At 67.6% G+C, this 113529-nt stretch carries 100 protein-coding genes, 1 tRNA gene, 4 pseudogenes and 1 riboswitch; of the genes and pseudogenes, 51 read left to right on the top strand and 54 right to left on the bottom strand.

From position 1 onward, the window contains the following. The first annotated feature begins 261 nt into the window (after nucleotides 1–261). From BHE75_RS07765 to BHE75_RS07755, 3 genes are all read left to right on the top strand, one after another. Nucleotides 262–1284: a LacI family DNA-binding transcriptional regulator gene (locus tag BHE75_RS07765; RefSeq protein WP_254684392.1), complete on the top strand. Its 1023-nt coding sequence runs from the start codon at nucleotides 262–264 to the stop codon at nucleotides 1282–1284. 8 nt (nucleotides 1285–1292) lie between these two features. Next, nucleotides 1293–2510 carry an MFS transporter gene (locus BHE75_RS07760; RefSeq protein ID WP_070933531.1) on the top strand — a complete coding sequence of 406 codons (1218 nt, stop codon included), beginning with the start codon at nucleotides 1293–1295 and terminating at the stop codon, nucleotides 2508–2510. Nucleotides 2511–2594: 84 nt separating this feature from the next. Further along, the gene (locus BHE75_RS07755; protein WP_084653011.1) at nucleotides 2595–3224 is read left to right on the top strand and encodes an NAD(P)H-dependent oxidoreductase; all 630 of its coding nucleotides are present in this window, start codon (nucleotides 2595–2597) and stop codon (nucleotides 3222–3224) included. A gap of 11 nt (nucleotides 3225–3235) precedes the next feature. Here BHE75_RS07755 and BHE75_RS07750 read toward each other — a convergent pair whose 3' ends face one another. Next, complete coding sequence (locus tag BHE75_RS07750) at nucleotides 3236–4438, bottom strand: MFS transporter (RefSeq protein WP_070935603.1); 1203 nt, start codon at nucleotides 4436–4438, stop codon at nucleotides 3236–3238. A 55-nt stretch (nucleotides 4439–4493) separates the two neighbouring features. Beyond that, entirely contained in the window at nucleotides 4494–5387 is an 894-nt protein-coding gene (locus BHE75_RS07745; protein ID WP_070933529.1) for a LysR family transcriptional regulator, read from the bottom strand. Nucleotides 5388–5512: 125 nt separating this feature from the next. Here BHE75_RS07745 and BHE75_RS07740 point away from each other — a divergent pair, with 125 nt between their 5' ends. Together BHE75_RS07740 and BHE75_RS07735 are read left to right on the top strand one after the other, a co-directional pair. Next, nucleotides 5513–6253, top strand: a complete 741-nt coding sequence (locus BHE75_RS07740; RefSeq protein WP_070935601.1) for an SDR family oxidoreductase — start codon at nucleotides 5513–5515, stop codon at nucleotides 6251–6253. A gap of 50 nt (nucleotides 6254–6303) precedes the next feature. Beyond that, the gene (locus BHE75_RS07735) at nucleotides 6304–7203 is read left to right on the top strand and encodes an SDR family oxidoreductase (protein WP_070933528.1); all 900 of its coding nucleotides are present in this window, start codon (nucleotides 6304–6306) and stop codon (nucleotides 7201–7203) included. A gap of 46 nt (nucleotides 7204–7249) precedes the next feature. Here BHE75_RS07735 and BHE75_RS07730 read toward each other — a convergent pair whose 3' ends face one another. Next, complete coding sequence (locus tag BHE75_RS07730; protein WP_107394949.1) at nucleotides 7250–7849, bottom strand: hypothetical protein; 600 nt, start codon at nucleotides 7847–7849, stop codon at nucleotides 7250–7252. Between the two features lie 126 nt (nucleotides 7850–7975). On the opposite strand from BHE75_RS07730, the gene BHE75_RS07725 reads away from it, so the two are divergent. Both BHE75_RS07725 and crcB read left to right on the top strand, forming a co-directional pair. Further along, nucleotides 7976–8872, top strand: a complete 897-nt coding sequence (locus tag BHE75_RS07725; protein WP_084653010.1) for a diacylglycerol kinase family protein — start codon at nucleotides 7976–7978, stop codon at nucleotides 8870–8872. 39 nt (nucleotides 8873–8911) lie between these two features. Beyond that, nucleotides 8912–8985, top strand: a riboswitch (Fluoride riboswitch). 23 nt (nucleotides 8986–9008) lie between these two features. Further along, nucleotides 9009–9380, top strand: a complete 372-nt coding sequence (gene crcB / locus BHE75_RS07720) for a fluoride efflux transporter CrcB (protein ID WP_015459999.1) — start codon at nucleotides 9009–9011, stop codon at nucleotides 9378–9380. Between the two features lie 12 nt (nucleotides 9381–9392). On the opposite strand, the gene metH is transcribed toward crcB, so the two are convergent. The 4 genes from metH to BHE75_RS07700 all read right to left on the bottom strand — a co-directional run bounded on the left by metH (nucleotide 9393) and on the right by BHE75_RS07700 (nucleotide 15234). Further along, nucleotides 9393–11972, bottom strand: a complete 2580-nt coding sequence (gene metH, locus BHE75_RS07715; RefSeq protein ID WP_070933527.1) for a methionine synthase — start codon at nucleotides 11970–11972, stop codon at nucleotides 9393–9395. 168 nt (nucleotides 11973–12140) lie between these two features. Then, the gene (locus BHE75_RS07710; RefSeq protein WP_015459997.1) at nucleotides 12141–13199 is read right to left on the bottom strand and encodes a homocysteine S-methyltransferase family protein; all 1059 of its coding nucleotides are present in this window, start codon (nucleotides 13197–13199) and stop codon (nucleotides 12141–12143) included. Between the two features lie 134 nt (nucleotides 13200–13333). Then, nucleotides 13334–14275 carry a methylenetetrahydrofolate reductase gene (gene metF / locus BHE75_RS07705; RefSeq protein WP_070933526.1) on the bottom strand — a complete coding sequence of 314 codons (942 nt, stop codon included), beginning with the start codon at nucleotides 14273–14275 and terminating at the stop codon, nucleotides 13334–13336. Continuing rightward, complete coding sequence (locus BHE75_RS07700; protein ID WP_070933525.1) at nucleotides 14272–15234, bottom strand: ArsR/SmtB family transcription factor; 963 nt, start codon at nucleotides 15232–15234, stop codon at nucleotides 14272–14274. Before BHE75_RS07700 ends, metF begins: the two co-directional genes overlap by 4 nt. Nucleotides 15235–15347: 113 nt before the next feature. On the opposite strand from BHE75_RS07700, the gene BHE75_RS07695 reads away from it, so the two are divergent. The 3 genes from BHE75_RS07695 to BHE75_RS07685 all read left to right on the top strand — a co-directional run bounded on the left by BHE75_RS07695 (nucleotide 15348) and on the right by BHE75_RS07685 (nucleotide 17063). Beyond that, on the top strand, nucleotides 15348–16271 hold the full coding sequence (locus BHE75_RS07695; RefSeq protein WP_070933524.1) for an MlaA family lipoprotein: 924 nt from the start codon (nucleotides 15348–15350) through the stop codon (nucleotides 16269–16271). A 145-nt stretch (nucleotides 16272–16416) separates the two neighbouring features. Further along, on the top strand, nucleotides 16417–16659 hold the full coding sequence (locus BHE75_RS07690) for a hypothetical protein (protein WP_015459993.1): 243 nt from the start codon (nucleotides 16417–16419) through the stop codon (nucleotides 16657–16659). Nucleotides 16660–16853: 194 nt separating this feature from the next. Further along, nucleotides 16854–17063 (top strand): hypothetical protein, encoded by a 210-nt coding sequence (locus BHE75_RS07685; protein ID WP_015459992.1) that lies wholly within the window; start codon nucleotides 16854–16856, stop codon nucleotides 17061–17063. 115 nt (nucleotides 17064–17178) lie between these two features. Here the strand turns inward: BHE75_RS07685 and groL are convergent, their stop codons facing one another. After that, nucleotides 17179–18819, bottom strand: a complete 1641-nt coding sequence (gene groL, locus BHE75_RS07680; protein WP_015459991.1) for a chaperonin GroEL — start codon at nucleotides 18817–18819, stop codon at nucleotides 17179–17181. A 55-nt stretch (nucleotides 18820–18874) separates the two neighbouring features. Then, nucleotides 18875–19162 (bottom strand): co-chaperone GroES, encoded by a 288-nt coding sequence (groES, locus tag BHE75_RS07675; RefSeq protein ID WP_015459990.1) that lies wholly within the window; start codon nucleotides 19160–19162, stop codon nucleotides 18875–18877. Between the two features lie 261 nt (nucleotides 19163–19423). Between groES and sppA the strand changes: the two genes are divergently transcribed. After that, nucleotides 19424–21310 carry a signal peptide peptidase SppA gene (sppA, locus tag BHE75_RS07670; protein ID WP_084653469.1) on the top strand — a complete coding sequence of 629 codons (1887 nt, stop codon included), beginning with the start codon at nucleotides 19424–19426 and terminating at the stop codon, nucleotides 21308–21310. Between the two features lie 56 nt (nucleotides 21311–21366). Here sppA and BHE75_RS07665 read toward each other — a convergent pair whose 3' ends face one another. The 3 genes from BHE75_RS07665 to BHE75_RS07655 form a co-directional block, all read right to left on the bottom strand. Continuing rightward, nucleotides 21367–21993 (bottom strand): trimeric intracellular cation channel family protein, encoded by a 627-nt coding sequence (locus tag BHE75_RS07665; protein ID WP_015459988.1) that lies wholly within the window; start codon nucleotides 21991–21993, stop codon nucleotides 21367–21369. Nucleotides 21994–22166: 173 nt separating this feature from the next. Further along, nucleotides 22167–23576 carry an adenosylhomocysteinase gene (ahcY, locus tag BHE75_RS07660; RefSeq protein WP_070933523.1) on the bottom strand — a complete coding sequence of 470 codons (1410 nt, stop codon included), beginning with the start codon at nucleotides 23574–23576 and terminating at the stop codon, nucleotides 22167–22169. A gap of 139 nt (nucleotides 23577–23715) precedes the next feature. Further along, on the bottom strand, nucleotides 23716–24276 hold the full coding sequence (locus tag BHE75_RS07655; RefSeq protein ID WP_015459986.1) for a YqgE/AlgH family protein: 561 nt from the start codon (nucleotides 24274–24276) through the stop codon (nucleotides 23716–23718). A gap of 134 nt (nucleotides 24277–24410) precedes the next feature. Between BHE75_RS07655 and BHE75_RS07650 the strand changes: the two genes are divergently transcribed. From BHE75_RS07650 to BHE75_RS07640, 3 genes are all read left to right on the top strand, one after another. Further along, nucleotides 24411–24893 (top strand): peroxiredoxin, encoded by a 483-nt coding sequence (locus BHE75_RS07650; protein ID WP_015459985.1) that lies wholly within the window; start codon nucleotides 24411–24413, stop codon nucleotides 24891–24893. A gap of 78 nt (nucleotides 24894–24971) precedes the next feature. After that, nucleotides 24972–26411, top strand: a complete 1440-nt coding sequence (locus tag BHE75_RS07645) for an AMP nucleosidase (RefSeq protein ID WP_041864969.1) — start codon at nucleotides 24972–24974, stop codon at nucleotides 26409–26411. Between the two features lie 155 nt (nucleotides 26412–26566). Next, nucleotides 26567–27508, top strand: coding sequence for an SDR family oxidoreductase (locus BHE75_RS07640; RefSeq protein ID WP_070935596.1), 942 nt, complete (start codon nucleotides 26567–26569; stop codon nucleotides 27506–27508). A 21-nt stretch (nucleotides 27509–27529) separates the two neighbouring features. Here the strand turns inward: BHE75_RS07640 and BHE75_RS07635 are convergent, their stop codons facing one another. Beyond that, nucleotides 27530–27886 (bottom strand): winged helix-turn-helix transcriptional regulator, encoded by a 357-nt coding sequence (locus BHE75_RS07635; protein WP_015459982.1) that lies wholly within the window; start codon nucleotides 27884–27886, stop codon nucleotides 27530–27532. A 122-nt stretch (nucleotides 27887–28008) separates the two neighbouring features. Here BHE75_RS07635 and BHE75_RS07630 point away from each other — a divergent pair, with 122 nt between their 5' ends. The 3 genes from BHE75_RS07630 to BHE75_RS07620 are packed head-to-tail and all read left to right on the top strand — an operon-like array spanning nucleotide 28009 to nucleotide 30567. Beyond that, on the top strand, nucleotides 28009–28836 hold the full coding sequence (locus tag BHE75_RS07630; RefSeq protein WP_070933522.1) for an SDR family NAD(P)-dependent oxidoreductase: 828 nt from the start codon (nucleotides 28009–28011) through the stop codon (nucleotides 28834–28836). Nucleotides 28837–28865: 29 nt separating this feature from the next. Then, complete coding sequence (locus tag BHE75_RS07625; protein WP_070933521.1) at nucleotides 28866–29762, top strand: NAD-dependent epimerase/dehydratase family protein; 897 nt, start codon at nucleotides 28866–28868, stop codon at nucleotides 29760–29762. A gap of 4 nt (nucleotides 29763–29766) precedes the next feature. Then, entirely contained in the window at nucleotides 29767–30567 is an 801-nt protein-coding gene (locus BHE75_RS07620) for an SDR family NAD(P)-dependent oxidoreductase (protein ID WP_070933520.1), read from the top strand. Between the two features lie 97 nt (nucleotides 30568–30664). Here BHE75_RS07620 and BHE75_RS07615 read toward each other — a convergent pair whose 3' ends face one another. Both BHE75_RS07615 and BHE75_RS07610 read right to left on the bottom strand, forming a co-directional pair. Beyond that, nucleotides 30665–31165, bottom strand: a complete 501-nt coding sequence (locus tag BHE75_RS07615) for a GNAT family N-acetyltransferase (protein WP_070933519.1) — start codon at nucleotides 31163–31165, stop codon at nucleotides 30665–30667. A gap of 13 nt (nucleotides 31166–31178) precedes the next feature. Further along, entirely contained in the window at nucleotides 31179–31436 is a 258-nt protein-coding gene (locus BHE75_RS07610) for a YjhX family toxin (protein WP_041864968.1), read from the bottom strand. A 281-nt stretch (nucleotides 31437–31717) separates the two neighbouring features. Between BHE75_RS07610 and BHE75_RS07605 the strand changes: the two genes are divergently transcribed. The 9 genes from BHE75_RS07605 to BHE75_RS07565 all read left to right on the top strand — a co-directional run bounded on the left by BHE75_RS07605 (nucleotide 31718) and on the right by BHE75_RS07565 (nucleotide 42351). Next, nucleotides 31718–32431, top strand: a complete 714-nt coding sequence (locus BHE75_RS07605; protein WP_202192052.1) for a response regulator transcription factor — start codon at nucleotides 31718–31720, stop codon at nucleotides 32429–32431. A 25-nt stretch (nucleotides 32432–32456) separates the two neighbouring features. Then, nucleotides 32457–33767: an ATP-binding protein gene (locus BHE75_RS07600; RefSeq protein ID WP_070933517.1), complete on the top strand. Its 1311-nt coding sequence runs from the start codon at nucleotides 32457–32459 to the stop codon at nucleotides 33765–33767. 83 nt (nucleotides 33768–33850) lie between these two features. After that, nucleotides 33851–36127, top strand: coding sequence for a phosphoenolpyruvate--protein phosphotransferase (gene ptsP, locus BHE75_RS07595; RefSeq protein ID WP_070933516.1), 2277 nt, complete (start codon nucleotides 33851–33853; stop codon nucleotides 36125–36127). 123 nt (nucleotides 36128–36250) lie between these two features. Beyond that, nucleotides 36251–37123: a helix-turn-helix domain-containing protein gene (locus tag BHE75_RS07590; protein WP_254684390.1), complete on the top strand. Its 873-nt coding sequence runs from the start codon at nucleotides 36251–36253 to the stop codon at nucleotides 37121–37123. Between the two features lie 132 nt (nucleotides 37124–37255). After that, nucleotides 37256–38173, top strand: a complete 918-nt coding sequence (locus BHE75_RS07585; protein ID WP_070933514.1) for a YbgF trimerization domain-containing protein — start codon at nucleotides 37256–37258, stop codon at nucleotides 38171–38173. A 31-nt stretch (nucleotides 38174–38204) separates the two neighbouring features. After that, on the top strand, nucleotides 38205–39149 hold the full coding sequence (gene tilS, locus BHE75_RS07580) for a tRNA lysidine(34) synthetase TilS (RefSeq protein WP_070935595.1): 945 nt from the start codon (nucleotides 38205–38207) through the stop codon (nucleotides 39147–39149). 81 nt (nucleotides 39150–39230) lie between these two features. Continuing rightward, on the top strand, nucleotides 39231–41177 hold the full coding sequence (gene ftsH, locus BHE75_RS07575; protein WP_015459970.1) for an ATP-dependent zinc metalloprotease FtsH: 1947 nt from the start codon (nucleotides 39231–39233) through the stop codon (nucleotides 41175–41177). Nucleotides 41178–41261: 84 nt separating this feature from the next. Further along, complete coding sequence (locus tag BHE75_RS07570) at nucleotides 41262–41864, top strand: DUF3800 domain-containing protein (protein WP_070933513.1); 603 nt, start codon at nucleotides 41262–41264, stop codon at nucleotides 41862–41864. 109 nt (nucleotides 41865–41973) lie between these two features. Further along, nucleotides 41974–42351, top strand: coding sequence for a VOC family protein (locus BHE75_RS07565; protein WP_070933512.1), 378 nt, complete (start codon nucleotides 41974–41976; stop codon nucleotides 42349–42351). 36 nt (nucleotides 42352–42387) lie between these two features. On the opposite strand, the gene BHE75_RS07560 is transcribed toward BHE75_RS07565, so the two are convergent. Genes BHE75_RS07560 through BHE75_RS07550 form a run of 3 tightly spaced genes read right to left on the bottom strand, consistent with a single transcriptional unit; the run spans nucleotide 42388 to nucleotide 46485 of the window. After that, a complete protein-coding gene (locus BHE75_RS07560) occupies nucleotides 42388–43758 on the bottom strand; it encodes an amidohydrolase family protein (RefSeq protein WP_070933511.1) in 1371 nt (456 codons plus the stop codon). 16 nt (nucleotides 43759–43774) lie between these two features. After that, the gene (locus tag BHE75_RS07555; protein WP_015459966.1) at nucleotides 43775–44380 is read right to left on the bottom strand and encodes a thioredoxin family protein; all 606 of its coding nucleotides are present in this window, start codon (nucleotides 44378–44380) and stop codon (nucleotides 43775–43777) included. 35 nt (nucleotides 44381–44415) lie between these two features. Then, nucleotides 44416–46485 (bottom strand): protein-disulfide reductase DsbD family protein, encoded by a 2070-nt coding sequence (locus BHE75_RS07550; RefSeq protein WP_070933510.1) that lies wholly within the window; start codon nucleotides 46483–46485, stop codon nucleotides 44416–44418. A 95-nt stretch (nucleotides 46486–46580) separates the two neighbouring features. Between BHE75_RS07550 and BHE75_RS07545 the strand changes: the two genes are divergently transcribed. Continuing rightward, on the top strand, nucleotides 46581–48212 hold the full coding sequence (locus BHE75_RS07545; protein WP_084653008.1) for an alkaline phosphatase family protein: 1632 nt from the start codon (nucleotides 46581–46583) through the stop codon (nucleotides 48210–48212). Nucleotides 48213–48320: 108 nt separating this feature from the next. Next, nucleotides 48321–50141 carry a translational GTPase TypA gene (typA, locus tag BHE75_RS07540; protein WP_070933508.1) on the top strand — a complete coding sequence of 607 codons (1821 nt, stop codon included), beginning with the start codon at nucleotides 48321–48323 and terminating at the stop codon, nucleotides 50139–50141. 151 nt (nucleotides 50142–50292) lie between these two features. Here typA and BHE75_RS07535 read toward each other — a convergent pair whose 3' ends face one another. Both BHE75_RS07535 and BHE75_RS07530 read right to left on the bottom strand, forming a co-directional pair. Continuing rightward, nucleotides 50293–51429, bottom strand: coding sequence for an acyl-CoA dehydrogenase family protein (locus tag BHE75_RS07535; protein ID WP_070933507.1), 1137 nt, complete (start codon nucleotides 51427–51429; stop codon nucleotides 50293–50295). Nucleotides 51430–51432: 3 nt separating this feature from the next. Then, nucleotides 51433–52587 carry an acyl-CoA dehydrogenase family protein gene (locus BHE75_RS07530; protein ID WP_070933506.1) on the bottom strand — a complete coding sequence of 385 codons (1155 nt, stop codon included), beginning with the start codon at nucleotides 52585–52587 and terminating at the stop codon, nucleotides 51433–51435. Between the two features lie 95 nt (nucleotides 52588–52682). Between BHE75_RS07530 and BHE75_RS07525 the strand changes: the two genes are divergently transcribed. Further along, a complete protein-coding gene (locus tag BHE75_RS07525; RefSeq protein WP_070933505.1) occupies nucleotides 52683–53063 on the top strand; it encodes a nuclear transport factor 2 family protein in 381 nt (126 codons plus the stop codon). A 42-nt stretch (nucleotides 53064–53105) separates the two neighbouring features. Here the strand turns inward: BHE75_RS07525 and BHE75_RS07520 are convergent, their stop codons facing one another. Next, complete coding sequence (locus BHE75_RS07520) at nucleotides 53106–55475, bottom strand: TonB-dependent receptor (protein WP_015459959.1); 2370 nt, start codon at nucleotides 55473–55475, stop codon at nucleotides 53106–53108. A gap of 249 nt (nucleotides 55476–55724) precedes the next feature. Between BHE75_RS07520 and BHE75_RS07515 the strand changes: the two genes are divergently transcribed. Further along, on the top strand, nucleotides 55725–56135 hold the full coding sequence (locus BHE75_RS07515) for an EVE domain-containing protein (RefSeq protein WP_015459958.1): 411 nt from the start codon (nucleotides 55725–55727) through the stop codon (nucleotides 56133–56135). Here the strand turns inward: BHE75_RS07515 and BHE75_RS07510 are convergent. Together BHE75_RS07510 and BHE75_RS07505 are read right to left on the bottom strand one after the other, a co-directional pair. Beyond that, nucleotides 56125–56850 carry an N-formylglutamate amidohydrolase gene (locus BHE75_RS07510; RefSeq protein WP_015459957.1) on the bottom strand — a complete coding sequence of 242 codons (726 nt, stop codon included), beginning with the start codon at nucleotides 56848–56850 and terminating at the stop codon, nucleotides 56125–56127. The two genes, BHE75_RS07515 and BHE75_RS07510, sit on opposite strands and share 11 nt — an antisense overlap. After that, entirely contained in the window at nucleotides 56847–57593 is a 747-nt protein-coding gene (locus BHE75_RS07505) for an enoyl-CoA hydratase/isomerase family protein (protein ID WP_070933504.1), read from the bottom strand. Before BHE75_RS07505 ends, BHE75_RS07510 begins: the two co-directional genes overlap by 4 nt. Nucleotides 57594–57688: 95 nt before the next feature. On the opposite strand from BHE75_RS07505, the gene BHE75_RS07500 reads away from it, so the two are divergent. Continuing rightward, entirely contained in the window at nucleotides 57689–59524 is a 1836-nt protein-coding gene (locus tag BHE75_RS07500; protein WP_254684389.1) for a DUF885 domain-containing protein, read from the top strand. Nucleotides 59525–59749: 225 nt separating this feature from the next. Here the strand turns inward: BHE75_RS07500 and BHE75_RS07495 are convergent, their stop codons facing one another. The 11 genes and pseudogenes from BHE75_RS07495 to BHE75_RS07455 form a co-directional block, all read right to left on the bottom strand. Continuing rightward, complete coding sequence (locus BHE75_RS07495) at nucleotides 59750–60583, bottom strand: 4-(cytidine 5'-diphospho)-2-C-methyl-D-erythritol kinase (RefSeq protein ID WP_438830616.1); 834 nt, start codon at nucleotides 60581–60583, stop codon at nucleotides 59750–59752. 14 nt (nucleotides 60584–60597) lie between these two features. After that, entirely contained in the window at nucleotides 60598–62298 is a 1701-nt protein-coding gene (locus BHE75_RS07490) for a tetratricopeptide repeat protein (RefSeq protein WP_084653006.1), read from the bottom strand. Nucleotides 62299–62384: 86 nt separating this feature from the next. Continuing rightward, a complete protein-coding gene (locus BHE75_RS07485; protein ID WP_070933501.1) occupies nucleotides 62385–63452 on the bottom strand; it encodes a PA0069 family radical SAM protein in 1068 nt (355 codons plus the stop codon). A 75-nt stretch (nucleotides 63453–63527) separates the two neighbouring features. Next, on the bottom strand, nucleotides 63528–63980 hold the full coding sequence (locus BHE75_RS23150) for a DUF4279 domain-containing protein (RefSeq protein WP_084653004.1): 453 nt from the start codon (nucleotides 63978–63980) through the stop codon (nucleotides 63528–63530). A 71-nt stretch (nucleotides 63981–64051) separates the two neighbouring features. Beyond that, nucleotides 64052–64282 (bottom strand): annotated as a pseudogene (locus tag BHE75_RS07480) (PA0069 family radical SAM protein); the annotation flags it as partial. Between the two features lie 148 nt (nucleotides 64283–64430). Continuing rightward, a complete protein-coding gene (locus BHE75_RS23145; protein WP_438830615.1) occupies nucleotides 64431–65660 on the bottom strand; it encodes a TniQ family protein in 1230 nt (409 codons plus the stop codon). Nucleotides 65661–65709: 49 nt separating this feature from the next. Then, nucleotides 65710–66621 (bottom strand): TniB family NTP-binding protein, encoded by a 912-nt coding sequence (locus tag BHE75_RS07475; RefSeq protein WP_070933380.1) that lies wholly within the window; start codon nucleotides 66619–66621, stop codon nucleotides 65710–65712. Continuing rightward, nucleotides 66612–67139, bottom strand: a complete 528-nt coding sequence (locus BHE75_RS25350) for a Mu transposase C-terminal domain-containing protein (RefSeq protein ID WP_438830614.1) — start codon at nucleotides 67137–67139, stop codon at nucleotides 66612–66614. Before BHE75_RS25350 ends, BHE75_RS07475 begins: the two co-directional genes overlap by 10 nt. Before the next feature lie 1136 nt (nucleotides 67140–68275). Continuing rightward, the gene (locus BHE75_RS07465) at nucleotides 68276–68827 is read right to left on the bottom strand and encodes a TnsA endonuclease N-terminal domain-containing protein (RefSeq protein WP_084653467.1); all 552 of its coding nucleotides are present in this window, start codon (nucleotides 68825–68827) and stop codon (nucleotides 68276–68278) included. Nucleotides 68828–68939: 112 nt separating this feature from the next. Then, nucleotides 68940–71333 carry a membrane-bound PQQ-dependent dehydrogenase, glucose/quinate/shikimate family gene (locus BHE75_RS07460; protein WP_254684388.1) on the bottom strand — a complete coding sequence of 798 codons (2394 nt, stop codon included), beginning with the start codon at nucleotides 71331–71333 and terminating at the stop codon, nucleotides 68940–68942. Between the two features lie 153 nt (nucleotides 71334–71486). Continuing rightward, entirely contained in the window at nucleotides 71487–72119 is a 633-nt protein-coding gene (locus BHE75_RS07455; protein ID WP_070933498.1) for a TetR/AcrR family transcriptional regulator, read from the bottom strand. Between the two features lie 110 nt (nucleotides 72120–72229). On the opposite strand from BHE75_RS07455, the gene BHE75_RS07450 reads away from it, so the two are divergent. The 3 genes from BHE75_RS07450 to BHE75_RS07440 are packed head-to-tail and all read left to right on the top strand — an operon-like array spanning nucleotide 72230 to nucleotide 76766. Further along, complete coding sequence (locus tag BHE75_RS07450; protein ID WP_070933497.1) at nucleotides 72230–74611, top strand: TonB-dependent receptor; 2382 nt, start codon at nucleotides 72230–72232, stop codon at nucleotides 74609–74611. Nucleotides 74612–74631: 20 nt separating this feature from the next. Beyond that, entirely contained in the window at nucleotides 74632–75516 is an 885-nt protein-coding gene (locus BHE75_RS07445) for an alpha/beta fold hydrolase (protein WP_070933496.1), read from the top strand. After that, nucleotides 75513–76766 carry a spinster family MFS transporter gene (locus BHE75_RS07440; RefSeq protein ID WP_070933495.1) on the top strand — a complete coding sequence of 418 codons (1254 nt, stop codon included), beginning with the start codon at nucleotides 75513–75515 and terminating at the stop codon, nucleotides 76764–76766. Before BHE75_RS07445 ends, BHE75_RS07440 begins: the two co-directional genes overlap by 4 nt. A 1052-nt stretch (nucleotides 76767–77818) precedes the next feature. Here the strand turns inward: BHE75_RS07440 and BHE75_RS07435 are convergent. The 3 genes from BHE75_RS07435 to BHE75_RS07425 all read right to left on the bottom strand — a co-directional run bounded on the left by BHE75_RS07435 (nucleotide 77819) and on the right by BHE75_RS07425 (nucleotide 79700). Continuing rightward, nucleotides 77819–77895: transfer RNA gene (locus tag BHE75_RS07435), tRNA-Pro, on the bottom strand. A 76-nt stretch (nucleotides 77896–77971) separates the two neighbouring features. Beyond that, nucleotides 77972–78994: a 50S ribosomal protein L11 methyltransferase gene (locus BHE75_RS07430; RefSeq protein ID WP_070933494.1), complete on the bottom strand. Its 1023-nt coding sequence runs from the start codon at nucleotides 78992–78994 to the stop codon at nucleotides 77972–77974. Then, the gene (locus BHE75_RS07425) at nucleotides 78984–79700 is read right to left on the bottom strand and encodes an SDR family NAD(P)-dependent oxidoreductase (RefSeq protein WP_070935593.1); all 717 of its coding nucleotides are present in this window, start codon (nucleotides 79698–79700) and stop codon (nucleotides 78984–78986) included. Before BHE75_RS07425 ends, BHE75_RS07430 begins: the two co-directional genes overlap by 11 nt. Nucleotides 79701–79814: 114 nt before the next feature. Between BHE75_RS07425 and BHE75_RS07420 the strand changes: the two genes are divergently transcribed. From BHE75_RS07420 to BHE75_RS07400, 5 genes are all read left to right on the top strand, one after another. Continuing rightward, nucleotides 79815–80483, top strand: coding sequence for a TetR/AcrR family transcriptional regulator (locus BHE75_RS07420; protein WP_254684387.1), 669 nt, complete (start codon nucleotides 79815–79817; stop codon nucleotides 80481–80483). A gap of 52 nt (nucleotides 80484–80535) precedes the next feature. Continuing rightward, nucleotides 80536–81414, top strand: a complete 879-nt coding sequence (locus BHE75_RS07415) for an SDR family NAD(P)-dependent oxidoreductase (RefSeq protein WP_015459943.1) — start codon at nucleotides 80536–80538, stop codon at nucleotides 81412–81414. Between the two features lie 13 nt (nucleotides 81415–81427). After that, entirely contained in the window at nucleotides 81428–82849 is a 1422-nt protein-coding gene (locus BHE75_RS07410; protein ID WP_070935591.1) for an aldehyde dehydrogenase family protein, read from the top strand. Between the two features lie 85 nt (nucleotides 82850–82934). Further along, the gene (locus BHE75_RS07405; protein WP_084653002.1) at nucleotides 82935–84344 is read left to right on the top strand and encodes a cytochrome P450; all 1410 of its coding nucleotides are present in this window, start codon (nucleotides 82935–82937) and stop codon (nucleotides 84342–84344) included. Nucleotides 84345–84391: 47 nt separating this feature from the next. Next, nucleotides 84392–85798 carry a cytochrome P450 gene (locus BHE75_RS07400; protein WP_070933491.1) on the top strand — a complete coding sequence of 469 codons (1407 nt, stop codon included), beginning with the start codon at nucleotides 84392–84394 and terminating at the stop codon, nucleotides 85796–85798. Between the two features lie 53 nt (nucleotides 85799–85851). Here the strand turns inward: BHE75_RS07400 and fghA are convergent, their stop codons facing one another. Both fghA and BHE75_RS07390 read right to left on the bottom strand, forming a co-directional pair. Beyond that, on the bottom strand, nucleotides 85852–86697 hold the full coding sequence (gene fghA, locus BHE75_RS07395) for an S-formylglutathione hydrolase (protein WP_302622701.1): 846 nt from the start codon (nucleotides 86695–86697) through the stop codon (nucleotides 85852–85854). Nucleotides 86698–86913: 216 nt separating this feature from the next. Then, the gene (locus BHE75_RS07390) at nucleotides 86914–87258 is read right to left on the bottom strand and encodes a GIY-YIG nuclease family protein (protein ID WP_254684386.1); all 345 of its coding nucleotides are present in this window, start codon (nucleotides 87256–87258) and stop codon (nucleotides 86914–86916) included. Nucleotides 87259–87507: 249 nt separating this feature from the next. On the opposite strand from BHE75_RS07390, the gene BHE75_RS07385 reads away from it, so the two are divergent. Then, a complete protein-coding gene (locus BHE75_RS07385; RefSeq protein ID WP_015459938.1) occupies nucleotides 87508–87804 on the top strand; it encodes a PilZ domain-containing protein in 297 nt (98 codons plus the stop codon). A gap of 517 nt (nucleotides 87805–88321) precedes the next feature. Here the strand turns inward: BHE75_RS07385 and secA are convergent. From secA to BHE75_RS07370, 3 genes are all read right to left on the bottom strand, one after another. Next, the gene (gene secA, locus BHE75_RS07380) at nucleotides 88322–91057 is read right to left on the bottom strand and encodes a preprotein translocase subunit SecA (RefSeq protein WP_015459937.1); all 2736 of its coding nucleotides are present in this window, start codon (nucleotides 91055–91057) and stop codon (nucleotides 88322–88324) included. Nucleotides 91058–91178: 121 nt separating this feature from the next. Then, a complete protein-coding gene (locus BHE75_RS24410) occupies nucleotides 91179–91445 on the bottom strand; it encodes a hypothetical protein (RefSeq protein WP_015459936.1) in 267 nt (88 codons plus the stop codon). Nucleotides 91446–91559: 114 nt separating this feature from the next. After that, the gene (locus tag BHE75_RS07370) at nucleotides 91560–92192 is read right to left on the bottom strand and encodes an energy transducer TonB (RefSeq protein WP_015459935.1); all 633 of its coding nucleotides are present in this window, start codon (nucleotides 92190–92192) and stop codon (nucleotides 91560–91562) included. A gap of 110 nt (nucleotides 92193–92302) precedes the next feature. Here BHE75_RS07370 and argJ point away from each other — a divergent pair, with 110 nt between their 5' ends. Beyond that, nucleotides 92303–93526 (top strand): bifunctional glutamate N-acetyltransferase/amino-acid acetyltransferase ArgJ, encoded by a 1224-nt coding sequence (gene argJ, locus BHE75_RS07365; RefSeq protein WP_070935585.1) that lies wholly within the window; start codon nucleotides 92303–92305, stop codon nucleotides 93524–93526. Nucleotides 93527–93530: 4 nt separating this feature from the next. Continuing rightward, nucleotides 93531–94142: a glutathione S-transferase family protein gene (locus BHE75_RS07360; RefSeq protein ID WP_070933489.1), complete on the top strand. Its 612-nt coding sequence runs from the start codon at nucleotides 93531–93533 to the stop codon at nucleotides 94140–94142. Between the two features lie 10 nt (nucleotides 94143–94152). Here BHE75_RS07360 and BHE75_RS07355 read toward each other — a convergent pair whose 3' ends face one another. From BHE75_RS07355 to BHE75_RS07340, 4 genes are read right to left on the bottom strand one after another with little or no spacing between them, the layout of a single operon-like run. Then, the gene (locus tag BHE75_RS07355; RefSeq protein WP_139181672.1) at nucleotides 94153–94686 is read right to left on the bottom strand and encodes a hypothetical protein; all 534 of its coding nucleotides are present in this window, start codon (nucleotides 94684–94686) and stop codon (nucleotides 94153–94155) included. Nucleotides 94687–94738: 52 nt separating this feature from the next. Further along, nucleotides 94739–95737: an N-acetyl-D-Glu racemase DgcA gene (gene dgcA, locus BHE75_RS07350; RefSeq protein WP_070935583.1), complete on the bottom strand. Its 999-nt coding sequence runs from the start codon at nucleotides 95735–95737 to the stop codon at nucleotides 94739–94741. A gap of 5 nt (nucleotides 95738–95742) precedes the next feature. Next, a complete protein-coding gene (locus BHE75_RS07345) occupies nucleotides 95743–97314 on the bottom strand; it encodes a hypothetical protein (protein WP_070933487.1) in 1572 nt (523 codons plus the stop codon). Between the two features lie 30 nt (nucleotides 97315–97344). Next, a complete protein-coding gene (locus BHE75_RS07340) occupies nucleotides 97345–98571 on the bottom strand; it encodes a polyhydroxyalkanoate depolymerase (RefSeq protein WP_070933486.1) in 1227 nt (408 codons plus the stop codon). A 142-nt stretch (nucleotides 98572–98713) separates the two neighbouring features. Here BHE75_RS07340 and BHE75_RS07335 point away from each other — a divergent pair, with 142 nt between their 5' ends. The 3 genes from BHE75_RS07335 to BHE75_RS07325 all read left to right on the top strand — a co-directional run bounded on the left by BHE75_RS07335 (nucleotide 98714) and on the right by BHE75_RS07325 (nucleotide 102122). Next, the gene (locus BHE75_RS07335; protein WP_070933484.1) at nucleotides 98714–100486 is read left to right on the top strand and encodes an ABC transporter transmembrane domain-containing protein; all 1773 of its coding nucleotides are present in this window, start codon (nucleotides 98714–98716) and stop codon (nucleotides 100484–100486) included. A gap of 5 nt (nucleotides 100487–100491) precedes the next feature. Further along, on the top strand, nucleotides 100492–101190 hold the full coding sequence (locus BHE75_RS07330; protein WP_070933482.1) for an HAD family hydrolase: 699 nt from the start codon (nucleotides 100492–100494) through the stop codon (nucleotides 101188–101190). An 89-nt stretch (nucleotides 101191–101279) separates the two neighbouring features. Next, nucleotides 101280–102122, top strand: coding sequence for an AAA family ATPase (locus tag BHE75_RS07325; protein WP_015459926.1), 843 nt, complete (start codon nucleotides 101280–101282; stop codon nucleotides 102120–102122). Nucleotides 102123–102162: 40 nt separating this feature from the next. Here BHE75_RS07325 and BHE75_RS07320 read toward each other — a convergent pair whose 3' ends face one another. From BHE75_RS07320 to BHE75_RS07300, 5 genes are all read right to left on the bottom strand, one after another. Further along, on the bottom strand, nucleotides 102163–103131 hold the full coding sequence (locus BHE75_RS07320) for a hypothetical protein (protein WP_070933480.1): 969 nt from the start codon (nucleotides 103129–103131) through the stop codon (nucleotides 102163–102165). A gap of 14 nt (nucleotides 103132–103145) precedes the next feature. Next, the gene (locus BHE75_RS07315) at nucleotides 103146–104345 is read right to left on the bottom strand and encodes a class I SAM-dependent RNA methyltransferase (RefSeq protein WP_070933478.1); all 1200 of its coding nucleotides are present in this window, start codon (nucleotides 104343–104345) and stop codon (nucleotides 103146–103148) included. Next, nucleotides 104342–105748, bottom strand: a complete 1407-nt coding sequence (locus tag BHE75_RS07310) for a bifunctional ADP-dependent NAD(P)H-hydrate dehydratase/NAD(P)H-hydrate epimerase (protein ID WP_070933476.1) — start codon at nucleotides 105746–105748, stop codon at nucleotides 104342–104344. The genes BHE75_RS07315 and BHE75_RS07310 overlap by 4 nt, the downstream gene beginning before the upstream one ends. Then, nucleotides 105729–107450: a dihydroxy-acid dehydratase gene (ilvD, locus tag BHE75_RS07305; RefSeq protein WP_070933474.1), complete on the bottom strand. Its 1722-nt coding sequence runs from the start codon at nucleotides 107448–107450 to the stop codon at nucleotides 105729–105731. The genes BHE75_RS07310 and ilvD overlap by 20 nt, the downstream gene beginning before the upstream one ends. A 213-nt stretch (nucleotides 107451–107663) precedes the next feature. Further along, on the bottom strand, nucleotides 107664–107855 hold the full coding sequence (locus tag BHE75_RS07300) for a hypothetical protein (RefSeq protein ID WP_070933472.1): 192 nt from the start codon (nucleotides 107853–107855) through the stop codon (nucleotides 107664–107666). Nucleotides 107856–107908: 53 nt separating this feature from the next. Between BHE75_RS07300 and BHE75_RS07295 the strand changes: the two genes are divergently transcribed. Next, entirely contained in the window at nucleotides 107909–108748 is an 840-nt protein-coding gene (locus tag BHE75_RS07295) for a class I SAM-dependent methyltransferase (protein ID WP_070933470.1), read from the top strand. A 39-nt stretch (nucleotides 108749–108787) separates the two neighbouring features. On the opposite strand, the gene phaR is transcribed toward BHE75_RS07295, so the two are convergent. Then, nucleotides 108788–109369, bottom strand: a complete 582-nt coding sequence (gene phaR / locus BHE75_RS07290; protein WP_070933468.1) for a polyhydroxyalkanoate synthesis repressor PhaR — start codon at nucleotides 109367–109369, stop codon at nucleotides 108788–108790. A 91-nt stretch (nucleotides 109370–109460) separates the two neighbouring features. On the opposite strand from phaR, the gene BHE75_RS23990 reads away from it, so the two are divergent. Continuing rightward, entirely contained in the window at nucleotides 109461–109856 is a 396-nt protein-coding gene (locus BHE75_RS23990) for a hypothetical protein (RefSeq protein WP_070933466.1), read from the top strand. Here BHE75_RS23990 and BHE75_RS23985 read toward each other — a convergent pair. Continuing rightward, nucleotides 109796–109930 (bottom strand): annotated as a pseudogene (locus tag BHE75_RS23985) (alanine racemase C-terminal domain-containing protein); the annotation flags it as partial. The gene BHE75_RS23990 and the pseudogene BHE75_RS23985 overlap by 61 nt on opposite strands. A gap of 1 nt (nucleotide 109931) precedes the next feature. Between BHE75_RS23985 and BHE75_RS23130 the strand changes: the two are divergent. After that, nucleotides 109932–110225: pseudogene (locus BHE75_RS23130) on the top strand (acetyl-CoA C-acetyltransferase); the annotation flags it as partial. Between the two features lie 307 nt (nucleotides 110226–110532). Here BHE75_RS23130 and BHE75_RS07280 read toward each other — a convergent pair. After that, a complete protein-coding gene (locus BHE75_RS07280) occupies nucleotides 110533–111231 on the bottom strand; it encodes an ABC transporter ATP-binding protein (RefSeq protein ID WP_254684385.1) in 699 nt (232 codons plus the stop codon). 43 nt (nucleotides 111232–111274) lie between these two features. On the opposite strand from BHE75_RS07280, the gene BHE75_RS07275 reads away from it, so the two are divergent. The 3 genes and pseudogenes from BHE75_RS07275 to BHE75_RS25345 form a co-directional block, all read left to right on the top strand. Further along, a complete protein-coding gene (locus tag BHE75_RS07275) occupies nucleotides 111275–111910 on the top strand; it encodes an alpha/beta hydrolase (RefSeq protein WP_070933462.1) in 636 nt (211 codons plus the stop codon). 64 nt (nucleotides 111911–111974) lie between these two features. Further along, nucleotides 111975–113147: an acetyl-CoA C-acetyltransferase gene (locus tag BHE75_RS07270; protein ID WP_015459918.1), complete on the top strand. Its 1173-nt coding sequence runs from the start codon at nucleotides 111975–111977 to the stop codon at nucleotides 113145–113147. A gap of 276 nt (nucleotides 113148–113423) precedes the next feature. Continuing rightward, nucleotides 113424–113507, top strand: a pseudogene (locus BHE75_RS25345) (methyltransferase); the annotation flags it as partial. Between the last annotated feature and the right edge of the window lie 22 nt (nucleotides 113508–113529).

Here is a 113529-nt window from a genome sequence, read left to right as displayed (position 1 = left end):
CGAATTTCGATGATCTTTAGTTGGATCCAGTCACGCGCATAACTGCGCTCATGCGGAACTGCTCATAGGACATCCCCTAAATTGCCGGGCTCAACCGGTCTCTGCGACTCCCCTTTAAGCAGATATTGAGAACGTTCACAATATCAAATCGCCACCCCAGATTCCCGTTGCGGCGCGGCGCGCGCTGGCTGATAGCTTGGGGAAACAAGCGAACCAGTGGGAAACGGGTCGGCGGAGATGGGCGCAGTTACGATAAAGCATGTGGCGAAAGAGGCCGGCGTTTCGCTTCAAACGGTGTCCCGCGTTGTCAACAACGGACCCAACGTCACCGATGCTATGCGCGAACGGGTGCGCGCCGCGATCGACAAGCTGGGCTATGTGCCCAACATGGCCGCGCGCCGCATGGGCGGATCGAAATCCTACCTCCTCGTCGCTTTCAACGATCGCAAGCCGACGCTGGAAAAATGGCGCGCGGGCCGCGGCAGCGACTGGGTGGCGCAGATGCTGCTGGGCGCGATCCCGCGCTGCGAGCGCGACGGATATCACCTGCTGCTGGAACTGCTGGACGGCCATTCGGCGAAGCTGCACCAGAAGATCGATGCCATCATCTCCTCGCTCCGCCCGGACGGCGTGATCCTCACCCCGCCCCATTCGCAGGACCGGAGCATCATCGACCAGCTCGAGCATCGCAAAGTCCCCTATGCCCGCCTCAGCCCCGGCGAGGACGACGAACGCGGCTTCCGCGTGCGGATGGACGAACGGCAGGCGGCAGTCATGGCGACGCGCCACCTGCTCGACCTCGGCCACCGGCGCATCGGCTTCCTCACCGGATCGGCGGAATATGCCGTCAGCACGGAACGGCTCGAAGGCTTTCGCGCCGCGATGGCCGATGCCGGCGCGGCGATCGCGCCGGAATGGGTGCGGCAGGGCGAGTTCAGCTTCGAATCCGGGATCGCATCGGCCGACGCGCTGTTCGCCCTGCGCGAACCGCCCACCGCGATCATCGCCAGCAGCGACGAACAGGCGCTGGCCGTCCTGCATCGCGCCAAGGATATGGGGCTGGACGTGCCGGCGGATCTTTCGTTGATCAGCTTCGACGATACCCCGCCGATCGCCTTCAGCCTGCCGCCGCTCACCGCCATCCGCCATCCCACCGCCGCCATGGCCGAACGCGCCGCCGCGCTGCTGATCGAAGGTCATGGGCTGGACATGCCCGCCTCCCCGCCCTGCACCCTGCCGTTCGAGCTGGTCGTGCGCGGCTCCACCGTGCCGCCACGCCGTTGACCCGGCCGATGGCCTCGCCGCCGCTCCGGCGCTTCCTCTGGCTCTATCCGCTTGCCAATGGGGGGGCCTATATCGCCTTCCTGCCCTTGCTGACGCTGATCGTGCCGCTGCGCGCGGCGGAGATCGGCGGCGCCGGCAAGGTCGCGCTGCTGAGCGAGACGCTGGCTGCCGGCGTGCTGATGGCGACCGTCGCCAACATCCTGGCCGGCATGGCGAGCGATCGCACGCGGGCGCGCTTCGGCACGCGGCTGCCCTGGCTGTGGATCGGGCTGGCGGCAAGCTGGATCGGCTACGGACTGGTGCTGGCCGCGCGGGACATGATCGCCCTCATATTGGCGGTGGCCTTCTTCCAGGCCGGCTTCAACACGCTGTTCGGGCCAATGACAGCGTTGTTCGCGGATAAGGTGCCGGACCGGCTGAAGGGCCGGGTTTCGGCCTTCGCCAGCCTTGCCTGGCCGGCGGGGCTGCTCGGCACCGCCTTGATCGGCCTGCCCGCCTTCACCGGCAATAACGGCCGGGTGCTGGCGCTGATCGGGCTTACCGCGCTGCTGATCCTGCCCCTGCTGCTGGCATGGCCCCGCGCGCTGGCCGATGTGCCGACCCCGCCGGCAGGCGCGGACGACAAGCAGGCGAGGCCGCGTCTGTCGGCGACATTCTACAGCCTGTGGGCGGCGAAGCTGCTGGTCCAGCTATCGGGCAACGTGCTGCACAGCTATTTCCTCTTCTATCTGCAAGAACTGCTGCGCCACCCCTCCCCCCACGCGCCGCCGACTGCCGAGATCGGCTTTGCCGGGATCATGACGCTGTCGACGATTGCCACGGCGCTGCTGTCGATCGCCTTCGGGCACAGTTCGGACCGCGCCGACCGGCGCAAGCCGTTCCTGCTCGCCGCCATCGCCCTGATGGCGACGGGGCTGGGCATCCTCATCCTCGGCAGCAGCTGGACGGCGGCGCTGATCGGCTACACGCTGACCACCGCCGGGCTCGGCGCGTTCATGACCGTGGATATCGCGCTCGTCGCCCAGATCCTGCCTTCGGACCGGCATCGCGGCCGCGACCTCGGCGTGATGAACGTGGCCAACACGCTGCCCGCGATGATCGGCCCGATGATCGCGCTGACGATCCTGGACAGGATGGGCGGCGGCTATGACGGCCTGTTCGCCTTCCTCCTCTGCGCGCTGGCGGGAAGCGCCATCATCCTCATCGCCAATCGGACGCTGCGCTAGGGTATAGCTATCGGATTTTCCGGGGGACTCCCTCGCTGCCCCGCTTCGCGCTACAAGGACGGCCCAGACAGCCGGGAGACCGCCATGAGCATGTCGTCGAGCCGCCCCAAGCATGCCCTGATCCTCTGCCACCCCGACGAGCACAGCTTCAACGCCGCGGTGGCCGAGCGATATGAGCGAACGATACGGTCGCTCGGCCATGAGGTGGTGGTCCGCGATCTCTACCGGATGCATTTCGATCCGGTGCTGAAGGCGTCCGAGCGGCCGACTGCCGCCGATTTCACCCTGTCCGCCGATGTCGCGGCCGAACTGGAGCTGATCCAGGGCGCGGCGGCCTTCATCCTCGTCTATCCGCTCTGGTATGGCATGCCTCCGGCGATGCTGAAGGGCTATGTCGAACGGGTGCTGGGCGCGGGCTTCCCCTTCGGGGCGCTGCGCATGCAGATGCCCAATCCCCTGCTGAGCGGGCGCCGGCTGCTCAGCTTCACCTCATCGGGCACGACGCGCGCCTGGCTGGACGAGCAAGGCGCCGCGCTTTCGCTGCGCAACCTGTTCGACGATTATCTCCGGCACGGATTCTCGCTGGAATCCACCGACCACGTCCATTTCGCGTCGATCGTGGAAGGCATCCAGCCGCGCGTGGTGGAGGAACATCTGTTCGAGGTCGAGCAGACGGCGCGGAAGCTCGCCAGCCTGCTGCCGCGCAACGGCTAGGTTCCGGCAGATCAGCAGGCGAGCGCGCGGCGGCGGCTCGCTTTCTCGTCCCACACGGCGATGCCGAGGATCGCCAGCCCGCCGAACGCGAGCAGGCTGCCCACCGGCCCGGTCGAAGTCCAGCCATAGCCGGCGGCGATCGCCAGGCCGCCCAGCCACGGCCCCAGCGCATTGGCGAAGTTGAAGGCGCTGTGGTGCAAGGCGGCGGCAAGCGTCTGCGCATCCCCCGCCACATCCATCAGCCGCGTCTGCAGCACCACGCCCACGCCGCCGCCCAGGCCGATCAGGAAGATATTGGCGGAAAGCGACCAGATATTGCCCGCCGTCAACGGGAACAGCGCCAGCGCCACCGCGCTCCACAACAGCATGCCCGCCGCCGTCGGCATCAGGGCGCGATCGGCCAGCCAGGCGGCGCCGAGATTGCCGATGGTGAGGCCGACGCCGAATATGCCGAGCACCAGCGGCACCATCTCGCCCGATACATGCGTCACCTCCAGCATGGTGGAGGCGACATAGGTGTAGACGGCGAAGAGGCCGCCGAAACCGATCGCGCCCGTGCCCAGCGTGAGCCAGACCTGCCGGCGGCCGAGCGCCCCCAGCTCGCGCAGGGGGCTCGCGCCGGCGGCCGGGCGGTCATGCGGCGCGAACTTCCACACCAGCAATGCGGTGATCAGCGCCAGCACCGCGACGATGGCGAAGCCCCAGCGCCAGCCGATCAGCTGGCCCAGCCCGTTGGCCGCCGGCACGCCGATCACCGTGGCGATGGTGAGGCCGGCCATCACGCGCGCCACCGCCTGCGCCCGCCGGTTGGGCGGGACGAGGCCGGCGGCGACAAGGGCCGCCACGCCGAAATAGGCGCCATGCGGCAACCCGCTCAGGAAACGGAACAGCAGCATCCAGCCGTAAGTGGGGGCCAGCGCGCTCAGGCCGTTGCCCAGCGCGAACATCGCCATCAGCAGGATCAGCAGGGTGCGGCGCGGCATGCGCGCGGCCAGCACCGCCACGATCGGTGCGCCGACCACGACGCCGAGCGCATAGGCGCTGATCACATGGCCCGCCGTCGGCGCATCGATGCCCAGCGCCGGCGCGAAATAGGGCACGAGGCTCATCGCCGCGAACTCGGTGGTGCCGATCGCGAAGCCGCCCATCGCAAGCGCGAGCATGACGAGCCCGGGGTGAACCGCCGGGGGAGCGGAGTTGGTGGTGTCGGCCATGATGTCCATGCTGCACTGCAAGATGGCATGCAGATAACGCTACCACTCGGCTCCATCAACCCACGGCGGCGAATTGGCGGGCCGCCCAGTCGAGAAAGACCCGCACGCGCGGCGACAATTGCCGGTTGGGCGGATAAAGCAACGACACCGGCACCGATGGCGGCGGCGTTTCGACCAGGATCGGGACGAGCGAACCCTGGCGGAGATCCCGCTCGGCATGGAACAGCGGCACCTGGAACAGCCCCAACCCCAGCCGCGCCACCACGATATAGCTTTCGGTGCCCGTGACGGAGACGGGCGCGGGCAGCATGATCGATCGATAGCCGCCCTTGCCGTCGGCGAATTCCAGCGGCGCGAGGTGGCCGGTGGTGATCGATCGGAGGCCGATCATGCGATGGCCGGCAAGGTCGTCCGGGCTGCGAGGCATGCCATGTCGTTCGAGATAGGCGGGCGCCGCGCAGGTCAGCCGCTCGATCATCGTCACGCGGCGGCGCACCATCTCGCTGTCGGGCAGATGGCCGTAGCGCAGCACGCAATCCACCCCTTCGCGCACCATGTCCACCCAGCGCTCGCCCTCGCTGATCACAAGCTCGATATCGGGATATTCGGCGAGGAAGGCCGGCAGGCCCGGCAGCAGGAAGTGGCGCGCCAGCGTGCCCTGCACCTCCACCCGCAGCAGGCCCCGGGGCTTCGCCGCACCGAAGGCGCCTTCGGCATTTTCGATATCGGCGAGAATCGCCACGCAGCGGCGGGCATAGGCCTCGCCGTCCAAAGTGGGGCTGACGGAGCGGGTGGTCCGCTGGAGCAGCCGCACACCAAGCCGCTCCTCCATCTGCTTGATCACCTGCGTCACGGTCGATCGCGGCACGCCGGTGTCATGGGCGGCGGCCGTGAAGCTCCTCCGCTCCACCACCCGCACGAACAGGCGCATCGCATCGATCCGGTCCATGGCCGCCTTATTGTTTGTTAAATCGGAACAGTGATGCCGAATATAGGCCGATTATCTTCCATCCGTCATGCGGCAAATTGCCTTCGTCAACCCGCCCGGTCCCTGGGCGCACGATGGAGGAAGAGATGAACCAGCAGACAGGCAAGGTTGCGATCGTCACCGGCGCGTCGCGCGGCATCGGCGCCGCAATCGCCCGGCGCCTCGCCGCCGACGGCCACATCGTCATCGTCAACTATGCCGGCAGCGCCGCGGCGGCCGAAGACCTCGTCCGCACGATCGAGGCGGGTAGCGGCCGCGCCATCACCGCCCAGGCGGACGTAAGCGACGCCGGCGCGGTCGCCCGCCTGTTCGACAGCGCGGAGGCCGCATTCGGCGGGGTCGACATCCTCGTCAACAATGCCGGCATCATGAAGCTGGCGCCGATCGCCGAAAGCGACGACGCGCTGTTCGACAGCCAGATCGCGATCAACCTGCGCGGCACCTTCAACACGCTGCGCGAAGCCGGAAACCGCCTGCGGGACGGCGGCCGCATCATCAACTTCTCGACGAGCGTCGTCGGCCTGCGGCTGAAAAATTACGGCGTCTATGCCGCCACCAAGGCGGCGGCGGAGACGCTGACCGCGATCATGTCGAAGGAGATGCGGGGCCGTTCCATCACGGTCAACGCGATCGCCCCCGGCCCCACCGCGACCGCCCTGTTCCTCGACGGCAAGTCGCCGGAGCTGATCGATCGCATGGCAAAGATGAACCCGCTCGAACGGCTCGGCACGCCCGAGGATATCGCAGCCGCCGTGTCCTTCCTCGTGGGGCCGGACGGAGGCTGGATCAACGGCCAGGTGCTCCGCGCCAATGGCGGCATGATCTAGCGGCCGCCGGCAAAGCGATCCGCTGTTTCCTTTCGAAAAGGATCATAACGATGAAGCAGGTCATCATCATCACCGGCGCATCGAGCGGCTTCGGCGCCCTCGCCGCGCGCCAGCTCGCGCTCGCCGGCCACAGCGTCTATGCCGGCATGCGCGCCACCCAGGGCCGCAACGCTCCGCAGGTCGCCGCGGTCGAGGATTTCGCTCGCGAACATGGCGCGGACATCCGCGCCATCGAAATGGACGTGCAGTCCGATGCATCGGTCGCCGCCGCCATCGACCGCCTGATCGCGGAGCGGGGCCGGATCGATGCCGTCATCCACAATGCCGGCCACATGTCCTTCGGCCCGGCCGAAGCCTTCACCCCGGAACAGTTCGCCGAACTCTACGACGTCAACGTGCTGTCTACCCAGCGCGTGAACCGGGCCGCGCTTCCCCATCTCCGCGCGCAGGGCAAGGGGCTGCTGCTCTGGGTTTCGTCCAGCAGCGCGCGGGGCGGCACGCCGCCCTATCTCGCCCCCTATTTCGCCGCCAAGGCCGCCATGGATTCAGTGGCGGTTTCCTATGCCGGCGAGCTTGCCCGCTGGGGCATCGAAACATCGATCATCGTGCCCGGCGCCTTCACCAGCGGCACCAACCATTTCGCCCATTCCGGCAAGCCCGCCGATGCCGCGCGGGTCGCAGCCTATGATCAGGGGCCGGGCGCGGACATAGCCGCCATCGCCCTGAAGGGATTGGCCGATCTGGAGCCCGCGGATGCCGATGCGGCGGAGGTGGCGCGCGCCATCGTGAGGATAGTCGGCATGCCCCATGGCAAGCGCCCCTTCCGGGTCCATATCGATCCTTCCGAAGACGGCGCGGAAGTCGTCAACGCCATGGCGGATCGCGTGCGCGCGGAGCTGCTGCGCCGCATCGGGCTGGAAGATCTGCTTCGGCCCCGTATCGCCGCCTGACCGGCGGAGAATGAAAGGTCGGCGCGGCGCATCCGGCCGCGCCGGCTTACTCCGCGTTCGGCGGCACCTTGTAAGGCTGGCCGATCTTCACGAATTCCTCGACGAACCGGTCGGCCGCCGCGCGGGCCTCCTTCAGCTTCGCATAGGGGAATTCCACGCGGCCGCGCACGTCCCAATAGCCCCGCTCGACCGTCCACAGGCCGACGCCGACGCGCTTGTCGCCCTGCTGCGCGCGGAAGATGCCGATATAGCCGTCCACGCCCTTGCCGGGCCGGTCATACGGGCCTTCGGACACCACCTTCACATCGGCCAGCCCGTTGAGCGCCATCGGCTTGGCGATGATGAAATGCTCCTTCGCGGTCATGCCGATGATGTGGACGATCGCGATCCTCAGCGAGATCGGCGTGCCATCCGCCAGCGTGCGCTTGTAGGCGACGCCGACATAGTCGCCGCTGCCGTCGAACGCCGCCTGGCCGACCCGCTCGAACCCGGCGATCCGATCGGGGAAGCGCGTGCCGCTTTCCACATGCACCAGCATCGCCCCCTCGGTCGCGAAGGCGCCCGCCTCGCCCGTTTGGGCCGGGGCCGATTGCGCCGCGATCGCCAGGCAAAGCAGAGGGGCCAGGACAAGAGGCAGCTTCCGCATCATTCGTCTCCACGGTGGACATGCTCGACAGGAAGCCCTGCCTCGCGCGCCCTCTTAGCAGCCGTCGCCGCGAACGGAAATCCATCGCTCTTGCGCCGATGGCCGCGATCGTGCGTTCTGTCCCTCGTGACCGAAACCAGACCGCTCCCCCGATCCGCCGTCCTCATCGTCAATGCGAAGTCCCGCAAGGGACGCAAGCTGTTCCGCAGGGCCGTCACCGGCCTCAGGGCGGCAGGCGTGGAGATCATCGCCGCCCATGCGGTGCGCAAGCCCAAGCTGTTCGCCCCCGCCATCCGCGAAGCCGTGCGATCGGGCGCGCCGATGGTGATCGTGGGCGGCGGGGACGGATCGCTCTCCTCCGCCGTCGATCATTTCGTCGGCCATGATTGCGTGTTCGCGCTGCTGCCGCTGGGCACGGCCAACAGCTTCGCGCGGACGCTGGGCATCCCGCTCGACCTGGAAGGCGCGATCGGCGTGATCGCTCGCGGACAGCGGCGGCGGATCGACCTCGGCATGATCGACGGGGACTATTTCGCAAACTGCGCCGCCATCGGGCTTTCGCCGCTGATCGCCGAAAGCGTGCCCCACGGCTTCAAGGCCTGGGCCGGCCGTGTCGGCTACCTCAGCTGGGCGATGCTGGTGCTGTTCCGGTTCAAGCCGTTCCGGCTGACGGTGGGCGAAGGCGATACGGCCGAGACGATCGATGCGCTGGAGGTGCGCATCGCCAATGGCGGCTTCCATGGCGGCACCGAACTGGTGGACGACGCGGAGGTGGACAGCGGCGAAATCGTCGTCCAGGCGGTCGTCGGCAAGGCGCTGCCCTATCTCGGCTGGAGCTGGCTCACCAGCCTGCTCCGCCTGCCCCAGCGCCGGCAGACCACCCGCGAATTCCATGGCCGCGCGCTGCGCGTGGCGACCGATCCGCCGCTCTCCATCTCGATCGACGGCGAGGTGCTGGCGAAAACGCCGGTGACGGCGCGCGTGGCGAAGGGCGCGATCGNGGTGGCCGCGCCGGCTGGGTGACGGGCTGCCATTGACGCGCTGCCCCACCCCCGCCATATCGCCGGCCACGGCAATGGATTCCTGCCGGGCCTCGCGCCGAACCGCCATTGAGGGCTGATGATTCCTACCTGCGGCCGCCCTGCGGCAAGGAGGAATCATGCGTTCGGTATTTCTCGTCTTCATCGGATCGGGCCTGGGCGGGGCGTTGCGCCATCTGGTCGGGCTGGCATCGCTGCGGCTGCTGGGGCCGGGCTTTCCCTGGGGAACGCTGACGATCAACGTGCTGGGATCGACGCTGATGGGCGCCGTCGCCGGCCTGTTCGCGGCGCGGAGCTGGGGCCATCCCGAATGGCGGCTGTTCCTCGCCACCGGCGTGCTCGGCGGCTTCACCACCTGGTCCACCTTCTCGCTGGACGTGGTGACATTGTGGGAACGCGGGCGGCCGGCGGCGGCGCTGGGCTATGTCGCCGCCAGCCTGATCCTGTCCTTCGCCTTCATGGCCGCGGCCCTGCTGATCGCGCGGCGATGAAGGTGGGCCGGGTCAATCCAGATTGGGTCTGAGCCAGCGTTCCGCGGTTTCCAGATCGACGCCGCGCCGCACCGCATATTCCTCAAGCTGATCGCGGCCCACCCGCGCCACCCCGAAATACTGGCTTTCGGGATGGCCGAAATAGAAGCCGGAAACCGCCGCCGTCGGCAGCATCGCGAAGCTTTCGGTCAGCGTGATGCCGGTCGCGTCGCCGGCCTGCAGCAGATCGAACAGGATCGGCTTCTGGCTGTGATCCGGGCAGGCCGGATAGCCGGGCGCGGGGCGGATGCCGCGATATTGCTCGCGGATCAGCGCCTCGTTGGTCAGTTGCTCGCCCTCGGCATAGCCCCAGAGCACGGTGCGGACATGGGCGTGCAGCCGCTCGGCAAAGGCTTCCGCCAGGCGATCGGCCAGCGCCTTCAGCAGGATGTCGCGATAATCGTCATGCTCCGCCTTGAAGCGGGCGAGATGCGCGTCGATGCCGATGCCCGCCGTCACCGCGAAGCCGCCGATCCAGTCGCCGGCGGGATCGATGAAATCGGCCAGGCACATGTTCGCGCGGCCTTCGCGCTTGGCGATCTGCTGGCGGAGGAAGGGCATGCGCACATCGCCGCCCTCGGTTTCCATCACGACGTCGTCGCCTTCGCGCCGGCACGGCCACAGGGCGGCGACGCCCTTCGCCGTCAGCCATTTCTCCGCGATGATCTGGTCCAGCATCGCGTTCGCGTCGGCGAAGAGGCTGCGCGCGCTTTCGCCGACCACCTTGTCCTCCAGGATCGCCGGATAGTTGCCGGCCAGCTCCCACGCGCGGAAGAAGGGCGTCCAGTCGATATAGTCGCGCAGATCCTCCAGCGGCCAATCGGCGAAGACATGGCGCCCCGGCTGCCTCGGCGACGCCGGCTTCTGCGCGAAATCGGTGGGGAAGCCGTTGGCGCGGGCGGCGGCGATCGGGATCAGCTCGCTCTGCCCCTTGCCCTCGCGCGCCTTGCGGACGGCTTCGTAATCCGCCGCCGTCTTTTCCACGAAGGCGTCGCGCTGGGTATCGGACATCAGGGTCGAGGCCACGCCTACCGCGCGGCTGGCATCCAGCACATGCACCACCGGCCCCTGATAGGCCGGCGCGATGCGGAGCGCGGTGTGGACCTTCGAGGTGGTGGCGCCACCGATCAGCAGCGGCATCTCCATGCCGGCGCGCTGCATCTCGCTCGCCACCGTGACCATCTCGTCCAGCGAAGGGGTGATGAGGCCGGAGAGGCCGATGATGTCGGCGTCATTCTCGTTGGCGGCCTTCAATATATCCATCCACGGCACCATCACGCCGAGATCGATCACCTCATAGCCGTTGCACTGGAGCACGACACCGACGATGTTCTTGCCGATATCGTGGACGTCGCCCTTCACCGTCGCCATGACGATGCGGCCCTTGGAACGCTGGCCCGCCACCTTCTCCGCCTCGATGAAGGGCAGCAGGTGCGCCACCGCCTTCTTCATCACGCGGGCAGACTTCACCACCTGCGGCAGGAACATCTTGCCCGATCCGAACAGGTCGCCAACCACGTTCATGCCGTCCATCAGCGGGCCTTCGATCACCTCGATCGGCCGGGCGAACATCTGCCGCGCCTCTTCGGTGTCGTCGACGACATAGGCGTCGATGCCCTTGACCAGCGCATGTTCCAGCCGCTTGACGACATCCCAGCCGCGCCATTCCTCGGCCGCCTTCTCCGCCGCCGCATCCTTGCCCTTGAAGCGTTCGGCGATGGTGATGAGCCGCTCGGTCGCATCCGGGTTGCGGTTGAGGATCACATCCTCGCACGCCTCGCGCAGCTCGGGATCGATCGTGTCATAGACGTCGAGCTGGCCGGCATTGACGATGCCCATGTCCATCCCCGCCGGAATGGCGTGGTAGAGGAAGATGGAATGCATCGCCCGGCGCACGGGCTCGTTGCCGCGGAAGGAGAAGCTGAGGTTGGAAAGGCCGCCGGAGATATGCGCGTGCGGGCAGCGCTTCCTGATCTCGCGCGCCGCCTCGATGAAATCGACGGCATAATTATTATGCTCCTCGATCCCCGTCGCCACCGCGAAGATGTTGGGATCGAAGATGATGTCCTCGGGCGGGAAGCCGTCTCCCACCAGCAGCTTGTAGGCACGCTCGCAGATTTCGACCTTGCGGTCCTTCGTATCCGCCTGCCCAACCTCGTCGAACGCCATGACGACGACGGCCGCGCCATAGGCCCGCACCTTGCGGGCATGTTCCAGGAACTGGGCCTCGCCCTCCTTCATGCTGATCGAATTGACGATCGGCTTGCCGGATACGCATTTCAGCCCGGCCTCGATCACGCTCCACTTGGAGCTGTCGATCATGATCGGCACGCGGGCGATGTCGGGTTCGGCCGCGATCAGCTTGAGGAAGGTGGTCATCGCCACCTCCGCATCCAGCAGCCCCTCGTCCATGTTGACGTCGATGATCTGCGCGCCGTTCTCCACCTGCTGGCGCGCGACCTCCACGGCCTTCACATAGTCGCCGGCCATGACGAGCTTCTTGAACGCCGCCGATCCGGTGACGTTTGTGCGCTCGCCGATATTGACGAACATGGCGCGGGCCGGCGTGGGAGCGTCGTCGGGAAGGTCTGGTGCGGTTGCCACTATCTTCTCTCTTCTTCGTCACCCTGAACCTGTTTCAGGGTCCACCGCGCGACGGGCGAAGGCGACGCCGGTGAAAAATGGGTGCTGAACCAGGCTCAGCAGACGGCGTGGACAAGGCTATGCAGCGATCACCATCGTCTCCAGCCCGGCCAGCACGGTGCGGACCGGGGGACTTGCGATCGCGCGGGGAGCCGCGCCCTGCACCGCGTGGCGCATCGCCGCGATATGGGCGGGGGTGGTGCCGCAGCAGCCGCCGACGACGTTCATCAGCCCGTTTTCCGCCCAATCGCGGATGAAGCCGCCGGTGGTCTCCGGCTCCTCGTCATATTGCCCCAGATCGTTGGGCAGGCCCGCATTGGGATAGACCATCACCAGCGTATCGGCGATGCCAGCAAGCGCCGACACATGCGGGCGGAGCTGCGGCGCGCCGAACGAGCAGTTCAGCCCGATGGTGAGCGGCCGGGCATGGCGCACGCTGGCCCAGAAGCTTTCGATCGAATGGCCGGAAAGGTTGCGGCCGGACATGTCGGTGACGGTGAAGCTGATCATCAGCGGAACCTCCGCGCCCCGCGCCTCGGCCGCCTCGATCCCCGCCATGATGCCGGCCTTGGCGTTCAGCGTGTCGAAAATCGTCTCGATCAGGATGAAATCGACGCCGCCGTCCAGCAGCGCGTCGATCTGCTCGCGATAGACCTGCTTCAGCTCGTCGAACTCGATCGCGCGATAGCCGGGATCGTTCACGTCGGGCGACAGCGACAGCGTCTTGTTGGTCGGCCCCAGCGCACCGGCCACGAAGCGCGGGCGACCATCCTTCGCCTCGGCCGCCTTCGCCGCGTCGCGGGCGATCTGCGCGGCGGCGAGGTTCATGTCGCGCACCAGATGCTCCGCGCCATAATCGGCCTGGCTGATCCGGTTGGCGTTGAAGGTGTTGGTGGAAACCATGTCCGATCCGGCATCCAGATAGGCTTCGGTGATCTCGGCGATCACGTGCGGCCGCGTGATCGCCAGGATGTCGTTATTGCCCTTCTGGTCGAAGCCGAGGTCGAGCCCGCCGCGATAATCCTCCTCGGTCAGGCGATAGCCCTGGATCATCGTGCCGAACGCGCCGTCCGTCAGCAGGATGCGATCGGCGGCCTCCGCGCGGAAGCGGCGGGCGGCTTCGGATGGGGTCAGCATGTTCATATTCTCAACTCCAAACCGCTCATTCCGAGGAGCCATTGAGCCTGGCGAAACGGCATCTCGAAGGATGTTCCGAAACGAGCCCTCGGCAAGCCCGGTCCCTCCTCAGCATGAACGGGAAATCCGCAGGTTCACGCCGCCTTCTCCGCCGCCGCCGGATTGGGCCGGAGCCCGAGCAGATGGCAGATCGCGTAGCTCAGCTCCGCGCGGTTGAGCGTGTAGAAATGGAAATGCCGCACGCCGCCCGCATAAAGCTTGCGGCACATCTCGGCCGCGATCGTGGCGGCGACGAGCTGGCGGGCGGCCGGGCGGTCGTCCAGCCCCTCGAACAGGCGGTCCATCCAGGCGGGGATGGCGGCGCCGCACATGCCGGCGAACTTGCGCGTCTGGGCGACGTTGGACACCGGCAGGATGCCCGGCACGATCTCCGCATTGATGCCGGCGGCCTCCACCGCGTCGCGGAAGCGGAAGAAGGCATCGGCCGAAAAGAAGAACTGGCTGATCGCGCGGTTGGCGCCGGCATCGATCTTGCGCTTCAGATTGTCGAGATCGGCCGCCACGTCCGCCGAATCGGGATGGCATTCGGGATAGGCCGCGACCGATATCTCAAACGGCGCGACCGACTTCAGCCCCGCGACCAGCGCGGCCGCATTCTCGAAACCGTCGGGATGCGCCTGGAACTTCTCGCCCTCGCGCGGGGGATCGCCGCGCAGCGCCACGATGTGCCGCACGCCGGCCGCCCAATATTCGCGGGCGACATCGAGTATCTCGTCGCGGCTGGCATCGACGCAGGTGAGGTGCGCGGCCGCCGGGATCGCCGTTTCCCGCGCGATCCGGGCGACGGTGGCGTGCGTCCGCTCGCGCGTCGATCCGCCCGCGCCATAGGTGACGGAAACGAAGCGCGGCCCCAGCGGCGCCAGCGTCTCGATCGCGTTCCACAGCGTCTCCTCCATCTTCTCCGTCTTGGGCGGGAAGAATTCGAAGCTCACCTGGCAATCGCCGGCGAGGTCGGCGAACAGCGGCGCATCCAGCGCGCGGCGGGCCTCCTCCATCTGGGCGATCGAAACGCTCATGCCGCAATATCCTCTCGTGCGTCGGCCGGGCGACACCGCCCCAGCCACAATTTCACCGTCAGTTCGCCGCCGTCGAGCCGCTCGACCGCCTCGACGTCCAGCCCGGCGGCCGCGAACCAGCCCGCCATCTGCTCGTCGTCGAAACCCAGGCGGACATGCGCGTCGCGGGTGCGCAGCTCCTCCTTCTCGTGCCGGTCGAAATCGACGATCAGCAGCCGCCCGCCTTCCGCCAGCAGCCGCGCCGCCTCGGCGATCGCGGATGCCGGTTGATGGGCATAATGCAGCACCTGGTGCAGGATCACCGTATCCGCCGATCCGCTCGCCAGCGGCAGGGCATACATGTCGCCCTGGCGCAGCTCGGCCTTGTCCAGCCCGGCCTCCGCCAGCTTGGCCCGCGCCATGCGCAGCATCTCCGGGCTGCGGTCCACGCCCAGCGCGCTCGTCGCCGTGCCGCCGACCAGCTCGATCATCCGGCCGGTGCCGGTGCCGATATCGACCAGCCGGCCGATCGCATCCCGCACCAGCAGGCGCCGGATCGCATCCTCCACCGCGCTTTCGGCGACGTGGAGCGAGCGGATGGCATCCCATTCATCGGCATGGGCCGCGAAATAGCCTTCCGCCGCCGCCGCGCGATCGGCGCGCACCGCCGCCAGCCGGGCGATATCCGCGATGGCCCAATGATCGCCGGGCTCGCCCGCCGCCCAGGCATCCATCGCCGCGAGGAGCGGCGCGACCCGCGCATCATCCCCCAGCGTCAGGAACACCCAGCTTCCTTCCTTGCGGCGATCGGCAAGGCCGGCATCGGCCAGAATCTTCACATGGCGCGAAACGCGGGGCTGGCTCTGCCCCAGCACCTGTGCCAGTTCTCCGACCGAAAGCTCCATCGCACGCAGCAAGGCCACGATCCGCAGGCGCGTCGGATCGGCCAATGCGCGGAAGGTGTCGAGCATGCGCGTCATGATGGATAAGGATATAAAGATATCTTTATATCCGTCAAGCAACTTGTTCGCGCTTTGCCCCTATGGCAGGCGCGGGACAGGGGGCTGTGGAATCGTTGCAAGAGGCCGTTTAGATGCGCATTTTCGTCACCATCGCCGCCGCCGCGCTGCTGGCAGGGTGCGCCACCACGCAGAAAAGCGCCGCGACCGATCTGGAAGCATCCGGGCCGCGCGATCCGCTGGAAGGCTTCAACCGCGCCGTCTGGGGCTTCAACCAGACGCTCGACAAGGTGGCGATGAAGCCGGTTTCGACCGTCTATCGCACCATCACCCCGCGCGCGGCGCGGCGCGGCATCCTGCACGTCTTCGATAACCTCACCGAGCCATGGTCCTTCGTCAACAACCTGCTGCAGGGCAAGCCCGGCCGGGCGGTGAACAATCTCGGCCGCTTCGTCGTGAACACCACGATCGGCGTCGGCGGCCTCGCCGATCACGCCACCGGCCTCGGCATCAAGCCCGCGCCGGAGGATTTCGGCCAGACGCTGGCGGCGTGGGGCGTGAAGAGCAGCACCTATATCGTCCTGCCGCTGTTCGGCCCCTCCACGATCCGCGACGGCATCGGCACCGGCGTCGGCATGTTCGCCGATCCGGTGAACATCTGCCTGCGCGAATGCACCGACCTGTCGTGGACCGAACGGATGATTCCCGATGTGGTGAATCTGGTGAGCATCCGCGCCAACCTGACGGAAACGGGCGCCGATACCCTGCTCAACACCAGCCTCGATCCCTATGCGACCGCGCGTTCGGCCTATTTCCAGCGCCGCGCGGCGGAAATCGCCGATCAGGCGGGCGACGCCGGATCGGCCAGCGACGCGGACGTCGATGCCGCGATCAAGGAACTGGATTCGGATACGCCCACAGCCGATGCGCCGAATCCCGATTCCGCGCCGGCCGAGGACGAACCGGCCGCCACCCCTGCCCCGCAACCCACGGAGCAACCACAGGAAGAGCCGGCCGCGCCGCCGCAGCCATCCTCGTCCGATCTTAACCTGAAATGATCAGTCTACCGGAACAAGAGAGATTGCGCCGCCGCATCGAACCCGATAAAGGGGGCATCGCTGGTTTCGGGGGAAACACGCCTTGATCTGTGATTAAGCGGCGTCCACGCATCCATCAGCTATTGCCACCTGGAGGGTTTAGCCCATGAAGAAGATCGTTGTTCTCTCGCTCGCCGCCGTCGCTTCGTTCGGCCTCGCCGCCTGCAGCAAGCAGGAGCCGGCTGCCTCGAACGAGACCGAAGTCACCAACGAAGTCGCCGACGTGAACGCGACTGTCGAAGAAGCCGTGACCGACGTGAACGCGACCGCCGAGAACGCCGTTGCGGACATCAACGCCGCGGCCGAGAACGCCACGAACGCCGTCGAGAACGCCACCAACGCGCAGTAATGCCGTTGGGGACGTTGCGCGCGCCATAACGCGCGCACGGTTCCGGGATCAGGGGCCGCGCCTCGCACGAGGTTGCGGCCCCTTTTCTTTGCCCCTCCCACATCCCGGCCCGGCCGCCGGCCGCCGGCGATTTTGCGTCCGGCGCCAATCGCGATACTATTCCGGTTCCTGACCATTTTCCCGGAGCCGGCGCCATGATGCGGACGAAGTGGATGTCGATGCTGGCGGCGATCGCCGCGATCGGCCCGCTCAGCGCCTGCGGGCGCCCCTCCCCCGACAACGCGCAGGTCAACACCGATCCGGCCGCCACCGAAATCGAGAGCGTCCCCGCCGACGGCCTCGTCGCGCCCGCCAACATGGCCGAGGACAGCGAGAGCAGCCAATCTTCCGACAACGGCTATTGAGGAACGGCGCCGGCCGAGCCGACCGGCGGGCAGCCGTCACTCTCTGAAGGCATAGAAAAAGGGCCGGGGATCGCTCCCCGGCCCTTTCCTTTGCCGTTCGGCTGGAAGCGTGGACTTAGAAGTCCATGCCACCCATGCCGCCCATGCCACCCGGCATCGCCGGGGCGGGCTTGTCGTCCGGCAGCTCGGCGATCGTCGCCTCGGTGGTGATCAGCAGGCCGGCGACCGAGGCCGCGTCCTGGAGCGCCGTGCGCACCACCTTGGTGGGATCGATCACGCCGGCAGCCACGAGGTTCTCGTAGGTGTCGGTCGCGGCGTTGAAGCCCTTGGTCTCGTCATTCTCGCGGAGCAGGTTGCCGGAGACGACGGCGCCGTCATGGCCGGCATTCTGGGCGATCTGACGAAGCGGGGTCTGGATCGCCTTGCGGATGATGTCCACACCACGGGTCTGGTCGTCATTCGCGCCCTTCAGGCCTTCGAGAGCCTTGGTGGCGTAGAGGAGAGCCGTGCCGCCGCCGGGAACGATGCCTTCCTCGACAGCCGCGCGGGTGGCGTGGAGGGCGTCGTCGACGCGATCCTTGCGCTCCTTCACCTCGACCTCGGTCGCACCGCCGACCTTGATGACGGCGACGCCGCCGGCCAGCTTCGCCAGACGTTCCTGGAGCTTCTCGCGATCATAATCGGAGGTCGTGATCTCGATCTGCTTGCGGATCGCTTCCACGCGGCCCTTGATCGCATCGGCATCACCGGCGCCATCGACGATGGTGGTGTTGTCCTTGTCGATCGTGACGCGCTTGGCGGTGCCGAGCATGCCGACGGTGACGTTCTCGAGCTTGATGCCGAGATCTTCCGAGATCAGCTCGCCCTTGGTGAGGATCGCGATGTCCTCGAGCATCGCCTTGCGGCGATCGCCGAAGCCCGGCGCCTTGACGGCCGCGACCTTCAGGCCGCCGCGCAGCTTGTTGACGACGAGCGTGGCGAGAGCCTCGCCCTCGATGTCCTCGGCGATGATGAGGAGCGGACGGCCCGACTGCACCACCGCTTCCAGGATCGGAAGCATCGACTGCAGGTTGGACAGCTTCTTCTCATGGATCAGGATGTAGGGGTCGTTAAGCTCGACCTGCATCTTTTCCGGGTTGGTGATGAAGTAGGGCGAGAGGTAGCCGCGATCGAACTGCATGCCTTCGACGACGTCCAGCTCGAATTCGAGGCCCTTGGCTTCCTCGACGGTGATCACGCCTTCCTTGCCGACCTTCTCCATCGCTTCCGCGATCTTCTGGCCGACTTCGGTGTCGCCATTGGCCGAGATGATGCCGACCTGGGCGACTTCGTTCGATCCGGCGACCGGCTTCGAACGCTTGGCCAGATCCTCGACGACCTTGGCGACGGCGAGATCGATGCCGCGCTTCAGATCCATCGGGTTCATGCCGGCCGCGACCGACTTCATGCCTTCACGCACGATCGCCTGGGCGAGCACGGTGGCGGTGGTGGTGCCGTCGCCGGCGACGTCGTTGGTCTTCGAGGCGACCTCGCGGACCATCTGGGCGCCCATATTCTCGAACTTGTCCTTCAGTTCGATTTCCTTGGCGACAGAAACGCCGTCCTTGGTGATGCGCGGCGCGCCGAACGACTTGTCGATCACGACGTTGCGGCCCTTCGGACCCAGCGTCACCTTCACCGCATCGGCAAGGATATCGACACCGCGCAGGATGCGTTCACGCGCGTCGCGCGAAAACTTGACGTCTTTCGCTGCCATGTTCTTGTTCCTCTAGCTTATCTGAATTGGAATTCTGGTCGGTCGGGCGATCGGCTCAGGCGATGATGCCCAGGATGTCCGATTCCTTCATGATCAGCAGGTCTTCGCCGTTCACGCGGACCTCGGTGCCCGACCACTTGCCGAACAGGATGCGATCGCCGGCCTTCACGTCGAGCGGGGTCACCTTGCCGTCCTCGGCCTTGGCACCGGCGCCGGCGGCGACGACTTCGCCTTCCTGCGGCTTTTCCTTGGCGGTATCGGGAATGATGATGCCACCGGCCGTCTTCTCCTCGGCCTCGACACGACGAACCAGCACACGATCGTGCAGCGGACGGAAATTCATTGCGCGTCACCCTTTCTAGTCTTGCGGCTCGCCGATCCTCCCCGTGGTCGGACAGCGGCGGCGCGCTGGGAACGAATGATCTGTTAGCACTCCCCATTGGCGAGTGCCAGCCGCCATATTGGAGCCGACCCGAAAACCGTCAAGCGTGGCCGGGACGAAATTTTCGCTTTCCGCCGCGATCCGGGGCGGCGGCGCGACGATCGCCCTTTCATGCGGCCGCCGAACAGGATAGCCCCTGCATGTTTCAGCATGGGGACGATGATGCAGTTGCTGCGCGGATTGTGGAAAATCCTGGTCGGCGTGAAGGATGCGCTGGTCCTGCTTTTCATGCTGATCTTCTTCGGCGGGCTCTATGCCCTCCTGTCCGCCACGCCCAAGCCCGCGACGGCGACCAGCGGCGCGCTGGTCCTCGATCTCAGGGGCACGCTCGTCGAGCAGCCGGCCCAGCCCGGCACGATCGACACGCTGACCGGCGGCAACCCCGCCAGCCGCGAATACCGCCTGCGCGATATCGTGCGCGCGCTGGATGGCGCGGCGCGCAATCCCTCGATCAAGGCGGTGGTGCTCGATCTCGATCGCTTCGCCGGCGGCGGACAGGCGACGCTTGCCGCCGCGGCCAAGGCGATCGACGGCGTCCGCGCCGCGAACAAGCCCGTGCTCGCTTATGCGACAGGCTATACCGACGACAGCTACCAGCTTGCCGCCCATGCCAGCGAGGTGTGGGTCGATCCCTTCGGCGCGGTGCTGCTCACCGGCCCCGGCGGATCGCGGCTCTATTACAAGGGGCTGCTCGACAGGATCGGTGTCCAGACCAAGGTCTATCGCGTCGGCCAGTTCAAATCGGCGGTCGAACCCTATACCCGCACCGATCAGTCGCCCGAGGCGCGGGCCGCCAACCAGGCGCTGGTCGACAGCCTCTGGGGGACCTGGCAGGCGGACGTGCAGCGCGCACGCCCCCGCGCGCAGCTCGCAACCTATATCGCCGATCCCGAACAGGCCCTGGCCAAGGCCGGCGGCGATATCGCCAAGGCGGCGCTGGGCGCCGGGCTGGTGGACAAGGTGGGCGATCGCGTGGAATTCGGCCGGCGGATCGCCCAGATCGCGGGCGAGGCCGGCGATCGCGAGGCCGGCGCCTTCAAGGCGATTCCGCTGGAAGGCTGGCTCGCGGCCAACCCGGAAAATGCGAGCGGCCAGATCGGCGTCGTCACCATCGCCGGCGAGATCGTCGACGGCGAGGCGGCACCCGGCCGGGCCGGCGGCGATACCATCGCCAAGCTGATCCTGAACGAACTCGCCAGGAACCGGATCAAGGCGCTGGTGGTGCGCGTCGATTCGCCCGGCGGATCGGTCACGGGCTCCGAACGGATCCGGGAAGCGATCCTGGAGGCCAAGCGCAAGAAGCTGCCCGTGGTCGTCTCGATGGGCACCTATGCGGCATCCGGCGGCTATTGGGTCTCCACGCCGGGCGACTTCATCTTCGCGGAACCGGCCACCGTTACCGGATCGATCGGCGTGTTCGGCCTGCTGCCCAATTTCGCGGGCACGCTCTCCAAGGTCGGCCTGTCGGTGGATGGGGTGAAGACGACGCCGCTATCGGGCGAGCCCGATCTGCTGCGCGGCACCTCGCCCGAATTCGATCGGCTGATGCAGGCCGGGATCGACGATATCTACCGCCGCTTCACCGGCCTCGTCGCGCAATCGCGCAACCTGCCCGTTGCCCGCGTGGACGAGATCGGCCAGGGCCGGGTCTGGTCCGGCAGCACCGCCGTCGGCCTCCGCCTCGTCGACAAGACCGGCGGGTTGAGCGACGCCATTGCCGAGGCCGCGCGCCGGGCGAAGATCGATCCCGCCAAGGCCCGGCCGCTCTATATCGAACGCGCGCCCAGCCTCATCAGCCAGTTCCTCGCCGGACTGGTGCAGAGCGAGGAGCAGGCCGATGCGCCGCGCGATGCCTATAGCCGCATCGCCCGCCTGCCCGAACAGCAGATGCTGCGCGCCTTCCATGATCTGAAGGCGATGGCGGAAGGGCCGGCCATCCAGGTGCGCTGCCTCGAATGCCCCATTGCCGTTACCCCCGCGCCCCGCGCCCGTGGCGGCCTGATGGAGGCGCTGCTCATGAAGCTGGGTCTGGAACGGCTCGTCCTCTGATTGCGCCGGATCGGCCGCTCCAGCTTTTGTTTGCCGCGATTTCTTAGAGAGCCTCTCTAGCCGCGGCGATAGGCGGGCAGCCCCAGCCCGCGGGCGATGGCGAGGGCACGGAGCGCGAAACCCGCGACAGCGCCCGCGCCCCAGGCGATCGGCAGTGATGCCCCGAGCAGGGTGAGCACGACGAACAGCCCCGCCGCCAAGGCGGCGGCGGTCACGTAGATTTCGGGCCGGAGCAGGATGGAAGGCTCGCCGGCCAGCACATCGCGGATGATGCCGCCGCAACAGCCCGTCACTACCCCCATCATCGCCGCGGCAAGCGGCGGGACGCCGAAGGCCAGCGCCTTGGACGCGCCATAGACCGCATAGGCCGCCAGCCCCACCGCGTCGAACCAGTCCAGCGCGCGCGGGCGCCACCAGCGCGACGGCGTCAGCCACACCAGCCCCGCCATCACCAGGCACACCGCCAGCGCCGGATTGTCCTGCATCCAGAAGACGGGCGCGCCGATCAGCAGATCGCGCAGCGTGCCGCCGCCCGTGCCGGTGATGACGGCGAAGAAGGCGAAGGTCACCAGCGTCTGCCGCGCGCGTGCCGCCGCCAGCGCGCCGGAAGCGGCGAACACCGCGATGCCGGCAAGGTCCAGCCACTCGGGCGCCTGGTCGAGGATCGGGGCGTGGATCGACATGGTGGCTCCGAATGGGTCTGGCTGATCGTTAGACGAACAGGGGGCATTCCGTCATGCTGAACTTGCCCCCTCCCCGCCCGATGCCGCGATTGCCGGCACCCGGCGGGACGATATGAAAAAAGGGCCGCCCACCTCCCGGTCGACGGCCCCTTTCCCGAAAATGTCCGGTCGGATCAGTAGCGGTAATGATCCGGCTTGAACGGGCCTTCCGGCGTCACGCCGATATAGGCCGCCTGCTTCGGGGTGAGCTTGGAAAGCTTCACGCCCAGCTTCTCGAGGTGGAGCGCGGCCACCTTCTCGTCGAGATGCTTCGGCAGCACATAGACCTCGTTCTTATATTCGTCCGACTTGGTCCACAGCTCGATCTGGGCCAGCACCTGGTTGGTGAAGCTGGAGGACATGACGAAGCTGGGATGGCCGGTGGCGCAGCCCAGGTTCACCAGGCGCCCCTTGGCCAGCACGATGATCTTCTTGCCGTCGGCGAACTGGACCTCGTCCACCTGCGGCTTGATCTCCGTCCACTTCATGTTGTTGAGGCCGGCGATCTGGATCTCGCTGTCGAAGTGGCCGATGTTGCACACGATCGCCATGTTCTTCATCGCGCGCATGTGATCGACGGTGATGACGTCCTCATTGCCCGTCGCGGTGACGAAGATGTCGGCGCGGGTCGCGGCCTCCTCCATCGTCACGACTTCATAGCCTTCCATCGCCGCCTGCAGCGCGCAGATCGGGTCGATCTCGGTCACCAGCACGCGCGCGCCGCCGTTGCGGAGCGAGGCGGCCGAACCCTTGCCGACATCGCCGAAGCCGGCGACGCAGGCGACCTTGCCGGCCAGCATCACGTCGGTGGCGCGGCGGATGGCGTCGACCAGCGATTCCTTGCAGCCGTAGAGATTGTCGAACTTCGACTTGGTGACGCTGTCGTTCACGTTGATCGCCGGGAAAGGCAGCTTGCCCTTCTTCGCCAGCTCATAAAGGCGGTGGACGCCGGTGGTCGTCTCTTCCGAAACGCCCTTGATGGCCTTGACCGTCTCGGTCAGGTAGCCGGGGCGTTCCGCCAGGAAGCGCTTGAGCGTCGCGACGAAGATTTCCTCTTCCTCGTTGGACGGGGTGAACAGCGCCTCGCCCGCCTCGACGCGCGCGCCCCACAGCGCGAACATGGTGGCGTCGCCGCCATCGTCCAGGATCATGTTGGTGGTGGTATCGCCCCAGTCGAAGATGCGGATCACATAATCCCAATATTCCTCCAGCGTCTCGCCCTTCACGGCGAAGACGGGGATGCCCTGCGCGGCGATGGCGGCGGCGGCGTGATCCTGGGTGGAGAAGATGTTGCACGAGGCCCAGCGGACCTCGGCGCCCAGATGCACCAGCGTCTCGATCAGCACCGCCGTCTGGATCGTCATGTGCAGCGAACCGGTGATCCGCGCGCCCTTCAGCGGCTGCGACGGGCCATATTCCTTGCGCAGCGCCATGAGGCCCGGCATCTCGGTTTCGGCGATCTCGATCTCCTTGCGGCCGAATGCGGCGAGCGAGATGTCGTGGACCAGATAATCGGTGAAGCTTTCGGCAGGCAGGGTCGCCACGTCGGTTCTCCTTGGGGGGGACACGGGTACTACCGCGCGGGAAAATGGCGCGCGGAACATGACTGCGGCACTTAGCCGGGCCGGCGCCGCAACGCAATTCCAAATATAAAGATTTCTTTATGTCCTGTGGAAACGGCGATCAGGCGTGGCCGATTTCGGGCGCGAGCAGGCGCGCGTCGATCCCGGCATTGGCGAAGGCGCAGGTCCAGCGCTGGTCCACCGCGGTATCGAACAGAACGCCGGGGCTGCCGCCGGTCGCGAACCAGGCATTGCCCGTCATCTCGTCCTCGAGCTGGCCGGGGCTCCACCCGGCATAGCCCAGCGCGACCAGCCAGCGCGAAGGCCCCCTGCCCTCGGCGATGGCGCGCAGCACGTCCAGCGTGGAGGTCAGCGCCCAGCTTTCACCCACCTGCAGCGTATCCTGCCCGCCCCAGTCCAGCCCATGCAGCACGAAGCCGCGCTGCGGCTCCACCGGCCCGCCCACATGGATCGGCACGTCGGGCGCCTCGCCGGGATCGATATCGAGCTGGGCGAGCAGGCTGTGCAGGCGGATGCGCGGCATCAGCTGGCCCACGCCGATGCCCAGCGCCCCTTCCTCGTCATGCGCGCACATCGCGATCACCGCGCGCGAGAATCGGGGGTCGCCCATGCCGGGCAGGGCAAGCAGCAATTGGCCGCTGAGATAGGCTGGCGCATCCATATCCCCAATCTATAGATGGCTGGAGCGGATGGAAGGTGTGCTTTCCACAAGGCGTTCCGAACATGCGCCATGCTTCAAACTGCAATCGCGCTGGCGTAGACCAGCGCGACTCCTGGCTACAGAAGGATGCCGATATGACGATCAAGGCGGGCGACACGCTTCCCGAAACCACCTTCACCAAGCCGACCGAAAGCGGCCCCGAAGCGGTGCAGAGCGCGGATTTCTTCAAGGGCCGCAAGGTCGCGCTCTTCTCCGTGCCGGGCGCCTTCACCCCCACCTGCTCCGCCAAGCATCTGCCGGGCTTCATCGAGAAGGCGGCCGAGCTTAAGGCCAGGGGCGTGGACGAGATCGCCTGCACCGCGGTGAACGACGCCTTCGTGATGGGCGCCTGGAGCAAGAGCGCCGGCGCGGGCGAAGCCGTGACCATGCTGGCGGACGGCAATGGCGATTTCGCCAAGGCGCTGGGCCTCACCATGGACGGCAGCAAGTTCGGCCTCGGCACGCGCGGGCAGCGCTTCTCGATGATCGTGGACGACGGCGTCGTCAGCGTCCTGAATGTCGAGGCGCCGGGCGAGTTCAAGGTGAGCTCGGCCGATTACATGCTCGGCCAGCTTTAAGGCCGCGTCCGGGGGCCGCGCCCGCCCGGCGCGGCCTTCGCTTATATTCGACCACAGCAGACCATAGGAGAAGCCCACATCGCCACCAAAGCCAGCCTCGCCATCGTCGACCAGCTCGACACCCTCTATCAATCCTCCGTCGAAGCGCTGCGCGCGGCACTCGGCCGCTATATCGCCACCGGCGAACGGCCCGACGAGGCCGCCCGCGCGGCGGGTGCCTTCACCTATCCCGAACTGCACCTCCGCTATGACGGATCGACCCGCCATCATCCGCTGCGCGCCTTCGGCCGGCTGACCGCCGCCGGCCATTATGCGGTCTCCGTCACCCAGCCGATGATGTTCCGGGAATATCTGGCCGAGCAGATCGACCTGCTGGTCGCCGATTTCGGCGCCGAGATCGAGGTTTCGCGCGGGCGCCAGGAAATCCCCTATCCCTACGTGCTCGATGCCGGCGTCGACCTTGCCGACGCGGCGGCGGCCGAGCTTGCCCGCGTGTTCCCGTCCAACGACCTCATCCATATCGGCGACGAGGTGGTGGACGGCCTGTGGCAGGGCGAAGGCGGCGAGGCCCGCCCGCTGGCGCTGTTCGATGCCCAGCGCGTCGATTTCTCGATCGCCCGGCTGCGCCATTATACCGGCACGCCGACGCAGCATGTGCAGAACTACATCCTGTTCACCAACTATCACCGCTATGTCGATGAATTCGTGCGCTGGGCCTGCACGCAGCTATCGGATGACGGCCCCTATCGGCTGCTGAGCTGCTCGGGCGGGCTGGAGCTTACGGCGGCCAATGCCGATCCCGATCGCGCCATCACCGACAGCGCCTGGCGGCGGCATCAGATGCCGGCCTACCACCTCGTCGGCCCCAACCGATCGGGCATCACCCTGGTCAATATCGGCGTCGGCCCGTCCAACGCCAAGACGATCACCGATCACCTCGCGGTGATGCGGCCGGAGGCCTGGCTGATGATCGGCCATTGCGGCGGCCTGCGCCCGTCGCAGCGGATCGGCGATTATGTGCTGGCCCACGCCTATCTGCGCGACGATCATGTGCTGGACGACGTGCTGCCGCCGGAAATACCGATCCCGGCCATTGCCGAGGTGCAGCAGGCGCTGAGCGCGGCGGCCGAGACGGTTTCGGGCGAGCCGGCCGAGCAGTTGAAGCGGCGCCTGCGCACCGGCACCGTCGTCACCACCGACGATCGCAACTGGGAACTGCGCTACACGCGATCGGCGCTGCGCTTCAACCAGAGCCGGGCGGTGGCGATCGACATGGAATCGGCCACGCTCGCGGCCCAGGGCTATCGCTTCCGCGTGCCCTACGGCACCCTGCTCTGCGTGTCGGACAAGCCGATTCATGGCGAGATCAAGCTGCCCGGCCAGGCCAACCGCTTCTACGAGCGCGCGATCAGCGAGCATCTGCGGATCGGCATCGCCGCGATCGACGAGCTGCGCCGCACCGGCGATCGCCTCCACAGCCGCAAGCTGCGGGCGTTCAACGAGCCGCCGTTCCGCTAAACGCGGCATCGCCACCGGAAAGGGCGAGAGGGAGAGAAAGCGAAATCGCGTTCGCCCTCTCATGCCCGCCATCCCCTTGCCACCCGGTGGCGGCCGATCTAGCCGATGGTCCACCGGCGCGGATCATGAGGCCGGATAAGGGGGAAGAGGCCGGCATGCGCAAATGGGGCGAAAACGACATTCCCGATCTGTCGGGCAAGCGGGTGCTGATCACCGGCGCCGCCAGCGGCATCGGCTTCGAAGCGGCCAGGGCGCTCGCCCGGCGCGATGCCGAGATACTGGCGGTCGACCGGAACGAGCAACTGGGCCGGACGATCGCCGATCGCATCAGGACATCGAAGGCCGATGCGAAGCTCGAATTCCGGATGCTCGATCTCAGCCGCCTTCAGGCCGTGAAGGATTTCGCCGCGTCGCTCGCGGCGGAAGGCAGGCCGATCGACATCCTCGTCAACAATGCGGGCATCCAGCCGATCAGCGAGCGGCGGACGAGCGGCGACGGATTCGAGCTGACCTTCGCGATCGGCCATCTCGGCCATTTCACCCTGACGGGCCTGCTGCTCCCCCTGCTGAACGCCGCCCCGGCCCCGCGCGTGGTGACGGTATCGAGCCTGGTGCACGGCCAGGGGCGGTTCAACTGGAACGACCTTCAGATCGAGCGCGGCTACCGCGCCCAGCGCGCCTATAACCAGACCAAGCTTGCCAACCTGCTTTTCGCGCGCGAATTCCAGCGCCGGATCGATCAGGCCGGCAGCAATATCAAAAGCATCGCCGTGCATCCCGGCGTGGCGCAGACATCGATCGGCGCCAATCGCAAGCAGCTGGGCAAGTTCCGGCTGGCCGATCATTTCATCAGCTCGATCCTGTCGGTGGTGATGCCCTATCTCGGGCAACCGGCATCGGCAGGCGCGCTGCCGACGCTCTATGGCGCCACCGCTCCAGACGCCGAAGGCGGGGGATTCTACGGGCCGGGCGGCTTCGGCGGGATGAAGGGCGCGCCCGCGCCGGCCACGATCAAGCCTTCGGGGCAGGACATGGCAGCCGCGGGAAAATTGTGGGGCATTACGGAGGAGCTGACGGGCGTCCGCTTCCAGCTCTGATCCGGCAGCGGCCTCGCGTCCTCAGGCCGCCAGCCGCGCCGAATCGAAATGGGTCCGGGCGGCCTGCAATTCCTCCAGATTGTCCTTGGTCCACTGGCAGATCACGCTCGCGGCGGAAAGGAAGGTGCGGCCAAGCCCGGTCAGCGCATATTCCACCTGCGGCGGGGCGGTGGGCAGCACGCTGCGGTCGACCATGCCGTGCCGCTCCAATCCGCGCAGGGTCTGGGTCAGCATCTTCTGGCTGATCGGGCTGGCCCGCCGCTTCAGCTCGGAAAAGCGCATGGCGCCCTCGCCCAGCGTATAGACCAGCAGCAGCGTCCATTTGTCGCCCACCAGATCCATGATCTCCAGCGTCAGCGCGGGAAAATCATCCTGCATCGCTCATCCGTCCCCATGGTTTCCATTTGGATACCAAGCGCCGCGAAGGTGCGTGGTTGCCATTGGTTTGTGCGTATCATAGCCTCCGTAAAAATACGAACTATTGCGTTTGGAGAGGTCATTTGATCGACTTTGCGGGAAAGATCGCGCTGGTAACGGGCGGCGGCGTCGGTATCGGCCGCGCCACGGCGGAAGCCTTCGCCAAGGCGGGGGCCACCGTCGTCACGATCGAGAAGGATGCCGACCGCGCGGCCGACGTGCGCGCGGCGCTGGGCGACGGGCATCTGGTGGTGGAAGGCGACGTCACGGTCCAGGCCGATGTCGATGCGCTGGCCAGGGCGATCGACGACCGGTTCGGCGGGCTGGACGTGCTGGTCAACAATGTCGGCGACTTCCTGATGATCGTGAAGCGCTTCGAGGATCATACCGACGAGGATATCGAGCGCCTCTACGCCACCAACATGCGGCAGATCTTCTCGGTGACGCGCGCGATGATCCCGCTGATCCGCAAGCGCGGGGCCGGCGGCAGCATCATCAGCGTATCCTCGATCGAGGGCTTTCGCGGCATCCCGTTCAACAGCGTCTATTCGGCGTTCAAGACGGGCATCACCGGCTTCACCAAGAGCCTGGCGCTCGACCTCGCGCCCGACGGCATCCGCGTGAACCTGATCGCGCCCGAGACGACCGATACGCCGCAGGTGGCGATCAGCCAGTATATCAAGCCGGAATATAAGGATCATCTGAAGCAGTGGATTCCGCTCGGCCGCTTCGGCACGCCGGAGGACATGGCGGGCGGCATCCTGTTCCTGGCGAGCCCGCTGGCCGCCTGGATGACGGGCGCGGCGCTCAACGTCGATGGCGGGGCGCTGGCGGCGGCCGGCTGGTATCGCACGGCCGAGGGCAAGTGGACCAACGTGCCGGTGATCCCCACCGACGGCCTGATTTTCTGATTTCCTGAACAAATCCCCGGAGAAAGACCATGAAGATCCTCGTTGTCGGCGGTGCCGGCATGATCGGCGGCCACGCCGCGCTCCACCTCAAGTCCAAGGGCCATGACGTCAGCATCGCCGGCCGCACCCCGCCGACCCCCGGCACCCCGCTGGGCGAGCTGCCGTTCATCAAGGTCGACTATATCAACGACACCAGCTTCCCGGCCGGCTTCGACGCGCTGGTGTTCTGCGCCGGGCAGGACGTTCGCCACATCCCGGAAGGCGAGGATAACGAGACCTATTGGAAGAAGGTCAACTCCGTGGCGGTGCCGCGCTTCTTCCAGCTCGCCAGGGATGCGGGCGTAAAGGTCGCCGTCAACGTCGGCAGCTTCTATCCGCAGGCCGCGCCCCACCTCGTCGCCGGCAACCGCTATGTCGAATCGCGCAAGGAAAGCTGCGAAGGCATCCGCGCGCTCAACGGGACGGGCTTCCGCACCCTGAGCGTCAACGCGCCGTTCGTCGTCGGCACGGTGCCCGGCCTCGTCGTGCCGATGTTCGTCGCCTATACCCAATATGCGCAGGGCAAGTTCGCGCCCATGCCGGAATTCGCGCCGGGCGGCGGCGTCAACTTCATCTCCACCCAGTCGCTGGCCGAGGCGGTCGAAGGCGCGCTCGAACGCGGCGAAGGCGGCAAGGCCTATCTGGTCGGCGACGAGAACCTCTCCTACCAGCAATATTTCGGCTTCTTCTTCCAGGCCGCCGGGCGGGATGTGCCGCCGGTGCTGGATCAGGAGCATCCGATGCTGCCCGACGCCGCGATCTTCGCCGGCCGCGGCAACGACCTGTTCTACGAACCCGACGCCGCCGAGACCGCGACGCTCGGCTATCGCCGCAACGACATCCAGCGCACGGTCAACCAGATCGTCGCCCAATATAAGGACATGTAAGGCCATGGCGGGGCGGTTCGCCGGCAAGGTGGCGCTGGTCACCGGGGCCAGCGGCGGGATCGGGGCGGCCAGCGCCGTCCGGCTCGCCGCCGAAGGGGCGGTCGTGGTCTGCCACGGCCGCGACGAGGGGCGGACCGCGGCCGCCGCGGATGCCATCCGCAAGGCCGGCGGCACCGCCCATGTCGTGATCGGCACGCTCACCGGCGATGCCGAGGCGGCGGCGATCGTCGATGCGACGCGGGCGGCGGCGGGCGATGTCGACATCCTCGTCAACAATGCCGGCGGGGAATCGGCCGGCGGCGGCATGGCCGGCTGGTTCGAGGCGAGCGCCGAGGACTGGCTGGCGACCTACGATTCCAACGTCGCCTCGATGGTGCGGCTGATCCACGCCTTCACCCCCGCGATGCGGGACAAGGGCTGGGGCCGGCTGATCCAGATGTCCAGCGGCGTGGTGGACGTGCCGATGCCGATGATCCCCGATTATCAGGGCGCCAAGGCCGCGATCCGGGCGCTGACCGTCAGCCTTTCCAAGGCGCTGGCCCGCACCGGAATCACCGCCAACAGCATCAGCCCCGGCTTCGTGCTGACCGACACAAACCGCAAATGGGTGGCGGCGATGGCCGAGCGCAGCGGCGTCACCGGCGACTGGAGCGAGGTGGAACGCTGGGCCGCGCGCAAGTTCGTGCCCAACCATGCCGGCCGCCTCGGCAAGCCGGAGGATATCGCCAACGCCGTCGCCTTCCTGGCCGATCCCGCATCCGATTTCGTGAACGGCATCGATATCCGGGTGGACGGCGGACACTAGGCTGCGGGGGACGGATCGGCGCCGCGCTCCGAAATCCGGCGGCAAGCAAAAGCCGGGAGGAATAAGCGGGCCGCCTCCGGGGCAACCCGCTCATCCTTCAGGACGCTCCGAAACCGGGATGATATTCGACCCGGCCCTCCGGCGCGGGATCGACGAATGCGATCCGCATGAAATAAGCGGCGGGCGCGCCGTCATAATATAGGGCTTCGTCCCTTTCGAAGCCGAAGCGCCGATAATATGCGGGCTCGCCCAGCACCACGCAGCAGCCGGCGCCCTGCCGCCGAAGCTCTTCGAGCCCCGCGCGGATCAGGGCGCCGCCGATGCCGGCCCTTTGCCGATCGGGGCGGACGGCCACGGGGCCGAGCCCGAACCAGCCCCCTTCCCGCCCGTCGATGGTGACGGGGGAAAAGGCGGCATGGCCCGCGATCCGGCCGTCATCGTCGACCGCGACCAACGACAGGGCGAGCGCCCCGGCATCCCGCAGCGCGGAGATGATCGCGGGCTCGGTCCCGTCGCTATGATCCACGCCGGCGAAGGCGTCGGCGGTGATCCGGGCGATCGCGGCATGATCCTGCGGCTGTTCCTTGCGGATGATCATCCCCTGCCTCCTGCTATCGGTTATCGGGTTGCGATCGCACCGAGCGCCTGCCCAGTTCGGAAATGCGATAGGGGCTCGATTCCCTGGATTCGATCAGCCGCTTGCGCCGCAGTTTCCTGAATATGCCCAGGGTGCAATCGGAAAGAACATGGCCGTCCCGCGTGAAGCAGAGGACGTCGGCGATCCGCCCCCGTTCGTCATGGCGATGACGAATGAAGCCGCCTTGAGCCAGCACGTGAAGCACGCGCTGCTCGTATCGTGAAATGTTCATTATAAGCTCGTGGATAGAACCGCACGGATGACAACCCAGGACGCGCGAAGGCGCACCCGGACGATCGTTGTCGGCAGTCTCGGTCGGCCGAGACGTCAGGCGGTTTGCACAAGCTCCAACATGAAACCCGCCCATACGACGTGGTTTCCGGCCATGTCAAACGCAGGGAGGACGGGCTCGCGCCGATGACATGACGGCGGGCGCGGCGCGCGCTATCGTCCGCCGCCATGACCGAAACCGATACGCATTCCGCCCATCCCGCCGCCGATATCGCCGCCGACATGCCCGCCCGGGTGCTGATCGTGGAGGACGATGCCGGCATGCGCGTGCTGCTGGTGCGCGCGCTTCATGGCGAAGGGATCGAGGCGATCGGCGCGCGGGACGAGAATGAGGCCTGGCCGCTGCTGGATGCCGGCGGCATCGATCTGGTGATGTTGGACGTGATGCTGCCGGGCCGATCGGGGCTGGACATGCTGGACGACATCCGCGCGCGCCATCCCATCCTGCCCGTCATCATGGTGAGCGCGCTGGGCGGCGAGGCGGACCGGATCGCGGGGCTGGATCGCGGCGCCGACGATTATGTCGCCAAGCCGTTCAGCCGGGGCGAACTGCTCGCCCGCGTTCGCGCCGCGCTCCGCCGGGCGCGGGCGCCCGTGGTCGCCGATATGCCGCGCGGCGACATCGCCCGCTTCGCCGGCTGGACGCTGGACCTGCGCCGCCGCACGCTCACCGCGCCGGACGGCACCGCCGTCGAGCTTTCCGGCGCGGAGCATGATTTGCTGGCGATCCTGGTACAGCACCCCCATCGCGTGATCGGCCGCGAGCGGCTGCTGGAGCTTTCCCGCGCGCGGCGCGCCCAGGCATCGGACCGCAGCATCGACGTGCTCGTCAGCCGCCTGCGCCGCAAGCTCGGCGATTCGGATCAGGGCGACACGCTGATCCGCACCGTGCGGGGCCGGGGCTATATGCTGGCGGCGGACGTGACCCGATCCTGAGCCATTGACCGGAGGCGCCACCGCCATGCTGAAGGGATCGCGCCTGCTTTCGATCGGGCTTGCCGGCCAGATCGCGCTCGTCATCCTCGTCACCACCAGCCTTTCCTTTTTCGGCAGCGAGCTGCTCTACAAGCGGGCCGAGACCGAGCTTGTCGCATCCAGCCAGGCGGAGCGGGTCGCCGGCCGATTGGCATTGGCAGACCGGCTGATCGCCCCCCTGCCCCGCGCGGAACGGGGCGAGGCCGCCCGCCGGCTTTCGACCAACAGCCTCGCCCTGGGATGGTCCGCCGGGGCCGCGCCGCCCATGGCGGAGCCATCGCCACATCTGCCCGTGGGCCATATCCGCAAGCGGATGTCCGAGCTGGAGCCGGGGCTGGCCCACCGCGACATCCGCATCGTCGAGGATGCCGGCGGCGGCGTGGCCGGCGCGCTCCGCCTGGGCGACGGATCAAGCATCATCTTCCGCGCCGAAGGGCGCAGCGCCCGCGTGCCCACGCTGGGCAGCCATCTGGTGTCGCTGCTGCTGCTGACCGGCGGCGTGCTGCTGGCGACGCTGCTGCTGCTGCGCGCGCTGGCCGAGCCGCTGCGCACCCTGGCCCGGGCCGCCGACCGCGCCGGGCTGGGCGAGCCGATCACCGTGCCGGAGGAAGGCCCGCCCGAGGTGATCAGCCTCGCCCGATCGGTGAACGCGATGCAGGCCCGGCTGATCGCGCTGGTGGAGGATCGCACCCAGGCGCTGGCGGCGGTCTCCCACGATCTGCTGACACCGATCGCCCGGCTGCGGCTGCGGGCCGGCGCGCTGGAACCGGGCGAGACGCGCGATGCGATCCTGCGCGACCTCGACGAGATGCAGGCGTTCATGACCTCGATCCTCGGCTATCTGCGCGGCGCGGAGCCGGAAGCCGCCAAGCCGATCGATCTCGCCTCGCTGCTGATGACGATCGTGGACGATGCCGCCGATACCGGCGCCGACGCCAGCTATGACGGGCCGGACCGGCTGCCGGCCGTGCTGCCGCCGCTGCGCATCCGCCGCGCCGTCGCCAACCTCGTCGAGAATGCGCTGCGCCATGCCGGGCAGGCGCGGGTCCGCCTGTCGCGCGAAGCCGATGCCATCCGCATCACGATAGACGATGACGGCCCCGGCATCGCCGAGGCGGACATGGCGCATGTGTTCGAGCCCTTCCACCGCCTCGATGCCTCCCGCAGCCGGGAAAGCGGCGGGGCGGGCCTTGGCCTCGCCATCGTCGTCCGCGCGCTGGAGGGGATCGGCACGGTCACGCTCGCCAACCGCCCCGAAGGCGGCCTGCGCGCCGAGATACGGCTGCCGGTGCGCTAGAATGCGGTCCGGTCCACCGCCATCGCCCCCCCCCAAGCATAACTGTGTGGCGCGGCGGGCACTTCCTCTGTTAGCAGGGGCACATGCCCGGAACGACCGCCACCTCCGCCGCCCGTGAGATACTGACGCGCCTGCACGACGTGATGGCCGCGCGCACCAATGCGCAGGCCAAGCTCAACCAGGTGGTGAACATCATCGGCGAGGCGCTTTCGAGCGAGGTCTGCTCCATCTACCTGCTGCGCGACGGGCTGCTGGAGCTCTACGCCACGCGCGGCCTGAAGCAGGAGGCCGTGCACGTCACCCGCCTCGCGCTGGGCGAGGGCCTCGTCGGCCACATCGCCGCCGAGGTGAAGACGCTGAACCTGGACGAGGCGACCAGCCACCCCGATTTCGCCTACAAGCCCGAAACCGGCGAGGACCTGTTCCACAGCTTCGCCGGCGTGCCGATCGTGCGGCGCGNGCGCGCGGTGGGCGTGCTGGCCGTGCAGCATGCCGAGCCGCGCCGCTATGACGAGGTGGAGATAGAGGCGCTGCAGACCGTCGCGATGGTGCTGGCCGAGCTGATCGCCGGCGCCGGCCTGATCGACGAGGCTTCCCCCGGCACCGGCGGCGCGCGCGAGGCCGGGCCCGTGCGGCTTGGCGGGCTGAAGCTGGTGGAGGGCATGGGGCGCGGCCATGTGGTGTTCCACCAGCCGCGCGTGCACATCGAATATACCGTGGCCGAGGACATCGAGGTCGAGCGCCAGCGCGTCTATGCCGCCTTCCGCCAGATGCGCGAGCAGATCGAGCGGATGACCAGCCAGGCCGAGTTCGGCACGGCGGGCGAGCATCAGGACGTGCTCGAGACCTACAAGATGTTCGCCTATGACGAAGGCTGGACCCGCCGGATCAACGAGGCGATCGACAGCGGCCTGACCGCCGAGGCGGCGATCGAGCGCGTGCAGCAGCGCACCCGGATGCGGATGCGCGAGATCAGCGATCCGCTGCTGGCGGACCGGATGCACGACCTGGAGGATCTTTCCAACCGGCTGCTGCGCACGGTTTCCGGCCAGCTCGGCACCGCGGCCCAGATGGGCCTGCGGCAGGATTCGATCCTGGTGGCGCGCAACCTCGGCCCGGCCGAGCTGCTGGAATATGACCGCCGCCGGCTGAAGGGCGTGATCCTGGAGGAAGGATCGCTGACGGCGCACGTCACCATCGTCGCCCGCGCCATGGGCGTGCCGGTGCTGGGGCGGGTGCGCGACATCCGCCAGATGGTGCAGGAAGGCGATCTCGTCCTGCTCGATACCGCGCAGGGCGCCGTGTTCATCCGGCCGACCGCCACGATGGAGGAGGCGTTCGACGCCAAGCTGACGCTGGGCCAGAAGCGCCGCGCCGAATTCGCGGCGATGCGCGATCTGCCGCCCGTCACCCTCGATGGCCGGCGGATCACGCTGATGGTGAATGCAGGCCTGCGCGACGACGTTTCCGCGCTGGACGTGACGGGCGCCGACGGGATCGGCCTGTTCCGCACCGAATTCCAGTTCCTGGTTTCCGCCACCCTCCCCCAGCGCGAGCGCCAGCAGCGGCTCTATCGCGACGTGCTGGAAGCCGCCGGCGACCGGCCGGTGATCTTCCGCACCGTCGATATCGGCGGCGACAAGACGCTGCCCTACATGAACCATGACGCGCATCAGGAGGAAAATCCCGCCATGGGATGGCGCGCCATCCGCCTCGCGCTCGATCGCGATGCGTTGATGAAGGCGCAGGCGCGCGCCCTGCTGGAGGCCGCCGCCGGACGCACGCTCCACGTGATGTTCCCGATGGTTTCCGAACCGTGGGAGTTCGATCAGGCGCAGGCCCTGTTCGAAACCCAGCGCCGCTGGATCGCCGATCGCAACCGTCCCCTCCCCACCGCCGTGCAATATGGCACGATGCTGGAGGTGCCGGCGCTGGCGGAGATGCTGGACGTGCTGCTGCCGAAGCTGGATTTCCTGTCGATCGGCACCAACGACCTCACCCAGTTCCTGTTCGCCGCCGATCGATCGCATCCCAAGCTTGCCGAACGGTTCGACTGGCTTTCCCCCGCCATCCTGCGCTTCGTCGCGCGCGTTGCCGAAACGGCGCGCGCAGCCGGCGTGCCGACGGCAGTTTGCGGGGAAATGGGCGGCCGCAGCCTGGAAAGCATGGCCCTGATCGGGCTGGGCATCGAACGCTTGTCCATCACGCCCGCTGCCATCGGGCCGGTCAAGGCGATGGTGCGCACGCTGGATGCCGCGCGGCTGCGCGCGGACATGGCGCGATGGCTTGCCGAAGGCGCGCCGGACATGCGCGCCCGGCTGACGGCCTGGGCCGATGAACAAGGCGTGGCTATAAGCTGATTTTTCGCGTAAATATGGGCCGGGACGATCGTTTCGATTTGACGTCCCGGTTTGCATTTGTGACAAGGCAACAGGTGGCGCGCGCTTTTTCGGGATAATGGGATGGAGCGCCCCGGAGGTCGCATGAATGACACGACCGGCGAATTCGCCGTGGAGGCTCCCTTTACTGTAGGCGCACGCCTGGCCGAGGCGCGCAAGGCGCACGCGCTCGACCTCGCGGACATCGCCGCGCGGACGCGCGTGCCGCTGCGCCATCTGGAAGCGATCGAGGCGGGCGACATCGCGGCGCTTCCGGCCGTGCCCTACAGCGTCGGCTTCGTCCGCGCCTTCGCCCAGATCGTCGGGCTCGACGCCAACGCCCTGGCCCGCGAATTCCGCGAGGAGATGGGCGGCGGCCAGCCCGAGCGCATCATTCCCGAACCCTTCGAGCCCGCCGATCCGGCCCGCGTGCCCTCCCGCTTCCTGGTGACGGTGGCGATCGTCGTCGCGATCGTGCTCGGCGGCGCCTATGCCTTGTGGCGGAGCGGCGCCTTCACCGGATCGGGCGACGAGGAACGGGTGGCCAGCGCCACGCCGGCCCAGGGCCTGCCCGAACCGACGCCGCCGCCCGCCTCGATCGCGCCACCGGCTCCCACGCCGTCGAGCGGACCGGTGGTGCTGACCGCGCTCGAGCCGGTATGGCTGCGCGTCTCGGACGGCGGCACCCGTCTGATCGAAAAACAGCTTAACGTCGGCGAGACGTGGGAAGTGCCGGCCACGGCCGCCGATCCCCGCATCCTCACCGGACGGCCGCAGGCCCTGCGCGTCACCGTAGGCAGCGCGGTGATCCCACCGCTGGGCGCCCCGGAACGCACGATCCGCGACGTGAGCCTGAAGGCGGATGCCCTGCTCGCCCGGCTCAATCCGCCCACCGCTTCCGCGGCCCCGGTGCCGGCAGCGGCGCTTCCCGGCGATCCGGCGCCCGTCCTGCCCAACCCGGCGCCGATCAACCCCTGATCCCTGCCACCGGCTCGGCCGTTCGCGGCCGGCATCCGGCGCGCTTTCGCGCGATCGGGGCTTGCTTCATCGCAGCGACAGCCGCCATGGAGGATGGACATCCTATCCATCAACCGAGCTGAGGGACTAATCATGCGTTTCGCGATCACCGCGGCCCTGCTGCTGGCGACGACGGCCGCGCCTCTGGCGGCGGCGCCCCAACCCGCCGATGTCGGCCAGCGCGTCGACAAGCTGGAGCGCGAGATGCGCGCGGTGCAGCGCAAGGTGTTTCCCGGCGGCAACCAGCAATATTTCGAGCCGGAGATCGCTCCCCAGCCGGCGGCGCCCGCGGCCGGCGGCGTGCCCGCCAGCAACCCGCTCGCCGATCTCACCACGCGGGTCAGCTCGCTGGAGCAGGAGCTGGCGCGCCTGACCGGCCAGATCGAACAGAACAGCTTCAAGATCCGCCAGATCGAAGAGCAGATGAGCCGTTTCAAGGGCGATGCCGAATTCCGGCTGAACGCACTGGAAGGCAATCCCACGGCCAAGCCGGGCGGCAGCGCCGCGGCCCCCGTGCTGACGCCGCCCGCCCCCGGCCGTCCCGCCCAGCCCGCGCCGGAGGTCGCCCCGCCCCCGCCTGCCGCCGTCGCCTCCAGCCGCCCGGCATCGGGCGATGCGGGCGAGGATGCCTATCTTGCCGGCTACGATCTGTGGGCCGCCAAGAAATATCCCGAGGCGGAAAGCACGCTGCGCGCCTTCATCGCCAAATATCCCGATCACAAGCGCGCCAGCTTCGCCCGCAACCTGCTGGGCCGGACCTTGCTGGACAGCGGCCAGCCGGCCAAGGCGGCCCAGACCTTCCTGGAAAACTACAAGAAGCTGCCGCGTGGCGAGCGCGCGCCCGACAGCCTCTATTATCTCGGCCAGTCGCTGATGGCGCTGAAGCCGCCCAAGCCCAGCGAGGCGTGCGAGGTCTATCGCGAGCTGGACGACGTCTACGGCACGACGATCGCGGCCGCGCTCAAGGACCGGGTGACCAAGGCCAGGGCCGACGCCAAGTGCAAGTCCTGACCGGCCTTCAGGCTTTCGCGACAGGTTGATGATGCCGGCCGGATCGCCCGTCGCCGATCGGATCGATCGCTTCCGGTCCGACATCGGCAGGCTGGCCGGCGATCAGGCCCGTATCGGCCTGGCCGTATCGGGCGGGCCGGACAGCGTTGCATTGCTGCTGCTGGCGGCCGAGGCGATGCCCGGCCGGATCGCGGCCGCCACCGTCGATCACGGCCTGCGCCCGGAAGCCGCCGCCGAGGCCGCGTTCGTGGCCGGCCTCTGCGCCGCGCGCGGCGTGCCGCATGCCACGCTCGCCGTAACCGTGGCGCCTACGGGCGAGGGCGTTCAGGCCGCCGCCCGCGCCGCCCGCTATGCCGCGCTGGAGGGCTGGCGCGCGGACGCGGGGCTGGCCTTCGTCGCCACCGCCCACCATGCCGACGACCAGGCCGAAACGCTGCTGATGCGCGCCAGCCGGGGCGCGGGCGTGGGCGGGCTGGCCGGCATCCGGGCAGCGAACGGCGCGATCATCCGCCCGCTGCTCGGCTGGCGCCGCGCCGAGCTTGCGGCGATCGTCGCCGAAGCCGGGATCGATCCCGTCGACGATCCTTCCAACCGCGATCCCCGCTACGACCGCAGCCGGATGCGCGCGCTGCTGGCCGCCAATCCCGAGCTGGACGTGCCCGGCCTCGCCCAGGCGGCAGCCAACCTCGCCGATGCCGCCCGCGCGCTCGACTGGGCGGCCGAAAGGTTGTGGAACGAACGCGCCGGCGTGGCCGGGAACGGGGTGACGCTCGACCCCGCCGGCCTGCCCGCCGAGCTGGTCCACCGACTCGTCCGCCGCGCGCTCGCGAATCTCGACGAGGAAGGCCGGGCGGACCGAATCGCGCCGCTGATCGCGCGACTCGAGGCCGGCCAGCCCGCCTCGATCGGCGCGATTCTGGCCCGGCCGGGCGCAATCTGGACGTTCGCCCCCGCCCCACCCCGCAGATTCGGCTGAAAAAGCGGCCCCATCCCCCGGCGTTGGATTGCCATTAACCGGGGACCCCCTATCTTGGTGGCCTCGAAAGGTCAGGAACGCATGAACGACGACAAGGAACCGCAGGGCAACCCCTGGATGAAAAGCCTTCTCATCTGGGTGGGCATATTGCTCGCGCTCGTCGCGTTCGTTTCGATGTTCGACAGCTCGTCACGCCGCGCGGACGCCAGCGCCATCCCTTATTCGGAATTCCTCAACCATGTGGAGGAAGGCACCGTCAAGGATGTCGAGATCGCGGGCGACGTGGTCACGGGCAAGCTCAACAACGACCAGAGCTTCCGCACCATCGCCCCCTCCGATCCGCAGCTTGTGCAGCGGCTTGCCGAAAAGGGCGTGAACTTCCGCGCCAAGGCGGAGGAGCAGGCCAGCTTCTGGATGATCCTGCTCTACCAGTCCCTGCCCTTCCTCCTGATCCTGGGCATCGCCTTCTTCGTGATGCGCCAGATGCAGAAGAATGCCGGTTCGGGCGCGATGGGCTTCGGCAAGAGCCGCGCCAAGATGCTCACCGAAAAGCATGGCCGCGTCACCTTCGACGACGTCGCCGGCATCGACGAGGCGCGCGAGGAACTGCAGGAGATCGTCGATTTCCTGAAGGACCCGACCAAGTTCGCCCGGCTCGGCGGCAAGATCCCCAAGGGCGCGCTGCTGGTCGGCTCGCCCGGCACCGGCAAGACGCTGCTAGCCCGCGCCATCGCGGGTGAGGCGAACGTGCCCTTCTTCACCATTTCCGGCTCCGACTTCGTCGAGATGTTCGTCGGCGTCGGCGCGTCCCGCGTGCGCGACATGTTCGAGCAGGCGAAGAAGAACGCGCCCTGCATCGTCTTCATCGACGAGATCGACGCGGTCGGCCGCCATCGCGGCGCCGGCCTCGGCAACGGCAATGACGAGCGCGAGCAGACGCTGAACCAGCTCCTCGTCGAGATGGACGGGTTCGAGGCGAACGAGGGCATCATCATCGTCGCCGCTACCAACCGGCCCGACGTGCTCGATCCCGCGCTGCTGCGCCCCGGCCGCTTCGACCGGCAGGTCGTGGTGCCGCGCCCGGACATCGAGGGCCGGCAGAAGATCCTCGAAGTCCATATGAAGAAGACGCCGCTCGCCCCCGACGTCGATTCGCGCACCATCGCGCGCGGCACGCCGGGCTTTTCGGGCGCCGATCTCGCCAACCTCGTCAACGAGGCCGCCTTGCTTGCCGCGCGCAAGGGCAAGCGCCTCGTCGCGATGAAGGAGTTCGAGGAAGCCAAGGACAAGGTGATGATGGGCGCCGAGCGCAAGTCCATGGTCATGACCGAGGACGAGAAGAAGGCGACCGCCTATCACGAGGCCGGCCACGCGCTCGTCTCGCTGCACGTCCCCGGCTGCGATCCGCTGCACAAGGTGACGATCATCCCGCGCGGCCGCGCGCTGGGCGTGACCTGGAACCTGCCCGAGCGCGACCGTTATTCCATGTCGATGAACCAGATGAAGGCGCGGCTCGCGCTCTGCTTCGGCGGACGCATCGCCGAACAGCTCATCTACGGCAAGGACGCGCTCAACACCGGCGCCTCCAACGACATCCAGCAGGCCACCGACATGGCCCGTTCGATGGTGATGGAATATGGCATGTCCGAACGGCTCGGCTGGCTGCGCTATCGCGACAATCAGGACGAGGTGTTCCTCGGCCATTCGGTCGCCCGCTCGCAGACCGTGTCGGAGGAGACCGCGCGCCTGATCGACCAGGAGGTCCGCCGCTTCGTCGAGGAAGGCGAGGCGACCGCCCGCCAGGTGCTCACCGAGAATCTGGACGAGCTGCATCGCCTGGCCGAAGCGCTGCTGGAATATGAGACGCTGACCGGCGAGGAAGCCAAGCACGCGATCAAGGGCGAGCGAATCGGCCGCGACGAGACGGGCGGCCACCGCCATGTGCAGATCGGCGTCGGCGGCTCCTCCATCCCCAAGAGCAAGCGTCCCGGCGGCGGCTGGGGGGATCCGGCGCCGCAAGGGGCCTGAACCCACCCGCCATCAACCAATTGCCAGGGGCCGCTCCGTTGCGACGGGGCGGCCCTTTCTTTCAGACCGGACATGGGGGGCAGGATGCCGATCTTCTGCGATGAAAGCGGGGCGCCCGCCACGGGGGCGATGACGCTTGCCGCCGTGGCGATCAGCGACGAAGGCGCGGAGGCCCTCCTCGCCCGCTATCGCGCGGTGACGGGGCTGACCGGCGAACTGAAGGGTAGCCGCATCGATCCGATCGAGCGCGCTTATGTGCTGGAACTGATCGAGCGCTTCGGCGGCGAGGCGATCATCAGCGTCGCCACGCCCGCCCGCCATCCGGGCGAGGATAGCGGCGCGCTCGATCTCAAGACCTATTCGGCGCTGCTGGCCGATGCGATCGGCGCGCATCTGGATGCCGCACCCGGCCCGGTGACGGCGCTGATCGACGACGGCCGCTATTCCGATGCAACGCTGGCCCGCGTGCGCGACGAAGTGGAAAGGCTGATCGACCGGCACGATCCCGCCTCGCGCGCGGAACTGCGCGACAGCCGCCGCACCGCCGGCATCCAGATCGCCGACATCCTGGCCAACAGCGCCTGGAACGTCGCCACCGGCACGCTGCGCAGCGCCCGCATCGCCGTGATCCTCGAACCCTTCATCGCCAACGGCGTGATCCGCATGCGGCAGGTGAAAATTCCCTGAGGCGTCTCCCCCCGGTCCCCGGCCATCGCGCCGGGACGGCGATTGAATCCACCCTGCCCCGGCCCCACATGCAACCTCCCCACCCGAGGCAACGGAAGGTGGTGCCAAGATGGTCGCGGAACTGAACCACATCATCGTCTGGTGCGCCGACACGGCGGCCTCCGCCGGCTTCCTGGCGGATATCCTCGATCGCCCGGCGCCCACCCCCTTCGGCCATTTCCGGGTGGTGGCGCTCGACAACGGCGTTTCGCTGGATTTCCTGGCGAAGGACGGCGATGTCTCGCCGCAGCATTACGCCTTCCTTGTCGGCGAGGAGGATTTCGACGCCGCCTTCGCCCGCATCCGCGAACGCGGCCTCACCTGGTGGGCCGATCCCGCCCGTTCCAGGCCGGGCGAGATCAACCGTCATGACGGCGGCCGTGGCATCTATTTCGAGGATCCGAACGGCCATCTGCTGGAAATCATCACCCGGCCCAATGGCGGCTGATCCGCCATCGATATGGCGGCCCCGCTCCGGGCGGTCTCAGCCCGGCATGGCGTAGCCGGCCGCCACATCGGCCAGCATTGCGGCGAGCGCGGGGGCATCGTGCCAGCGCCCGCCCGCCATCACGCCGGCCGGCCGGCGAAGCGTGGCGAGGTCGTCGAGCGGGTTGGCCGATGCCAGGATCAGGTCCGCCCGGCTTCCCGGCGTGACGGTGCCGAACGGCATGCCGCCGGGATGGGTCTTGGCGATGAATTCGCCGGCGCGGCGCGTGGCCGTTTCCAGCGCGGCATGGCGGCTGAAACCGGCAGCGACCAGCCGGTCGAGATTGCCGTGCAGCGCGAAGCCCGGCACCAGCCCCGGAATATCCGGCGAATCCGTGCCGGAAAGCAGCGGCACGCCCGCCTGTTCGAGCGCGTAGGCGAAGACGCGCAGGAAGCGGACGCGATCGTCGAGGCTGCCGGCCTTGCGGGCATAGCCCTCGCGCGGCCAGGAAAAGCGATAGGCGGGCGCGAGATAGCGGGCCTCGGGCGCGGCGAGGAAGGCCTGCACCTGTTCGGGCTTTCCCCACTGGCTGGCGATCGTCCCGTAGGTGACGAGATCGGCGACGATGAACGTGCCCGCCTGCTTTGCCAGGGCCACGGCCGCCGGGATGGCGGCTTCATCCGGCGCGGCGTTGGGCGCGCTTTCCGGCGGCTGGGGGAAGAAGGTGTAGAAGAATTCCTCCAGATGGGCGACCATCGCCTGGCCGGCCGCGATCTGCCCGGCCAGCCCCACCGCCGTCACGCCATGGCCCACGATCGGCAGGCCCATGGCCGGCCCTTCCCGCGCGAGCACCGCGAAGCATTCGGCCGAGAGATTGTTGTAGACCTTGATGAAGTCGTAGCCGTTGGCGCGCGCCACGATCAGCGCGGCGCGCGCCTCATCCGGCGTGCGCACCACCAGATGGCCATATTGGGGCGATCCATCGACGGCGAGCGCCGCGAAGACGCGCGGCCCCGGCACGTCGCCCCGCGCCACGGCGGCGCGGGTGCGGCCGACGAAGCTGTTGCGCGCCTCGCCCATGTTCAGGCTGGTGGTGATCCCGCAGGCGAGCTGCACCGCCAGATCCTGCCGGCTGTCCGAATGATTGTGCATGTCGGCAAGGCCGGGCAGCAGGAATGCGGTGCCGCCGCCGTCGATGCGGCGCGCGCCCGACGGAACGGCGATTCCCCGGCCGATCGCCCGGATCAGCCCGTCCGCCACGATCACCGTCTGCCCCCGCAGCACGCGCTGCCGATCCATGGGCAGCACGTTGACGTTCACAAAGGCGGTGACGGGCGATGCCGGGGCGGGCGCCGCAAGCGCCTGCCGGCCCGCCGCCAGAAGCGCCAGCCCGCCGGCCAGCGCCTGCCGGCGCGTCCACCCCCGCATCCCCGCCACGCCCGGATCAGCCGGCGTATTTCACCGAGCAGCCATAGGGCTTGCTGGTCGCCACCGCGACCGGCTTGCCGGCCTTCACGTCCGCCAGCGCCGCCAGCACATGGTTGCGCGCCGTCGTGATATCGGCCTGGTCGGCGGTGGGCTTGTCGTCGATCGCGCCGGCATAGACGAGCGTGCCCGCCGGATCGATCACATACATGTGCGGCGTCGTCTTGGCGTCGTAGAGCTTGCCGACGATGCCCTTGGGATCGAGCAGATAGGCCGTCGCCTCCGCCTTTTCCTTCTTTTCGAAGGCCTGCGCCTCGGCGCCCGTCATATAACCCTGCTTGCCCGGCGCGCCCGAATTGATCGTCAGCCACACCACGCCCTGCGCCTTCGCGGCCGCCTGCGTCTTCTGCATGTTGCCGCTGTCATAATGCTTCTGCACGAAGGGGCAGCCGGGATTGTTCCATTCCAGCACCACCGTCTTGCCGCGGAAGCCGGAGAGCTTCACCGGCTTGCCATTGGCATCGGCGGCGATGAAATCGGGCGCCGGCTGGCCGACGGTGGCGGTGGCGAAGGCGGGCGCCGCGATGGCGATGGCGGCCGCGAATGCGATGCTTTTGCCGATCATCTGATGGTCCTTCCTCTGCTTCCAACTCTCGATATTCAGGCAGCGAGCGCGGTGAGCGTGCCGGGGGTCAGCACCTGCGGCAGCGTCTCCACCGGCCGGCCGGGGCGGTAGAAGAGATAGAGCGGCACGCCCGATCGGCCCTGCTGGTTGAGGAAACGGCCGATGGCGGCATCGCCCTTGGTCCAATCCCCCACCAGCACCGCTACATTGGCGTCGGCGAAGGCCTTGGCCACCTCGGCCCGGTCGATCGCCACCTTCTCGTTCACCTTGCAGCTCAGGCACCAGTCGGCGGTGAAATAGACGAAGACCGGCCGGCCTTCCGCCTGCAGGGCGGCCAGCTTCTCCTCGCTGAAAGGCTGGGCGCCGAGCGCGCCTTCGCTCGCCTGGGATGCCGCGGCGACCGCGGGCTCGCGCGGCACCGCCACCATCAGCGCCAGCGCGGCGGCGGCGGCGGGCGCCAGCGGCCACCAGGCGGCGGCGCGCCCGGTCGCCTGCCGGCGGCCGACCCACCACAGGCCGAAGCCGGTGAGCAGCGCGGCGCTCAGGCCCAGCGTCATCCCGTCCACGCCCGCCTGCTGGCCCAGCAGCCAGGCGAGGCCAAGCGCCGTCAGGAACATCGGGATGGCGAGGATGCGGCGCAGCCGGTCCATCCACGGGCCGGGGCGCGGCAGCCGCCGGCGCAGCGCCGGCACGAAGCCGAGCGCGAGGAAGGGCAAGGCAAGCCCCAGGCCCAGGCCCGCGAACACCGCCAGCGCGGCCGCCGCCGGAAGCACCAGCGCCGCGCCCAGCGCCGCGCCCATGAAGGGGCCGGTGCAGGGGGTGGCGATGAAGGCGGCGAGCGCGCCCGTCCAGAAGGCGCCGTGCGTGCCGCCCTTGGCCGCCAGCGCCTGGCCGCCGGCCACGGCCGGAAGCTCGAACAGACCGGCGAGGTTGAGCGCGATCGCGGCGGTGAGCAGCAGCAGCAGCAGGATCACGCGCGGGTCCTGCAGCTGGAAGGCCCAGCCCGCCGCCTCCCCGCCGGCGCGCAGCGCCAGCAGCACGCCGCCCAGCGCCAGGCAGGTCGCGACGGCGCCCGCCGTATAGGCCAGGGCTTCGTGCCGCGCGCCGCGCCCGTCGCCACCGGCGCGGGCGAGGCTCAGGGCCTTGAGGCTGAGGATCGGGAATACGCAGGGCATGACGTTCAGCAGCAACCCGCCCAGGATCGCCCCGCCCAGCGCGAGAAGCGCGGTGCGGACGCCGCCGGCCCCGATCCCCGCGCCTTCCGACGAAGCCGTCACCGGCGCGCCGGCCGCCGGCACGTCGCCGGGCTTCGCCGACAGCGCCAGCCCGTTGTCTCTGCCGATCCTGAGAACGCCGTCGACCTCGTTCAGGCCCGCCGCCCCGCCGCCGGCCTTCACCTCGACGATCAGATTGTCGCCGTTGCGGCTTACCGCCTGCGGTGCGGCATAATCGATCGCGCCGTCCGTCAGCGGGAAGAAATAGACGTCCGCCACATCCAGCTTGGCCGGGATCGGCACGGCGAGGCGGAAGGTTTCGCCCTTCACGACGAAGCGGCCCTCGCTGCCGAGCGGCTTGGGCATGGCGGCCCGCCAGCGCGCGAAATCCCCGGCCAGGGCCGCATCGGCGCGGCCGTCGCCCACCTTCAGGTCGATGGCGATGTCGGCTTTCTCCGGGACGCAGATTTCCTTGGTGCAGGCGAGCCATTTCGCCGTGCCCCGGATCGGCAGCGTCGTGCCCGGCGCAAGGCCGGCGGGCAGCTTGAGCTGGATCAGCTGGGCATATTCGCCTTCATAGACATAGTTCATCAGCCCCGCGACGATCAGCGTGTGCGGCACCGGATAGGCAAGCTCGCCCGCCGTGACGCCATCGGGCAGCTTCCAGTCGATGAGCGTCTCGATCCCCGAGTCGCCGGGATTCTTCCAATAGCCGTGCCAGGTGGGCGCGGGCTTCATCACCAGCGCCAGCGTGGTCGCGCCGCCGGCCGCCGGCTCCGCGCTTTCCGCCACCAGCCGGGGCGCGATGTGCAGGCCCTGCGCGGATGCGGGCGCTAGGCCGATCAGCATCAGGCCAAGCATCGTCATCAATCGGCAACCGAAGGCGATCATCGGGGCTCCAATTTCCATGGTCACGCCGCTATAGCACCGCCGGGGCCAGCACGCATACCGGGAGCATCCAAGTGAAATTGTGGCAAAAGGTTACGATGGCGGCGGCAACGGCCGCCATGCTGCCGGCGGCGGCGCAGGCGGACGGCGCGGCGGCGCAGCCTTCCCGGCCGAAGCTGCTGGTGGCGATCTCGGTCGATCAGTTCTCCGCCGATCTCTTCGCCGAATATCGGCAGCATTATACCGGCGGCATGAAGCGGCTGGCCAATGCGATCGTCTTCCCGGCCGGCTATCAGAGCCACGCCGCCACCGAAACCTGCCCCGGCCATTCGACGATCCTCACCGGATCGCGCCCCGGCCGCACCGGCATCGTCGCCAACAACTGGTATGATCTGTCGCTGCCGCGCGCCGACAAGAAGGTCTATTGCTCGGAAGATCCGTCCGCGCCGGGCAGCGATTCCGATCATTATGTCGTCTCGCCGCTCTATCTGAAGGCGCAGACGCTGGGCGATCGGATGAAGGCCGCCGATCCCGGCAGCCGCGTCGTCGCCGTCGCCGGCAAGGATCGCGCCGCCGTGATGATGGGCGGCCATGTGACCGACCAGATGTGGTTCTGGGGCGGCAAGAGCTATGTGACGCTGCCCGATCGCAAGGATCGCCCGGTGCCGGCCGCGATCGGCCCGATCAACGCCCGCGTCGCCGCGCTGGTGGCGAAGCCCGGCAAGGCGGAATTGCCGGCGATGTGCCGTTCGCGCTCGGTGGCCGTGCCGATCGGACAGGGCAAGCAGGTGGGCGTGCTGGCCGATCGCAAGGCGGAGGATTTCAAGGGCTTCCGCGCCGCCGCCGATTTCGATGCCGCCACCACCGATCTCGCCATCGGCCTACTCGACGAGCTGAAGCTCGGCCGCGGCGCCGGCACCGACGTGCTGACCATCGGCCTTTCGGCAACCGATTATGTCGGCCATACCTACGGCACCGAGGGCGCGGAGATGTGCGCGCAGATGGTGGCGCTCGACAATAATGTCGGCCGCATCCTCGCCGCCCTGGATGCGACGAAGGTGCCCTATGCCGTCGTCCTCACCGCCGATCATGGCGGCCACGACCTGACCGAGCGCACCCGCCAGCGCGGCTTCGCTTATGCCGAGCGCGTCGATCCGAAGCTGAACCCGGCCGCCTATTCCGAGATCATGGCCAGGGAGTTCAACCTCTCGCTGAAGGACGATCTGATCCACGGCGACGGGCCGTTCGGCGACTGGTATCTCTCGCGCGAGATCCCGGCGGATGTCCGCCCGCGCCTGCTCGCGGCGCTCAAGGCGCGGCTGCTGGCGCACCGCCAGGTGGCGGAGGTGTTCACCGCCGACGACATGCGCCGCCTGCCGATGCCGCAGCCGCCGGTGGAGGAATGGTCGCTGGCCGAGCGCACCCGCGCCTCCTTCGATCCGGAACGCTCGGGCGACCTGATCGTCCTCCTGAAGCCCAAGGTGATGCCGATCGCCGATCCCACAAGGGGCTTCGTCGCCACCCATGGCTCGCCCTGGCAGAACGACCGGCGCGTGCCGATCCTCTTCTATCGCCCCGGCGCCACCGGCTTCGAACAGCCGCTGTCGGTGGAGACGGTGGATATCCTGCCGACGCTGGGCGCGCTGGTCGGCCTCAAGATCCCGGCGGGCGAGATTGACGGCCGCTGCCTCGATCTGGATGCGGGCGCGGCCGACAGCTGCGCCGATTGATGGTTTTCCGGGCGCCATGACCGCCGAAACGCATTGTTGCCTTGTTGCAGCGCGGCGATTCGGATATGGCGCCCGGCAAATTCCCTCTCCTCCGCAGGATCCTTTTTCATGAGCCTCCGCAACGTGGCCATCATCGCGCACGTCGATCATGGCAAGACCACGCTGGTCGACCAGCTTTTCCGCCAGTCGGGCACGTTCCGCGACAATCAGCGCGTGGAAGAGCGCGCGATGGACTCGAACGATCTGGAAAAGGAACGCGGGATCACCATTCTCGCCAAGCCGACCTCGATCGACTGGCAGGGCACGCGGATCAACATCGTCGACACGCCCGGCCACGCCGATTTCGGCGGTGAGGTGGAACGCATCCTCTCGATGGTCGACGGCGTGATCCTGCTGGTCGACTCCTCCGAAGGCGCGATGCCGCAGACCAAGTTCGTCACCGGCAAGGCGCTGGCGCTGGGCCTGCGTCCCATCGTGGTGGTCAACAAGATCGATCGTTCGGACGCGCGCGTGCAGGAAGTGCTGGACGAGGTGTTCGATCTGTTCGTCAGCCTCGACGCGACGGACGAGCAGCTCGACTTCCCCGTGCTCTTCGCCTCGGGCCGCAACGGCTATGCCAGCGACGATCCCGAGGCGCGCGAAGGCACGCTGACCCCGATGTTCGAAAAGATCATCAGCCATGTGCCGCCGCCCAGCGTCGATCTGGATGCGCCCTTCTCCTTCCTGGTCACGCTGCTCGATCGCGACAATTTCCTCGGCCGCATCCTCACCGGCCGCGTCAATTCGGGCGTGGTCAAGCTCAACCAGCCGATCCACGCGCTCGATGCCGACGGCAATGTGATCGAGGCGGGCCGCGCGTCCAAGCTGATGACCTTCCGCGGCCTCGATCGCGTGCCGGTGGAGGAAGCGCAGGCGGGCGACATCATCAGCCTGGCCGGCCTGGCCGTGGCGACCGTGGCGAACACCATCGCCGATACCTCCGTCAGCACGCCGATCAAGGCGCAGCCGATCGATCCGCCGACGCTGTCGATGCGTTTCGCGGTGAACGATTCCCCCTTCGCGGGCCGCGAGGGATCGAAGGTCACCAGCCGCATGATCCGCGACCGCCTGTTCCGCGAGGCGGAATCGAACGTCGCCATCAAGGTGACGGAAGCCGCCGACAAGGACAGCTTCGAGGTGGCCGGCCGCGGCGAGCTCCAGCTCGGCGTGCTGATCGAGACGATGCGCCGCGAGGGCTTCGAGCTCGGCATCAGCCGCCCGCGCGTGCTGTTCCGCGATGGCGAGAACGGCCGCGAGGAACCGTATGAGACCGTCGTGATCGACGTGGACGAGGAATTCTCCGGCACCGTCGTCGACAAGATGAACCAGCGCAAGGCCGAGATGACGGACATGCGCCCGTCCGGCGGCGGCAAGACCCGCATCACCTTCTCGGCGCCGTCGCGCGGCCTGATCGGCTATCATGGCGAATTCCTGTCGGATACGCGCGGCACCGGCATCATGAACCGGCTGTTCGAGAAATATGGCCCCTATAAGGGCACGATCGAGGGCCGGAAGAACGGCGTCCTCATCTCCAACGGCAATGGCGAGGCCAATGCCTATGCCCTGAACTCGCTGGAAGATCGCGGCATCCTGATGGTCGGCCCCGGCGAGCCGCTCTACGAGGGCATGATCGTCGGCGAGAACGCCAAGGATGACGATCTCGAAGTCAATCCGATGAAGGCGAAGCAGCTCACCAACTTCCGCGCCTCGGGCGGCAAGGACGACGCGATCCGCCTGACCCCGCCGAAGAAGATGACGCTGGAACAGGCCATCGCCTATATCGACGATGACGAGATGGTGGAGGTGACGCCCAAGACCATCCGCCTGCGCAAGCGCCACCTCGACCCGCACGAGCGCAAGCGCGCCAAGCGGGCTTCCGAAGCGGCCTGAGGCATCCTGATCGCCCCGTCTTCGTCGGGGCCGGAAGAAAGAACCCCGCGCAACCATCGTTGCGCGGGGTTTTCTGTTTCGGGCGCCTGCGGGGCGGTGACGGCGCTTTCCGGGCACGAGCTGCGCCCGGCACCCCGAATATCGCCCCGCCCTAATAATTGTTGAGCCGGGCCACCCGCNCCGCATGGAAGGCGGTGTCGCCGAACAGCTCGTCCAGCAGGCGATGTCGCTTCATGTAGAGGCCGATGTCATATTCGTCGGTCATGCCGATGCCGCCGTGCATCTGCACGCCTTCCTGCACCGCCAGCATCGCCGCCTTGCCGGCCTTGGCCTTGGCCACCGCCGCCATCAGCTCCGCCTTGGGGTCGTCCGCATCCATGAGCTGCGCGGCCTTCAGCGTCGCGGCGCGGGCGATCTCCAGTTCGGAATAAAGATGCGCGGCGCGGTGCTGCAGCGCCTGGAACTCGCCGATCAGCCGGCCGAACTGCTTGCGCTGGCGCAGATAGTCCATCGTCATGGCCATCGCCGCGCCGCCCACGCCCAGCATCTCGGCCGCAGCACCCACGCGCCCCGCATCCAGCGTGCGGGTGAGCAGGCTCCAGCCGTCGTCGACGGTGCCGATCACCGCGCCGGCATCCACCTCCACGTCCTCGAACAGCATCTCCGCCGCGATCGAGCTGTCCACCATCCGCACCGGATCGGCGGAAAGGCCGGCCGCGCCCCTTTCCACCGCGAACAGGGTGATGCCCCGCATCTCGCCCACGTCGCTGGAGGTGCGCGCCGCCACGATCAGCAGATCCGCGACATGGCCATGCACCACGAAGCGCTTGGCGCCGTTGAGGCGGAAGCCATTGCCCGATCGCTCGGCCGCCAGCGCGACATTGGCCGGATCGTGCCGGCGCCCCTCGTCCACGGCGATCGCCGCCACCGTCTCGCCCGCCGCGATGCCGGGCAGCCACCGGGCGCGAAGCTCGGCATCCGCGCCGCCGATCGCCGTCACCGCCGCCACGGCGGTCGACAGGAAGGGCGATGGCGAAAGGTTGCGGCCGATCTCCTCCAGCACGATCCCGGCCTCGACATGGCCCAATCCGCCGCCGCCCTGCGCCNCCGGCACCAGCACGCCCGCCAGCCCCATCTCGCCGAACCGCCGCCACAGATCGCGGGAAAAGCCGGCGGCGTCGTTCGCATCGCGCAACTGGCGGAGATGCTTCACCGGCGCCTGATCGGCCAGGAAAGGCCCGGCCATGTCCTTCAGCATCACCTGCTCTTCGGTAAGGAACAACGCCATTGCTCAGGCTCCCGGCAGGTTGAGGATATGCTTGGCGATGATGCCGAGCTGGATCTCGCTCGTGCCGCCCTCGATCGAATTGGCCTTGGAACGCAGCCAGTGGCGGGAAACAGCATTGTCGTCGCCCCAGACCAGCGCGTCCGTGCCGCCGGCCGCCATCTCCAGTTCCAGCCTGCGCTTGTTCAGTTCGGTTCCCGCATATTTCATCATCGATGGCTGGGCGGGATGGGCCAGGCCGGCCTTGAACTCGTCCAGGAATTTCTCGGACATGGCGCGGAAGGCCAGCATGTCCACGTCGTGCAGCGCCACTTCGGCCCGCAGCACGGGGTTGGCGAAGGCGCCCAGCCTTTCCGCCAGGTCCCGCCCCAGCGAGGGATCGCCGCTGCCGAAACCCATCGCGCTGATCATCTCGCGCTCATGCCCCAGCAGATATTTGGCGACGGTCCAGCCCTGGTTCACCGCGCCGACGATCTGCTCCTTGGGCACCTTCACATCGTCGAAGAAGGTCTCGCAGAAGGGCGAGGAGCCGGAGATCAGCAGGATCGGCTTGGTCGAGACGCCGGGCGAGGCCATGTCGAACAGCAGGAAGCTGATGCCGCCCTGCTTCTGCGCGGGATCGGTGCGGACGAGGCAGAATATCCAGTCCGCCTTGTCGGCATAGCTGGTCCAGATCTTCTGCCCGTTGACCAGCCAGTGATCGCCCTTGTCCTCGGCCCGCGTCTGGAGGCCGGCGAGGTCCGATCCGGCGCCCGGTTCCGAATAGCCCTGGCACCAGCGAATGCGGCCCTGCGCGATATCAGGCAGATAGCGGCGCTTCTGCTCCTCCGTGCCGAATTTCAGGAGCGCGGGGCCGAGCATCCAGATGCCGAAACTGTGGAGCGGGCTGCGGCAGCCGAGCGCCGCCATCTCCTCGCGCAATATCTTGGTCTCGGAAGGACTGAGGCCGCCGCCGCCATAATCCTTCGGCCAATCGGGCACGGTCCAGCCGCGCGCGGCCATCGCCTCGAACCATGCCTGTTGCTCCGGGCTGGAAAAGCGGCCGTTGCGGCCGCCCCAATAGACATCGTCCAGCCCCGTCACCGGCTCCCGCATCGCCGGCGGGCAATTCGCCTCCAGCCAGGCGCGGGTTTCGGCGCGGAAGATTTCCTCGTCTGCCATGCTATCCTCTCCGGCGGGCCATGATCCCCGTCCGCTGGGGAGACTGCCATCCCCTTACGCTAACGTAAAGGGCAACATCGACGGGGGAGAGACGGATGGAGGCGACCGCACTGATGCGCCGTTATTACGATGCCTATAATCGCGGGGATGCGGCGGAACTGTCGGCGCTGCTGGCCGAAGACGTCGTGCTGCGGTCCGCCGCGGGCGAGCAGATCGGCCGCGACGCCTATCTTGCCACCTATCGCTGGATGATCGAGCGGTTCGAGGACCGGATGACGCCGGAACATATCGAAAGCGATGCCGCTGGCGCCACCGTATCGATCCACGACAGGCTGACGGCGCGCATCGACGTGCCGGATTTCCTCGGCCGATCCGTCCGGGCGGGGGACGTGATCGAACTGGCGCTGACGGGGCGCTATACGATTGCCGGCGATCGCATCGCCCGGATCGAGATCAGCCCCCGTTCGCCCGACTGATCGGCACCGCCCGGATCATGGCGATCCGGGCGGCCCTTCGCATCAGAAGCGGAAGCCAAGCTCCACGCCATAGGTCGCCGGCTGGCCATAGGATGCCGCCTGCGAGAAATAGCCGTCGATGATCGATCCCGAGCCGACGACGAAGCCCGGATAGCGCTTGTCGAAGATGTTCTTGCCCCACAGCGCCAGCGATATGCTGCGATCGTCGCCGCGATCGATCGTGTAGGTGATGCGCCCGTCGACCAGGCCGTAGCTGGCGTTGATCGGCTTGTCGCGGCCCATCGGCACGGACGGGCCGTCGCCCGCGGTGGTGTAGATCTTGTCCTTCCAGGTGTAATCGGCATGCAGCGCCAGGCTGCCGGGGCCGATATCGCCCACCGTCCAGTCGCCGGAGAGGCGGAGGCTGTGCTTGGGCGTGAAGGGCAGCACGAAATAGCCGGAGATGTCATCGCCCACCTGCACCGGCGACCCGGCGTTGACGACGGGATCGAAGATCGAGCCTTCCGGCGCGAACACCTTGGTGATCTTCGAATGGGTGTAGGTATAGCTGGCCGCCAAGGTGAGGCCGCGCACCGGCACCACCGTCAGGTCCGCCTCGAGGCCCTTCACGTTCGCCCGGCCGACGTTGAAGGTATCGGCAAGCGACGCATCGGCCGCATCCGCCGAGATATCGAGCTGCAGGTCCTTGTAGATGGCGATGAAGCCGCTGAGGTTCAGGCGGACGCGACGATCGAACAGATCGCTCTTCACGCCGACTTCGTAGCTCGTCACCGTTTCCGGGTCGAAGGTGCGGGTGAAGGTGGGCGAGGCTTCGTTCGATCCGCCGGCCTTATAGCCCGTCACCACCTTGCCGTAGACGGAGACATTGTCCGTCGCCCGATAGTTCAGGATGACCGAGGGATTGAACTTGTGGCTCTTCACCCGGATATCGCCGACCGTCACGCCCAGCGGCAAATAGGTGCCGTTGCCGAGGAAGCGGCGGTTCACCAGCGGAGATACGTCCTCCGGCGTATCGCCGATGAAGAATTCGGCGCTGCGGGTGCGATCCGCGCTACGCTTGTCCCAGGTGTAGCGCCCGCCGACCGTGACCTCGAGATTGTCTTCCAGGATCGGCGGCGTCCAGGTCGCCTGGCCGAAGATCGCCTTCGACGTGGACTTGGCCTCGGTATAGCGGTCCGACATGGCGAGCTGCCCCGGCACTCCGGTGCCGACATCCACCAGCAGCAGATGGTCCGCCTTCTCGCGGAAATAATATAGGCCGCCGACATATTTGATCCGGTCGCCGATGTCGCCGATCGCCTGGAATTCCTGCGTGTAGGTCTTCGAATGGATGAAATCGATCGAGTAGAATGGCGCCAGGAAGGATTCCACATAATCCTGGTAGGCGGTGTAGTTGATGTGGCGATAGGCGGACAGCGACTTCAGCGTCAGCCCGTCATTCGCTTCCCATTCGGCGATCAGGGTCTGCCCGTCCGATTTCACGCGGCTATAGGGCAGGTATACCGGGCGATAGGCCTCCTTCGGATTGTCGGTGTAGCCAGGGAAGATATAGGAAGCGACCGACGGATCGGTCACGTAGCGCACCGGCGTGGTGCGCGCATTGCTGTAATCGCCCGAATAGTCGATCGTCACATTGTCGGCCGGCTCCCAGCGGATCGCGCCGCGCACCGCATATTTGCGGTCGCTCTGGAAATCGTTGGCGTCGGGCGTGTCGCCGGTATCGTCGGCATTCTTCGCCCAGCCGTCGCGGTTGCTGTAGAGGCCGGTCAGCTTGATCTTGAAATCGCCGAGCTGCGGCAGGTTGGCGTTCACCAGCACGCGCTGATGGTTGTAGTTGCCGATCGTCACCAGCCCGTCGACCGAAGCCTCGCCGGTCGGCTTCTTGCTGATGATGTTCACCGCGCCGCCCGTAGTGTTGCGGCCGTAGAGCGTGCCCTGCGGGCCGCGCAGCACCTCGACCCGCTCGACATCGGCAAGGTCGAAGGCGGACGCCTGCGGACGCGACTGGTAGATGCCGTCGACATAGAGGCCGACGCCGCCATCCTTGGTGATGATGCCCGGATCGCCGATGCCCTGCCCGCGCATGTAGAGGATCAGCGTGGTCGACGAATTGGGATAGGGCGCGAAATAGAGGCTGGGCGTCGCCTGGACGACCCCGGTGATGTCGGTGATGCCGGCGGAGGTCAGCGCGCTGTCGGTCAGCGCGGTGATGGCGATCGGCGTGGTCTGCAGATTTTCCGAACGGCGCTGGGCCGTGACGACGATATCCTCAAGCCCGCCATTCGGCGCCTGCGCGGCGGCCGATGCCCCCTGCTCGGCCTGCGCAAAGGCGGTCGCCGTAGAAAGAGCGCCAATGGAAACAGCGGCATAAGCCAGGCCGAGTGCCAGCCGGCGCGCGGTGAACGAACCCATTTATGATCCTCCCTGTATGGTTATGTCTTATTATGGTTTTCACGCGGATCGGCTTAATCATTGCATTCAACAACGCATATGCGTTTCCGCTGTCGCTTTTCATAACGCAATTCGGATGAAAAAAGAAAGAGCGACGATGCACCTCGAAAGGCGCCAGGGATGCGGGCCGGCGGCTTTCGAGTTTGTCGATCTAAAGCAACGGAAAATGATCTAGGATCGCCTCGCCGCGATCGAGGGAAAGGAGAGCGCATGGCGCACTGGCTGATGAAATCCGAACGCGAAAGCTATGCGTGGGAAGATCTGGTCCGCGATGGCGCAACCGAATGGGATGGCGTGCGCAACCCCACCGCCCGCATCAACCTGCGCGCCATGCAGGTGGGCGACGAAGCATTGTTCTACCATAGCGGCGCGGACAAGGCGTGCGTGGGCGTGATGCGGATCACCCGCACCGCCCGGCCGGATGGGCCGGATGGCAAATGGGCATCGGTGGCGGTGGCCCCCGTCGCCCCGCTGGCCAAGCCCGTGACGCTGGCGGCGATCAAGGGCGATCCCCGGCTGGCGGGGATGGAGATGGTGCGCCAGTCGCGCCTGTCCGTCTCGCCCGTCAGCGATGCCGAATGGGCGGCGATCCTCGATCTGGCGGGCGGCCTCAGCCGATAAGGGCGTCCGCCGTCGCGCGGATGACGGGCGCCAATATCCCCGCCCAGCGGGCAACGCCGGCCTCGTCGCCGATCAGGTCCTGCCGCACCTCGATGCCCAGATAGGGGATGCCGCTGCCCTCCCCGTGCAGGTTCATCGTCGCGTTCAGCACCTTGCCCGAATAAGGCTGGTTGTCGCCGGTCGCCACGCCGGCCGCCTCCAGCAGCGGGATCGCGATCCGCGCGGCGCGATCGTCCTCATTGTAGAGGATGCCGATCGACCATGGGCGCGGCTCGTCCGACGTGGCGAGCTTCGGCGTGAAGCTGTGGAGCGATATCAGCATCGCCGGCAGGCCGGACGCGATCAATTCCGCCACGCGGGCGTGGTAGGGCCGCCAGAAACGGGCGATCCGCGCCTCGCGCCCGGCATGGTCCAGCGCATTGCCCGGAACGGCGTGGCCGTCGCTGGCGATCGGCACCAGGCCGGGCTTGTCCTCCTCCCGGTTCAGGTCCGTCACCAGCCGCGACACCCCGCCCAATATGCCGGGGCAATCCAGCGCGGCGCAGAGCGCCCGGCCGAGCGGATCGACGCCGATGTCGATGGCGACATGCTCGTTCAGCAGCGCCGGATCGATGCCCAGGTCGATGTCCGCCGGCACGCGGTTGGAGGCATGATCCCCGATCAGCAGCAGGCGCGACGCCGGATTGCCGGGAATGTCGATCCACGCCTCGCTCATCGCCGGAACTCCGGCTTGCGACGCTCGCGATAGGCGGCGATCCCTTCGGGGAAATCCGCCGATCCGAAGCTCGCGTCGAACAGCGCGTCGGTATCCACGCCCGGCCCCACGCCCGCGATCATCCGCTTCAGGGTCGCGAAGCTCGAAGGCGCGCCCTCCGCCATCGCCGCCGCCAGCCGTTCGGCCTCGGCCAGCGCCACGGGCACGGCGCGCTCGACCAGCCCGATCCGCGCGGCTTCCGCCGCATCGATCGTCTCCATGCCCAGCAGCATCAGCCCCGCCTGCCCGCGCCCCACCCGCGCGGCCAGCCGGTCGATATCCTCCTGCGGATAGGCGATGCCCAGCCGCGCCGGCGGCACCGCGAACCGCGCGCCTTCGCCCGCCACCGCCACGTCGCAGGCCAACATCAGCGCCACGCCCGCGCCGAAACAGCCGCCGTCCACGGCCGCGATCACCGGAAAGGGCAAGGCCGCCAGCGCGTCGATCGCCCCGCGCATCGCCAGCCGGAACGCGGTGCGCCCGCCGACATCCTGCCCCAGCGTGGCGAGATGGCCCAGGTCCGCGCCCGCGCAGAAGGCCCCTTCCGCCGCCGATTGCACGATCAGCGCGCACGGCGCCGCCATCTCCGCCGCGACCGTGGCAGCCGCCAGCTCGCCCCAGCCTTCCAGCGGCACGGCATTGCGCTGGCGTGGGCGATCGATGATCAGGCGGCCGAACGGCCCGTCGCTAACATATCGGAACATGCGACCAGTTGCCGTGGATCGCGGCGGATGTCACCACTGCAATTCACGGGCATGGGGATGATCGGATGGATCGGGGCGGAACAAGGCGCGAAACCATGAGGTTGCTGGGCGGCGGCGCGATCGCCGCCTGGGCCGCGCCCTCGCTGCTTTCGCCCGCCGCCGCCAAGCCCCCGCCCCCCTGCCCGATCCGTGCGCCGCTGGATGCGATCGCCGATCGGCTGCTGGCCCATACGCCCGAAACCGCCGTCTATAACGGCGTCGCCGATGCCGATGTCGGCGGCCCGCTCGCCACCCGGCTGGACGATTATTCCCCGGCCGGCGAGGTCGCCTGGCGGGCCGCGCTCGCCCAGGCGGCGGCCGATCTCGCGCCCGTCGCCTGCGGCAAGGACGATGATCTCGCCCGCCTGCGCCTCGCCACCGCCGCCAACATCCTCGCCAATGCCAACCGGTCGGCCGCCATTCCCTATGGCCGGATCAACGCCTTCAACTTTTCGGGCCATGTGCCCTATCTCGTCACCCAGATCGCCGGCCCGCACATCGACACGCCGAACGCGATGCAGGCGCAGCAGTCGCTCGCCACGCCGCAGGCGGTGGACGCCTGGATCGCCAAGCTGGACAGCTTCCCCGCCGCCTTCGCCGGCGTGATCGAAAAGGTGCGGGCGGACGAGGCGGCCGGCGCCGTCCCGCCCGCCGCGCTGATCGCCAGGACGCTGCCGGTGCTGGATGCCTTCCTGGCCGGGCCGGAGGCGGATCATCCCCTGATCGCGGCCTTGCGCACCCGCACCGACGCCGCCCGGCTGGACGCCAGCTTCCGCGCGAAGGCGGAGGAACGCGCGATCACCGCGCTCCGCAAGCGCGCGCGGCCCGCCTTCCAGGCGCTGCGCCGGCAGATGGCCGCGATGCTGCCGCGCGGCCGGGCGGAGGCCGGGCTCTGGGCGCAGCCGCAGGGCGAGGCGCTTTATGCCGCCAACGTCCTGGCGCTGGCGGATTCGCACCTGCCGGCGGAGGATATCCACGCGATCGGCCAGTCCGAGGTGGCGCGCATCTCCGCCGCCATGGGCGATCTGCTCGCCGCGCGGGGGCTTACCCGGGGCAGCATCGGCGCGCGCATGGATGCGCTGGCCCATGATCCGGCCAACCTCTTCGCCGACAGCGATCGGGGCCGCGCCGACCTGCTCGATTATGTGCGCGGCCTCGTCCGTCAGATGGAGGAGCGCTATGCCCAGATCCTGCCCAGCGCGCTGATCCCCACCCAGCCGCTCGAGGTCCGCCGCATCCCGCTGGCGACGGAGGATGGCGCCCCCGGCGGCTTCTACGATGGCCCGTCGCTCGATGGCTCGCGCCCCGGCACCTACTGGATCAACCTGCGCGACATGAACGCCGTCGCCCGCTTCCGCCTGCCCACGCTCAGCTACCATGAAGGCGTGCCCGGCCATCATACGCAGAGCTGCATCGCGCTGGCGCTGGGCGAGGCGCCGCTGCTGCTGCGCATCGCCAGCTTCAACGCCTATCAGGAAGGCTGGGGCCTCTATGCCGAGCAGCTCGCCGCCGAGATGGGCGCCTATGCCGGAGACCCGCTCGGCAATCTCGGCCGCCTGCAGGACGAATTGTTCCGCGCCGTCCGCCTCGTCGTCGATACCGGCATGCATGCGATGCGCTGGAGCCGCGAACAGGCCATCGCCTATATGCGCGACGTCACCGGCGTGGCGGAAAGCCGCGTGGTGGCGGAAATCGAACGCTATATGGCCTGGCCGGCGCAGGCGCTGGGCTACAAGCTCGGCCAGATTCGCCTGCTCGAGATACGGGACGCCATGGCCAAGGCGCGCGGCCGGCGTTTCGACCGGCGGCAATTCCACGCGCTGGTGCTGGCGAACGGCCCCATGCCCCTCGATCTCGTCGCCGGGCAGGCGGATCAGCTTCCGTCCCGATAGATATCGCCGGTCCGGCAGGGGAAGGGCGGCGGCTCCGCAAGGAACCGCCGCCCCCTGACGGCGGGTTGCATCATGGGGGATGGACCGGCCGCCCGCGGATGGATGCACCGCCGCGCGCGCAGCGATCCGCTACCGTAACGATCAGCAAGCGTCATGCCATATGGGCGGAGGGCGGAAAGCCGGGGCTTTCGGCGGAACGCCCCGTCCCGTTTCGGGACGGTCGGGTCAGATCAGTGCCGTTGCGAGACACCACCAGCCCGGCCGCGCGGCCATCAGCCGGCCGGCCGCGGCATCGCGATCGGCCGCATCGGCGAAAAGGGCGAAGCAGGTGGCACCCGATCCCGACATGCGCGCCAGCACCACCCCCGGCATGCCGGCGATCAACCCGATCGCCTCGCCTATCTCTGGCACCAGTGCCCTAGCCGGCGCCTCCAGATCGTTCCGGCCGGCCAGCGCCGCCCGCAGGGGATCGCCCTGCTCCAGCGGCCCGCGATCCACGCCGTCCCAGCCCCGGAACACCGGCCCCGTCGGACAGGCGACGCCGGGATTGACCAGCAGCAGCGGCATTCCGGCCAGCGCCTCGGCCCCCGCCATCGCAACCAGCCGGTCGCCGCGCCCGTCCGCCCAGGCCGTCCGGCTCGCCACGCAGGCCGGCACGTCCGCACCCAGCNCCGCGGCGATCGCCATGATCCGGGCATCATCCGCCGGCAGCGCCCACAGCTTCGCCAACGCCCGCAGCGCCGCCGCCGCATCGGCCGATCCGCCGCCGATGCCCGAGGCCACCGGCAGCCTTTTGTCCAGCCGGATCGCGGCTCCCGCCGAAACGCCGAATGCGCCCCGCAGCGCCCGCGCCGCGCGCATCACCAGGTTGGTCTCCGCAGGCTCCGCCGCCAGAACGGCGGCATGGGGCCCATCAATCGCAAGGCTCAGATCCTCGGCGGGCGCCACCGCCAGCCCGTCCCCATCCCGCGCGAAGGCGAAGATCGTCTCGATCGCGTGATAACCGTCGCCACCCCGCGCGCGGACATGCAGCGCAAGGTTGATCTTGGCGTGGCCGATATCGGCGATCGCGCTCAGGGAGCCGCCATTTCAGGCGTCCAGCCCATGTCGATCTTGGCGCTGATCCGCTGCTTTTCCTTGTCGTCGGCATGCACCAGCGCTGCGCGCCAGGCAAAGCGCGCCTCCAGCCGCCGCCCGGCCGACCAATAAGCGTCGCCGAGATGCTCGTTGATCGTCGGTTCGCCCGGCTCGCCCTCCACCGCGCGCTCCAGCAGCTCGATCGCGCGGGGCACGTCGCCGCGCACATAATGCGTCCAGCCGAGCGAATCGGTGATCGCGGAATCATCCGGCCGCAGCTCGCTCGCCCGTTCGATCAGGGTCTGCGCCTCCGCCAGATTCTCCCGCCGCTCCAGCTGCGCATAGCCGAGATAGTTGAGCACCACCGCCTCGTCCGGCGCCGCCTTCGCCGCCTCCTCCAGCACGGGGCGCGCCGCCGCCCAGTCGCCCGCTTCGTGGAGCGAGCTTCCCAGCAGCAACAGCAGCGTCCAGCGCGGTCCGGCGCCGTCGCCGCTTCCGGCAAGGTCGATCGCGCGGCGATAGGCGTCGGCCGCGTCGGCCGGCCGGTCGAGCTGGCTGTATATGCCGCCCACCCGCGTCCACGCCGCCGGCTCGGTGGATCGGCGCGCCGTCTTCAGTGCCTCGTCCAGCGCCGTCTCGCGATCGCCCAGCTTCACCAGAAGCTCCATTCGCTGGCCCCGCGCCGCTTCCGCCATCGGATCGCGCGACCCGATATTGTCCAATATCTTCAGCGCGGTGCCATAATGCTCCTGGGCGGTCAGCAGCTCGCTCGCCACCAGCCAGGTTTCGGCATGCTTGGGCGCCATGAAGGTGCCCAGCCGCGCGAAGGTCAGCGCGATCGGCGTCACCCGCTCACGGTTGATGTCCACGGCCACGCGGGTGAACAGCTCGGCCAAACCTTCCGGCGCGGTGGAAACGCCGGGCGGCAGGGGCTTGCGCTCGGCGATCCGGCGGCGGGCCACCGCCAGCAGCGGCTCCTCGCCATCCAGCAGGGCCAGGGCCTGCGCACGATCGCCCGCCTTCACCAGCGCTGCGGCCGCCGCGATGCGCAGCCGCAGCGCCCCGCGCCCGCCCGGCCCGGTCAGCGATTTCACCGCCGCCACGCCCTCGTCGCGCTGGCCGGTCGCGATCAGCAGCAGCGCGCGATGCTCGGCCGCATAAGCCGCCGCGATGCCCCCGGCCCGGCGCGCGCCGTCCAGCGGTTCCAGCGGATCGCCCTTGCCGCGGCCGCGCACGATCCAGGCGCGCAGCACCGGCACGGTGAAGGCGAACACTTGGTCCTTCTCAATCCGGTCGGCCAGCGCATCGGCGCCGTCCCAGTCCCTGGCGGCCACCGCCTCGACCAGCAGCAGCATCTCGCCATCGGGCGGCAGCCTGTCCTTGGCATCCAGGATGCGCGCCGCGCGAACCGCCAGCGCCCGATCGCCGGCCATCATCGCCTGGCGATAGGCCCGCGTGGCGATCAGCTCGTCATCGGGGGAAGCCGCGAGCGCGGCGCCATAGCCCACCGCCGCAAGCTCCGTCAGGCCCGCCGAATCCGCCGCCCGCGCGCGCACATATTCCAGCACCGGCGAAATCTCCGGGCTCACCGTCGCGCGGAGCTGGGGCGCCGGGGCGGCCGCCAGCGCCGGCAGGGTCGCGCCGCTGGCCAGCAGGCCGGCGATCAGGGCGGCGGCGATCGGGCGAAGCGGGCTCATGTCATCCTCATTCCGGCCTTGCGGCCTCAATTCTTCGATTCCTGCCGATCATAGGCCCTTGTTGCGGGATTTCGACCGTTTTTCGGTCAGAATAATCTCAACTGGTCGCCTTCCGGCGGGCGGAACAGATCGGTCCTGAGCGGGACGTGGCGATTGACGAGGCCGTGCCTGCGGCAGGCGATGTGGAAACGGGTGCGCATCAGCTCCGCCCAGGCGCCCTCCCCCTTCATCCGGCTGTGGAATCCGGGATCATTGTCCCGCCCGCCGCGAATGTCGCGGATGATCCCCATCACCTTGGCCGCGCGGTCGGGAAAATGCGCATCCAGCCAGGCGCGGAACAGGGGCGCCACCTCATGCGGCAGGCGCACGGGGATGAAGAAGCAACCGATCGCGCCTGCATCCGCCGCCGCCTCCACCAGATGCTCCATCTCATGATCGGTGATCGCCGGGATCACGGGCGCGATCGATACGAAGGTCGGCACGCCTGCCGCCCGCAGCGCCCGCACCGCCGCCAGCCGCCGCTCTGGGCGCGGCGCGCGCGGTTCGATGGTCCGCGCGATCTCCGGCGTCAGCGACGTCACCGAAAGCGCCACCGCTGCCAGCCCCTTCTCGGCCATCGGCGCCAGCAGGTCGATATCCCGCATCACGCGATCGGATTTGGTGGTGATCGTCAGCGGATGGCCTGTCTCCGCCAGCACCTCCAATATGCCGCGCGTGATGCGCCATTCGCCCTCGATCGGCTGATAGGGATCGGTATTCGTCCCCATCGCGATCGGCCCCACCCGATAGCCGGGCTTCATCAGCTCACGCCGCAGCAGCGCCGGGGCATCGGGCTTGGCGAACAACCGCGATTCGAAATCCAGCCCCGGCGACAGATCGTGATAGGCATGCGTCGGCCGCGCGAAACAGTAGATGCAGCCATGCTCACAGCCCACGAATCCGTTAATCGAACGGTCAAAACCAATATCAGGTGATTGATTATACGAGATAATCGTCTTAGGAGTAAGTGTCGTGACTGTAGTGCGTATTGGGGCTGGAGTGCCGTCGATCTGCTCCCGTGCATCTAACCAGTCACCATCAGCCTGACGTTCGGGCAGGTTGAAGCGCCTGCTCGTTTGGTTCTCTGTTGCGCCTCTGCCAGCGATTTTTGACATGGTGGCATGGGAACATAAAAAGAACAAATAGGCAAGTTCTAGCGCAAGGGGGGGCGCGTTATCGGGGACTCGCGCTCATTGGAGCGTTGGCTCGTCAAGCCGCTGCCCAAGCCAACTGTCGATAATAATAGAAACACCGAAAGGTACGCGGAGAGCCGTAAAAATCTCTAGCGCGTCCGGCTCAACGGCGAACCCAGCCGCCCCATTGTTCGAGCGATAGCCGCAGAACACGTCTACCTTGGCGTTAAGAGCATTCAGATAATCAACGTGCGGCTTTATCACACGCCAGAGTTCGCGAAGATGATGGGTAAGTTCGCGTTCCTCAGCGACCGGCGCCGTTAGATGCCAAGCGTCGTCATTGTAGGGGCGCAATCCAGCCCGGCGCTTTTCACCGCGACGATGCTGGTGCGTTGCCTCGATGCCTAGGTACTTAGAAATCGCATCGAGCGGTAGTCGGGGGCCGTGAATACGCAGCGTAGCACTGTACGCATAATAATCGGGCTCATCACTGTCGCTCATATCGGTCATAAGGCAAGACTAATCAAAGCGGAGTTCGCTTTCCACAACTCTTAAACGCTTTACGCAACCGTTGGGGACTGCTCACAGCCGCCAAAGGCGTTGATGGAGCGATCGAAGCCGATGTCGGGCGATTTATTGTAGGTAATGATCGTGCGCGGGGTCAGCGCCGTCACAACCGTCTTCAGCCGCCGGGGCGGCGGCCCGTCCACCGCCTCACGGTCGTCCAGCCAGTCGCCGTCGGCCTCCCGCTCGGGAAGGCCGAAACGCCGGCTGGTCCGGTTGCCCGTCGCTCCACGCCCGTTGATCGCCATGGGCCGAATGGAACATAAAGAGAACAAAGATGCAAGCCAGGCCGATCAGCCCGGCGGCAGGGCGAAAGCCATCACTGTCGCTTTCCGAGGTTTCGCGAACCGGGTCCAAGGATCGCGTATTGGTCCAAGGTTTTGCGGACTCGATTCGTTAAACCTTGGCCAAGGGATTGCGAGATGGGGAAGCAGATTCAGCGATGGCTTTGTGTTCGGTTTCAGGCCGGTATTTGTGCCACCATCGATCGACCCTGTGGCGCCGGTGGTTGCTCTCATCGACTATCGCCTCGACCGAGGCGCCCTCGCGGCAACGGGCGATGGCCAGCAGCTTTCGATATATCGGTTCGCTCGTGGCGACGGCACCGTGCCGTTGCAGCGTATCGGAGTCCGGATAGCAATCGGTCTGGCAAAGGGGGTCACTTAGCGTTCGCATATAGGCCTGTCTGCGCACGGTCGCGTCAACAGAGAGGATGTTCAATAACCGTGTTCTCTGACGCATCGGCAGACGCATAACGACTTCCGATGCCTGTTCTGTGTCGGGCTTTACCCCAAGGATGACAGACCATCGTTCCGAAGGTTTTCGCAACATCCAGACGAGTATCAGCATCAACTCATAAGCCCGGCTCCCCGACCCTGATTGGGTCGGTGGCAGACCGAGTTCCTGCGCGATCCGGACGAACAGAACGAGCCGACGGCGCCCGTCNCTCGATTGCCATAAGGTCCAGGNGATTTGGGCTACAAGGGCCACCATCGTTGACCACGCGCAAGTTCGCAGACCGGGGAAGCGGGCTTTACCCTCCCGCATCGCTCTCAACATCTTTTCCTGAAGCTCGAGAACCGGCGGGTGGGCGATCGTTAAAGGCGCGTCACAATGACGAGCGCCGCATTTATGGCAGGTTCCCAGAGTGGGCGTATAGTTTACCTCCAGCGTAGGCATGCGCAACGGGGCGTGACATTTCCTGCATCGTTCGATGAGCACTGTCCCATGCACGGGGCACAAGGACGCCCATCCCGTCAGCCAGTCGAGCCGCACCCAAGGCTCTCGATCGTCCACGAGGCATTGCGGACAGGCGACGCAATGTGGGCTGCAGTCCGCTCTCGGCCTGACAAGATCCCGTGACCAACGGCCGACGATGTGACCGGGATTTCTTTGCGATGACAAGCCCTTCCAGTCGAGGAAGGTCATGGCTCGTAAGCGCTTCATGCCAACGCCAGTGCGACGCGAGATCGCCAAGAGCACTTCCGGGCCGGGACGATGCCACCACGCCGGATCGCTGGTGTCTACGCCCAGCATGCGCGCGGTCTGGTGGAGACGAAGGCCGAGGCGGGCAGCGAGGCGATGGCACCAGGAGATCAGGGCCTCTCCCTCCATCGGATCGACCATGATCGGCAACGGCACGACGCGCGGTGGCGGTCGCGTCACCGGCGTCACCTCATAGAGCATGGCGGCTGGCCCTACGGCGTTCGGAGAGCGGGATGAACCGGANGTCGTCGATCAGCCGTGCCGAGATCGCCTCGGTTCCCGNTTTGACTGCCAGCACGGCGGCACGATTGACGATTGCGATCACCTCGCCGAGCACGCCTTCGGCCGCAGTCAGGATCTTGGCCGACAGCGCGGGATCGGTCAGGTTCGAAGGGCGTCGTAGCGGTAGCACCGCTTCCAGCGTCCCGAGCAGGCGGCGATACGCATCGCCTTCGGTCCACAGCGGCAACATGAACGGCTCGAACCGGCTGACGAGCTGGTCGTCACTGTTGATCGCCTGCAACGCTTCGCCGGTGCCGACCCCGACCAGCGGGATACGCAGCTCGTTGCCGAGCCAACGCAGCAGATTGAGTAACTGGCGCTGTCTGGACCTTGAGCCCGAGAGAAGGTTGTGCAGTTCGTCGATCACGAGCATCCGCACGCCGGTCAGCCGCATTGTGCGCACCGCCACGTCCTGCAAAGCGACGGGACGCGCTCGGTTGTCATACGGCATCCCAAGCTCGTCAAGGATGGCGGCGAAGAACCGGCTCTCGTCCGGGGCGGAGGGCATCTGCACCGACAGCACCGGCACGCTTGCCACCCGGTTCTCGCAGTCCGTCGCGTCGATCCGAGGATATGCGCGCCGGAACTTCTCGACGATCATCGTCTTGCCGTTGTTAGTCGGCCCGACCAACAAGAGATTGGGCATGCGCGTGCGCTGCGGGAAGTCGAGCAGTTCCTCCAGCGCCTCGNCGGCAGCGTCCGCCCGAGCGTAGCCGATCCACCTGTCCATGCGGATATGCCAGATACGGCTCGCCGCATCCTCGTCGGCCAGCGGCCGAACCGCGGCATGGAGATGCGCGTAACTCCCGGTCACGACCATTCCTCGAACGGATAAATGTCGTCGNGATTGAAGGGCCGGGCCTCGGTCTGATCGTCGGCCTCGGTGCGCAACGCGGCGCGCGCATCATCCATCCGACCGCCATCAACGACCCTCAGCCTGCGCGCCCGCTGGCGTCGCGCTGTCTTGCTCGCCAGCACGGCATCGTCGGCGATCCGCCGCATCGCCGCGATGGTGCGGAAGATCGCCGCCTCATCGACAAGCGCGCGGCCTTCCTCGCGCAACCGCTTGNGCGCCAGGCGGTGCTCCCACAGGCTGATCGGCGGGCGGCCGAGGTCGCGGTAGCTGATGTCGTAATAGTGATTGTTCTCGCCGAGCAGGTAGATGCGGCTGAGATCGCGCGGGTCGTAGCGCACGATCATCGGCTCGGGATGGCCGATCCAGGTCCGCAGCACGTCGGCCCAGTAGTGGATCGAGTGCAGCGAGATGCCGTCGCGCCGGACCCGGCGCATGGCAATCGGNAGGAAGTCGATCAGGAACCGGCGTGGATCGGGCACCATCGTCGGCGCNCCGCGGCCCAGCACCTTGTCATCGCCGGCGATCCCCCTGGTCCACGCCGCCAGCGGCGGCATGCCAANGCCGCGATGCAGGCTGCGGTGATAGACGCCGGCGATGGCATGGGCGAGCCAGCGCTCCACCTCGTCGATGGTCATGGCGGCCGTCTTCTCGGGATTGAGGTCGCCCTTCACGCGGATGTCGGAGAAGGTCGTTCCAGGGAGCAGATGGACCTTGCCCATCATCGTGCCGATCAGCCGCTCTATGTGCCCGCCATAGTGGGGTGTCCGGACGGGCCGATAATCGATGTCGATGCCATATTCCTGGCAGCCGCGCCTGAGCGCCTCCGACCTGAACTCCTTGGCATTGTCGAGGTGCAGCCGCTCGGGGATTCCATAGACCGGCCACTCATCCNCGATGCCCCGCGCCGCCAGCCAGCCTTCCTTCATCAGTGCCGCATGGCTGATGCACAGCGCCACCGAAGTTGCCGACGGCGGCTCCNGCGACAGGTGGAAGCCCGCCACGCATCGCGTCGCCACGTCAATCGCCAGCGTCAGCCAGGGCCGCTGGATCGGCTCCCGCGTCTCGGTGTCCACCACGATCACGTCGACCAGCGTATGGTCGATCTGGATCAGCGACAGCGGGTATTCCGCGACCAGCGNGCCGGTGACGGGACCATAGCGATCGCGCGCAGCCTTGCGGCCACGCCGCTCGGCGAGCNCCTTGGCGGCGGGACGCTTCTCTACCCGGCGAGCGATCGTATTGCGGCCCGGCACCGGAAGGCCGGCCTGATGGCAGCGTTCGTGAACGACCCTCACAAGGTCGGCGATCAGGGGCTGCTGCCGGGTCAAGTNGNAGCTGTCGATTACCTCTTCGATCACAGTATCAACCGCCGGATCGAGCAAGGCTCCCCCCGGCGCAGGCCCTCTCGCACGCGGCAGGAGGCTNGTAAGGCGGGGATCGTCCAGATAGCGACGCAACAGGCTGTAGAGATGGGTCGGCCCATAGCCCAGTTCGCGCGCGGCGACTTCGACCTCGGCGCGGGTCCGGTCGGCCTTGTTGGCGAGCATCCTGACTACCGGCAAGCAACGGCGGGCTTCCGCCCAGGCATCCTCGTCTACGTTCAGCAGGTGCGGCCGTGTCATGGCAGGCCGATCCGTGTCGCCGGCACGATCGGCGCCGACACGTCGATGCGCAGCATACCTTGTGCGATCATGCGCCAGATCACGCCAAGCGCTTCTTCCCGCGCCGCCGGCATCGCGTTCGCCAACTCCTGGAAGGTCGGATCTCGCAACGTCCGCACCATCGCCAGCGTGGTTTTCGCAAGATCAGGATCGAGAGTGGCGCTCCGCAAGGGCAGCAGGCGCTTCGCGGCATCCAGTGCAGGACATCGGACTGTCCGGTCGGTCGCGATCCGGAAGCTTCCACCGCGCTCCCTGATCCAGCGCCGCCCCGCCGCGAACGCCGGCCTGAACCGCTTCCNTCCCGCGCGCAGGTCCGCCCGATATTTGACCTCGACCAGTTCCGAGCGGCCGTCGCTCCATTCCAACAGGAAGTCGGGCGTGTATCGTCGCCTATCACCATCATGCTCGAACCGGATCGTGATCGGCTGCGACGTGNTCTTCGCATCGCGATCGGCGAAGCTCGACAGCGTGACGAAGTCGCGTTCGNGCGCGCTCTCGTGCNCCGTCATGCCTGTCGGCACGGCGTTGAAGCCAGTCACATGCGACCGATGGCTGAGCGGAACGCGCCTCAATTTTCCTCCAAAGTTGCATGCGACTCAGTTCGCACAACCTTGGACATTTTCAGGCCGATTCACAAACCTTGGATATTATCGCGGGGAGAAGCCCGCACGAAGACTCATGTTTCGGCTCTCGCCGATTCACGAAACCTTGGAAACTGACAATCACATAATCGCCCACCGCCTCGGAATGGGCCGCGCCACCTACCGACACGACCACATATTGCCGCCCCGTCCGGGGGGAGATGTAGGTCATCGGCGTCGCGCTCGATCCCACCGGCAGCGGATGCTTCCACAGCTCGCGTCCGGTGGCGGTGTCATAGGCGCGCAGGTAGAAATCCTGGCTGCCCGCGAAGAAGAGGAGGCCGCCGGCCGTTACCGAGGTGCCGGCATAGGTGGGCATGCCGATCGGCATCGGCAGGCCGAGCTTCAGGCCCAGCGGGCCAAGCTCCTCCGCCGTGCCGGCCGGCACCTGCCAGGCGATCCTGCGGCTGTCGAGGTCGATGGCAGTGATGGTGCCGAAGGGCGGCTGCACGCAGGGGACGCCCAGCCCGCTCATCCACAGCGTCGTGCCCATGCCGTAGGGCGTGCCCGCCTGCGGCGACGGGCCGTGGCCGGTGCCGTCGCTCGGCACCTTCTTCGAGTAAGCGGGATAGTCGGCGCGCGGCACCAGCCGGTAGGATGCGGGCGTCCGGATATCGTTCATGAACACCCGGTTGGTCGCGACGTCGACCGAAAGGCTGCCCCAGTTGAGCCCGCCGACATTGCTCGGCTGCTCCAGCGCCTTCCTGAGCCCGATCGGGGTGAAATCCCCATCATAGCGATGCTGGCGGAAGGATATGCGGCAGGCGAGCTGATCGAACATCGTCATGCCCCACGCCCGTTTCTCGCTGAGCCGCATGGCACCGATCACCGGCATGCCGACGGAATAAGGCTGGGTGGGCGAGAGCCGCTCGCCTGGCGCCGCGCCCACCTGCGTCACCGGCTTTTCCGCCACCTCCGCCAGCGGCGCGCCAGTCGCGCGATTGAGCAGGAAGAGCTGGCCGCGCTTGGTGGACAGCAGCAAGGCGGGCACCTTGCCGCCGCGGCCGTCCGCCACGTCGATGAGCGCGGGCTGGGCCGGCAGATCATAATCCCAGATGTCGTGGTGCACGGTCTGGAACTTCCACCGCTCCCGCCCGGTGGCGACGTCGAGCGCCACGAGCGTCGCATTATAGGCATCCGCCCAGGGCGCGCGGCCGACGCCGTAATAATCGGGGGTGGCGTTGCCGAGCGGGAGGTAGATCAGCCCCAGCCGGTCATCATAGGCGGCGGTGGTCCACATATTGGGCGTGCCGCGCGTATAGGTCTGCCCCGGCGGCGGCAATTTGGTGATGGCCGGATTGCCGAGATCCCAGGCCCAGGCCAGTTCCCCGCTGCGCACGTCGAAGGCGCGGATCACGCCGGAAGGCTCGCCCACCTCCTGATTGTCGACCACCCAGCCGCCGATGATGATGAGGTTGCGCGCCACCAGCGGCCCGGATGTCTGGAAATAATAGCCGGGCTTGATCGGCCCCATGCCTTGCGAGAGCGCGACCATGCCGTCCTGCCCGAAGCCGGGGCAGCGCGCGCCGGTGCGGGCATCCAGCGCGAAGAGGCGGGCATCGATGGTGGTGGCGATGATCCGGTCGACGCAGGGCGCGTCCGCCGCGCTCGCATCGTCGTGGAAATAGGCCAGCGACCGGCAGCGCTGCCAGATCGGCGACCTGGCCTGGGGATCGAAGGTCCAGCGCGGCTTGCCGCTGTCGCCGTCGATCGCGGCGATGCGGTTGTTGCGCGAGCAGGTATAGAGCGTGTCGCCGATCTGGAGCGGGGTGTTCTGGTCGATGCCGGGGCCGCTGTCGCCGGTGCGGAACGTCCATGCCGGGCGCAGCTTGCTGATATTCTCCCGGTTGATCTGGGTATAAGCGGTGTAGCGCAGCCCCTCGGTCGTCTTGCCGTAGGAGGTCCAATTGTCCGGGCCGTTGCTGCCGCTGCTCGCCGGATAGGCCGCGCCGGCCGCGGGCATGATCGCGCCATGCGGCACGAAGGCGAAGGCGAACAGGGCGGCGAAGGCGATGCCGCAGGCCCCCGCGCCGGCATAAGCCGCCTTCCGCGCACCCGTGCGGACCAGCGAAGGCAGGAAGGCCAGGCCGAGCCCCGTCAGCGCCAGCGGCGCCATCAGGCGCGGGAACAGCGCCCAATAATCCAGCCCCGCCTCCCACAAGGCCCAGGCCAGCGTCGCCGCCATGATCGCCGCCATCAGCCACAGGGCGGCCGCGCGCCCGCGCCATGCCAGGAAGGCGGCCGCCATATAGGCCAGCCCGACCAGCAGATAATAAGGCGATCCGCCCAGCGCGGCCAGCCATGCGCCGCCAAGCGCAAGGCCCAGTCCGATCAGGAGGAGGATCGCGGCGAACAGGCGGGCAAGCAGGCGCATGGCTGGGCTCCCGAAGCATGCGCGGGAACGCGATCGACGCCTCCCGCAAAATCTGGCCGCGCAACATGCCCTATCGGGCGCAGTATCTTGTGAAGATGTTCGCCAAATATCAAACGATTAATGCGGACGCCCGAAAATGACGGGCAGAACCAGTCAGGACGAAGGCCGGGTAATGCCGTCCTTCAATATCGATCGGGCTACTTCGGCGACCTGATCCGCCGGCAATTCTTCGGACCAGATACTGTAGCGCAGGCCCAGGAACACGTTCATGCCCATGATCGCCCAGGCATGGGCTTCCTGAAGATCGGTGCGCAGCTCGCCCGATCGGCCGCCGGCCTGCAATCGTTCGAAGATGCGCCGCGCGGTCGATTCGTAATGGCTGCGATAGCTTGCGGGGTCGACGAACTCGGCCTCGTCGATGATCCGGTAGATTTCCTTATGCTCGCCGGCGAAGCGCAGGAAAGCCGCCAGCGCCTCGCGCTCGGTCTCCAGGGCGCCGCCGTCCGCCCTGCCGGTCAGCGCCGCGCCCACCGTGGATCGCACGCGATCGCTCAGGTCCGTCACCAGCGCGCGGAAGATTTCGTCCTTGGAATCGAAATAGGTGTAGAAGGTTCCCAGCGCAGTCTTGGCCCGGCCGGTGATGCCGATGATCGAGGCTTCGTGAAACCCCTTCTCGCCAAATTCGATGGCCGCGGCGTCCAGCAGCTTGCGCAGGGTCTGCCGCCCCCGCTCCGTGCGCGGAACCTTGTTTCCGACGGGCCCGGAGGACGGTTCTGATGTGGTCATGAAGACACAGCTACCCGCTGACCGATGCTATGGCAACGAGCCATATTGAAAGATGGTTCAACTATCAATATAGCTCCCTCAAATAGAACGAAACCAGGGAGAGTGATGCGATGGGCAAGGCCCGTTTTCTCGTGCGTGGCGCAAATATCGGTCTTGCGGCGGTGCTGGTCGCGTCGGGCCTCGCCTCCGGCGGCACGGCCCAGGCGCAATCGATCGAACCGACCGTCTCGATCGACGAAGCCGACGCCGCCATCATCGTTACCGCCCGGCGGCGGGAGGAACGGCTGATCGACGTGCCGATCGCCGTCACCAGCTTCAGCGGCGCGCAGCTCGAAAAGGCCGGCGCCATCGATCTTACCGATATCGGCCTCACCACGCCCAACGTCACGCTGGAAACCTCGCGCGGCACCAACTCCACGCTGTCCGCCTTCATCCGCGGCATCGGCCAGCAGGACCCGGTCTCCGGCTTCGAACAGGGCGTCGGCATCTATCTGGACGATGTCTATCTCAACCGCCCGCAGGCAGCCGTGCTCGATATCTACGATGTCGAGCGGATCGAGGTACTGCGTGGTCCGCAGGGCACGCTCTACGGCCGCAACACCATCGGCGGCGCGGTCAAATATGTTACCAAGCCGCTGCCGGAGGAATTCTCGCTCAAGGTGAAGGGCAGCTACGGCAGCTACGATCAGGCGGACGGCGTCGTCACGGCTTCGGCGCCGATCGGCTCGATCGTCCGCGTCGGCGCCTCGCTGGCAAGGCTTTCGCGCGGGGGCTTCGGCAAGAACCTCACCACCGGCCTCGACAATTACAACAAGGATGTGTGGGGCGCACGCGGCACGCTGGAAGTGGGCGGCCATGGCGCGCCGGTGGAGATCCGCATCTCCGGCGACTATACCAAGGACAAGAGCAATCCGCGCGGCGGGCACCGCCTGATCCCGGGGCTGGTTTCCGGCACGCCGGTCCTGTCGGACGTGTATGACAGCGAAGGCGCGCTCAACGATCCCAAGCAGGATGTGGAGGCATATGGCCTCTCCATGAACGTCACCGCCGATCTCGGCGCCGGCTTCACGCTGCGGTCGATCAGCGGCTGGCGCAAGGACGACAGCGCCTCGCCGATCGATTTCGATGCGCTGGCCGCCGTCGACGTGGACGTCCCGGCTTATTATCGCAACGAACAGGTCAGCCAGGAATTCCAGCTGCTATATGACAATGGCGGCCCGCTGACCGGCCTCATCGGCGCTTATTATCTGTCCGCCAAGGCCGATACCCAGTTCGACGTGCGGCTGTTCACGTCCGATCCGATACTGCTCCCCGGCCTCACCGCCTTCACCCAGGCGGATGTGGATACCGATACCTATGCGATCTTCGGCGATTTCACCTTCAAGTTCACCGAACAGCTCAGCCTTTCGGCCGGCGGCCGCTACACCTGGGACAAGCGCAGCGCCTATATTCTCCGCCAGAATTATCTCGGCGGCGGATCGCCGGTGTTCGGCGGGATCGGCCTGCCGCTCGGCGCGCCGGGCACCGATTTCGACGGCAGCCGGAAATTCAACAAATTCACCCCGCGCGTCTCGGTAAGCTACCAGCCCAGCCGCGATCACAATATCTATGCGAGCTATTCGCAGGGCTTCAAGGGCGGAGGCTTCGATCCGCGCGGCGTCGGCGTGAACGCGCCCGATCTCAACCGCGACGGCGTGCTCGAGGATTCGGAAATCGCCGCCTATCTCAGCTTCCGCCCGGAAACGGTGGACAGCTACGAGGTCGGCTACAAGGGCAACCTGCTCGACGGGGCGCTCTATGTGGCGCTCGCGGCCTTCCGCATGGATTACAAGGACGTGCAGATCCCCGGATCGTCGGGCTGCGTGGTCAACGGCGTCCCCACCTTCTGCGGCGTCATCACCAATGCCGGCAAGGCGCGCTTCCAGGGGCTGGAGCTTGAGACGACCGCCCGCCTCGGCCGCGATCTGGCGATGGCGGGGGACAGGATCACCTTCTCCGGCTCGCTCGGCTACATCGATGCCAAATATAAGGAATATGTGACGCAGGTTCCCGGCCAGGGCCCGGTCGACGTCGCCGATTTCCGCAAGGTGCAGAACACGCCCAAATGGACCGGCAGCGGCACCTTCACCTATGCCGCGCCCCTGGCCGATGGCGAGATCAGCCTGAGCTCGACCGTGTCCTACCGCAGCAAGACCTACCAGTTCGAAATCCCCAACCCCTATATCGACCAGAAGGGCTATGCGCTGTGGGATGCGAGCCTGGTCTATACCGCGCCGGCCAATCGCTGGAGCCTCGGGCTGCACGGCCGCAACCTCCTCGACAAGCAGTATAAGACGTCGGGCTATACCTTCCTCGATGCCGATCCCGTCACCGGGGCGCTCAGAACGGCGCCGAACGGCAACCTTATCCCGACGCTCGGCAAGGAGGGCACGCTGACCGCCTTTTACGGCAGCCCGCGCCAGGTCTTCGTGACCGCGACCTATAATTTCTGACGCGGTCGCGGCGCCCCTTCGTGACGATCGATCCCACCGCCTTCGTGCCGCACCGCTATCGCAGCGCGTGCGGCCGGCTGGAGCTCTTCGCCCGCATCTACCCGGGCGAAGGGCCCACGCTGCTGCTGATGCACGGCCTGACCCGCAACAGCGCCGATTTCGAGCCGCTGGCCCGGCATCTCGCCGGGCGATACCGCCTGATCGTGCCGGACCAGCGGGGGCGCGGCCTTTCGGATCATGATGCCGATCCGGGCAATTACCGGCCCGATATCTATTCGGCGGACATGTTCGCGCTGCTGGACGGGCTGAGCGTGGATAAGGTGACCCTGATCGGCACCTCCATGGGGGGGCTGATGGCGATGATGATGGCCGCGATGCAGCCCGATCGCATATCGGCCATCGCCCTCAACGATATCGGCCCCCGCCTGGAACCCGCGGGCCTCGCCCGCATCCAGGGCTATGTCGGGCCGGGCGCGGCCTTCGCGGACTGGGCCGAGGCGGCCGCGCGCTGCGCCGCGATCAATGCGGAGGCCTTTCCCGGTTTCACGGCGGAGGACTGGCTCGCCTTCGCCCGCCGCACCTGCCGCGAGGATGGGGACGGCGCCGTCCGCTTCGCCTACGATCCCGCCATCGCCGGCAGCATCGGCGGCGACGAGCCCGGCACGATCCCGCCCGATCTCTGGCCGCTCTGGGATGCCCTGTCCGCCACGCCGGTGCTCGTGGTGCGCGGCGCCCTTTCCGACCTTCTTTCCCCCGCCACCGTCGCGGAGATGGCGCGCCGCCACGGCGGGCCGTTCGCCCATGTCGAGGTGCCGTCGCGGGGGCATGCGCCCCTGCTCGACGAGCCGGCCGCGCTCGATGCGATCGAACATTGGCTGCGCGGCCTGCCGGACGGATCGATATGAACGCCAAGCCGTCCCGGCCCAATGTCGTGCTGGCGATGCTGCTGGTCGTCTACATCTTCAATTTCGTCGACCGGCAGATATTGGCCATCCTGGCGGCCCCCATCCAGCACGATCTCGGCCTGTCCGATGGCCAGATGGGTCTGCTCGGCGGCGTCGCCTTCGCGCTCCTCTACTCCACCCTCGGCGTGCCGCTCGCCTGGCTGGCGGATCGCACGCGCCGCAGCTGGGTCATCACGCTTTCGCTGATCTGCTGGAGCGGCTTCACCGCGCTCTGCGGCTTCGCGCAGAATTTCTGGCACATCTTCATCGCCCGGCTGGGCGTGGGCATTGGCGAGGCGGGCGGCGTCGCCCCGTCCTACGCCCTCATCGGCGATTATTTCCCTAGCCATCGCCGCGCCTTCGCGCTTTCCGTCTATTCGCTCGGCATCCCGCTGGGCTCGGCGGCCGGCGTCCTCGCCGGCGGCTATATCGCCGCCACGGTCGACTGGCGGGCCGCCTTCCTGGCCGTCGGCTGCGCCGGCATCCTGATCGCGCCGCTGTTCAAGTTCCTCGTCCGCGACAGGAAGGTCGCCGCCGATGCCGCCGGGGAAGCGCCCCGCCTGCTCGCCACCGCCCGGCTGCTGGCGGGCAAGCCCTCCTTCTGGCTGCTCTCCTTCGGCGCGGCGACAAGCTCGATGCTCGGCTACGGGCTGGCTTTCTGGCTCCCCAGCCTGCTCCAGCGCAGCTTCGCGCTCGATCTGGTGGAGACATCCTATTTCATCGGCGCGGTGCTGCTGATCGGCGGCGTGGCCGGCATGCTGCTCGGCGGGTGGCTGGGCGACAGGCTGGGCTCGCGCGATCGCGCCTATTTCGCCTATCTGCCGGCTTCAGCCTTCCTGATCGGCGTGCCGCTCTTCGCCATCGGCATCTACAGCGCCGACGTGCGCCTCGCCTTCATCCTGTTCCTCGTGCCGCAGGCCATGGCCTATGTCTGGCTGGGGCCGGTGCTGGCCGCCATCCAGCATCTCGTGACGCCGCCGGCCCGCGCGACGGCCTCGGCCCTGTTCCTGCTGATCAACAACCTGATCGGCCTCGGCGGCGGCATCTACGCCCTCGGCGCCCTCTCCGACGCGCTGGCCCCGATCTACGGCAGCGAAGCGCTCCGCCATTCGATGCTCTATTCGCTGGCGCTCTACCTGCTGGCGGCGGCGCTGATGGCACTGGCCGGCCCCCGGCTCCGCCGGGACTGGATCGGCGACCTGCCGGCCTGACGGCGCCACCCCGGACCGAAAGCCCCTACGGAACGAACCAATGGCCGGATAAAGGCAGGCGAAGCCCCGAGGAGGCCACGGGCCCTTGATCCGCAATCACCCGGCGATATCGCGACCTGGCAATTCCAGACACAGCGTTTCGGTCAAGAAACTTTTCTCACCACCGAGGAACAGTCGCTCCACGGCTACCATTCTCAGAATTCTTTAGCCCCCCTTGCCACCACATCTCGGGGGCCTCACTTTCTCAATAAGCTGANATACTCCCATTCATATCCGCGCCTCCAATATTCCTTCCGATAGATATCGCGACACGACTCCGCCCTTTGGCAGCCACATCTTCCATATCTCTATTTACGGCGTTCGGACATTTTGCCATCAAGATGAGGCAGCTCCGCAAATCGGGCTGCGGGGGGCGTCGTAACCATTGCCATGGGCCGGTCGGTTTTCCGGCCGGATGGCTGTCGCGCATGTCCAAGGCTCTGCCCAACGACGGCAAAGCCTCGACCTGCGCGGGGATGCGAACACCGGGCCTTGGTCCGGGAAGCCTCTCAATGAAAGAATGAGGGGCCATAGATGCGGACAGCGAACGCGCTTTTCATCGACGTGGGCGTCACAACCGAATTTGACCGGGCCAAGGATATCGGCCTGAGCGGTGGCATTCCGCCCGCCAAGGCATGCCTGGCTTCATAAGCGGGGGGTCTGGGATCATGTCCAATACACAAACCGCTTATGCCGCATCTGAGGAAAGCGACGGAGATGGCGCCAGCGCTCGCGAGCGCAAAGATACGGCGCTTCAAGCATCGAGCGGAAACGAACCATCTCCCCTTGGCGAGCCGACATCTCAGGCAAGGGGCCACTCAGGGCTCGCCTTTCGGACCATATGCGCCGCAATCGGACAATGGCTGAAGCGGATGTTCCGGCGGAAACCCAAAGCCATCATTCCTCGCAGCGAAGCGGAGTGGCTCGAGCTGGAGGCGGGCTCATCCCCGGACGAAGGGGAGGTCTGATCGACCAGCGCGGGGAAAAGTGGTGGAAATCCCGTCGCTTGAAAATGGTCGGGGAGACAGGATTCGAACCTGCGACCCTCTGCTCCCAAAGCAGATGCGCTACCAGGCTGCGCTACTCCCCGACATGCCGGCCTTAGCGGCGGTGGATCGGCGGGCGCAAGCCCAATCCGTCATCCGCCGCCCCGGCGGCCGGCAAAGTCATCGATGGCGCTTCACCAGCCGCAGCGTCGGCCAGTCGCCGCGCACGATCGTGTCGGCCAGCCGCATGCCCTGCCGGCGATAGGCGGACGCCACCGCATCGGCCTGGTGATCCAGCAGGCCGGCGAGGATCAGCGACCCGCCCGGCAGCAGCGCGCCCGCCAGCACCGGCGCCAGTTCGATCAGCGGGCCGGCGAGGATATTGGCGATGATGAGATCATAGGGCACCCGCGCGCGCAGGCGGCGATGGGCGAGGCCGGGCGCCGTCACCAGCTCGATCCGGCCCGCGCCGTGCCCAATCATGCCTTTCCTGGCCGGAATGCCGTTCACCGCCGCATTTTCCGCCGTCACCTCGATCGCGACGGGATCGATGTCGGATGCGATCACCCGCGCGCGCGGCCATACCGCCAGCGCGGCGAAGGCGAGCAGCCCCGTGCCGGTGCCGACATCGGCGATGTCGGTGAAGCGGCGGCCGTTGCGCTTCAGCCGATCGATCATCAGCAAGCAGCCGGCGGTGGTTTCATGATGCCCCGTGCCGAAGGCGCGGCCGGCCTCGATGGTGAAGGCGATCGATCCTTCGGGCGGCGCCTCGGTCGCGGCCGGGGTGCGGACGTGGAAGCGCCCGGCGTGGATCGGCTCCAGCCCCGCCTGCGAGAGCGTCACCCAATCCTCCTCGGGAATATGGGCGATCACCGGCTCGACGCCGTCCGCGCTGGGCACGAGCGAGCGGACCAGCGCCACGGCCGCATCGTCGGGCCGCCCTTCGAAATAGACATCGAGCTGCCAGTCGTCCGGCCGGGCCGGATCGGGCTCGCTGGTCATGATCGTCGGCATCGGATCGATCAGCGCCAGCGCCGGCACGTCGTCCGCCAGCAGTTCCGCCTCCGCCTTGGTGCAGGGGAGCGTCAGCTTCCAGCTTCCCTCGCGCGGGGCATCGAAGGGAAAGCCGATCACGCCGTCGCCCTTCGGCTCCGCCGCGGGGACCCTGCGGCCCCTGCGGGCGACCGGTTGCTTAGCGGACATAACTTGCTCCATTGATATCGATCACGGCCCCCGTCATCGACGCGGGCGCCTCCAGCGCGAGGAAACGCACGGCCTCGGCCACCTCCTCCGGCATGGCGACGCGGCCCAGCGGAATATCCGCCAGCAGCCTGTCCCCGCCGCGGCTCGCCATATATTCCTCCGCCGGCCCGTTCATGGTGAAGCCGGGGCAGACGGCGAAGGCCAATATGTCCTGCCGGGCATAAGCGCGCGCGATCGTCTTGGTCGCCGCCAGCAGCCCGGCCTTGGACGCGGCATAATGCCAATGATCGGGGCTGTCGCCACGGTGCGCCGCGCGGCTGGCGACATTGACGATGCGGCCACCGGCCTTCCGCTCTTGCCAATGGAGCACCGCGCCGCGGCAGAGATCGGTGGCGGCGAGCAGGTTCACCTGCAGGGTGCGCTCCCAGCCGGCGCGCCATTCGGCGTCGGGCAGGCCGATCGGCGTGGCTTCGAAGATGCCGGCATTGTTGATGAGCACGTCGATCCGGCCGTCCAGCCGTTCCAGCGCTTCGCCCCACAGCCGCGCAGGCGCATCGGGATCGGCGAAGTCGCAGGCGATCGTTTGCGCGTCCGCCGCACGGGTGGCCTGGCCGACCACGCGGACGTCCGGCAGCCCGCCCAGGCTTTCGCGGATGGCGGCGCCGATACCCCGGCTCGCGCCGGTCAGGAGAATATGAATGGACATGGCCATGCCGATAGGACGACACCGGCCGTCTGGGAAGGCCCTGTCGCCGGATCGTGGCGCGACGGGGTTGACGTCCCGAGCTTTCCGAACGAGTATCCGAATGTGATTCGAGAAATGCCTACGCCCCGCCGCTCGATCGGCCGACCACGCCTGCTCACCCGGGATATGGTGATCGACGCCGCGATCGACATCGGCCTGGCCGCCATCAGCATGAAACGCCTTGCCGAACATCTCGGCGTGGGCACCGCCACGCTCTACCAATATGTCGGCAGCCGCGACGAGCTCCTGAAGCTGGCGGCCGCGCGACAGGTCTCCTCGCTCGACATGGACGAGGCGAGCGACCTGCACTGGTCGAAATATATCGCCGCCTTCGCCCATGCCATCCAGGACCAGCTCGTCCGCTATCCGCAGATCATCGTCCAGTTCATCGATGCGGGCCTGGGGCCGGAGGTCGAGCTGGAGGTGGCCGAGCGGTTCCTGCAGGGCATGGTGACGCGCGGCTTCACCCCGGAAAAGGCGCTGGAGATACAGAGCCATATCGGCGCGCTGGCGATCGCCGGCGCGGTGGCGATCTGCCGCGAGCGGGCGAGCCGCGCACGGGGCCGCTCCTCCACCGCGCGCGTCCAGGCGGCGCTCACCCATTATGCGGCGGAGGAGCTGCCGCTGATCCGCGCCCAGGCACAACATTATTCGACCGACACCGAGACCATAATCGACCGGTTGATCGTTCCACTGATTGAAAAGATCGCGCGCGAACGCGGGGAGGCTCTGCCTGAGGGCTGATCCCCTCCCCCCGTCAGCCTGCCAACGACATCAAATGAGAGGATGAAGGCAAATGCAGGATTTGAAGGATAAGGTCGCGGTAATAACCGGCTCCGCCAGCGGGGTCGGCAAGCAGCTCGCGCTCCGCCTGTCGCGGGCCGGGGCGAAGGTCGTCCTCTCCGATATCGAAGCGAACGCGCTGGAAGCCGCGGTGGCCGAGGTGAAGGCCGCCGGCGGCACCGCGATCGGCCAGGTGGCAGACGTCTCCAAGCGCGAGCAGGTGGACGCGCTGCGCGATCGCGCGCTGGCCGAATATGGCAAGGTCCATCTGGTGTTCAACAATGCCGGCGTCGGCGGCGGCGGCGGCCCCACCATCTGGGATACGCCCGAAAAGGCCTATCGCTGGGCGATGGACGTGAACTTCTTCGGGCCGCTGAACGGCGTCCTATCCTTCATGCCCACCCTGATCGCGCAGGGCGAGGAAGCGCTGATCGCGGCGACATCCTCGGGCGCGGGCATCGTCTTCCCGCCGTCGGGCGCGGCCTATTCGGCGTCGAAGGCGGCGCTGATCGCGCTGATGGAGGTGCTTTCCTACCAGCTCCAATTCTCGGGCACGCAGGTTCGCGCGGCGATCCTCTTCCCCGGCCCGCACGTGGTAGACACCAACCTGTTCAGCTCGCACCGCAATCTGCAGAAGGAATATGACGATCCCGCCATCGCGTCGGGCGCCGGCATCAACAATGTCGACGAATTCCAGGCGGCGATGAAGATGCTGATCGGCCATGAAGTGCCGTTGACCAAGCCGGAGGATTTCGCCGAGGAGGTCTATCAGTCGATCCTGCGCGACGATTTCTACATCCTGCCGCTGACCGACAAGACCAAGGACGCGATCCGCAAGCGGTATGACGACATGATCGAGCGTCGCCAGCCCGCCATTCCGGACATGATGTGAGGAGTTGGCCGAGATGAACCAATATTCCCCCGTCGCCGAAGCCAATCCCTATCAGGACGTCTTCGACAGGCTGCAGGCCCGCGCCCCCGCGCTGGCCCGCACCACCGCCGCCGAACGCATCGCCAAGCTGCGCGCGCTCTACCAGGCCGTCTACGAACTGCGCGCCGAAATCGGCCAGGCCGGCCATGACGAGCTGGGCATGGACGGCAAGCTCCACCTCATCCCGCTGAAGGAGGAGATCAACTTCTTCTGCGAGCGGCTGGAAAGCTGGATGGGCAACGAGGCCGTCGAGGATGTGCCGATGCTCCAGGGGCGCAAGGCCTATATCCACTGGGAACCCAAGGGCGTGGTGCTGCACCTGTCCACCTGGAACTCCCCGGTGCTCATCAGCCTCTCCCCGCTCATCAGCATGATCGCCGCCGGCAACGCCGTGGTGCTGAAGCCGTCCGAGGTGGCGCCGCTTTCCGCCGAGATGGTGCGCCAGGTGATCGAGAAGGCCGGCCTCGCGGATGATGTGGCCGTCATCACCGGCGGCCCGGAAGTGGCGCAGGCGCTGCTGAAGCTGCCGTTCAACCACATCTGCTATGTCGGCAACAACCGCGTCGGCCGGCTGGTGATGGAAGCCGCCGCCCGCCATTTCGCCGGCGTCACGCTGGAAATGGGCGGCAAGAACCCCGCCGTGATCGAACGCGATGCCGATCTGGAGGATGCCGGGTCCAAGATCGCCTTCGTCCGCCACCTGATCGCCGGCCAGGTCTGCCTGTGCCCCGATTATCTGCTGGTCCATGAAAGCATCAAGGATGCCTATGTGGACAAGCTGAAGGAGAAGATCACCGCCTTCTACAATCCGAACGGCGATGGCTTCAAAAGCTCGGAGGATCTGCCGCGCATCGTCAACGAGCGCCATACGCTCCGCATCAAGGCGCTGATCGACGATGCCGTGTCCAAGGGCGCGCGCGTGCTGATGGGCGGCGAGGTGGACCCGGCGACCCGGTTCGTTTCGCCCACCATCCTCGACAATGTGACCGAGGATATGGAGATCTTCCAGGAGGAAGTGTTCGGCCCGGTGCTGACCGTCCACAGCTTCTCCACCCGCGAGGAAGCGGTGAAGGAGATCGCCAAGCGGCCCAAGCCGCTCGGCCTCTATGTCTTCACCCAGGATCGCGAGACGGCCGACTGGTATATCAATCATACCCGTTCGGGCTCGGCCGCCGTCAACAATGCGGCGATCCAGGCGAACATCCCCACCCTGCCCTTCGGCGGATCGAACCACAGCGGCATCGGCCGGCTGGGGGGCAAGGCCGGTTTCCAGGAATTCTCGAACGGCCGCGCGGTCGTGGAGGATGCACTGGATCCCGCGCAGGGCGCGCCGATGTTCTACCCGCCCTTCCCGAAGGAAGCGGCGATGTTCGTGGAGCATCTGCTGATGCCCTGATCGGGCCGATATCGCCGGTTCGCCCCATGCCGCCGCCGGTGGCGCCGGGGCGGGCCGGCACCGGCCGGATAGACAGGAGGTTGTCTTGGCCACGCTACTCGAAAGACCAATGGCGCCGGAAACGAGCGATCCTTCGCTTGCGCGTCCGGCGAGCGAGATCCCCCTTGTCTCGGGCGTGCCCTTCCTCGGCAACACGCTGGAAATGGCGAAGGATCCCGCCGCCTTCTTCCTGCGCTGCTATCGCGAATATGGCTCCGTCTTCAAGGTGAAGGTGTTCGGCCGCGAATCCATCGTGATTGCGGGCCCCGAATCCGCCCTGTTCATGACGACGCGGGAGGGCCGCGATGCCCTGCGGTCGAAGGAATATAACCAGGGCGTCGCCGACGAATATGGCGCGACCGAGGTGATCAACGGCGTGGACGGCGAACGCCATGTTCGCCTCCGCACGCTGATGCGCCAGGGCTTCTCGCGCGAGGCGGTGCACGGCCAGTATGACGATCTGGTCCGCATCACCGACAGCGCGATCGCGCGCCGCTGGCAGGTGGGCTCCCGGCTGCCGGTCGTCTCCGCGATCCAATATATGATCGTCGAGCAGCTCGGCATGATCCTGACCGGCCAGGCGCCGCTCGATTATGTCGAGGATATCCGCTTCGCGATCCTCACCATCCTGAACGTGCTGGTCACGCGCCAGCGGCCGAAGATCATGCTGAAGGACCCGCGCTACAAGCGGGCGCGGGCGCGCGTGGACGAGCTTGGCCACCGGATGATCGCTGATTTCCAGCGCATGCTGGACGAAGGCACCGCGCCGGACAACCTGATCACCGACATCATCCGCGCCAATCGCGATGACAAGGATCTGATGCCGGATCGGAACCTGATCCTCACCGTCACCGGCCCCTATGTCGCTGGCCTCGATACCGCCGCCAACACCATCGCCGCCTGCATATACGGCATCCTGAAGGACCCGGAGATCACGGCGCGCGTGCAGGCCGAGGCGGACGATCTGTTCGCCAAGGAAGCGCTGGGCGAGGAGGATATCCGCAAGCTGCCCGTCATCAACGGCGCGGTGATGGAAGCCATGCGGCTCTGGCCGATCGCCGTGGCCCAGATGCGGGCCGCCAATTTCGACTTCGTATATGACGGCTACGTCATCCCCAAGGATTCCATGCTCTATGTCGGCACCAGCGTGCCGCATTTCATGGAGGAATTTTATCCCCATCCGATGCGGTTCGATGTGGACCGCTATCAGCGCCCGCGCGCCGAACACCTCCAGAAGGGCGCCTATTCGCCCTTCGGCCGCGGGCCGCACTCCTGTCTGGGCCAGGGACTTGCCGAGGTGCTGATGGCCATGAGCATCGCGCGCGTGTTCCACCGTTTCGATCTGGCGCTGCCGACGCCGGATTATGTCCTGAAGACCAAGACGGCCCCCAGTCCCGGCCCCGCGATGGATTTCGCGATCCGCATTCTCGGCGAACGCCGCCCCGGCCTCGCCTGAACGAACAGAGGCCCCTCGGAAGGGCCGCGATTGAAAGGAGACGTTTGATGGCAACGGTTCTCGAAAAGCCGACGAATGACGCCAGTCCGGCGCCCAGGGCACGCCCTGCCAGCGAGATTCCGGTGGTCCCCGGCATTCCCTTTCTGGGCAACACGCTGGAAATGGCGAAGGACCCCGCCGCCTTCTTCGTCCGCTGCTATCGCGAACATGGGCCGGTGTTCCGGATCAAGGTGTTCGGCCGCGAATCGATCGTCATCGCCGGGCCGGAATCCGCCACCTTCATGACGACCCGCGAGGGCCGCGACGCGCTCCGCTCGAAGGAATTCTGGGAAGGCCTCATCAAGGAATATGGGGCGACCGAAACCATCACCAGCACCGATGGCGAACGGCACATCAAGCTGCGCACCCTGATGCGCGAAGGCTTCTCGCGCGAGGCGGTGCAGGGCCAGTATGACAATCTGCGCGACATCACCGATCGCGCGATCGGCCGCCGCTGGGATGTCGGCACCGACATCCCCGTGGTCGAGGCGATGCAATATATGGTGGTCGAACAGCTCGGCATGCTGCTCACCGGCCAGGCCCCGCTGGAATATGTGAAGGATATCCGCTTCGCGATCCTCACCATCCTGAACGTGCTCGTCACGCGCCAGCGGCCGAAGATCATGCTGCACGATCCCCGCTTCCGTAAGGCGCGCCGCCGGGTGGAGGAACTCGGCCACACCATGATCGCCGATTTCCAGCGGAAGGTGGCGGACGGCACCGCGCCCAAGAACCTGATCACGGACATCATCCGCGCCAATTTGGACGACAAGGATATCATGCCGGATCAGAACCTGATCCTCACCGTCACCGGCCCCTATGTCGCCGGGCTCGATACCGCCGCCAACACCATGGCCGCCTGCATCTACGGCGTCCTCAAGAATCCCGAGGTGCTGGCCCGCGTCCAGGCCGAGGCGGACGAGCTGTTCGCCAAGGAAACGCTGAACGAGGACGATATCCGCAAGCTGCCGGTCATCAACGGCGCGGTGATGGAAGCCATGCGGCTCTGGCCGATCGCCGTGGCGCAGATGCGCGTCGCCAATTTCGACTTCGAATATGCGGGCTACACCATCCCCAAGGACGAGATGATCTATATCGGCACCAGCGTGCCGCACTTCATGGAGGAATTCTTCCCTGATGTGAACAAGTTCGATGTGGATCGGTATCAGCGCCCCCGCGCGGAGCATCTCCAGAAGGGCGCCTATTCCCCCTTCGGGCGCGGCCCGCATTCCTGCCTGGGCCAGGGCCTGGCCGAGGTGCTGATGGCGATGAGCATCGCCCGGATCTTCCACCGGCTCGATCTCGCCCTGCCGCATCCGAACTACGAGTTGAAGACCAAGACTGCGCCCACGCCGGGGCCGGCCATGGACTTCGCCGTCAAGGTCATCGGCGAACGGCGGCCCAGCGGCATCTGATCGCGCCTGCGCCCATGCCCCCTTCCCATTGCGGGAGGGGGCATGGGGCTATTTCAGCCAAGGCGCCGGGCGTGCCAGCGCAGATGATCCTCCATGAAGGTGGAGATGAAATAATAGCTGTGGTCATAGCCCGGCTGCATCCGTGGCGTCAGCGGGATGCCGGCGCGATCGCACGCCTCGGCCAGCAGCTCGGGCTTGAGCTGGGTTTCCAGGAAAGCGTCCGCCTCGCCCTGGTCGACCAGCAGCGCATCGACGCGCGCGCCGTCCTCGATCAGGGCCGTCGCGTCATAATCCCGCCAGCGCGCACGATCCGGTCCCAGATAGCCGCCCAGCGCCTTCTCGCCCCAGGGGCAGCGCATGGGCGACGCGATCGGCGCGAAGGCGGAGATGCTGCGATAGGCGGCCGGATTGCGGAGCCCGATCGTCAGCGCGCCATGGCCGCCCATCGAATGCCCCATGATCGCCTGCGCCCCCATGTCCGCGGGGAAATGCCCGGCAATGAGCCCCGGCAGCTCGCGCTCGACATAGCTGCGCATGCGATAATTGGCGGCGAAGGGCGCCTCGGTCGCATCGACATAGAAGCCCGCGCCCAGCCCGAAATCATAGGCGCCGTCGGGATCGTCCGGCACGCCTTCCCCGCGTGGGGACGTATCGGGCGCGACGAAGATCAGGCCCAGTTCCGCGCAGACCCGCCGATATTCCCCCTTCTCGGTGACATTGGCATGCGTGCAGGTGAGGCCCGAAAGATACCACACCACCGGCCGCTTCTCCCCCGCGATCGCCTGCGGCGGCAGGAAGACGGAAAAGACCATGTCGGTGCCGGTTTCGGCCGAGGCATGGCGATGCACGCTCTGGATACCGCCGAAGCTGCGATTGCTCGACAGGGTTTCGATCGTCATTGCCCGGCCCCTTTTTCAGATTTCCCGATTGCCCTGCCCCGTTAGATGGATTTCCCAACGGATGGAATTGCCGACCGCTCCACGCCTCGCCGGATGGGGCGAAGGAATTCCAAAGCGGCGACCATCGGCTGTCGGCGACAGAAAATAGACCCGCGCGGTCGGAGGTGGGGCGGACAACGCCCTATCGTCACCCCGGGCTTGTTCCGGGGTCCACCGTCAAGCAGGTGATGGCGCCAGCGGCTCAAGCCCGAGCGGCACCGCCAGATCATGCCAAGACGGATTATTCCGTTCGATCAGATTCCGTTTCCAGTCCCTTCGCCAGCGCTTGATCTGCTTTTCGCGCAGGATCGCGGCTTCCATCGTGCCAAACGCTTCCCAGTAGACGAGATATTTCACCCCATATCGCTCGGTGAAGCCATCAAACATGCCGTCGCGATGCCGGGCGATGCGGCGCAGAAGATCGAACGTTACGCCGACATACAGCGCGCCGTTGAAGCTGCTGGCGAGGATGTAGACGCAAGGCTGGCGCTCGATCATCAACGCCAATGTCTGCGGCACCATGGACCCCGGAACAAGTCCGGGGTGACGATGGGGTATGCGTGCAGAGCTATGTCCGCAATGCCGACGTCTTTGGAAAGCCACTTTGCCAGACGCCCTATCCGCACCGATGCAGATCAAGGAAACCAGCTTTCCGAAACAGCCCCCCACGCTGCCGGGGGTTTACGCAGATTTCACCTCCTCGCGCGATAATCGGCATCGAGGGCCGGCGAATTGCGGGGCAACGGAATGTCGGAAGCGACCAGACGAAGCATGCGGCATGATGTGATCGCGCAGGCCATCCTGCATGTCGCCGGCGAGGCGCCGATGGCCGCCACGCTCTGCAATATCTCCCGCCATGGCATGGTGATCGACAGCCTCGCCTCGCTTTCCAGCCACAGCGATATCCGCATCGAATTGATCGAGGGGCAATTATTGCCGGCCCGGCTGATCTGGCGCGAAGGCTTCAAGGCCGGGCTCGAGCTTGTCGAGCCGCTGCGCGCCAACGATTACTGGCCGCTCCTCGTCGCCCTGGCGACCGACGACGCTTCGGCGTCGGACGCCTGCTGAGGCCGCTTGGGGCCGCGCGGCAGGCAACTCCATCTCCGGCAGCGGGCAAAAAAGAGGCCGACCCAAGGGCCGGCCTTTGAAGTTTTTAGGAGAGGATGCCTGAAAGGCCCGTCCTTTTTGCGTCCGCGAACGATATTACGCAAGTGCAAAACAGCGAGCCATGGTTGCAAAATATGCAATCACACCCCATTCCCCCCCATGATCCCGGTATCAGCAAATCATAAACATGAGTTTGCGTATCGTGAGGTCGATTTTCCTACGCACCCATTGCCTAATATGGGTGCAGATGCTGCAATGCAGCATAAAGCGAATCGCAGCGATATCCTGGAATTCCGGCGCTCCCGCCGGATTTGCCCGCGCGCCGACATCTGCCCGCTTTTTAGGCACAGCATCCGACACACAGCCGCAGGCGGGCCCGCCGCCATCGGGCATCCATCCAGCGCGGGGAAAGCGCGGTGCGCGCGGGGACGGGGCGGACACTCCGCCGCCCCTCCCCGCCGGCCCACCGCCGCTGCGATCAGAAGGCGCCGTGGCAGTGCTTATATTTCTGCCCCGATCCGCAGGGGCAGGGCGCATTGCGGCTGATCTTGCCTTCCCAGTCCGCCGGATCGCTGCCCAGCTCGTCCGCCGCCGATGCCGTGGCGATGGAAAGCGGCGCGATGCGCGTCGTCACCAGGCCGAGCGCCCCCGCATCGATATCGCGGGTATCGTCCTCGCCCGTGAATGGATCGATATGGCTGGTGATGAAGTCCGGCATCGGCGGCAGCTCCGGCGGCGCGCCGAACTGCACATGGCTCAGCATGCGGGTCACGTCCTCGCGGATGGCCACCAGCATCCGTTCGAACAGCGCGAAGGCTTCCTGCTTATATTCGTTGATCGGCGTCTTCTGCGCATAGGCGCGCAGGTGGATCACCGCGCGGAGCGCATCGAGCGTCGCGAGATGCTCCTTCCAATGATGGTCGAGCGACTGGAGCAGCACGCTCTTCTCGACGCTGCGGCGGGTTTCCGGCTCGACCGTGGCGAAACGCTCGGCGATCCGCTCCTCGGCGAGAGCCTGCAGCCGCTCGTTCACCATCTCCGGTTCGACCGCCTCTTCCTTCAGCCAGTCGTCGATCGGCGGCTCCAGGCCCAGCAGCTCGGCAACGCGCGCCTTCAGGCCGGCGAGGTCCCACTGCTCGGGATAGGAATTGGGCGGGCAGGCATCGGCGACGATCGCGTTCACCGTCTCGGCGCGCATGTCGGCGACGACATCGTCCACCGTCTCGGCGTCCATGATGTCGGCGCGCTGCTCGTAGACCACCTTGCGCTGGTCGTTCATCACGTCGTCATATTCGACGACCTGCTTGCGGATGTCGTAGTTGCGCGCCTCGACCTTCTTCTGTGCGGTCTCGATCGCCTTCGATATCCACGGGCTGATGATCGCCTCGCCATCGGCGAGGTTCTTGTTCATCATCTTGGCGAACATCGTCTGCGGGCCGAAAATGCGCAGCAGGTCGTCGTCCAGGCTCAGGTAGAAGCGCGAAAGGCCCGGATCGCCCTGGCGGCCCGAACGGCCGCGCAGCTGGTTGTCGATGCGGCGGCTCTCATGCCGTTCGGTGCCGAGCACGAACAGGCCGCCGGCCGCCAGCACGGCTTCCTTCTCCGCCGCGATCTCGGTGCGGATCTCGGCCGCCTTCGCCTCATATTCGGGCGTGCCTTCCACCAGATCCGGATGCTCGTCCAGCATGCGGAATTCCAGGTTGCCGCCCAGCTGGATGTCGGTGCCGCGGCCGGCCATGTTGGTGGCGATCGTCACCGCCTTCAGCCGCCCGGCCTGGGCGACGATATGGGCTTCCTGCTCGTGATAGCGGGCGTTCAGCACCTTGTGGTCGACGCCTTCCTTCTTGAGATATTCGGAAAGCAGCTCCGACTTCTCGATCGAGACGGTGCCCACCAGCACCGGCTGGCCACGCTCCGCCGCCTCGCGGATCGCCTTGGTGATGGCGCCGAACTTGTCGGTGATGTTCTTGTAGAATTCGTCGTCCTGGTCGATGCGGCGAACCGGCAGGTTCGTCGGGATCGTGACGACGTTCATCTTGTAGATCTGGTAGAATTCGCCCGCCTCGGTGGCGGCGGTGCCGGTCATGCCGCCCAGCTTGGGATACATGCGGAAATAATTCTGGAAGGTGATCGAGGCGAGCGTCTGGTTCTCCGGCTCGATCTTCACGCCTTCCTTGGCTTCCACCGCCTGGTGGAGCCCGTCGGACCAGCGGCGCCCGTCCATCATGCGGCCGGTGAACTCGTCGATTATGACGACCTTGCCGTCCTTCACGATATAGTCGGTATCGCGCTTGAACACGACGTTGGCGCGCAGCGCCTGGTTCAGGTGGTGAACAACCTGCGTATTCTCGAAATCGTAAAGGTTGGCGCCTTCCAGCAGCCCCGCCGCTTCCAGCAGCCGCTCGATCCGCTCGGTGCCGTCTTCGGTGAGCGTCACCGATTTCTGCTTCTCGTCGAGCTCGTAATCCTCCGGCGTCACCTGCTTCACGATGGCGTCGACGGCCAGATAAAGCTCGGACTTGTCGTCGGTCGGGCCGGAGATGATCAGCGGCGTGCGCGCCTCGTCGATCAGGATCGAATCGACCTCGTCGACGATGGCGTAGGCGAAGGGCCGCTGCACCATCATCCCGCGATCATATTTCATGTTGTCGCGCAGATAATCGAAACCGAATTCGTTGTTCGTGCCGTAGGTGATGTCCGCCGCATAGGCATCGCGCCGCTGCTGGTCAGAAAGGTTGGGCACGATCACGCCCACGCTCAGCCCCAGGAAGCGATAGACCTGGCCCATCCACTCGGCATCGCGGCTGGCGAGATAGTCGTTGACGGTGACGACATGGACGCCCTTGCCGTCCAGCGCGTTCAGATAGGTGGCGAGCGTCGCCACCAGCGTCTTGCCCTCGCCCGTCCGCATCTCGGCGATCTCGCCGCGATGGAGGACGATGCCGCCGATCAGCTGCACGTCATAATGCCGCTGGCCGAGCACGCGCTTGGCCGCCTCGCGCACGGTGGCGAAGGCTTCGGGCAGGATATCGTCCAGCGTCTCGCCGGCGGCGAGGCGGCCTTTCAGCACCACCGTCTGGTTCTTCAGCGCTTCATCGTCCAGCGCGGAAATCTGGGGCTCCAGCGCGTTGATCTTCGCGACGATGGAACGCAGCGACTTCACGTAACGGTCGTTGGACGATCCGAAAATGGCCTTGGCGAGTCCGCCCAGCATGGTGATTCCTGTTCGTTGAAATTGGCAGATGCGGGGCCGGAAGGGCCGGCCCGAGGCGCCTTTCGGCGCATGAAACCGGGGAACGGCCGCGCCAGCGCGCCGGCCGTCGACGCCGGGCGCGTTATTCGCGCCGGCGCTCGCTGACGCGGAAGGGATCGGGCGCGGGCGCCGTGACGATCGCGAAGGCGCGCACGGACAGAATCGTCGCGAGCGCGGCGACGGCCGCCAGGACGACGGGCGCCCGGACGGCGGCCTCGGCCAATTCCTCCGCGATCACCGTCACCTCGGCGCTGGCGCGCTCCAGGCTCGACGGCGCAGCCACCCGATCGCCGGAGATCACCCCGGTCAGGCCGCTCAACAGCGCAGAGAGGAAAAGCAGAAGCTGCAAGGACGATCCCATAGTTGCGAAGCGCACCACATAGGTGCTCCCGGCCCGTCCGTCCAACCGAAATCGAAAGGACAGGCCGTCCTTCGCGCAACGAAGCGCTACTTCGATATTACTTCAGCGCGGCGCCGGGCTGCCGCGTTCAGCCTCGGCCGACGCCGCCCCGCCCCCGGTCTCCACGGCATCCTCCACCGTCAGCGAATTGCGGAAGGTGACATGTTTGCGCACGGGCTTGCCCGCCGCATCCCGGAACGGCTCCATGCGCACCCTCTCGGATCCGCCGCAGGGATCGGCGCCCGGTGCGGCGCCGCTTCCCCACGCCACCTTGCAATTCTCGATCAATCCCGCTTCGGAAACGTCATATTCGTAGATGAACGAATAAGGCTGGGGAGCCCCCAGCTTGATTCGCTCCCCCTCATCGTCTTTTGGCAGCTGCCAGCGGACACGCCGCGAATAGACCGATGAAACCGGCTGCCCCATCTGATCCCTGGCCGGTTCGAACCGGCCGCGCAGCAGCAGCAGATTGCAGGTGGTATCGTCCAGCAGCTTGTGGCCGCTGGATACGGTGACCGCGCAGCCGGAAGGCCGCCCCTCGGCCGAAATTCTAAGCTGGACGGCCGTCATCCCCTCCATCCCCGCGCGCAGGGCTTCGAACGGATAATCCTCGGTCGTCACCCAGGTCAGGGTATCGCCAACCTCTTTCGGCTCCACCGCCACCAGCGCGACGGCGCCCGACATCGTCAACAGCAATGACAGCAAATCCGTGTCCCCCCGAACATTCCCGCCATTCCCTACCAAGGCGACGGCCAATGGCAATGAGCGCCCTTCTATCGCGGGCGGACTCGCATTATGGCGCGCCCATGGAAAAATCGCCCCTCGCCCCCGCCGCCTTCCCCCTCCTGCCGTCGATCGCCGGCGTCCGCCCGGCGGTGGCGCGCGCGCGATACAAGGCGTGGGACCGCTGCGACCTCACCTTCGTGGCGCTGGACGAGGGCACGGCGGTGGCCGGCGTGACGACGAAGAGCCTCTGCCCTTCGCCCGAGGTCGAATGGTGCCGCGCCGCGCTGCCGCTGGGCCGCGCGAGGGCGCTGGTGGTGAATGCCGGCAATTCCAACGCCTTCACCGGCCATCGCGGCCGCGCGGCGGTGGAGGCGATCGCCGCCAGGGTGGCGGGCGCGATCGGCTGCGCGCCCTCGGACGTGTTCGTCGCCTCCACCGGCGTGATCGGCGTGCCGCTGCCCATCGACAAGGCCGAGGCCGGGATCGATGCCGCGCTCGCCGCGCCGGAAGCGTCGTGGGAGGAAGCCGCCGCCACGATCATGACGACGGATACCTTCCCCAAGGCCGCCGCGACGCGCGTCGTGATCGGCGATCGCACCGTCGATCTCGTCGGCATCATCAAGGGTTCCGGCATGATCGCGCCTGACATGGCGACCATGCTCGGCTTCATCTTCACCGATGCCGCGATCGAACCCGCCTTCCTCCAGCAGATGCTGAACGCCGCCAATGGCCGCAGCTTCTCCTGCATCACCGTGGATGGCGATACCTCCACGTCGGATACCGTGCTGGCCTTCGCTACGGCCAAGGCGGGCAACGCGCCGCTCGCTTCGTTCGACGATGCCGGGGCCGATGCCTTCCAGGCGGCGCTCACCGATCTCTGCACCCAGCTCGCCCAGCTCGTCGTGCGCGACGGCGAGGGCGCGTCCAAGTTCATCGGCATCACCGTGGAAGGCGCGGTTTCCGACGAAAGCGCGCGGCGCATCGCGCTTTCCATCGCCAACTCCCCGCTGGTGAAGACCGCCATCGCCGGGGAGGACGCCAATTGGGGCCGCGTCGTCATGGCGGTGGGCAAGGCGGGCGAGCCGGCCGAGCGCGACCGGCTGGCCATCCGCTTCGGCGCCACCCAGGTCGCCCACGACGGGCTGGCGGTGGAAGGCTATGACGAGGCCCCCGTCGCCGCCCACCTGAAGGGACAGGAAATCGAGATCGGCGTGGAGCTTGGCCTGGGGGACGGGCGCGCCACGGTCTGGACCTGCGATCTCACCCATGGTTACATCGCGATCAACGCCGATTATCGGAGCTGACCCGATGCTGACGATCTGGGGAAGGCCCAATTCCCACAATGTGAAGAAGGTGGTCTGGTTCGCCGAGGAGATCGGCCGCCCCTTTGTCCGCCTGAATATCGGCGGCGCCTTCGGCATCACCGACAGCTATCGGGAGATGAATCCCAACGCCCTCATCCCCACCATCGAGGATGACGGGCTGGTGCTATGGGAATCGAACGCCATCCTCCGCTATCTGGCCGCCAGATATGGCGAAGGGACGCTATGGCCGGCCGATCCCGCCGCCCGCGCCCGGGGCGACAAGTGGATGGACTGGCAGTTCGGCTATGCCGATGCGCAGCGGGATGCCTTCCTCAACCTCGTCCGCCATTCGCCGGAAGAAAGGGATGCCGCCGCGATCGCCCGATCGGCCGAGGCGACGGCGAAGATGATGGCGATCCTCAATCAGGCGCTGGCCGATCGCCCCTGGCTGTCGGGCGACAATTTCGGCGTGGGCGACGTGCCGATGGGCGTCTATGCCCATAGCTGGTTCGCCCTGGATATCGAACGTCCGGCCATGCCCCATGTCGAGGACTGGTATGCCCGGCTGCGCGAACGGCCCGGCTATGCCGCCCATGTGATGATCCCGCTGACCTGACGGGACGGCGTCAGGACGGGGTGACGGGCGCCGTCTCCCCCGCCGCCTGCCCAGCCATCGCCTCGCACAGCGCCCCGGCCATGCCGGCGCGCGGATCGCCCCCGTCCTTCCGCCCGTGCGGCCGGATCACGGCGACATGATAGATTTCCCGCGCGGCGGCGATGTCGGTGATGCTGAAGGAAAGCGTGGCGTTCCGGTGCCGTCGGTCGCGGCTGGGCGCATCGGCCCAGCGGCCGTTCACCGCCTCAGCCCCGGCATCGGGCGCCGCCGCCTCGTGGATGAACAGGTTGGTGCCGGCCGATCGATCCGAAAACGCGACCTGCGCGAGATAGGCTGGATGGGCATCGTCCGCGCGGAAGCCCATGCCGGCAAGGCATCCGGCCACCGTGTCGCCAAGGTCGCCGGCCTGATCCAGCCGGAAGCCCGCCCCGGACGCCGCCGGCAGCGCGCCGGTCTGCACGATGCGCATCCGTGGAGCCCCGCCGCAGCCCGCAAGCAGCAGGGAAAGGCCCAGCAACGCCCCGAAATGCCTGTTGATTGTCATGAGCCTCCGATAGCGCCTTCCGGCACCTCTCGCCAGTTCGCCGTCGTTGCGATCAGCCCCAATATCCCTGCGCCGGCGGATGCATCGTGCCGCCGGTGAAGACGAAGCCCGGCGCGCGATCCTTCGCCAGCAGCAATGGACCGTCCAGATCCACCCAGCGCGCGCCCTGCGCCGCGAGGAAGGCCGGCGCGATGCCGAGCGAGGTGGAAAGCATGCAGCCCACCATGATCTCCAGCCCCGCCGCGCGCGCTTCGGCGGTCAGCGCCAGCGCCTCGGTGAGGCCGCCCGCCTTGTCCAGCTTGATGTTCACCGCCTGATAGCGGTCGATGCACCGCGCCAGATCGGCGCGATCCTGGCAGCTTTCATCCGCGCAGAGCGGGATCGGGGAACGGATGCCGTCCAGCAGCGCATCCTCCCCCGCCTTCACCGGCTGCTCGATCAGCTCCACGCCATAAGGCAGCAGGGCGGCCGCTTCCGCCGCCACGTCCCGCCCGGTCCAGGCTTCGTTGGCATCCACGATCAGCCGGGCCGCGGGCGCCCCCCGCCGCACCGCCGCCACCCGGTCCAGATCGCCCACGCCCGCCAGCTTGAGCTTGAGCAGCGGATGCCGGTCCGCCGCCGCGCGGGCGTCCGCCTCCATCCGCGCCGGTTCGCCGAGCGAGATGGTATAGGCGGTCAACAGTGGCGCGGGCGGCGCCAGCCTGGCGATCGCCCATGCGGGCCTGCCCGTCCTCCGCGCTTCCAGATCCCACAGCGCCGCATCCACCGCGTTGCGCGCCGCGCCGCGCGGCATCAGCATCTGGATCGCCGCGCGATCGGCGCCCGCCTCGATCGCGTCCGCCGCCGCCATCACCTGCGCCGCCACGCTCTCCGCGCTTTCGCCGTGATAATAAATGGCGGTCGCCTCGCCCCGGCCGACATGGCCGTCCGCCGCGATCTCGGCAATGACGACATCGACATGGGTCTTGGCGCCGCGCGCGATGGTGAAGGCGCCCGCCACCGGCCAGCGTTCGATCCGCGCGGAAAGGCGCGGGGTGCTTTTTTCGGTCATGGTCCTCAGGTGAGTGTCGAGGGTTCGTCCGTGCCGCGGCGCGGGATGGGTCGCGGCGTCCGCGCCGGCCACAGGCGCCTGGGCAGGATGCGCGCGCTCCTGTCGAACGCGGCCTTCACGTCCGTCCGGGTGAGGAAGGCCACCCAGAGCCCGCGCAGCCGCGATCCCGCCGGCGCCCAGATCGCCTCGTCCGGCTGGAACTGGTCGGCGATGGCGGCCGTGCCGTCCGGGGTGGCGAGGGTGGCCACCGCGATCTTCGCGGCGTCGTCGGCGCGGCCGGCGCAGAGCAGCGCCTCGATGGCGGCGGCCTCATTGTCGGCGGAACCGGCGATCAGCCCGTCGGCGATCGGCTTCGCCTCGCCCCCGCGCCCCATGGTGGAAAGCGCGCATACCTCCGTCCGCCGCAGCCAGGCGCGGCCCCATTTGCTGATCGTATCGCCGCTGGATGCCTGGGCGGCGCGCGCCACCGCCAGCGCCTCCGCCGGCCGGGCCGCCTCGTCCAGCAGCTCCGCCAGGCCGATGAGGCCGGAAACGCTGGACGGCGTCTTCGCGGGATCGATCGTCGTGAACGGCCGCAGCCGCTCGATCGCGCCCGCCCGGTCGCCTTCGGCGGCCAGCGCCTGCGCGTGGTAGCGCACGCTCGCCACCGCATCGTCGCTCATGCCGTCGACCACGGCCACCTTCTCGCCAAGCTCGATCGCTTCCGGATAGCGGCCGAGCAGGATGAAGGCGCGGATGGCGTCGCGGCGCGTGCGATCGTCATTCTCGCTGCGGGTGAAGGCTTCCAGCCGGCCCAGCGCGAAGCGATCGATCGCCAGCCCCGAATGATCGCCCAGCCGCACCTCGATCGCCGGCCAGAGCGGCTCGTAAAGCCGTTCGGTCGCCATGGTGACGAGGATTTCGGGCATGGCGATGCGCGGCAAAAACGCCTCGGCCTCGGGCAGCCGCCGATCAGCCAGCAGCGCCTCTATCGCGCCCTGCGCCACGCTTTCCCGCATGTCCGGCTCGTCCGCCGGCTGCCAGTCGGCCCGCGCCAGCGCCACGAACAGGCGCTTGCGGCCGGCAAGATCGTGCCGCTCCCCCAGATCCTGCAGGATGCCGCGCGCCAGCACGCCGTTGATCGAGCCCAGGCCGTCGGGCGCCTGTTCGGCCAGCGCCGTCAGCCGGCGGGCGGCCTCGGGCATGTCGTCCTGCTGCGCAGCGACGAACACGCCCACCGCGCGCACCGATGGATTGTCCGGCTCCGACGCCGCCATTTCCTTGTAGATGCCCGGAATCTCGTCGCCCCGCCCCGCCGGCCCCAGGCAGGAGATGCGCAGGATCTGCACGGCGTTGCGCTGCCTGCCGGCCATGTCCGCGACAAGCGGATCGAGGATCGCCAGCGCCCCCGCGCAATCGCCCTGCTGCAAGCGGGAAACCGCCGCCGTCAGCCCCTGCTCCCGGCCCGGCTCGCCGCCCGCGGCCGGCGGATCGATCCGGGCCGGGCGGGATGCCTCCGCCGGCATCGGCGCCAACAGGCAGGCGACGGCGATGGCCGGCGGCAGAAGCGCGCCGATGCCGGTGCGGCCCCGCCCCATCAGGCGTGCCCGCTCAACGGCGCGCGGCGATCAGGCGCGATCGTCATGCGCGGCCATCCAGTCGATGACCACCGGTGCGATGATCTCCCGCCAGCGCCGGCCGTTGAAGATGCCGTAATGGCCGACGCCCTCGGCCATATAATATTTCTTCAGCGCGTCCGGCAGGCCGGTGGAGATGGTGAGCGCGGCCTTGGTCTGGCCGATGCCGGAAATATCGTCCCGCTCGCCTTCCACGGCCAGCACCGCGATGTCCTTGATCGCGGCGGGATCGACCTTGCGGCCCCGATGCATCATCCGCCCGTCCGGCAGGGCATGGTCCTGGAACACGACATCGATCGTCTGCAGGTAGAATTCGGCATCCATGTCGCAGACGGAACGATATTCGTCGTAGAAGGCCTTGGTCGCGTCCGCGCTGTCGCCGTCGCCGTCCACCAGATGCTTGAACATCGTCCAGTGGCTGATCAGGTGGTTGCCGAGATTCATCGCCATGAAGCCGGTGAGCTGGAGGAAACCGGGATAGACCCGCCGCCCGGCGCCCGGATAATAAAAGGGCACCGTCACGATCACATTCTGTTCGAACCAGCTATGCGGCCGTTGCGTGGCGACGGTGTTCACCTCCGTCGGCGCCTTGCGCGTGTCGATCGGCCCGCCCATCATCGTCAGCGTGCGCGGCCGGGCGGGATTATCGTCCTCCGACATCAGGCAGGCGGCGGCATAGCAGGGCACCGAAGGCTGGCAGACCGCCAGCATATGCGCGCCGGGGCCGATATGCTCCAGGAATTCCACGATATAATCGACATAGTCGTCGAGGTCGAACAGCCCTTCCGACAACGGCACCATCTTCGCGTCGCGCCAGTCGGTGATGTAGACGTCATGGTCCGGCAGCATCCGTTCCACGGTGCCGCGCAGCAGCGTGGCATAGTGGCCGGACATCGGCGCCACGATCAGCAGCTTGCGCCCGCCCTTCACGCCCTTGCGCGCGAAATGCTTGAGCTGGCCGAACGGCTTGCGCAGCACGATCTCTTCCGAAACCGGCACCGTCTTGCCGTCCACGATCGTGCTGGTGAAGCCGAAGGCGGGCTTGCCGCGCGGCGCGGCGGCATGGGCGAAGACATCCAGCCCCGATGCCATCACCGGTCCGAAAGCCGTGTAGGACAAGGGATTGGCCGGATTCTGCATCCATTCCGCCCCCATATTGGCGAGCGAGCTTGCGCCCGCCAGCAGGGTGCGCTGCATTTCATAGGCGTTGTACAACATCAGATACAGAATCCCGGAAAAGACTTGACGGCAGCTTACGCCCAAACTTCGCGACGGTGCAATGCAGCATGGCCCCGGCCGCCGTCGCCTGCGGCATTCCGCCCCGTTGAGCAGGGTGCGGCGTCCTGCTAGTCGGGCGCGCATGGCCGACCAGCAAACCGCCCCGCCCGCCGATCGCAAGCTCGGAAATCTCGGCCTCATCTGGCGCTTCGCCATCCGCTATCCCGGCCACATCGCGGCGGCCGGGCTGGCGCTGGTGGCGGCCGCCGGCGCGACGCTGGCGATTCCCCAGCGGCTGCAGCGGATCATCGACAAGGGCTTCATCGCCGGCGGCGGGGAGGTATCGCCTTATTTCCGCTACCTGCTGATGATCGTCGTCGTGCTGGCGCTGGCGACGGCGATGCGATTCTATTTCGTGTCGTGGCTGGGCGAGCGGGTGGTGGCCGATATCCGGGCGGCCGTGCATCGCAACCTGCTGACGCTCGCCCCCCGTTTCTTCGAGGAGAACCGGCCGGCGGAAATCGCCTCGCGCCTGACGTCGGACACCACGATCATCGAACAGATCGTCGGCACCACCGCATCGGTCGCCCTGCGCAACCTCGTGCTGGGGATCGGCGGCATCCTCTATCTCTTCACCCTCGCGCCGAAGCTCACGGCCATGCTGCTGCTGGGCATTCCGCTGGTGATCGCCCCGATCGTGATCCTCGGCCGGCGGCTGCGGGCGGTTTCGCGGTCCAGCCAGGATCGCATCGCCGATGTCGGCGCGATGACGTCCGAGACGCTGGGCGCGATGAAGATCGTGCAGGCCTTCGGCCAGGAGGACCGCGAGAGCGGCCGCTTCACGGCGGCGGTGGAAAGCGCCTTCGGCACGGCGCGCCGGCGCATCACGCTGCGCGCGGTGATGACGGCGATCGTGATCCTGCTCGTCTTCGGATCGATCACCATGGTGATGTGGCAGGGCGCGGTGGACGTCGCCTCGGGCCGCCTTTCGGGCGGATCGCTGGCGGCCTTCATGCTTTCGGGCGCGATCGTGGCGAGCGCCTTCGGCGCGCTCACCGAAGTCTATGGCGATCTGCTGCGCGGCGCGGGCGCCGCCAGCCGGCTGGCCGAGCTGCTGGCCGAGGTGCCCGATATCGCGCCGCCGCCGCATCCGGTGCCGCTGCACCTGCCGGCACGCGGCGCGCTTGCCTTCGATCACGTCACCTTCCGCTACCCCACCCGCCCGGAGGTGAAGGCGCTCGACGATTTCACCCTTGCCATCCAGCCCGGCGAGATGGTCGCCGTGGTCGGCCCATCGGGCGCCGGCAAGTCCACCCTGTTCCAGCTCGCCCAGCGCTTCTACGATCCCGAAGGCGGCAGCGTGCGGATGAACGGCGTGGCGCTCACCGATGCCGATCCCAAGGACGTCCGTGCCCGCATCGCCATGGTGCCGCAGGAAACGGTGATCTTCGCCGCATCCGCGCGCGACAATCTGCGCTACGGCCGCTGGGACGCGGACGATGCGGCGCTGTGGGCGGCGGCCGAGGCCGCCAACGCCGCCGAATTCCTCCGTGCCTTGCCGCAGGGCCTCGATACCTTCATGGGCGAAGGCGGCGCGCGCCTTTCCGGCGGCCAGCGCCAGCGCCTCGCCATCGCCCGCGCGCTGTTGCGCGATGCCCCGCTGCTGCTGCTGGACGAGGCGACCTCCGCCCTCGATGCCGAATCCGAACGGCTCGTGCAGACGGCGCTGGACCGGCTGATGCGCGATCGCACCACCATCGTGATCGCGCACCGCCTCGCCACCGTGCGCGCCGCCGATCGCATCGTGGTGATGGAACGCGGCCGGATCGTGGAACAGGGCAGCCATGATGCGCTGGCGGCCAATGGCGGGCTTTACGCCCGGCTTGCCCGCCTCCAGTTCGAAGGCGTGGAATAGCCGCGATGGCGATCACCCTCGTCGGCCTCGATGCGGACGACACGCTCTGGCATAACGAGACGATCTTCCGCCTCACCCACCAGCGCTTCAACGCCCTGCTCGCCGATTTCGCCGATGCGGAGACGGTGGAAGCCCGGCTGGCCGAGGTGGAGAGGCGCAACCTCGCGCTTTACGGCTACGGCGCCAAGGGCTTCACTTTGTCGATGCTGGAAACCGCGCTGGAGATCAGCGGCAATGCGGCCCCCACGGCCGTGATCGCGGAGATCGTCGCCGCCGGGCGGGAGATGATGGCCCATCCCGTCGATCCGCTGCCCGGCGTGCGCGAAGCCCTGGAGACGCTGGTGGCCGACCATCGCCTCGTCCTCATCACCAAGGGCGATCTGTTCCATCAGGAACAGAAGCTGGCGGCATCCGGCCTCGGCGGCCTGTTCCACGGCGTCGAGATCGTCAGCGAGAAGACGGCCGATCATTATGCCCGCGCCTTCGCCCGCCATGGCGGCCGGGCGGAAGACGCGCTGATGGCCGGCAATTCGGTGAAATCGGATGTGCTGCCCGCGCTGGCGGCCGGCGCCCACGCCGCGCTGATCCCCTACCCCCTCGTCTGGGCGCATGAGGCGGCCGACGCCCCGACCGATCATCCCCGTTATCGCGAGCTGGCGGCGCTGGGCGATCTGCCCGCGTGGCTTGCGGAGCTTCGGGGCTGAACGCCTGCGCAAAACGCGGCGGCTTGCCAGCCCGCGCCACGCCCCCTATCGCTGGACCGGCTTGACGCGAACGGCAAGGGAGTGGCGGGGTGCGTTTCGAAGGCACGAAGGATTATGTCGCGACCGACGACCTGAAGGTCGCCGTCAATGCCGCGGTCACGCTCCGCCGCCCGCTGCTGGTGAAGGGCGAACCCGGCACCGGCAAGACCGTGCTGGCGCATGAGATCGCCAAAGCCACCGGCGCGCCGCTGATCCAGTGGCACGTGAAATCCACCACCAAGGCGCATCAGGGCCTTTACGAATATGATGCCGTCGCCCGCCTGCGCGACGGCCAGCTCGGCGATCCGCGCGTCCACGAGATTTCCAACTATATCCGCAAGGGCAAATTGTGGGAGGCCTTCACCTCCCCGCAGCTGCCCGTGCTGCTGATCGACGAGATCGACAAGGCCGATATCGAATTCCCGAACGACCTGTTGCAGGAACTCGATCGGATGAGCTTCGACGTCTATGAGACGGGAGAGACGATCGCCGCGCGGGAGCGCCCGATCGTCGTCATCACATCGAACAACGAGAAGGATCTGCCGGATGCCTTCCTGCGCCGCTGCTTCTTCCACTATATCAAGTTCCCGGATCGGGAGACGATGCAGGCGATCGTCGACGTCCACTTCCCCGGCATCCAGAAGATACTGGTCTCCCGCGCGATGGACATCTTCTACGAGGTGCGCGACGTGCCGGGCCTCAAGAAGAAGCCGTCGACCAGCGAGCTGCTCGACTGGCTGAAGCTGCTGCTGGCCGAGGATATGCCGCTGGACGTCCTCCAGTCCAAGGACGCCCGCAAGGCGATCCCGCCCCTCCACGGCGCGCTGCTGAAGAACGAGCAGGACGTGATGCTGTTCGAACGCCTCGCCTTCATGGCCCGCCGGCAGGGCTAGGGCCGGACGGCATTCGGTTTCCGTGCCGTAAGCCGGCCCGCTAGGCCGGGCGCGGCGCCGTCCGGGTGATCGGGCCGGTGGCGGCCGGCGGGGCGCAGGGGGCATGGGCTTCCGCGATCAGGCTGGCGAGCGCGCCCGCCACCACGGGCCGGGCGGCCTCATTGCTCAGCCGGTCGAGCGCCGCCAGGCTCCGTTCGCGTCCCGCTTGTTCGGCGATGCGCAGGCCGACATAATAGCCGAAGCGCGATGGCAGCCCCGCCGCCTGGGCGCCGCCGGTGAACACGGCATCGATGTCGCCGCCGTCCACCGCGTCGAAGCGGGTGGCAACGAAGCACAAGGCCTCTCCCCAGCGCGCGTCGGTCGGCGCGCGGATCGGCGCCGGCTGGTCCAGCAGTAACTGGTGATCGCTGGCGCCGGGCGTCAGCGTGGCCGCGGCATGGGTCGCCAGCCCTTCCTGCCACAGCACGCACCATAGCTGGTCGCAATCGTCGAAATGCCGGGCATGTTCGAGATGGAACAGCTCATGATCGAGGAAGGTCGGCAGCGAATCGTCATTATGCAGCCGCGCGATCATATCGGCGCCGAACAGCATCACCTTGCGCCCGTTCACATAATCCGATCCGCCGTCACGCACGCCCAGCTGATGGGTCAGGTATATGGGCAGCGGCGGCACGAAATCGGGGAAGACCTTGCGGAACCGCGCCACCGATCCCGCAAGAGTCGCCGGAAATTCGCGCTCCACCTGCCGATAGGCCGTGCGGATCACGGGAAACTCCGCCAGCGCCGCCGCGATCCGCCGGTCGAGCTTCGCGGGGTCCCTGGCCGTGTAGAGCCCCGGCGCCAGCCGATCGAAGGTGGCGCGGAATTCCGCCACGCGCCGGGCAGGGTCCATGCCTGCGGTGCGCGCCTCGAATGCGTCGAACGCCGGTGCCAGATTGGTGAAGGGCACGGGCGCCGGCGCGGCGGCCACCGTGGCCAGCCCCAGCAGCGCCAACATCGCTTTGCGCATCCGTCTCTCCGTCGTTACGCCAGGAATTCCCCCACCAGCTCGACATGGGTGGACCAGCGAAACTGCCCCACCGGCGTGATCCGCGCCAGCTCATATCCGCCCTGGATCAATATCTTGGCATCGCGGGCGAAGGTGTGCGGGTTGCAGGAGACATAAGCGATGCGCGGCACCCCGGCGCCCGCCAGCTCCTCCGCCTGCTCGACGGCGCCCGCGCGCGGCGGATCGAGCACCACCGCATCGAACCGCGCCAGATCCTTGGCGTCCACCGGCCGGCGGAACAGGTCGCGATGCTCCACCATCACCGCCCGGCCCGCGCGCGCCGCCGCCAGCTTCAGCGCCGTCGCCGGATCGCGCGCGCCTTCCGCGGCATAGACCTTCGCCTTCTCCGCCAGCGGCAAAGCGAAGGTGCCGATGCCGGAAAACAGGTCCGCCACCACCGCCGCGTCGCCCACGATCCGCCGCACCTCGGCCAGCAGCGCCGCCTCGCCATCCGCCGTCGCCTGCAGGAAGCCGCCGATCGGCAGCCCCACCGCGATGCCGCCGAGCGTCACCGTCGCCGGCGCCGGTTCCCAGCGCACCTGCGGCCCGTCGCCCTCATCCACCGCCAGCCGGGCCAGCCCGTGGGTTTCGGCAAAGGCGGTCAGCGCCTCGGCGGCGGCCAGCCCTTCGGCCTCGACCTTCTCGATCAGCAGGTCCACGCCCTGATCGGCCAGCGTCATCTGCACCGCCGCCGCGCGCCGATCGCGCACCAGCCCGGCCAGCAGCCCCTTCAGCGGCTCGATCAGCCTCGCAAGCTCCGGCCGCAGCACCGGGCATTCCTTCAGGTCGACGATCCGGTGGCTGGCCCCTTCGTTGAAGCCCAGCAGCACGCGCCGCCCCTGCCGTTCCGCCCGCATCGTCGCGCGGCGCCGGGCGCCCGGCGGGGAGAGGTGCGGCAGGTCCATCGGCGGCGGCTCCACGCCCTGCGCGCGCAGCGATCCCACGATCCGGCTCGTCACGAAATCGGCATAGACCTCGTCGTCGACATGCTGGAGCTGGCAGCCCCCGCAACGCGGGAAATGGCGGCACAGCGGCTCCACATGCTGCGGGCCGGGAATGACGGTGCCGTCCGCCGCCACCATGTCGCCCGGCGCCGCCAGCCGGACATGCCGGCCATCGGCGGTCACGCCGTCGCCGCGCCCGGCGAGGCGGACGACCAGTCCGTCCTCGCTCATGCGCAGGCCGCCAGCGCGGATGCCAGATGGGCCGGCAGGTCGTCGGCGATCAGGCCGGGGCCGGCCTGCGCCGCCGCCGCGCCGTGCAGCCACAGGCCGGCCTGCGCCGCCGCGAACGGGTCCAGCCCGCGCGCCAGCATCGCGCCGGTGATGCCCGCCAGCACATCGCCCGTGCCGGCGCTCGCCAGCCAGGCCGGCGCCGTGGCGGCCACCGCCGCCCGGCCATCGGGGTGGGCGACCACGCTGTCCGCGCCCTTCAACACAATCACTGCTTCACTCCGTCGCGCGGCTTCCCGCGCGCGATCCAGCTTGCTGCCCGGCAGATCGCCGAACAGGCGCTTGAATTCGCCCTCGTGCGGGGTCAGCACCGCCGGCATCGCCAGCCGGCGGAGGCGCGATAGCCCAGCATCGGCCAGCAAGGCCAGCCCATCCGCATCGATCACGATCGGATGGCCCGAATCCATCGCCGCCCGCAGCCGCCGGCGCGCCGCGATGTCGCGCCCCAGCCCCGGCCCCGCCACGACCGCGCCGGTGCGCGGATCGGCCAGCGCCGTCGCATCGTCCCGCCGCACGATGGCATGGGGCAGCGTCCCGGCGCCCTCGCCCGTCAGCACGACATAGCCCGCACCGGCACGGGCGGCCGCCGTCGCCGCCAGCATCGCCGCGCCCGGCATCGCGCCGCCGATCACCGCCACCAGCCCGCGCGTATATTTGTTGTCGGCGGGCGTCGGCGCCGCCAGCCGCGGCCGCTCCACCCGCCACGCGCGCGCTTCGCCGCCAAGGTCGATATCGGCCACCGCCACCCGCCCGCAAAAGGATGCGGCTGGCTGCAGCACATGCGCCGGCTTCAGCACGCCCAGCGCCACCGTCAGGTCGAAACGCGGCACGGGGGAAAGGATCGCGCCGTCGTCGGTGGCGATGCCGCTCGGCAGGTCCACCGCGATGGCGAGCTTCGCCGCCGCCGCCAGTTCCGCCAGCCGGCCCGCGACGTCGCCGTCCAGCGGCCGCGACAGGCCGGTGCCGAACAGGGCATCGATCAGCAGCGGCGCCGGCTTCGCATCGGCCAGCGCCTCCACCGGCCCGCCCCACCGCGCCCGCATCTCGCGCGCCGCCTCGGTTGCGGGCTCGCCGGTCGCCGCCACGCGCACCGGCACGCCGCGCTCGCGCAGGTGCCGCGCGACGACATAGCCGTCCCCGCCATTATTGCCCGGTCCGCACAGGATCAGCGTCGGCGGCATCGCGGCGAAGCGCCACGCGGCCTCGGCCACGGCGGCGCCCGCCTGCTCCATCAAGTCCGCCACCGGCACGCCGTGGGCGAAGATCGCCTCCTCCGCGGCGCGCGTTTCCGCCGCCGTCAGGATCGCGCGGCGCGCCGCCGCCGGATCAGATGTCGGCGTAGACATGGGTCTCCGCCCTGGCGCCGGGATGCGTCACCGCCCCCTTCCACGCCGGCCCGACATTTCGGGCATAACGCCACAGCGCGCCCGAATTATAATCGGTCCTGCGCGGCTGCCACTTCGCCCGGCGCTCCGCCAGAACGTCGTCGGCCACCAACAGGTCGATCGTGCCGGCCTCGGCATCGATGCGGATGGGATCACCATCCTCGACCAGCGCGATCGGCCCGCCGTCCGCCGCTTCCGGCCCGACATGGCCGATGCAGAAGCCGCGCGTGCCGCCCGAAAAGCGCCCGTCGGTGATCAGCGCCACCTTCTCGCCCATGCCCTGCCCGTAAAGCGCCGCCGTGGTCGAAAGCATCTCGCGCATGCCCGGTCCGCCCTTCGGCCCTTCATAGCGGATGATGATGACCGATCCCTCGGCGATGTTGCGCGCCTCGACGGCGGCGAAGGCATCCTCCTCGCAATCGAACACGCGCGCCGGCCCTTCGAACTGCAGCCGGTGCATGCCGGCCACCTTCACGATCGCCCCTTCCGGCGCCAGCGTGCCCTTGAGGCCGACGACGCCGCCGGTGGGGGTGATCGGGGTCTTGGCGTCGTAGATCACCTTCTGGTCGGGGTTCCACGTCACCTCGTCGATATTCTCGGCGAGCGTCCTGCCCGTCACCGTCATGCAGTCGCCGTAGAGCAGCCCTTCGGCCATCAGCGTCTTCATCAGCATGTAGATGCCGCCCGCCTCGTGCATGTCCTTGGCGACATAGCGGCCGCCCGGCTTCAGATCGGCGATATAGGGCGTGGACTTGAAGATCTCGGCCACGTCGAACAGGTCGAACTCGATCCCCGCCTCGTTCGCCATCGCCGGCAGATGGAGCGCGCCGTTGGTCGATCCGCCGGTCGCCGCCACGATCCGGGCGGCGTTGATGAAGGCTTCGCGCGTGCAGATGTCGCGCGGGCGGATGTTCCGCGCCACCAGTTCCATCACCTGCCGTCCCGCCGCGCGGGCGATCTCGTCGCGGCCCTTATAGGGCGCCGGCATCATGTTGCTGTTGGGCAGCGACAGGCCGATCGCCTCGCCCACGCAGGCCATGGTGTTGGCGGTGAACTGGCCGCCGCAGGCGCCGTGGCCGGGGCAGGCCACCTTTTCCAGCGCCGTCACTTCCGAAAGCGGGCAGGCGTGCGCGGCATATTTGCCGACCACCTCGAACACGTCGACCACCGTCACGTCGCGGTCGTGGAACCGGCCGGGCAGGATCGATCCGCCATAGACGAAGATCGAAGGCACGTTCAGGCGCAGCATCGCCATCATCATGCCGGGCAGCGATTTGTCGCAGCCGGCAAAGCCCACCAGCGCGTCATAGCAATGGCCGCGCACCGAAAGCTCCACCGAATCCGCGATCACCTCGCGGCTGACCAGCGAGCTTTTCATGCCCTGATGGCCCATGGCGATGCCGTCGGTCACGGTGATGGTGTTGAACCGGCGGGGGGTGCCGCCGCCCGCGATCACGCCCTCGCGGCAGATATCGGCCTGTTCGTTCAGCGTGGTGTTGCAGGGCGCGCTGTCGTTGCCCGCGCTCGCCACCGCCACGAACGGACGGGCGATCTCCTCCTCGGTCATGCCCATCGCGTAATAATAGCTGCGATGCGGCGCGCGCTCCGGCCCCACGGAAACATGGCGGCTGGGCAGGCGGGACTTGTCGAACTGATGGGTCATGACACGCTATCCTGGGGCTTGAACGTCTCGATCGCTCCGCCGGGTGCCGGCCGATCGGATCGTGAATCAGGCTCCGCTCCTTTAAGGGTTGGGTTTGCGGGGCGTCTTTGGCCTGTCGCGCCGCTTCGCGCAACCCGTGGCCCATGATTTTTTGAAACGACGTTACTCTTTACCCGTCACATGAGTAATTTTCATTCAACGCCCCGCATCCGGTCACTCCGGATTGTGGATGGCGAAGGTGGTGAAGGCCAGCGCCAGCAGGATCGCCAGCATCACGATCAGCGGCCACGGCACCCAGCCCACCCGGTCCACGTCGCGGCGGCGGTTGCGGCGGTGGTCCGCCAGCGCCGCCAGCCCGGCCACCGCCGCCGAAGCCCCCGCCAACGCCCAGAGTGTGCCTTGCATCCCCAACCCGTCCTCCGCATCATGCCGCCATCGTCATGATTGGGAGAGAGACTTTGCGCCACCCTGTTTTTGCGGCAGCCCTGCTGGCCGGCCTGGCGGCTTCCGCGCCGGCCTTCGCGCAGGAGGATCATTCCGCCCACGCCGGCCACGCCATGCACCACGCCGCCGCTTCCGGGCCGATCGCGGCCGCCGTGGCCGATCCGCGCCGCAAGGCGGAAAATCGCGCGCGCGATCAATATCGCCATCCGGTGGAAACGCTCAGCTTCTTCGGCATCCAGCCGGACCAGACGGTGGTGGAAATCTGGCCCAGCGGCGGCTGGTATACGGAAATCCTGGCCCCGCTGCTCAAGGACAAGGGCCGTTACATCGCCGCCGCCCAGCCTCCGGGCAAATATCGCACCGCCACCGAAACGCTGGTGGCCAGCGATCCGGCCCGCTTCGGCAAGGTGGAGATCACCACCCTCGATCCCAAGGCCCCCGGCGATATCGCGCCGGCCGGCAGCGCGGACGTGGTGCTCACCTTCCGCAACGTCCACAACCTGCTGATGACGGGCGAGCCGGAAGCCAAGGCCGCCTTCGCCAGCTTCTACAAGGCGCTGAAGCCCGGCGGCGTGCTGGGCGTGGTCGATCACCGCCTGCCCGAGGACCGCGATTCCGCGCTCGAAAAATCCAGCGGCTATCTGAAGAAGTCGACGATCGTCCGCCTCGCCGAAAGCGCCGGCTTCAAGCTGGCCGCCGAATCGGAAGCGAACGCCAATCCCAGGGACAAGGCCGATTATCCGAACGGCGTGTGGACCCTGCCGCCCACCCTTTCGCAGGGGGACCAGGACCGCGAAAAATATCTCGCCATCGGCGAAAGCGACCGGCTCACGCTGAAATTCGTGAAGCCCTGATCGAAGGGCCGGCGCGCGGAAAGCCGCCGGCCCGCCCGCTTATTCGCCCAGCTTGTCGATCTTGGCCTGCAGGCCGGCAAGCTGCGCCTTCAGCGCCGCCAGCTCGTCATCGCGCGATCCGCCAGCGGCCCCGGCCGCTTCCTCGCCGGCGGAGCCGTTCTTCTTCGGCGGCTGGAACGCCTTGGCCGCCGCCTCGAACATGTCCATGTTGCGCTTGGCCAGCTCCGCGAACGGGCCGCCGGCGAACGCCCCTTCCATCGCCTGGCGGAACTGCGTCTGGTTGCGGCGGAACGCATCCATCGATGCTTCCAGATATTGCGGCACCATCGATTGCATCGAATCGCCATACATGGAGATAAGCTGCCGCAGGAAATTCACCGGCAGCATCGTCTGCCCGCGATTTTCCTCCTCCATGATGATCTGGGTGAGGACGTTGTGCGTGATGTCCTCTTCCGTCTTGGCGTCGATCACCTTGAAATCCCGCCCCTCGCGCGTCATGTGCGCAAGATGATCGAGCGTGATGTAGCTCGACGTCTCGGTATTATAGAGCCGGCGATTGGCGTATTTCTTGATGATGACCGTGCCAGAACCCCCCGTGCCCGAACCAGCTGATTTCGCCATGACCGCGCCCTTTCCCACGAATTGCGGCAGCGTAGCATCATTTTCTGACGCACCGCAACAGAAGCCCCGCCCCCTTCCGCTGTTCCTTGCCATGCTGCAGCATGAAACCGCGGGCGATCCGGCCCGGCTACGCGCGGCGCTCGCCGGGCTGCGCCGCTACCAGGGCCATGATCGCGCCCCGCGCCCGCCCGAAATGCCGGTGATCGCGCGCATCGGCCGCGCCGCGATCCGCGATTATGGCGGCGATGGGCCGCCCGCATTGTTCGTGCCCTCGCTCATCAACCCGCCGCACGTCCTCGATCTCGCCGAAGGCCGGTCGCTGCTGCGCTGGCTGGCGACGCAGGGCGTGCGCCCGCTCCTCCTCGATTGGGGCACGCCCGCGCCGGAGGCTGTCTCTTATACACATCTAGATGTGTATAAGAGACAGGGGCAGGGCACGCCGCCCGCCAGCGCCCGGCCCCGTCCCTCGCCGAAACCGCGCAGATAGCCGTCGGCATAGCCCACGTTCAGGATGGCGACGCGCATCGCCGCCGGCGCAGCGAAGGTCGCGCCATAGCCGACGGCCAGCCGCATCGCCCTGGAAAAGGCGGGCTGGACGGTCGCCGATCTCGACCTGATCGAGGCGAACGAGGCCTTCGCCGCCCAGTCGCTCGCCGTCGGCAAGGAACTCGGCTGGGATGCAGACAAGGTGAACGTCAACGGCGGCGCCATCGCCATCGGCCACCCGATCGGCGCCTCGGGCGCCCGCGTCCTCACCACCCTGCTCTACGAGATGGAAAAGCGCGACGCGAAGAAGGGCCTCGCCACGCTCTGCATCGGCGGCGGCATGGGCATCGCCATGTGCATCGAACGCTGACCCGGAACACCCCGCCGTCGCCGCGACGCCCGGATATCGGGCGAAGCGGCGATGGCGGGCCGCAGCCGATCCGATAACGTCGGGCCAGCGCAGGCTGGCATCGCTGGCGGCTCCGGGACAACGCTTTTCCACGCACCGGAACCCTCCGGAATATCAGAAGCAGGCGGCCTTCGGCGCTTCCTCTCCCCTCCCTGCAAGGGAGGGGTTGGGGGTGGGTTCCGCCGAGGCACTCGGCGGCCCTCGCGGCGGCCGCCCCAGCTACGCATGGGGAATGGAGAGCATCTCCCCATTCCGGAACCGATTGATCCTAGCGGATCGGCCCCTCGGCATTGCCCTGGACGAACTGGTCCACATAGGGATTGCCGGAATCATAAAGCCGGTCGCGCGGGCCGTGCCAGATGATCTTGCCCTGGTAGAGCATCGCCACCCGGTGGGCGATCTTCCGCGCGGATGCCATGTCGTGGGTGATGGTCAGCGCGGTGATGCCGAGGTCGTCGACCAGGCTCATGATCAGGTCGTTGATTACGTCGGCGCGGATCGGGTCGAGGCCGGTGGTCGGCTCGTCGAAGAAGATGATCTCCGGCCGGGGCGCGATGGCGCGGGCCAGCGCCACGCGCTTCTGCATGCCGCCGGAAAGCTCGCTGGGCCTGAGGTTCAGCACCTCCGGCCCCAGCCCCACCCGCTCCAGATTCTCCTGCGCGATCGCCCGCATCCGGGCGGTGTCCCGCGCGCGGCCCTGCGTCAGCGCGAAGGTCACGTTGCGCCACACGGGCAGCGAATCGAACAGGGCGCTGCCCTGGAACAGCATGCCGAACTTGGCGCGCACGCGGGCAAGGTCGCGCTCGCCCAGCCCCACGATCTCCTCGCCGTCGATGCGGATCGATCCGGCATCGGGGCGGACGAGGCCCAATATGCATTTCAGCGTCACCGATTTGCCGCTGCCGGACTGGCCGATGATCGTCATCGATTCCCCGGCCTCGACCGCCAGGTCCACGCCGTCGAGCACGCGGTTCGCGCCGAACGTCTTGGCCAGCCCGCTGATCTGAATCTTGGGCGAGCCGGTGGCGCTTGCCGGCTATTGCCTGGGGGGCACGATGGCGCTCGCCGCCGCCGCGCGCCATCCGGTCCGCTCGCTCGCGCTGATCGCGGCGCCGTGGCATTTCAGCGCGTTCCCGCGCGCGGCACGCGATGACCTTGCCGGCCTGTGGAACCAGGCCGAACCCACCGCCGAAACGCTGGGCGTGCTGCCGATGGAGGCGCTGCAGGCCAGCTTCTGGCGGCTCGATCCCGCGCGCACCATCCGCAAGTTCGAGGATTTCGGCCGCCTGCCCGAAGGCGATCCCCGCATCGAGGCCTTCATCGCGCTGGAGGATTGGGCCAATGACGGTCCGCCGCTGACGCTCGCCGCCGGGCGGCAATTGCTGGTCGATCTCTTCGGCGGCGACATTACCGGCAAGGGCGGATGGCTGGTGGCCGGCGCGCCGGTCGATCCGGCCGCGATCGCCTGCCCGGTGCTGGACGTCGCCTCGCTCACCGATCGCATCGTGCCCGCCGCCAGCGCGGCCGGTATCGGCGATGCGATGCGGCTCGACCTCGGCCATGTCGGCATGATCGTCGGCAGCCGGGGCCGGCAGGCGCTGTGGGAGCCGCTGGCACATTGGCTTTCGCAACCGCGAAAGAGATGATAGGCGCGCTGCCGAAGAAGCACCGCAAAGGGCCGATCGAGCCACGTTCGCACAGGAGCCTAGCATGACCGAAGTCGTCATCACCGCCGCAAAGCGCACCCCCGTGGGCAGCTTTCTCGGCGCCTTCGCCGCCACCCCCGCGCACGAGCTGGGGCGCATCGCGATCGAGGCGGCGCTCGCCCAGGCCGGAGTCGCGCCGGCGGATGTGGACGAGGTGATCCTGGGCCAGGTGCTCACCGCCGGCCAGGGGCAGAACCCCGCCCGCCAGGCGGCGGTCAATGCCGGCCTGCCGGTGGAAAAGACCGCGATCGGCATCAACCAGCTCTGCGGGTCCGGCCTGCGCGCGGTCGCGCTCGCCGCCCAGGCGATCCGCGCCGGCGATGCGAAGATCATGGTCGCCGGCGGGCAGGAGAATATGTCGATGGCGCCGCACGCCCAGTTCCTGCGGGCCGGCGCCAAGATGGGCAATGTCGCCCTGCTCGACACCATGATCCATGATGGCCTGACGGACGCGTTCAACAATTACCACATGGGCATCACCGCCGAAAATCTGGCGGAGAAATATCAGATCACCCGGGCCGAGCAGGATGCCTTCGCCGTGCGCAGCCAGAACCGGGCGGAAAAGGCCCGCGCCGACGGCCGCTTCAAGGATGAGATCGCGCCCGTCACCGTGAAGGGCCGCAAGGGCGACACCGTCGTCGATCAGGACGAATATATCCGCGCCGGCGCCACGCTGGAGGCGATGCAGGCGCTGAAGCCCGCCTTCAAGAAGGACGGCACCGTCACCGCCGCCAATGCCAGCGGCATCAACGATGGCGCCGCCGCCATCGTCGTGATGTCGGCGGATGAGGCCGCCCGGCGCGGCGCCAAGGTGCTGGGCAAGATCGTCTCCTGGGCCACCTGCGGCGTCGATCCCGCGATCATGGGCATCGGCCCCGCGCCGGCCAGCCGCATCGCCCTGGAAAAGGCGGGCTGGACGGTCGCCGATCTCGACCTGATCGAGGCGAACGAGGCCTTCGCCGCCCAGTCGCTCGCCGTCGGCAAGGAACTCGGCTGGGATGCAGACAAGGTGAACGTCAACGGCGGCGCCATCGCCATCGGCCACCCGATCGGCGCCTCGGGCGCCCGCGTCCTCACCACCCTGCTCTACGAGATGGAAAAGCGCGACGCGAAGAAGGGCCTCGCCACGCTCTGCATCGGCGGCGGCATGGGCATCGCCATGTGCATCGAACGCTGACCCGGAACACCCCGCCGTCGCCGCGACGCCCGGATATCGGGCGAAGCGGCGATGGCGGGCCGCAGCCGATCCGATAACGTCGGGCCAGCGCAGGCTGGCATCGCTGGCGGCTCCGGGACAACGCTTTTCCACGCACCGGAACCCTCCGGAATATCAGAAGCAGGCGGCCTTCGGCGCTTCCTCTCCCCTCCCTGCAAGGGAGGGGTTGGGGGTGGGTTCCGCCGAGGCACTCGGCGGCCCTCGCGGCGGCCTGTCTCTTATACACATCTAGATGTGTATAAGAGACAGGACCAGGACCGCGAAAAATATCTCGCCATCGGCGAAAGCGACCGGCTCACGCTGAAATTCGTGAAGCCCTGATCGAAGGGCCGGCGCGCGGAAA

This window comes from Edaphosphingomonas haloaromaticamans (assembly GCF_001853345.1).
Classification (GTDB): Bacteria; Pseudomonadota; Alphaproteobacteria; order Sphingomonadales; family Sphingomonadaceae; genus Sphingomonas_E; species Sphingomonas_E fennica.
This window is presented reverse-complemented; position numbering and strand designations above follow the sequence as displayed.

What these genes read in the sequence shown, in the direction of transcription:
- BHE75_RS07760 (WP_070933531.1), top strand. Translation starts at nt 1,293, where the DNA reads ATGGCCTCGCCGCCGCTCCGGCGCTTCCTCTGGCTCTATCCGCTTGCC.
- BHE75_RS07755 (WP_084653011.1), top strand. Translation starts at nt 2,595, where the DNA reads ATGAGCATGTCGTCGAGCCGCCCCAAGCATGCCCTGATCCTCTGCCAC.
- BHE75_RS07750 (WP_070935603.1), bottom strand. Translation starts at nt 4,438, where the DNA reads ATGGCCGACACCACCAACTCCGCTCCCCCGGCGGTTCACCCCGGGCTC.
- BHE75_RS07745 (WP_070933529.1), bottom strand. Translation starts at nt 5,387, where the DNA reads ATGGACCGGATCGATGCGATGCGCCTGTTCGTGCGGGTGGTGGAGCGG.
- BHE75_RS07740 (WP_070935601.1), top strand. Translation starts at nt 5,513, where the DNA reads ATGAACCAGCAGACAGGCAAGGTTGCGATCGTCACCGGCGCGTCGCGC.
- BHE75_RS07735 (WP_070933528.1), top strand. Translation starts at nt 6,304, where the DNA reads ATGAAGCAGGTCATCATCATCACCGGCGCATCGAGCGGCTTCGGCGCC.
- BHE75_RS07730 (WP_107394949.1), bottom strand. Translation starts at nt 7,849, where the DNA reads ATGCGGAAGCTGCCTCTTGTCCTGGCCCCTCTGCTTTGCCTGGCGATC.
- crcB (WP_015459999.1), top strand. Translation starts at nt 9,009, where the DNA reads ATGCGTTCGGTATTTCTCGTCTTCATCGGATCGGGCCTGGGCGGGGCG.
- metH (WP_070933527.1), bottom strand. Translation starts at nt 11,972, where the DNA reads ATGTTCGTCAATATCGGCGAGCGCACAAACGTCACCGGATCGGCGGCG.
- BHE75_RS07710 (WP_015459997.1), bottom strand. Translation starts at nt 13,199, where the DNA reads ATGCTGACCCCATCCGAAGCCGCCCGCCGCTTCCGCGCGGAGGCCGCC.
- metF (WP_070933526.1), bottom strand. Translation starts at nt 14,275, where the DNA reads ATGAGCGTTTCGATCGCCCAGATGGAGGAGGCCCGCCGCGCGCTGGAT.
- BHE75_RS07700 (WP_070933525.1), bottom strand. Translation starts at nt 15,234, where the DNA reads ATGACGCGCATGCTCGACACCTTCCGCGCATTGGCCGATCCGACGCGC.
- BHE75_RS07695 (WP_070933524.1), top strand. Translation starts at nt 15,348, where the DNA reads ATGCGCATTTTCGTCACCATCGCCGCCGCCGCGCTGCTGGCAGGGTGC.
- BHE75_RS07690 (WP_015459993.1), top strand. Translation starts at nt 16,417, where the DNA reads ATGAAGAAGATCGTTGTTCTCTCGCTCGCCGCCGTCGCTTCGTTCGGC.
- BHE75_RS07685 (WP_015459992.1), top strand. Translation starts at nt 16,854, where the DNA reads ATGATGCGGACGAAGTGGATGTCGATGCTGGCGGCGATCGCCGCGATC.
- groL (WP_015459991.1), bottom strand. Translation starts at nt 18,819, where the DNA reads ATGGCAGCGAAAGACGTCAAGTTTTCGCGCGACGCGCGTGAACGCATC.
- groES (WP_015459990.1), bottom strand. Translation starts at nt 19,162, where the DNA reads ATGAATTTCCGTCCGCTGCACGATCGTGTGCTGGTTCGTCGTGTCGAG.
- sppA (WP_084653469.1), top strand. Translation starts at nt 19,424, where the DNA reads ATGCAGTTGCTGCGCGGATTGTGGAAAATCCTGGTCGGCGTGAAGGAT.
- BHE75_RS07665 (WP_015459988.1), bottom strand. Translation starts at nt 21,993, where the DNA reads ATGTCGATCCACGCCCCGATCCTCGACCAGGCGCCCGAGTGGCTGGAC.
- BHE75_RS07655 (WP_015459986.1), bottom strand. Translation starts at nt 24,276, where the DNA reads ATGGATGCGCCAGCCTATCTCAGCGGCCAATTGCTGCTTGCCCTGCCC.
- BHE75_RS07650 (WP_015459985.1), top strand. Translation starts at nt 24,411, where the DNA reads ATGACGATCAAGGCGGGCGACACGCTTCCCGAAACCACCTTCACCAAG.
- BHE75_RS07640 (WP_070935596.1), top strand. Translation starts at nt 26,567, where the DNA reads ATGCGCAAATGGGGCGAAAACGACATTCCCGATCTGTCGGGCAAGCGG.
- BHE75_RS07635 (WP_015459982.1), bottom strand. Translation starts at nt 27,886, where the DNA reads ATGCAGGATGATTTTCCCGCGCTGACGCTGGAGATCATGGATCTGGTG.
- BHE75_RS07625 (WP_070933521.1), top strand. Translation starts at nt 28,866, where the DNA reads ATGAAGATCCTCGTTGTCGGCGGTGCCGGCATGATCGGCGGCCACGCC.
- BHE75_RS07620 (WP_070933520.1), top strand. Translation starts at nt 29,767, where the DNA reads ATGGCGGGGCGGTTCGCCGGCAAGGTGGCGCTGGTCACCGGGGCCAGC.
- BHE75_RS07615 (WP_070933519.1), bottom strand. Translation starts at nt 31,165, where the DNA reads ATGATCATCCGCAAGGAACAGCCGCAGGATCATGCCGCGATCGCCCGG.
- BHE75_RS07610 (WP_041864968.1), bottom strand. Translation starts at nt 31,436, where the DNA reads ATGAACATTTCACGATACGAGCAGCGCGTGCTTCACGTGCTGGCTCAA.
- BHE75_RS07605 (WP_202192052.1), top strand. Translation starts at nt 31,718, where the DNA reads ATGCCCGCCCGGGTGCTGATCGTGGAGGACGATGCCGGCATGCGCGTG.
- BHE75_RS07600 (WP_070933517.1), top strand. Translation starts at nt 32,457, where the DNA reads ATGCTGAAGGGATCGCGCCTGCTTTCGATCGGGCTTGCCGGCCAGATC.
- BHE75_RS07590 (WP_254684390.1), top strand. Translation starts at nt 36,251, where the DNA reads ATGAATGACACGACCGGCGAATTCGCCGTGGAGGCTCCCTTTACTGTA.
- BHE75_RS07585 (WP_070933514.1), top strand. Translation starts at nt 37,256, where the DNA reads ATGCGTTTCGCGATCACCGCGGCCCTGCTGCTGGCGACGACGGCCGCG.
- tilS (WP_070935595.1), top strand. Translation starts at nt 38,205, where the DNA reads ATGCCGGCCGGATCGCCCGTCGCCGATCGGATCGATCGCTTCCGGTCC.
- ftsH (WP_015459970.1), top strand. Translation starts at nt 39,231, where the DNA reads ATGAACGACGACAAGGAACCGCAGGGCAACCCCTGGATGAAAAGCCTT.
- BHE75_RS07570 (WP_070933513.1), top strand. Translation starts at nt 41,262, where the DNA reads ATGCCGATCTTCTGCGATGAAAGCGGGGCGCCCGCCACGGGGGCGATG.
- BHE75_RS07565 (WP_070933512.1), top strand. Translation starts at nt 41,974, where the DNA reads ATGGTCGCGGAACTGAACCACATCATCGTCTGGTGCGCCGACACGGCG.
- BHE75_RS07560 (WP_070933511.1), bottom strand. Translation starts at nt 43,758, where the DNA reads ATGCGGGGGTGGACGCGCCGGCAGGCGCTGGCCGGCGGGCTGGCGCTT.
- BHE75_RS07555 (WP_015459966.1), bottom strand. Translation starts at nt 44,380, where the DNA reads ATGATCGGCAAAAGCATCGCATTCGCGGCCGCCATCGCCATCGCGGCG.
- BHE75_RS07550 (WP_070933510.1), bottom strand. Translation starts at nt 46,485, where the DNA reads ATGATCGCCTTCGGTTGCCGATTGATGACGATGCTTGGCCTGATGCTG.
- BHE75_RS07545 (WP_084653008.1), top strand. Translation starts at nt 46,581, where the DNA reads ATGGCGGCGGCAACGGCCGCCATGCTGCCGGCGGCGGCGCAGGCGGAC.
- typA (WP_070933508.1), top strand. Translation starts at nt 48,321, where the DNA reads ATGAGCCTCCGCAACGTGGCCATCATCGCGCACGTCGATCATGGCAAG.
- BHE75_RS07530 (WP_070933506.1), bottom strand. Translation starts at nt 52,587, where the DNA reads ATGGCAGACGAGGAAATCTTCCGCGCCGAAACCCGCGCCTGGCTGGAG.
- BHE75_RS07525 (WP_070933505.1), top strand. Translation starts at nt 52,683, where the DNA reads ATGGAGGCGACCGCACTGATGCGCCGTTATTACGATGCCTATAATCGC.
- BHE75_RS07520 (WP_015459959.1), bottom strand. Translation starts at nt 55,475, where the DNA reads ATGGGTTCGTTCACCGCGCGCCGGCTGGCACTCGGCCTGGCTTATGCC.
- BHE75_RS07515 (WP_015459958.1), top strand. Translation starts at nt 55,725, where the DNA reads ATGGCGCACTGGCTGATGAAATCCGAACGCGAAAGCTATGCGTGGGAA.
- BHE75_RS07510 (WP_015459957.1), bottom strand. Translation starts at nt 56,850, where the DNA reads ATGAGCGAGGCGTGGATCGACATTCCCGGCAATCCGGCGTCGCGCCTG.
- BHE75_RS07505 (WP_070933504.1), bottom strand. Translation starts at nt 57,593, where the DNA reads ATGTTCCGATATGTTAGCGACGGGCCGTTCGGCCGCCTGATCATCGAT.
- BHE75_RS07500 (WP_254684389.1), top strand. Translation starts at nt 57,689, where the DNA reads ATGAGGTTGCTGGGCGGCGGCGCGATCGCCGCCTGGGCCGCGCCCTCG.
- BHE75_RS07490 (WP_084653006.1), bottom strand. Translation starts at nt 62,298, where the DNA reads ATGAGCCCGCTTCGCCCGATCGCCGCCGCCCTGATCGCCGGCCTGCTG.
- BHE75_RS07485 (WP_070933501.1), bottom strand. Translation starts at nt 63,452, where the DNA reads ATGTCAAAAATCGCTGGCAGAGGCGCAACAGAGAACCAAACGAGCAGG.
- BHE75_RS23150 (WP_084653004.1), bottom strand. Translation starts at nt 63,980, where the DNA reads ATGACCGATATGAGCGACAGTGATGAGCCCGATTATTATGCGTACAGT.
- BHE75_RS07460 (WP_254684388.1), bottom strand. Translation starts at nt 71,333, where the DNA reads ATGCGCCTGCTTGCCCGCCTGTTCGCCGCGATCCTCCTCCTGATCGGA.
- BHE75_RS07455 (WP_070933498.1), bottom strand. Translation starts at nt 72,119, where the DNA reads ATGACCACATCAGAACCGTCCTCCGGGCCCGTCGGAAACAAGGTTCCG.
- BHE75_RS07450 (WP_070933497.1), top strand. Translation starts at nt 72,230, where the DNA reads ATGGGCAAGGCCCGTTTTCTCGTGCGTGGCGCAAATATCGGTCTTGCG.
- BHE75_RS07440 (WP_070933495.1), top strand. Translation starts at nt 75,513, where the DNA reads ATGAACGCCAAGCCGTCCCGGCCCAATGTCGTGCTGGCGATGCTGCTG.
- BHE75_RS07430 (WP_070933494.1), bottom strand. Translation starts at nt 78,994, where the DNA reads ATGTCCGCTAAGCAACCGGTCGCCCGCAGGGGCCGCAGGGTCCCCGCG.
- BHE75_RS07425 (WP_070935593.1), bottom strand. Translation starts at nt 79,700, where the DNA reads ATGTCCATTCATATTCTCCTGACCGGCGCGAGCCGGGGTATCGGCGCC.
- BHE75_RS07420 (WP_254684387.1), top strand. Translation starts at nt 79,815, where the DNA reads ATGCCTACGCCCCGCCGCTCGATCGGCCGACCACGCCTGCTCACCCGG.
- BHE75_RS07415 (WP_015459943.1), top strand. Translation starts at nt 80,536, where the DNA reads ATGCAGGATTTGAAGGATAAGGTCGCGGTAATAACCGGCTCCGCCAGC.
- BHE75_RS07410 (WP_070935591.1), top strand. Translation starts at nt 81,428, where the DNA reads ATGAACCAATATTCCCCCGTCGCCGAAGCCAATCCCTATCAGGACGTC.
- BHE75_RS07400 (WP_070933491.1), top strand. Translation starts at nt 84,392, where the DNA reads ATGGCAACGGTTCTCGAAAAGCCGACGAATGACGCCAGTCCGGCGCCC.
- fghA (WP_302622701.1), bottom strand. Translation starts at nt 86,697, where the DNA reads ATGACGATCGAAACCCTGTCGAGCAATCGCAGCTTCGGCGGTATCCAG.
- BHE75_RS07390 (WP_254684386.1), bottom strand. Translation starts at nt 87,258, where the DNA reads ATGGTGCCGCAGACATTGGCGTTGATGATCGAGCGCCAGCCTTGCGTC.
- BHE75_RS07385 (WP_015459938.1), top strand. Translation starts at nt 87,508, where the DNA reads ATGCGGCATGATGTGATCGCGCAGGCCATCCTGCATGTCGCCGGCGAG.
- secA (WP_015459937.1), bottom strand. Translation starts at nt 91,057, where the DNA reads ATGCTGGGCGGACTCGCCAAGGCCATTTTCGGATCGTCCAACGACCGT.
- argJ (WP_070935585.1), top strand. Translation starts at nt 92,303, where the DNA reads ATGGAAAAATCGCCCCTCGCCCCCGCCGCCTTCCCCCTCCTGCCGTCG.
- BHE75_RS07360 (WP_070933489.1), top strand. Translation starts at nt 93,531, where the DNA reads ATGCTGACGATCTGGGGAAGGCCCAATTCCCACAATGTGAAGAAGGTG.
- BHE75_RS07355 (WP_139181672.1), bottom strand. Translation starts at nt 94,686, where the DNA reads ATGACAATCAACAGGCATTTCGGGGCGTTGCTGGGCCTTTCCCTGCTG.
- dgcA (WP_070935583.1), bottom strand. Translation starts at nt 95,737, where the DNA reads ATGACCGAAAAAAGCACCCCGCGCCTTTCCGCGCGGATCGAACGCTGG.
- BHE75_RS07345 (WP_070933487.1), bottom strand. Translation starts at nt 97,314, where the DNA reads ATGGGGCGGGGCCGCACCGGCATCGGCGCGCTTCTGCCGCCGGCCATC.
- BHE75_RS07340 (WP_070933486.1), bottom strand. Translation starts at nt 98,571, where the DNA reads ATGTTGTACAACGCCTATGAAATGCAGCGCACCCTGCTGGCGGGCGCA.
- BHE75_RS07335 (WP_070933484.1), top strand. Translation starts at nt 98,714, where the DNA reads ATGGCCGACCAGCAAACCGCCCCGCCCGCCGATCGCAAGCTCGGAAAT.
- BHE75_RS07330 (WP_070933482.1), top strand. Translation starts at nt 100,492, where the DNA reads ATGGCGATCACCCTCGTCGGCCTCGATGCGGACGACACGCTCTGGCAT.
- BHE75_RS07320 (WP_070933480.1), bottom strand. Translation starts at nt 103,131, where the DNA reads ATGCGCAAAGCGATGTTGGCGCTGCTGGGGCTGGCCACGGTGGCCGCC.
- BHE75_RS07315 (WP_070933478.1), bottom strand. Translation starts at nt 104,345, where the DNA reads ATGAGCGAGGACGGACTGGTCGTCCGCCTCGCCGGGCGCGGCGACGGC.
- BHE75_RS07310 (WP_070933476.1), bottom strand. Translation starts at nt 105,748, where the DNA reads ATGTCTACGCCGACATCTGATCCGGCGGCGGCGCGCCGCGCGATCCTG.
- ilvD (WP_070933474.1), bottom strand. Translation starts at nt 107,450, where the DNA reads ATGACCCATCAGTTCGACAAGTCCCGCCTGCCCAGCCGCCATGTTTCC.
- BHE75_RS07300 (WP_070933472.1), bottom strand. Translation starts at nt 107,855, where the DNA reads ATGCAAGGCACACTCTGGGCGTTGGCGGGGGCTTCGGCGGCGGTGGCC.
- phaR (WP_070933468.1), bottom strand. Translation starts at nt 109,369, where the DNA reads ATGGCGAAATCAGCTGGTTCGGGCACGGGGGGTTCTGGCACGGTCATC.
- BHE75_RS23990 (WP_070933466.1), top strand. Translation starts at nt 109,461, where the DNA reads ATGCTGCAGCATGAAACCGCGGGCGATCCGGCCCGGCTACGCGCGGCG.
- BHE75_RS07270 (WP_015459918.1), top strand. Translation starts at nt 111,975, where the DNA reads ATGACCGAAGTCGTCATCACCGCCGCAAAGCGCACCCCCGTGGGCAGC.